The organism is Pseudomonas sp. B23(2017) (genome assembly GCF_002113725.1).
Taxonomy (GTDB): domain Bacteria; phylum Pseudomonadota; class Gammaproteobacteria; order Pseudomonadales; family Pseudomonadaceae; genus Aquipseudomonas; species Aquipseudomonas putida_Z.
In genome coordinates, this window is sequence record NZ_NEJM01000015.1 from 57672 (window position 1) to 173014 (window position 115343).

Genomic DNA, 115343 nt, shown 5'->3' on the forward strand with positions numbered 1-115343 from the left:
ACGACCCGCTGGCGGCGCTGGTGTTCTGCACCCCGACCCAGGTGCACACCAGTGTCATCAATGGCCGTGTGGTGGTGAAGGATGGCCAGCTGGCCACGGTCGACCTGCCACGGGTGCTGGAGCGCCACAACCAGTTGGCACGCCAGCTGGTCAGCGGCGAATAAGCAACCATTCGGGGCCGCCTTGGCGGCCCATCGCCGGCAACGCTGCCGTGTCTTGCGAAATCAGAGGACCATGAGCATCTCATGCCAGGCCATGCCGCCGTGGTCCGACGGTGACGGTTTCACGTACTGATACCCCAGCTTCTGGTACAACGCCACATGCTGTTCCTTGCACATCAGGTGAATGGTCAGCTTGCCCGCCGCCTTCATGCGTGCGATGAATTCATCCATCAACTGCTTGGCGTAGCCTTTGCCCTGGTGTGCCGGGTCCACTACCACCGACATGATCACCACGTTTGGCGCCGCCGGGTCATGCCCGACCAGCTCCTTGAATGCCTCGTCGGACATCACCACTTCGTGGGCACAGCCACTGTTGATGAAACCAACGATCTCGCCCGCGTTTTCCAGCACCAGGAAGCCCTGCGGATACTGCGCGATGCGGGTGCGGATCTTCTCCAGCGTGGCCGCCTCATCGCCTTCATAGGCACCGATTTCGATGGCGTAGCAGCGTTCGGCGTCGGCGGCTGTGGGGGTGCGGAACTGAGGGGCGCTCATGGAGGGATTCCTTGGTAATGGCTAAAAACAGCCGCCATGGTAAATGAGCGCCGCAGCCACAGGTACAGCTTGTACCCGAAACCTGCGCAGTAACCGAACACATCCACCGCGTCGCCTGCTTCGCGGGTGAACCCGCTCCCACAGGTACGGCGCAGGCTTCGGGCTCGCGCTGTACCTGTAGGAGCGGCTTTAGCCGCGAACACCGGCAAAGCCGGTGCCATCAACCGCGCCGCTTGCTTCGCGAGCATGCCCGCTCCCACAGGGACGGCGCAGGCTTCGGGAGCACGCTGTACCTGTGGGAGCGGCTTCAGCCGCGAACACCGGCAAAGCCGCTGCCATCCACCGCGTCGCCTGCTTCGCGGGCATGCCCGCTCCCACAGGGTCGGCGCAGGCTTCGGGATCACGCTGTACCTGTGGGAGCGGCCGTGGCCGCGAACACCGGCGCAGCCGGTGCCATCCACCGCGCCGCTTGCTTCGCGGGCATGCCCGCTCCCACAGGTACGGCGCAGGCTTCGGGATCACGCTGTATCTGTGGGAGCGGCTTTAGCCGCGAACACCGGCGAAGCCGGTGCCATCCACCGCGCAGTCTGCTTCACGGGTGAACCCGCTCCCACAGGTACGGCGCAGGCTTCGGGATCACGCTGTACCTGTGGGAGCGGCTTTAGCCGCGAACACCGGCGAAGCCGGTGCCATCCACCGCGCAGTCTGCTTCGCGGGTGAACCCGCTCCCACAGGTACGGCGCAGGCTTCGGGATCACGCTGTACCTGTGGGAGCGGCTTTAGCCGCGAACACCGGCGAAGCCGGTGCCATCCACCGCGCAGTCTGCTTCGCGGGTGAACCCGCTCCCACAGGTACGGCGCAGGCTTCGGGATCACGCTGTACCTGTGGGAGCGGCTTTAGCCGCGAACACCGGCGAAGCCGGTGCCATCCACCGCGCAGTCTGCTTCGCGGGTAAACCCGCTCCCACAGGTACAGCGCAGGCTTCGGGATCACGCTGTACCTGTGGGAGCGGCTTTAGCCGCGAACACCGGCGAAGCCGGTGCCATCCACCGCGTCGCCTGCTTCGCGAGCATGCCCGGATGTTCAGCCCACCGATTTCAACGGCACACGCCCACTCAGCCGCTCGAGCATGGTCGCGCAGTACCAGTCATCGAACTGGCACACCCCGTTCTCGGCATTCTCCGAGAACGGCCCGGGTTCATAGCTGGGCGAAGAAACGCCCGCATGGGTCCCTTCCACCAAGCGGCGGTCCTGGTCGTTGGTCGCCAGCCATACCTTGGTCAACCGGTCGAGGTCATAGTCGACCCCTTCCACCGCCAACTCCGGCACCAGCCACTTGGTGGTCACCAAGGTTTCCCCCGGGCCAATCGGCAGCACGCGGAAACTCAGTGCGTGGTCGCCAAGGAAATGGTTCCAGGTAGAGGGATAGTTGAAGTACAGCAAGGCACCGATATCCGCCTCGCCACTGCTGTCCAACCGCCCGTTGACGGCGGGCTTGCCGTCCATGGTGTAGCTGACGGCGCCGGCCGAGAGCGGGATGCGGGTCATGCGGAAGCGCCCCAGTGGGTCCATGACCAGGCGGCTGGGCATGCCGGCCGTTTCACAGCGGGTCCAGTGGGCCACCAGCTCCGGATCATCGTCACCGCCCACACCGGCCACCGACAGGTTCTCGACGAACGAGTTGAGCAACTCGGGGTGGGTGCCGTCGCAGTGGTAGCACTCGCGGTTGTTTTCGAACACCAGCTTCCAGTTGCCCTTCTCGATCAGGTTGGACTCGAAGGCGACCTTGCAGTTTTCCAGGGCGTGCGGGGCGATGAAGGGGCTGACCGCCGCGCGGAAGCTGCTGAAGTCCGGCGCCTGTTGCGCCACGCACACGTAGATGTAGGTGTGGACGACCTCCACATGCACCGGCTTGAGGTTGTATTGCGACTTGTCGAAATCCGCGCCCATGTTGCCGGCATAGATCAGGTTGCCATCCAGCTCGAATGTCCACTTGTGGTAAGGGCACACCAGCTTGGCGACTTTACCCGCAGCGTGTTCGCACACCTTGGCACCGCGGTGGCGGCAGGCATTGTGGAACGCGCGCACTTCGCCATCCTTGCCACGCACGACAGCCACCGGGTAGTCGCCGATCTGCAGGGTGAAATACTGGCCTGCCTTGGGAATCTCGAATGTGTGGCCGGCGAAGACCCAGTCCTTGTGCCAGATTTGCTCAAGGTCCTGACGATACACTTCCGGGTCCAGATACAGTTCCCGGGGCAATACATGCCGCGGTTTGCGCTGTTTGATCAGGCCAATGACGGATTCATTGCTATTCATTATTATCTTCCAGCCACACGGTATTCACGACAACCGCTGACAATTACCGAACCATTGTAACCAGCCAACTGAAACTTTCTCGCAAGTTAAACTTCAGCCCTGACCGCTTCAAACGACATTTTCTAAGCACAATTCATGATGCGTTGTTAAGTTTCCAACTCACGAATCTGCCGGCTGATCGCCGCCTACGACACACAGCGCCTCTGCGGCCCGGGTGAAACTCTGGTACTTGGCTGCCGCGACAAACGCTTTGACAGCACGTAACGAAGACATGCGAAGTAACAGGGTATCGGGATCAACTTGCCGCTGTGACGTCCTGGTGTGTTCTCCTCATTCCGCGTACAGGACACTTGAATCGTACACAGCAGTTAAAAAACCACATCGGCACTTAAATTACTTTACACATAACCTTGGGTTATGCGAAGAATCGCCGAACTCACCAATAACACTGGGTTATCAAAGAAACCGCACAAAATGTCGTTGGACTTCATCCTTGCTGCACCCATACATTAGTCGCCGACCTGTATGCCAGATCCACCCGCCTGGAATGGCTTTCACTCTATTAGTCAGCCGAACCTCGGGCCTCGGCATCTGGGTGACACATGACAATAACTACAAGAACATTCAGCCACACCTTCAAAGAGCGCAACCTGGGGTTCATGGCACAACCCAACACGCGCCCCAAGCCGTCGCGGGTCGGTTTTCTGCTGCTGGAGAACTTTTCCCTGCCCAGTTTCACCCAGGCGCTGGATGTACTGGTCACCGCCAACCTGATCGCCCCAGGCTCGATCAGGGTGCATACCTTCAGCCACAACCACAACGAAGTGATGAGCGACCTGGCCATCCCCATTCGCCCAGACACGCCGCTGACCGATGTGCGCCTGTGCGACCTGGACATCATGGTTATCTGCGGTGGCTTGCGGGCCGCGCGCACGGTACCCGGCTGGCTGACCGCCCTGCTGAAGCGGCTGGCCAGGTTCCCGGTGGTGCTGGGCGGCTTGTGGAACGGCGCCTGGTACCTGGGCAGCGCCGGCCTGCTCGACGGCTACCGCTGCGCCATTCACCCGGAACAGCGCATTGCCCTGGCCGAGCGGGTGCCACACGCCATGGTCACCCACGATGCCCTGGTGCTCGACCGCGACCGGCTGACTGCCGCCTCGCCGGCGGGCGCCTTCGAAATGATGCTGCAGTGGCTGAACATTGGCTGCAGCCGCGCGCTGGCCGATGCGGTGCTCGACACGCTGGACCACGATCAAAGCAAGTTCGGCCACCCACCTTCAAAAGAAGTGCGCTATGAAATTTGAAATACAAGGAGCGCGCAAGGAAGGTTTCTGAGTATGTGGCCGCTGCCATCACTTTCTTCGGGCTGCTGCTGTCCTGGGCCCTGGCCCCGGAAACCCGTTCGCTGAACCTGCAGCAGGCGGCCGCCCTGGGCTAACGGTGCATGGCACCGGCTGCGCCGGTGTTCACGATTGAAGCCGCGCCCACAGGAGGGCGCGCCAACCGACTATCTGTTTTGAAGCGCAGAAGTTCTACAAGTTGTTGCCGCTGCGAACTTTTTCCCGTTTACCGGTCTATGTGGGAGGCACAGAAAGGTAGCGGAACGCGAGACAAGCTTCGCCGACCACCTGCTGGCCAGATGGCTCAATTGTTATCAGAGGTTGGCTTCGCTCATGAAAATACATGTCGCAAGGTTGATGCTGCTCGGCCTGTTCTCGTTCGCGGCGATGGGCACGGCATCGGCAACACAAATGAAGGCGCCCGTAGTGGCAGCCCCGGTGGTTCAATCACCGTTGCAGCCTGCCGGCAACCCCTGGTCCAGGGTGGCCAGTGTGGCCGATGAACAGCCAGCCACACTGCTGGCCCACGATGACGACCGCTGGCATGACCACCGCAGCGACTGGCGCCGCGAACAATGGCGCCGCGAGCAGGCCCGCCGTGATTGGGAGCGCCGGCGAGACTGGGAACGCCGACGCGACTGGGAACGGCGCCGCGACTGGGAGCACCGCCATGAGCGGGCCATGCACCACCGCTACAATGATGACCACCGCTACTATCGCCGTTGATCGTTGATCCGCAATTGGCGCGTTCGATGTGGGAGCGGCCTTGTGTCGCGAAAGGGCTGCGCAGCAGCCCCAGCATTGGTAGCCGTAATGCTGGAACCTGGGGCCGCTCTGCGGCCCTATCGCGACACAAGGCCGCTCCCACAGGGGCGCGTGACAGGCATCAGTTCTCCGTAACGCCTGGGGTATCCGCTGCAGCCTCGGCCTCCATCTTCAAACGGTCGGCCTTGCAAATGTACTTGGGCTTGCGCGGCGCCAGCTTGGCGCTGGCCTTCTTGGCATGCGCCTGCAGTAGCTGCTTGATCTTCTTGCGACGGTTCATTCTCACTCGACCTGTCAGTCCGGTTTGGCTGAACACATCATACCTTGCCTGGGCCAGCGTCTCGTTGACGTTATTTTCACGCTCGGCAGATTAGCGTCACGCCCTTTCCGGCCACGGGCACATCCGCTGGCCGCCAAGTACGACGAGGCATACGTGTCACACACTCCATCCCCCTCCTCGCCCAAACGCGTGGACTGGGCCGGCCTGGGCTGGCTTTTGCTGTTCTTCTGGTACTTCTCGGGCGTGACTCAGGCGTTGCTGCTGTTCAGTGGTACCACCGGGTTCGCCGGTTTTCGCGATGCATTCTTCCTCAGCAGCCTGTGGCTGGCTCCGGTACTGCTGCTGCCGCGCTTCACTCGCCCCACGGCAGCGGTCATCGGCCTGGTGTTGTGGGCTGCTTCGCTGGTGGGCCTGAGCTACTTCGGCATCTATCGCCAGGAGTTCTCGCAAAGCGTCATCTTCGTGATGTTCGAGTCCAACACCGCCGAGGCCGGTGAGTACTTCAGCCAGTACTTCAGCGCCTGGCTGGGCCTGGCACTGCTGCTGTACACGCTGGTGGCGGTGCTGCTGTGGAAGCGCGTACGCCCCGTCAGCCTGCCGCTGCGCAGCCGCCTGCCGGTGGTCGCCCTGTTGCTGCTGGCCAACCTGGTGTACCCGTTCTACAAGCAGATGGTCACCCAGGAACGCAGCTTCGCCGACGCGGCGGAAAAGGTGCAGCAGCGCATGGAACCCGCCGTGCCCTGGCAACTGCTGGTCGGCTACCGCCAGTACCGCCAGCAGCTGGACAACATGCAGGAGCTGCTGGCCAAGAACGCCGCGCTGCCGCCCCTGCAAAACCTGCGTGACAGCAGCGGTGCAGCGCCGCGCACGCTGGTGCTGGTGCTGGGCGAATCCACCACCCGCGAGCACATGCACCTGTACGGCTACAACCGCGACACCACGCCCAACCTCGACGCGCTGGCCGCCAGCGACAAGAGCCTGACGGTGTTCCGCAACGTGGTGTCGCCACGCCCGTACACCATCGAAGTGATGCAGCAGATCCTCACCTTCGGCAACGAGCAGAACCCGGACCGCTTCCTCACCGACCCGTCGCTGATCAACCTGATGAAGCAGGCCGGCTACAAGACCTTCTGGATCACCAACCAGCAGACCATGACCAAGCGCAACACCATGCTGACCACCTTCTCGCAGCAGACGGACGCGCCGGTGTACCTGAACAACCAGCGCAACCAGAATGCCAGCCAGTACGACGACGTGGTGCTGACGCCGTTCGAGAAGGCCCTGCAGGACCCGGCGCCGAACAAGTTCATCATCGTGCACCTGCTGGGTACGCACATGGACTATCGCTACCGCTACCCGAACGACTACGCGCACTTCAACGACCGCCAGGGGGTGCCCGGCAAGCTGACCGATGACCAGGTGGAAACCTACAACTTCTACGACAACGCGGTGCGCTACAACGACTACGTGGTGTCGAGCCTGATCAAGCGTTACTCGGCCAGTACCTCCAATGGTTTCCTGCTGTACCTGTCCGACCATGGCGAAGATGTGTACAGCTCTGGCAACCACGACCGCCTGGGGCGCAACGAAGGCGCGCCGACCCGGCCGATGTACACCATCCCGTTCTTGCTGTGGACTTCGCCCAGCTGGCAGGCCGAGCACCCGCGCGACCTGCAGGCGATGGCCGACCGCCCCTACAGCAGCTCGCACCTGATCCATACCCTGTCCGACCTGGCCGGGCTGAGCTATGACCGTTACGAACCGGCCAAGAGCCTGGTGAGCCCACAGTTCGTGGTGGCACCACGCTGGATTGGCGACCCGTACCGCAAGGATGGGCTGCGCGAGTTCGACCACCTGCCACTGGACAAGGCCGAGCGGGGGCAGGAGACGGTCAGTAGTGGCAAGACACAGAACGCTGGACGCCTGAACTGATTGCCTTGTAGGAGCGGCCTTGTGTCGCGATGGGCTGCAAAGCAGCCCCACTGGCCCTGCACCGCGAACAAAGGTTTACCGCCCCAGCGTAAAACGCCATGCTTGGCGCATCTTTGGAATGAGAGATGCCCATGCTCACGGTGCAGGACCTGATCGATATCGAACTGCTCAAGTTGCAGGCCGTGGCTGGTGCGGCCGGCACCGGCAGGCTGATCACCTGGGCCCACACCGTCGACTTGCCAGACCCCTGGCGCTGGGTATCGCCAGGCGACCTGGTGATGACCACCGGCGTCGGCCTGCCCAGCGCCCCGGCAGACCAGGTGAGCTGGCTGGAGCAACTGGTGCAGAGCAACCCCAGTGCCCTTGTGGTGGCGCCGCGGGCCGATGCGCCGGCGCTGTCCGGCGAACTGCTGGCCGCCGCCGACCGCCTGTTGTTCCCGGTGCTGCATGGCAGCTTCGAACTGGAGTTCGTCAAGCTGTCGCACTACGTGATCGAGAGCGTGCTGCAGGCCCAGCGCGAGCGTTTCAACGCCAGCGAGCGGCTGTTCCAGACCTACGCCGATGCCTTGCGCAAAGCCCCCGACATGGCTGGGCGCCTGGCGATCCTGGCCGACACCCTCGGCCTCGACCTGGCCATCGAGGATGCCCCCAGCGGCACCACCGTGGTCGAAACCCGCCGGGCCGCGCAGGCTGCCGAGCGGGTGGAACGCATCCCGATCGGCGGCCGCGCCCGCGCCAACCTGCTGATGGCGCGCAAAGGCACACGCACGCAGGATGACGCCATCCTGGTGCGCTCGCTGGTCGGCTTGCTGGGGGTGGAACTGGAACGCCTGATGATCCACCGCGACCAGCAGCGCGATGAAGGCGCAGCACTGCTGCGCAGCCTGCTCGACAGCGAGACGGAGTTCAGCCTGGCGCGGCCGATGCTGGAGCGCCGTGGCCTGGTCGGCACCCTGGTGAGCCTGGCGATCAGGCCGGGTAGCCGTGGCCCATGGAGCAGCGCCGACATCCACCAGGCCCCTGCCCTGCATTACTCCACGCCGCTACTGCTCGACGACAAAGGCCTGCTGCTGGCGATCAGCCGTGACGACGCGCCAAGCCTGACGGCGCTGTGCCACAACCTCGGCGAGGGTACGGTGATTGGTATCAGCGGGCCGATCGCGGCGGCCACCGGCTTTCGCGAGAGCGTGCGCCAAGCCCGCCTGGCGCTGACCCAGGCCGAGGAAAGTGGCGCGCAGCAACTGCGCTATGGCGAGGCGGAAACCGGCCTGATCATGGCGCCCAAGTCGCTGGCCGAGGCGCGGGCGCTGGTGGGGCGTTACCTGGGGCCGCTGATCGAGCATGACCGCACCCAAGGTGCGGCGCTGCTGCAGACGTTGGTCACCTTCCTGCACAACGACGGCAACTGGAAGGCCACTGCGTATGATTTGGGGATTCACCGGCAGACGCTGGTGTACCGGCTGAAGCTGGTGGAGCAGCTTACCGGGATCAAGCCGACCACTACCGGCGGGATTGCGCGGTTCTGGATTGCGATTCAGGCGGGGAAGAATACCGACCTGTTCGAGCATCTGGTCTAGGCCCTTGGGGGCGCTTTGCGCCCCTGTCGCGACACAAGGCCGCTCCTACAAGGAGATCGCATACAGGTCCGACCTGGTGCGATCCCTTGTAGGAGCGGCCTTGCGTCGCGATGGGCCGCAAAGCGGCCCCAAATACACCTCAGTTCAACCCAACCTCTGCACCAGGCTGCTGCCCCCGCGGCCCCCGCACCATCGCATACGAAACCGCAATCACCACAATCGCAACCACGCATTGCCCCAGGCTCACCCGCATGCTCGGGTCGAAGGCCATGCTCACCAGCACCGCCACGATCGACCCGGTCACCAGCAACGGCAACCACGGATGCCCCCACATGGCGAACTTCAGCGTACCTTCCGCCACCCATTTGCGCCGCAGCCTGAGCTGCGACAGGCAGATCACCAGGTAGACGAACAGGAACACCGTGCCGGACGAGTTGATCAGGAACTGGAACACGGTATCCGGCCACAGCGCCGCAATCACCACGCAGCCATAGCCCACCAGGGTCGAGGCAATCACCCCGCGTACGGGTACGCCATTGCCGCTGACCTTGGCCACCCAGCGTGGCGCCTCACCGTTGGAGGCCAGCACATAGAGCAACCGCGACGAGGTATACAGCCCGGCATTGAGTACCGACAGCACCGCCACCAAAATGACCACGGTGAGCATGTCGCCTGCGCCGGGAATGCCGATATGCTCCAGGGTGGTCACGAACGGCGACTTGCCGGGGGTGATCGAGGTCCATGGCTGTGCCACCACGATGAAGAACGTCGCCAGCACGAAGAACACCAGGATGCGCAGCATCACCGTGTTCACCGCCTTGCGGATGTTGCGCGACGGATCTTCCGATTCGGCCGCCGCCAGGGTGGCGACTTCCACACCGGTCATGGAGAAGATCACCACCACCACCCCGGTGAACAACGCACCCACCCCGTGGGGCAGGAAGCCGCCATGCTGGGTGAGGTTGGCAAAACTGGCGCTGGAGCCAGGCCACAGGTTGAACACGTACAACCCGGCCACGACCAGAAACACCACGATGGCCGCGACCTTGATGCCGGCGAACCAGTATTCGGCCTCGCCAAACGAGTGCACCGACATCAGGTTGAGCAAGGTCATGCCGACCATCAGGCCAAGGGCAATGGCCCACACCGGGATATCGGGCAGCCAGGCATTGATGATCTGCCCGCCGACCACGGCCTCGAAGCCGACCACGATCACCCAGAAGTACCAGTACAGCCAACCGGTCATGTACCCGGCCGGGCGCCCGAAGGCCAACCGGGCGTAGTCGACGAACGAACCTTTGGCCGGGTGCGCGGCGGCCATTTCGCCGAGCATGCGCATCACCAGCGCGACGATCAGGCCGGTGATGGCATAGGTGATGAAGGCACCCGGGCCGGTTGATGCGATAACCGCGCTGGACCCTACGAACAGACCGGCCCCGATCACACCGCCCAGGGCCAGCATGCTGATGTGCCGGGTCTTGAGGGCACGCTTGAGACGCGGGTCATGCTCCGACTGAATCGGCATTGGTTGTCTCCTTTTATTATTAGTAATCAACATTGCCGCTTCGCAAGGGTATGCAGGGGCCAGAGCATGGCCTATCGCAAAAAAACAGGTGCGCAGGCGCTGGCCTGTACAAATGTATGAATGGCGGAAAGGACAGGAAGTGTCAGGCGACCGCAGCCGCGGGCTCTGTGGGAACGGCCTTGTGTCGCGAAAGGGCCGCAAAGCGGCCCCGGCAATTGCTGCCGTGACGCTGAAATCCGGGGGCCGCTACGCGGCCCTTTCGCGACACAAGGCCGCTCCCACAAGTACCGTGCATCAATCAGCCATCAGGCAGGTTGGGCACAGCTGCCCTGCCGGGCACTCCCCCGCACCGCCTCGGCCAGTTTGCGCAGGTTGGCCTGGTGGGCATTGACCAGGCTGGCGATGCTGTTGTCCGCGGGCGTCTGCAGCGAGGTACGGCAGGTCAGTTCGGCCGCACCCGGGCGCGTCAGGCGCCACACCGCCTCCAACGATGCATAGCGCCCCGGCACGCTATCGAAGCGCTGCACGTCCACCCGCAGCAACACCTTGCCGCCACCCACCGGCCCGCCCAACTGGTCCTGCAAGGCGCTGCGGAACTCATCCACCAGGTTGGCCCCCCACCACTCCGTCTCGAGGATGGCCAGGCCGCTCTGCCCTTGCCGCACCACCAACTGCGGGCGGTCCACCTGCGGCGGCACGGCCACCCTCGCCACCTGGATGCGCTGGCCACCGTCGCGCACCGGCTCGCTCGGTACCAGCGTGTGATAGTTGTTCGGGGTACTGCTGCAGCCCCACAGCACGGCCAGCAGGCCGGCGCCACACACATTGCGCAGTCGATGCATCGGCTGTCTCCTCAGGGTTCAAGGTCGGCGGCAGCGGCCGCTTTCGGCCGGCCGCGTATCAGCGACTCGGGGTGCCGGCCCAGGTAATCGGCAAGGTCACGCAGCGAACGCGACATGCGCTCCAGTTCGTCCAGGGTTTCGCCCATCCGCTCGCGCTGCGGCGAGTCCTCGGAAATGGCCGAATTGGCGGTGCGCAGGGTCTTGTGCACTTCGTCCAGCGCCACCTTCACGTCCGGCAGCGTCTGGCCGTTGAACTGCTTGAGGCTGGCGCGCAACTCTCGCAGGCTGCCGTCCAGGTTGTTGGCGATGCTCTCCAGCGGCAGTTTGCTGATGCGCTCCACCACCCGCTGCAGCTGTTCCTGCAACTGCTCCAGGCTGCCGGGCAAGGTGGGGATGGTGATAGGGTCTGCGGTCTTGTCGAAGGCCACCTTGGGGGCATCGGGGTAGAAGTCCAGGGAAATGAACATCTGCCCGGTGATCAGGTTGCCGCTGCGCGCCTGGGCCCGCAGCCCGTGCTCGACGAAGGTGCCGATCAGCCGGCGCGCACCGTCCATGTCGCCTTCGGCGTGCTTGAACACGGCCAGCATCTTGCGGTGCACCGGCCCCAGCCGCTGCGGGTAGATCACCGCATCGACCACCACCGGGAAGGTCTGCCGGGTGGCATCGTAGTCGAGCTTGACCGAAGTGACCCGGCCAAACTCCACACCCTTGAACTCCACCGGGGCTCCCACCGACAGGCCGCGCATGGCCTGGTCGAAGCGCAATTGCAGGTACTGCGCCTGGCCACTGGGCGGTGCCAGAGCGGCGTCGCGGTCGGCAAACAGCTGGAAGCGCGCCTGGTCGGCAGCGGGCTCGGCTTGCGGGGCGAAGTCGGGCGAGCCAAAGGCCAGCCCGCCCACCAGGATCGACGACAGTGATTCGGTATCGATCTTCAGGCCGTTGGCACCGATCTGCATGTCCACGCCACTGGCGTTCCAGAAGCGGGTATCGGCGGTGACGAAGCTGTCGTAGGGGGCCTGCACGAACACGCCGATCTCCACGCCCTTGCCATCGCCCTGCAGGGCAAAGGACACCACCTCGCCCACCGGGATCTTGCGGTAGTAGATCGACGAGCCAATATCCAGCGACCCCAGGTCGCTGGCGGTGAGCACAAAGCGCTTGCCCTTTTCGTCGTAGGTGATCGGCGGTGGCAGCTCCAGGCCGACAAAGGTCTTCTCCGGCACTTTCGATTCGCCGGCATCCGCCCCGATGAAACTGCCCGACAGCAGCGTGTCCACACCGGACACGCCGCCCACGCCAATGCGTGGCCGCACCACCCAGAAGCGCGCCCCCTGGGTGGCGAACGCGCGGGCGTCGTTGGACAGCTGGACCTTGGCAACCACGCTCTTCTTGTCGTCGGCCAGGTCCACCGTGGTGACTTCGCCGATCACCACGCTGCGGTACTTGACCTGGGTCTTGTGCGCTACCAGCCCTTCCCCGGTGTGGAAGGAAATGGCGATGACCGGGCCCTGCTGCATCCAGTTGCGCACCACCAGCGAAGCGCCGATCAGGATCGCCAGTATCGGCACGATCCATACCAGCGACACACTCCAGCGCCGGGTGTGCACTTCAACCTGCCCCGCGCCCTCGCGCTTGTCAGTCTGTTGCACCATCAATGCGGCCTCCCTCGTTGGCACGGCTATCCCAGATCAGGCGTGGATCGAAGCTCATCGCAGAAAACATGGTCAGCACCACCACCATGCCGAAAAACAGGATGCCCACCCGCGGCTCGATGGTGCCCAGCCCGCGCAGTTGCACCAGCGCCGCCACCAGCGCCACCACCATCACATCGAGCATCGACCAGTAGCCGATCAGCTCGACGAAACGGTACAGCTGCGAGCGCTGTCGGCAGGCCCAGGTAGAGCCGCGCTGGGCGGTGAACAGCAACAGGCCGAGCGAAAAGAACTTGATGGCCGGCACGCCCACGCTGGCAATGAAGATGATCAGTGCGATGTCCCAGGCCCCTGCCTCCCAGAACTCCAGCACACCACCGCCAATGGTGCTTGCGCTGCCACTGCCGAGCATTTCGGTGTGCATCACCGGCAGCAGGTTGGCGGGGATGTAGAAAACCAGCGCCGCCAGCAGAAACGCCCAGCCGCGGCTGATGGCATTGGCCTTGCGCCGATGGATGGCGGCACCACAGCGCTCGCAGGTGTGCTTGCCGCTGCCCAGTTCGCAGGCCTGGCCGCAGCCATGGCACAGGCACAGGCCCAGGTCGTCGGCGTTGGCCGGGGTATTCATACCTGCTCCCAAAGGTCGCGGATGTTTTTGCCGGCGATATGGATGATCAGCATGCTCAGTGCGGCCAGGGCCAGCAGGCCGATGCCGGGTATCACATCGAGCAACCCCGCCAGCTTGATCACCGCCACCATCGCCCCCAGCAGGCACACCTCCAGCATGCTCCACGGCCGCAGGCTCTCCAGGCTGCGCATGCACAGGGCAAAGCCGGGGGCGCGCTGGCCGGCCAGGGCGAAACTCAATAGCCAGCACAACAGGGTAATCTGCAGCACCGGCGCAAAGATGATCGACAAGGCCATGACCAGGGCGATGAAGGTGATACTGCCGTGGCTGAGGATCTGCACCGAGTCCCATAATGTCGCGGAATGGGTGAGCCCCTGCATGCCGATGGTCATCACCGGGTAGAAATTGGCGAACACCAGCAGGATGCCACCCGTCACGCTCAGGGCAAGCCGCTGCTGCACGGTCAGCGAGGTGTGCCGGTACAGCACGCCGCCACAGCGCTGGCAAACGGCCCGCTGGTGCTTGAGCAGCGGCGCACGGTGGTACACCGTGTCACAGTACTCACAGATGATCAGGTGCTGGGTCTGGCTCATGGGGTTTCCACAGGTAGCCCGGGCTCACGCCGTCATACGCAGGCGAACCACGTTTGATATCCGGTTTAGACCATCCCGGCAAAACTGCCATCATCGGCAGCAAAGGCGAACTATTCTGTGAAACGGGATCCCCACCCGCTGGAGGTTTGCCATGCGTACGATGACGTGGAGTTGCCTGCTGGTGCTGCTGTGCGCGGCATCGGCAACCCAGGCGCAGTCGGTGGTGCCACTCAAGGGCCAGAGCAGCCAGCAGATGCAACTGGATATCAATGATTGCAATACCGTCGCGACCAATGCCGCGAACAGTGCCGCGACCTCCAGCGACCCCCATGTCGGTGGCCGGGTACGCGGTGCCGCTGCCGGCGCGGTTGCCGGTGCGGCAGGCGCGCAGGTGCGCGGCAACCAGCACGACGAGCTGTATGACCGGGTCGGTGACGATGCCAAGGAGCAATACCGGCAGAACCGCGCCGGCGAAGTGGCCGCCGCCGGTGCTGCGGTCGGTGGCATGCGCCAGCGTCAGGACCGCCGTCAGGACCGGCGCGGCCAGGACGAAGCGAAAGCCCAGGCTCATGCCAGTGCCTATGCCGGGTGCCTGCAAGGGCGCGGCTATCAGGTCAACCCCTGACCAACGGGCACGCCATGCTCCTGCACGGCGTGCCCGATTCAGAACTTCGCCAACTGCTCCCGGCAGAACTCCACGAACAACTGCGCCGGCTTGGTCAGTTGCACCCGCTTCAACCAGGCCGCAGCCAGCCCTGACAGCGCCACTGGCTCGGCGATATCCAGCATGGCCAGACGTTGCCCGTCGTAGGTGTACTCCGAATGCGGCCGCGTCACCAGCAGCGAAAAACCGAAGCCCTGCCCGACCATGCCGCGCACCATCTCGATCGACGGCGAGCTGAAGACGATGTTGGGCGTGAGGCCCATTTCGTTGAACAGGCTGACGAAGTAGGTGCGGCTGGGGGCCACATCCAGCAGGATCATCGGCTCCGGGCACAGGTCACGCAGCGACACCTGGGCCTGGCCGGCGAAGCGGTGGTTCTCGGGCAGCAGCACATAGGGTTTCTGCGGCGGCATCAGCGGCTCGGCCTCGATGGTGCCGTCCAGGTCATGGTCGTAGAGGAACGCCAGGTCGAAGGTACCCGCGGTCAGGCCCTGGATCAGGTCCTGCTGCTCGCCGTCGCGCAGGCGGATATCCACCCCCGGGTAACGCTGGCGAAAGCCGGCGATCAGCCGCGGCAGATACAGCGGTGCCACGGTTTCGAAGCAGCCGATATCGATTTGCCCGGCCACGGTGTCGTTGTCGGCCAGGGCGTTCTGTTCGAATTCGTGGGCCATCTGCAGCAGCGACTTGGTCTTGGCATAGAAGCGCTTGCCGCTGGGCGTCAGTGACACACCCTGGGCGTGGTGACGGATGAACAGCTGCACGCCGAAGCTTTCCTCCAGGCTCTTGATGGCCGTGGAGATGGAAGGCTGGGCGATGTACAGCTGGCGTGAAGCCTCGGCCACGCTGCCGGCCTCGACGGTAGTGACGAAGTACTTGAGTTGTCGCAATGTGTAGGCCGCCACGGGCACCTCTCTGACGCCGGTCTGGGCGCGCTGGGATCATGCCTGTCACTTTACCCTTGGCAGCGGCTGGGTGGGGGCCGGGTGATGAAGGATTTACCTATGGCTTGAGCAGGTTTTTTGTAGGGGGACTTTAGCCGCGAAGAATCCGACGCGGCGCATGCCACGGGCTTCGCCGGTGTTCGCGGCTAAAGCCCACAGGAGCCTGGCAGCCCGCTGGTCAAATACCCCTGATTGTCTTTACTAGTACTCATCGGCTCCAGACATAGGGCGTGCGCTTATGAAGATCGTGGTCACCAGCATCCTCGTCGACGACCAGGCCAAAGCCCTGGCTTTCTACCACTACGTACTCGGTTTCGAGCCCAAGCACGATATCCCCATGGGCCGACACCGCTGGCTGACGCTCACCTCCCCCAACGACCCCAACGGCGTCGAGCTGCTGCTCGAACCCGACGCGCACCCGGCCGCCAGGGAATACAAGGCCGCGCTCAAGCAGGACGGCATCCCCGCCACCTCGTTCGGCGTGCGTGACATCCAGGCCGAATATACCCGGCTGTGCGCGGCAGGCGTGCAGTTCACCCAGACGCCCACCGACATGGGGCCCGTCACCGTAGCGGTGTTCGATGACACCTGCGGCAACCTGATCCAGATCGCCCAGAAACACTAGCAATGTTCAGGGCCCCACGGGCAGGCGCAAGGTCGCGCGCAACCCGTGTGGCGCCTGGTTGCGCAACTGCACGCTGCCACCCAGGCGGGTCATGATGGTGCTGACGATCGACAACCCCAGCCCGGCGCCATTGGTCGAGCCCTTGCTGTAGAAGCGCTCGAACACCCGCTGCTGGTCGACTTCGGCGATGCCCGGCCCTTCGTCATCGACACTGACCAGCAAGGCCTGGCCTTCGCGCTGCAGTGCCACGGTGACCCGACCGCCTGCCGGCGAATGGTCCACGGCATTGGCCACCAGGTTCTGCAAGGCGATACCCAACGCGCCAGCGTCGGTGTGCAAATGGTAGTCGCCGGCAGCGATGTCCAGCGAAGGCTCCAGCCCACGCTCCAGTATCCAGGGCGTCAGCTCGGCCAGGGTCTCGGCCACCACGCCTTGCAGGTCCACCCGCGGCCAGTCGCGCCGGCCTGGCCGCGGCTCCAGGCGGGCTAGGGTCAACAGCTGGTTGACCACCCGGGCAAGGCGGTCGACACCGCCCATCAGGAACTGCAGGGCCTTGTCACGCTCGGCAGCGCTGTCTGCATTGAGGGCGTTCTGCGCATGCAGGCGCAGGATGGCCAAGGGCGTGCGCATCTCGTGGGCAGCGTCGGCGATGAAACGGTGCTCGCGGCGCAGCAGGTCATCGATCTGCCCGAGCAGGCGGTTGATCGCCGCCTGCATCGGTTCCAGCTCCTTCGGCAACGGCACCAGCTGCAACGGCTCGAGCGACTCGGCGTGGCGGGCGCGGATCACCCTGGCCATGTTCTGCAGCGGCCGCAGCCCCCAGCCAATGGCCGCCCACACCAGCAAGGCCAGGGCCAGGCTGCCGAACAGGAATGGCAGCAGCGTGTGCCGCACGATGCGTTCGATCAGGTCGTCGCGCACGTCGTTGCGCTCGCCCACCCAGATCACCCAGTGTTTTTCCGGCACCGGCAAGACGAAACTGCGCCAACGGCGCCCGTCCACCACCACGTCGGCAAACCCTGGCACCCGCGGCGCCTGCCCCAGCTGCGGGGCGCTGGGCGTGTGCACCAGCAGCCCGTTGTCGTCGGCCCACACCTGGAAGGCCAGCTTGCTCTCGTAGCGGTGCCCCACCTTGTGGTGCCCGGCCTTGCTCAAGGCCTCGTCGAAGGCACGGTACAACTCGTCACGGCTCTGCTCCTGCACCGGCAGGCTCATGATGCCCTGCAGCAGCCGGGCGTTCTGCGCCAGGTGGGCGTCGTACACCTCGTTAATTTCGTGGCGGCTGTCGTGGTAGTTGTACAGCGCCAGCAACCCGCTGCCGACCAGCAACAGCAGCATCACCCGCCACAGGGTGCGTTGGCGCAGCGAGCTCATGCCTTGCGTTCCACCAGGTAGCCGATTCCGCGCACGGTGCGGATCAGGCCGTTGAACAGCTTCTTGCGCAGGTGGTAGATGTTCACTTCCAGGGTATTGCTCTCCGGCTCTTCATCCCAGCCATACAGCAACTGGGTCAAGCGTTCGCGGGTGAACACCTTGCCCGGCTGGGCCAGCAATTCGTGCAGCAGCAGGTATTCCTTGGGCGTGAGCACCACCGGCTGGCCCTGGTAGTGCACCTGTTGGCTGACCGGGTCCAGGCACACCCCGGCGTGTTCGATCAACACCCGCGCACGGCCACTGCTGCGCCGCAGCAAGGCCCGCAAGCGGGCCTTGAGTTCGTTGAGGTCGAAGGGTTTGACCAGGTAGTCGTCGGCGCCGGCGTCCAGCCCGGCGATGCGGTCCTCGGTGGCGTCGCGGGCGGTCAGCACCAGCACCGGCAGGCTCTTCCCGGCCGCACGCAGGCGCCGCAACAACTCGATGCCATCCAGGCGCGGCAAGCCCAGGTCGAGAATGGCCAGGTCGAACTCCTCGTGGCACAGGGCATGCAACGCGCTGGCGCCATCCTGCAACCAGTCGAGGGTATAGCCCTCGCGGCGCAGGCCGTCACAGATCCCCTCCCCCAACGCGGCGTCGTCTTCTACCAGCAGCAGGCGCATGCTTAATCCTGTTTGTCCTTGATCGCTTTGAGTAAAGCATCGATTTCACCGCGCCGGCCCTGGTCGGCCAGCTCCCGCCCGGGCCGGGGCGGTGCCTGCAACGCCTTTTGCAGGGCGGCGCGGGCTTCGTCGTAGCGGTTCTGCCGGTACAGGTGGTCAGCCCAGAAGTAGTTGCTGTCGATACCGTCGGGGTTGATCGCCAGCGCCTGGCGCAGCATGGCCTCGGCCTTGGCTTGGTCGCCGAAGCTCAGCGGCCAGCCGGGCACCTGGTCGTACAGCGCGCCCAGGCTGGTGTAGGCCGAGCCCTGCAGGGCCTTGGGGTCCATGGCCAGGGCCTTTTCCAGGCTGGCGCGGGCGGCCTTGACCTTGCCCAGCGCGCCCAACCCGCCGGTGGCGCCGGCCCAGCTGCTGTTGACGATGCCGTCCCAGATCAGCGGCTCGGCCGAGCCCGGGTGCTGGCGCACCAACGCCGCCGACTGTACCGCCAGGGCCTCGAACGCCCCGGCACGCTGGGCTTCGGGCAGGTTGTAGCGAATCACCGCCCAGCGCTGCTGGATGGCATTGAGTTGCTGGGTACCGTTCTGGTCGAGGGCCCAGGTGAACGGGGCGATGGCCAGCAGGCCGGCCAGTATCAGTCGTTTCATTTGCTCGACTCCTTGCTGTGCCAGGTGCTGTAGCGGCGGATCAGCGGCAGTTGCTTGCGCAGGGCGCGGTCGACCACGCCCGGCAGCATGCCGTTAAGGCGCACGAAGAGTTTTTCCGGCCAGCCCAGGTACAGTTCGCTGCGCTCGGCCTGCACCGCGTCGAGCACTGCCCGGGCGACATCCTGCGGGTCATCGACGCCTACCTTCAACGCCTGGTTCAGGGCCTGCGCGGCGCTGCTGTTCATCGTCGTGCGGGTGGTGCGCGGTGCGGCATACAGCACGTTCACCGAGGTGTCGGCAAGCTCGCGGCGCAATGCCTCGGAGAACCCGCGCAAGGCAAACTTGCTGGCGCAGTAGGTGGCATAGCCGGGGTAGCCGATCGAGCCGTAGATCGACCCCACGTTCACCACCAGCGCACTGGGCTGCGCGCGCAGCAGCGGCAGGCACAGGCGGGTGAGCTGCACGGCGGCCTTGATGTTGAGGTCGAACAACTCGTCCAGGGCGGCCTCGTCCATCTGTTCGAGCAAGGCGAAGCGGTTGACCCCGGCGGCGTTGATCAACAGGTTGCAACTGCCCATCGCCCGCGCCGCCTCCAGCACGTCACGGCGGCCTTCGGCGCAGCGCAGGTCGGCCTGCTGCCAACGCAGTTGGCCGGGGTAGCGCGCCATCAGTTCGGCCAGCTTGCCCTGCTGCCGGCTGACCGCCAGTACGTGGCCCCCGGCGCTGCAAAGCTGGTCCGCCAGCTCCAGGCCGATACCACCGCTGGCGCCGGTGAGCACCGCCACGCAATCAGGCAAGCGCATGCTGTACCTCCTGCTGCGCGGCACGCGGCAGCCCTTCGAACATGGCGGTGTACAGGCGGTACACCACTTTGGCAGCGTGAATTACCGCCTGCTGGTCCTCGGCTTGGTCCAGGCGGTTCATCAGGCCACGGTAGGTGGCCATGTGGTCCTGGTCCAGGGCGCCATGGGAACTCAGGTAGCTGAACGCCTGGTCCGGCAAGCCGAGGCTGCTCTGCAGGGTACCGGCAGCCTGGGTGGCCAGGGCAATGCTGGTGCCTTCGAGCACGTTGACCATGCCGAACAGCCCGACCGGGTTGCCACGGGCAATCTGGTCGTAGAGAAAGGCCACCATCAGCTCGACAGGCAATGCCGGGCGGCCGCCCGCCACCTGGTGGGGGTCGCCACCGCAGGCGGCGATGTCATCGAGAATCCAGCGCTCATGGCCGTATTCTTCCTCGATGTACTCGCACACTGCGCCGCGCAGCCACTCCAGCCGCGCCGGCAAACGGGCCCCGCAGGCCATCATCAAGGGTACGGTGTGCCGCACGTGGTGGTAGGCCTGGGTCAGAAAGGCCACGTAGGCCTCGAGGCTGGCCTTGCCGGCCAGCGCGTCGCGGATGACCGGGACGCTGAACAATGCCGTACGCTCGTCGGCGGTTTCCTGCTGCAGCGTATCGAAGAAAAACATGGCAAACCTCGTGGGTCATTGAAGGTCGGATAACAGGGACTGGTAACACCGCAGGATCTGTTCGCGGCGTGGCCGGCCGTTGGCGGTAAGGGTTTGCCCGGCGGCACTCAAGGGTTCGGGCAGGCGCCGCCAGGCATGCACCCGGGCATAGTCCGGCAGGCCGGCATTGGCCTGACGGATGGCCTGTTCGAGGGTGTGGTCGTCAGCCTGCGGGTCCAGCGGCCAGATCAGCGCCAGGTTGTGCGCCAGGCCTTCGCCGTGGACGAACGCCTGGGCGATCACCCCGCCCTGGGTCAGTTCGGCCTCGACCCACTCGGGGTTGACGTTGCGCCCGAAGCTGGTGCTGTACTGGTGCTTCTTGCGCCCGGCCAGGTACAGGAAACCGTCGCTGTCGAAGTGGCCCAGGTCACCGGTCGGCAACCACGGCTCGCTGAAGGGCGGCTCGCCCAGGTAGCCGAGCAACGCCGAACCGGCCACCTGCACTTCGCCGTCTTCGGCAATGCGCACCTGCACATGCGGCAGCGGCCGCCCGACACTGCCCGGGCGGTGCGCCCCGGGGCGATTGAGGCATACCACCGAGGCGCATTCGGACAAGCCATAGCCCTCGAACACCGGCAGCCCGACGGCCTCGGCCCGGGCCAGCAGGCTCGGTGCCACCCGCGCGCCGCCCACCGCCACGAAGCGCAACGGGCCGACCCGCATCAGGCCGCGCTCGATGGCAGTGACCAGCCCAAGCAGCAGTTGCGGCACCAGGATCAGGCTTTCGGCACCACTCAAGGCGATGGCGCCCAGCAATTGCTTGAAGTCGACCTGGCTGGCACCGCGAAAGCCCAGTTGCGTCTGCGGGTACAGGGCAATGCTCGCCCCGGCCAGCAGGGCCGCGTACAGGCCCAGGTTCTCCAGCAGCACCGCCAGGGGCAATACCGCCAGGTACTTGCCTGGCGCCGTGGGCCGGCTGGCGGCCTCCAGTTCACGCGCTACCCGCAGCATGGCATCGGCGCTCAGGCATACGCCCTTGGGTGCACCGGTGCTACCGGAGGTGTAGGTGACTTTCGCGGTACCCGGTTGCAAGGGTGCGGCCGCTGGCGGCTGCCGGCTCCAGAAGCGCTCACTGGCAGTGAAGCCGCTGGCGTGCAAGTCGTCAGCGAAGGCCTGGTCGGCCAGCGCCAGCACCGCCCCGCTCTGTGCCAGGCAGTGGCGGCGCTGGGCACTGCTGAAGAACGCCGGCAGGATGACGATGGGGCGCGCCGCGAACAGCGCTGCCAGGTCCCAGAACAGCGCCTCGGGGCCGTTTTCCAGGGCCAGGGCGAAGGTGCCCGATTGCTGCGCGCTCAACCAGGCCTGGCGTTGCTCGACCTCGTCCAGCAATTGTTGATAGGTGAATGGCCCGCCAAGGCCCAGCAACGCCGGTTGCGCCCCTCGGTGGCGGGCATGCAGTTGCAACACTTCCCTGAACAGCTGGCATTCACGCGGCATGGCCGGCCTCCTGCACGCTCGCGGGCAGGCCCAGCCGCTCGAAAACGCCGCCGCGGGCCAGGGCTGCATGGCCGTAGTCGATGTTGCCGATGAACACTTGCGGGTGCTGCGCGTAGTAACTGCCCCAACTGTCGGCATCGCCGTTCAACCGGCCAGGGTCGGCCACGGCCAGCGCCGTGGGCACCAGGCCCAGGCGATGAAAGCTGTTGACCAGGGTCGCAGCACCGGTGAAGGCCACCCACTGCAAGCCGCGGGCGGCCAGCAACCAGGTCACGGCAATGATCATGATCCGCGCGCTGCCGGCGCTGAGCGCGGCCAGGTTGCCCACTTCGACCAACTGCGTACGGCTGACCGGGCTGGCCGACAGCCGGGTCACGGCCACTTCCAGCGGTTCATCCAGGTAACGCTCGATGAAGGTCGGGCCACTGCTGGCCAGGCGTATGCCGGCAGCGGCCATCAGGCGCCCGTGGCTGTCATGCAGGCCGAGCAGTTCAGGCAGGTAGTGCTGCACGTCGGCATGGTGCGCGCAGGCAAAGCGGGCGTGAATGAACTGCTCCAGCTCGTCGCGCCCCGGCTCCCCCGGGTGTTTAAGTGTCATGTGGGCAAGGCGATCGCCGTGGCTGCCGATAGCCAATGGAAACAGGCTGGCGCTGTCTGCCTGGGTCATGGCTGTCCCCCTTTCAAGTCAGGTCTCGGGGGCAGTATCAGGGGGCAATCTGAAGCCAATCTGAAGTGCTACATTTGCCATTGCCCCCATGCGCACCAACAAGGAAAACAGATGCGCCACGAATTCAGCGAAGTGCTCAACGACCTGGTCGACTACTTTCTGCTCGGCGATATCCAACTGCTCGATCGCTTCAAGCAACAGCATGAATTGCCCGACGACCTGGCCCATGCGTTCACCCACGGCGACAGCGGCGACCAGGCCGTGCGCGAAGGGATCGTGCTGCCATTGGCCGGGGTCGATAACCTGCCCTATCGCATCCTGTTCACCCTGGACAACCACACCCCTGCCCTGCGCGAACCCGGCAGCCGCCTCAAGCACCGCCGCAATGGCTATGTGCTGCAGGTCGAGCACGGTGCGCTGATGCTGTACACCTGGCGCATCCTGCAGCACTTCACGCCCAAGACACTGGGTGACCTGATGGCGCGCTACCAGGTGCCGGGGCGGCCGATCATCGAGCTGGACAATGGCTGGTATGACGTGGAGGTGCTGGCGGGTGCGCTGGTGCGGGACGGGCTGTACGAGCCGGCGTTCGAGTTCGTGTTGAAGAAGCGCTGGAGCCGGGGCGAGGCTGCCGGGGTGGATACCGGGTATGCCTTTGGGTTGCGTGGCTATTTCGACTGATGGGTTGACTGTACCGGCCTCTTCGCGGGTGAACCCGCTCCCACAGGGCACAGTGGTATCCCTGTGGGAGCGGGCAAGCCCGCGAAGAAGCCGGTACTGGCAGCCTAAACCTTCATGTGTGGTTGATATCGCGATCCTTGGTCTCCGGCAGGAAGAAGATCCCCAGCACCGCCGTCATCACCGCAATCACGATCGGGTACCACAAGCCGTAATAGATATCTCCGGTCGCCGCCACCATGGCAAACGCCACGGTCGGCAGGAAGCCGCCGAACCAGCCGTTGCCGATGTGGTAAGGCAGCGACATCGAGGTGTAGCGGATACGCGCCGGGAACAGCTCCACCAGCCAGGCCGCGATCGGGCCGTAGACCATGGTTACGTAGATCACCAGAATGGTCAGCAGCAACAGCACCATCGGGTAGTGGATCTTCGCCGGGTCGGCCTTTTCCGGGTAGCCGGCTTCCTTCAACGCTCCGCTCAAGGTCGCGGTAAAGGCGTCGCTCTGTGCCTTGAAGTCCGCTGCCGCCAGGCCACTGCCATCAAAGCTTGGCAGCACCCGTTCACCAATGCGGATCTGCGCCACGCCGCCAGGCTCGGCCGCTTCGTTGGTATAGGGGATGGCCCGCTTGGCCAGCAGGCTCTTGGCGATATCGCACGAGCTGGTGAATTTGGCCTTGCCCACCGGGTCGAACTGGAACGCGCACTGGGCAGGGTCTGCCATCACCACCACCGGGTTCTGCTCCTGGGCGACGAACACGTCCGGGTTGCCGTACTGGGTCAGTGCCTTGAAGATCGGGAAGTAGGTCAGCGCGGCGATGATGCAACCGGCCATGATGATTTTCTTGCGGCCGATGCGGTCGGACAGGCTGCCGAAGAAGATGAAGAACGGTGTGCCGATCAGCAGCGAACCGGCAATCAGCAGGTTGGCGGTCTGCGGCTCGATCTTGAGCATCTGCAACAGGAAGAACAGCGCATAGAACTGCCCGGTGTACCACACCACGGCCTGGCCGGCGGTGCCGCCGAGCAGCGACATGATCACCACCTTTAGGTTGTCCCAGCGGGCGAACGATTCGGTCAGTGGCGCCTTGGACGCCTTGCCCTCGGCCTTCATCTTCATGAACACCGGCGACTCGTTGAGCTGCATGCGGATGTACACCGAAATCGCCAGCAGCAATATCGACAGCAGGAACGGCACCCGCCAGCCCCAGGCCTCGAACACCTCGTTTCCCATGGCCGTGCGGCAGGCCATGATCACCAGCAGCGAGAGGAACAGCCCCAGGGTGGCCGTGGTCTGGATCCAGGCGGTGAAGAAGCCGCGCCGGCCCTTGGGTGCATGTTCGGCCACGTAGGTGGCCGCGCCGCCGTACTCGCCACCCAATGCCAGGCCCTGCAGCAGGCGCAGGCTGATGAGGATGATCGGCGCGGCCACGCCGATCGTGGCATAGCTGGGTAGCAGGCCCACCACAGCGGTGGACAGGCCCATGATGACGATGGTGATGAGGAAGGTGTACTTGCGCCCGATCATGTCGCCCAGGCGGCCGAACACGATGGCGCCGAATGGCCGCACGGCAAAGCCGGCGGCAAAGGCCAGCAAGGCGAAGATGAACGAGGTGGTTTCATTGACCCCGGCAAAGAAATGCTTGGCGATGATCGCCGCCAGGGAACCGTACAGGTAGAAGTCGTACCATTCGAATACCGTGCCCAGGGATGAGGCGAAGATGACCTTGCGCTCCTCCCGGGTGATACCGCGTTGGGGCGCGCTGCCCGTGGATGTGCTGTCGAGAACCGCCATGGGGTGCCTCCGTCTTGTCGTCATGCAGGCCGGGAGCACCTCAAATCTTTTTCACCATCGCACCCAGGCCCTGGGGGGCTTGCTTTGGATATGCGAAGCACGACGAGGCAGGCCGCCTCGGATCGCAGCAAGGTAACTGAAGCATAATAGGCTTTGCCGGGATATCCACTTGAGCCTTGCGCAATCCGTGTAGGACCGCGTCAGCCTGGGGAGAAAGGTCAGCGCAAGAACTGCAGGACTTCCGTCAGTACCCGTTCGGCCTGCTCCCGATGCGGCACATGGCCACAACCTTGCAGCAGGCGCATCAACCCCGGGCCGCCAGCCAGCGCCACCAGCCGCTCGGGGTGTGCCGGCGAGCCGAACTCGTCGTTGTCGCCATGCAGGCTCAACAGCGGGCAGCGTACCTGCGGCAGCAGCGCATCCAGGCTCCAATCGGCAAAGTGCTCGGACAACCAGTTGTCCACCCAGGCACGCAATACCCACTCGGCCTTGCCGCCGTGGTAGCGCTCCAGCCGATGCAACTGCCCGGGTTCGGCAAACTGCTGGTCGGCCACGCGAATGCCCTCAAGGGTACGGGCCTCGACAAACGCCTGCGCCGATTCGGTAATCAACCCCACACACTGGCTGGCGAAGGCCGCCGCACAGGCCACGGCCATGCCGCCGCCAACGCTGTGGCCGAAGACAATGAAATCGCCAATGCCAAAATGCTCGCGCAGCGCCGTAAACCCCTGCTGCGCCTCGTCCTCGACAAAGCCCAGGCGCAAGCTGCCGGGGTGGGCGTCGGAGCGGCCAAAGCCCAGGCGATCGTAGGCGATTACCCGGTGCCCGGTGGTTTGCGCAAGCTGCGCCGGGAACTCGCGCCACAGGGCAACGCAACCCAGCGAATCGTGCAGCAGGACGATAGGCGCGCCCTGCGCCTGCAGCGGCGCCCACTCCTGGGCGAACAGCTTGCCTTGTGCGGTGTCGATCCAGTGCTCGCGGGTGTGCAGGTTGCTCATGGAGCCTCCGTTGCCGGTACCGGCCCTTTCAGCTCGACCTGGTTGCCATCAGGGTCGTAGCAGTACAGCGACAGCCCCTCGCCTTCGGCGCCATAGCGTTTTTCGGCAGGTTCGACTTCAACCCCCGCAGCTTGCAGGTAGGCCGTAAGTGCAGCCTCGTCGAACGGCTCGATGCGCAGGCAGAAATGGTGCAGGTTGCGCCCCTCGATCCCCGGCGCCGCCCCACCAGGCTTACCCAGAGGACCGTCCAGGGTCACCAGGTCGATCATCGCCGTGCCTGTGGCCAGGTGGACCATTCCCAGGTCTTCGCGCACGCGGCTGACCGTGCAGCCGAGCAGTTGGGTGTAGAAAGCGACACTGCGCTCCAGGTCGCTGACCCGCAGGACGAGGTGGTCGATGTGCTTGATGACGAATGGTCGCATGCCAAGGCTCCTTGTGGCCGCTGGATTCCTGTGGGAGCGGGCGTGCCCGCGAATCAGGCGCTGCGGTGAATGGCACGGGCTTCGCCCGCTCTCATGGAACTGCACATAACGCATTGAATTAGCAGGGACCCTGTGGGAGCGGCTTTAGCCGCGAACACCGGCGCAGCCGGTGCCATGCACCGCGTTGGATTCTTCGCGGCTAAAGCCGCTCCCACAGGGTACGAGGATCGCTTGCGAATTCAGTTATCTGCGCGACAGCGCAGCCCAAAGAGCTGGACAACTTCCCACAAGGGATCACGCAAGCCCGATGAGATTCACCACCATAGCCCACGTGCGCATGGCATGACCATATCCAGTTACTCGTTTACCAACCGTTGCAGCACGCCCCCTTCATGGCGGGCCAGTATACGCAGCAGTTGATCGACCAGCGCCCGGTCCGGCGCATCCAGGTGGAAGTGGTGCCCGCCCGGATGCCAGGAGATCTTCGCCTGGCTGGGCAAGGCCGCCTGGCGCCGGGTAAAGGCCTCACCGGTGAATGCCCCCTGGCGGCCGAACAGCAGGTACAACGGGCAACGGATCTGGCTGAGCAGGTCGCAGGCTTCGCGCTCGGTCAGCGGCATGGGTTCGGGCAGTACCAGGCGTGGGTCGTGGCGCCAGCAATAGCCCTCGCCCAGTTGCAGCAGGTCACGCAGCGCCAGCAGCCGTGCCGCCTCTTCCGACAGCCCGGTATCCAGGCGCTCGCGGCGTTGTTCCAAGGCTGTGTCCAGGTCCTCGAAACGGCCGACGTCCGGCTCGGCAAAACCCTGCAACTGGCTGCGCTGCACCATGCGCTTGAGCCGGTAGGCCCTGGCCAGGTGCTGCACGCGGTCGTCCTCGGCCACCGTGAACGGTGCGCCCATGCCGTCGAGGAAGGTCATGCTGGCAATACCGCTGGTCATGGCCGCCAGCAGCGACGCCACCCCGGTGCCCATGCCATGGGCCAGCACATGGAATTGCGCCAGGCCCAGGCTGTCGGCCACCGCCAGCATGTCCTCGGCATGTTCCCACAGGTAGTAGCCACTGTCGTGGCGGCGATGGTCCGAGCGGCCGTGGCCGACCAGGTCGGGAGCGACCACGAAGCAGCCGTCGAGCATCGGTGCCAGGCGCTCGAACGAGGCGGCGTTGTCCAGCCAGCCATGCAGGGCCAGCACCGGGATGCCGTCCTCCGCGCCCCAGGTCCGTACCGCAATTTCAATACCGTCGAGGTCCAGCAGGTGATCCTTGGGACTGCACAGCGAATGCATCGTAGTTCTCCCTGATAGAGCGCCGGCCCATGGCCAGGCATCACATGACACCGACCCATACCCCACACGCCGGCGTCATCCACACGACATGCCTACCCCATGCCTTGCGCCACCATCTCCCAACAGCCCTGCCCGCGCTGCTCCCCTACCGACGCTCTCGTGCACAGGACCGACCTGTGGATTCAACTAAATACCACCGCATGCCGAGGCGAAACCTGTCGACTGGCGCCTCCATTGACCACGGAGACTTCAGCATGACCAGCACACCCGTGCCTTTCCATCAGGCCCAGATTGTCCGTAACCTGCCTACCTGGTGCCGAACGATGCACCCCGACCATACCCGCCGCGTCGTGCAGAGCGTGCGCAAGGACTACCTCGACGAAAACGGCTCGCCTTACGCCTGGTACGCTGCAGCCAGCGATGAAGACAAGGCGCGTTTACGACAGCTGATCAGCGCCCGCAATGCCGGGTTCAAAGCGCTGCAAGCCTTGCTCGATGACTTCAGGCAGATCAGCGAATTCTGCAAGCCTTTGCTGGAGGGCCGGTTGGGCCCGGATGTCGAAGTGGACAAAGCCCAGTACCTGCACCAGCCGTTCAAGGTGTACACCACGCTGGAAAATGCCCCAGGCCTCGATTTTTCACTCGGCGGTGACGATACGTACATCAAGCGCCCCGAAGGGCCGCCACAGAAGCGCTCGCTGCTGGAGGCCGCACTGCACAATTTCGAAGGCCCCGACGAAGTGGGCCCGTTCGACACCCTTACCCTTGGCCCGGACAACGTCGCTTCACTTCCAGGGCTCGAGCCCGAAGCGTTCGTGAACCTTTGCCGAAGCCTGGACCTCGGCCAGCAGTATCAAGACCACCTGCAGGGCATTTATGAAGGCTCCAGAAAGGCCGCGATCGAACAGCAGTGGATCGATGCAAGCCAGCAGGCACTGAAAACCGAGGCAATGATCGCCTACCTCAAGGGCCTGCTGACGCCCAAAGGCCACGAAGCTCTGGTACAGCTATGCGACAACGAAAGCACGCCGCGTTACGGCGACTACAAAATCCGCTGCTGGCGCTTCAGCCTGTTCGGCATCCCGCTACATGGCGTACTGCTGATAGGCCCCGATGAAGCCGACCAGACCAACCCCTGCATGCTCTACATTCCCCACGATTCCGAACACTCGGTGAGGGAGTTTGCTTCTTTGCAAAAGGCCGGCTCACTCATGCGTCAACGCCTGCTGCAGACCACGTTTCGCCAGCACTTGATCAGCTTCGCTGACCAGGACAACCAGGTCGAACTCAGCCGCAAGCTCGAAAATGCCCTGTTCGAGCATGGCACCTCCACGCGCAAACCCAAGGACAAGCCTGAGCTGCACTTCAAGCGAACCCGCCTGGCCTTTCCCATCTGGCAAGTGCTTTACAGGGACCACAAGCGCCGCATCAAGGCGAACGCCAGAACGATCGCGGTACCGACCGCAGATGCCGACGCCAAGGCACGCAAGGAGCGGCTGCAGCACTGGCTGGACGCAGGCATGAACGTACTGAACGTGGCCGCCTTCTTCGTGCCTGGGCTGGATGCCGCGATGCTTGGGGTATTTGCCTACGACCTCATGGATTCAGTGTTCACCGGGTTCGAAGCCTGGGAAGAAGGCGATACCCAGGAAGCGCTGCAGCAGCTCGAGTCACTGGCCATCAATGCCGCCGTGATCGCCGGTTTTGCCGTCGGCAGCAGCGCGGTCAAGGCATCAGGGTTCGTCGATGCGCTGGAAAGCGTCTGGAAAAGTGGCCGCGAACGGCTTTGGCACCCCGACATGGGCCCTTACAGCACTTCGAGCTCGTTGCCGGTGGGTGTGCAGAAAAATGCCCAAGGGCTCTACATCATCGATGGCAAAACCCACGTTTGGCTTCAAGGCAAACTGTATGAGGTATTCGAAACCGACGGACAGTGGCATGTGCGCCACCCGGACGCCCCCGATGCCTACACTCCGGCCTTGCGCTACCTCGGCGACCAGCGCTGGCAGTTGGCCCACGACAACCCGCTCGAATGGGATGATGCGCAGCTGCTCGAGGGGCTGGGCCGGTTCGGCCAGGGGCTGGATGCATCGGAGAAACTTGCCGCCTTGCGCATTACCGAAGTTGACGCAGACACCTTGCGTCGCAGCCAGGTCACCGGCTCGCGGCCGCCGGCTCTGCTGGCCGATACCTTGCTGCGCCTGCGACTGGCTGACGATGTGGAGGGCATCATCACCCGGGTACGTCATGGCCAGCCTTTGGCTGCACATATGAACTTCGCGCTGCCGGAACTGGTGCAGATGCCTGGCTGGCCCGCGCAATACAGGCTGAAGGTCTTCACCGGTGCCGAAAAATGGGGGGAGGCAGCCTATTTCGGTGCGGAGCCAAAAGCAGACACAGTACAGATCGAGATCGGCCGCGAAGAGCTTGACGATGGCGAACTGAGCAAGATTGTCCTGGCGGGGATGGATGAAGATGTCCTAGAGCAGCTACTACCCGATACGCCAGTCGAGCAGCGCCCGGGCGCCCTTGACGAGCTATTGGCCAACCGCCTGACAGCACGTCGTCGCGAAGTCTTCGCGAGCATGCTGAAAAGCCATCGCGCAGCGCTTGGCGACGAAGCGCAGACCTTGGGCCGCCAATTCCCCGGTTTGCCTGACAATGCCCTGGAAGAACTCGTCGCGCATGCCGACAGCACCGAACGCGAACGCCTGAAGAGCGGGCGCGTGCCCTTGCGTGTGGCTGAAGAAGCCCGTTACCTGCAGGCCCGCGCCCGCCTCGATCGTGCCTTGACCGGCCTGTACCGACCAAACCTGGCCAATGCCGACAGCCAAGTGCTGCGTGATGCATTGGTAGCCGAACAGCCGCAGGCGAGTGAAGCCGAGCTGTTCGCCAGCGCCCTCGGCGACCGCTCGGGTTGCGCCGTGCTGCTTGGCCAGCAGCCTATCAGGCCTGGCTTTCGCTCGCCCATGCGCCTGGCACATGGGCGAATCGGTTACCCACTCAGTGGCCGAGGAGCAGGCCCTCTCGGCGAAAGCGCCGCGACACGCCGGCTCAAGTCACTTTTCCCCTCACTGAACAGCAACGAGATCAGCGCCCTGAGGGCCGAACTGAGCCAGACCGGTGACCTGGGCACGGCAGTGCGGCAACTGCAGGCAGAGTGGCAAGATCTGAAACGCTATCTGGAAACGTGGTACCTGACCCCACGCGACATCAGCCAGCGCTTCGAGCGACAACAATGCGCCGACCGCCTCAAGGCTGCCTGGCGGCGGGAGGGTCCCGGCAACCTGGACACGCTCGTGCTGGAGCGAATGCAGTTACCCGAGTTGCCAGCGATCACAGCCAGCCTGCCCCACATCCGTGAACTCAAGCTGAACGAGCTGCAACTGCAACGACTGGACAGGGCGTTCCTGTCACGCTTCCCCAACCTGCAAGTGCTGGAAGTGACCAACAACCGGGAAATCGACGGGGAGGCGCTGTTCCAGGCACTTGAATCGGTGCCCAGGCTGCGCACGCTGGACCTGACCAACAACACCCTTGCTACGCTCTCTCCCACCGCACAGCGAGTGCTGGCAGCGATGCCAGACCTGCGCCAACTGAATTTGCGCCGCAACCAGCTGACACTGGATGACGCGACACTGACTTTCCTCTGCGGCCGGCCATTGGATGTCCTGAAGCTGGGGCACAATCGCATCACGCTCGATGAAAACCTCGCCATGCGCTTTCAGGACATGATCCATCCGCAGCAACTGGACCTGGACTTCAACCCGCTGCAGCACGCACCTGATGTGCGCTACATGGCGCGGCTGCAGCGCCTGAACCTGTCCAATGCTGAGTTGCAGGCATTTCCCACGGGCTTGACCACCCTGATGAGCCAGACACAGTACCAGTTGCGCTACCTGGACCTCTCATCCAACCGCATCCACCATGTTCCGGACCTGGCAAACATCCTGCGCAGTCCGTATGTGCGGGACGTCGCCGCCCGATTGCCCGAGCGCCGCTGGTTCTTCAACTACAACAATCTGGAGGCCGAAGCGACGAGGCGCCTGCGAGCCAACGGCGTCAATGTCTTCGAGCACGCACCCGAAAGGCCGGAGTGGCAAGGGCTCTGGCGCGACTCCGCGACCGACCATCAGCAGCAGTTGTGGTCCGATCTGTTCGACCAGAACGACAATGGCGACCTGCAAGCGGTGTTGGAGCGCCTGACCAACTCAGTGGAAGCACGAAGGGATGCGGAAGGCCTGCGTGCGCGAGTGTGGGAACTGTTGGAGTACGCCCATGAGGACACGGCACTGCGCGAGCGTTTGAACGAGGTGGCGCAATCCTTCCCGCCAACTTGCGGTGATGCCGGCGCCGAAGCATTCAGCGCCCTGGAAGTGGAGTTGCTGGCCAACCAGGCGTCTGGGTGGGCCCACGACACGGCCAAGCCGCTGCTCGACCTTTACCGTATGCTGTACCGTCGCGAGAAAGTCAACGAACTGGCCGATCGCATCAGCCTGCAACGCAGCTTGCGCAAGCGGGCGCTGCAGGACCATGCAGGTCAGTTACCGGACCGTGACGTGCTGGATGTCACGGCGGCGTTTCCCGATACGGACCTGGCCACAGGCCTGGTCGACGATATCGAAGTACGCCTTGCGTTGCGCCAGTCCTTGAGCGAGGTCCTCGATTTCCCCGAACCCAGCAGCGGCATGCTCTATCGCGATGCCGCAAGGATCAACCAGCAAATCATCGACAACGTTCGCGCTGCCGTGCTGGAACTCGATGCTGACACCAGTGCCAGGCAGCAGTGGATGAGCGAACAGCCGGTCTGGGTTGACTACCTCAAGCGCCAATATGCCAGTCAGTTCGAAGCCATTACCGACTTCTGGCGCCCAGGCCTCGATTACCTCTTTTATTGCCTGGACGAAAGCCAGGAGCCGATCACTTACCTGGACAAGGCGATAATACGTGCATTGGCCCCGGAAATGCCTACCCTTGCGCTGGACGAAAACGGCACGCTAAGTCGGGTTCCTCTAAAAGAGGAAGCGTATGTGAAGGCTACGAACGCCTTGACCCAGGCACAGCAGGAGGTGGAAGCCGGGCTACTGCTGAGCCTTACCCGGCAAGCGGACGTCCTCGATGCCTGAAGGCTGATCAATGACCACGCAGGTCTTCGAAGAAGACCTGCCGCCCATCCACCTGGCTCGACGCACGCGGCGCTGCCGCCGCCTCTGCGTTGGCCGCCTCCACATGCCAATAGCAGTGCCTGACCGCGCGGGTTACCGCCACATAGGCCAGGCGCTGCACCTCTTCCTTCTGCGCGGTATCGAACGGTTGGGCATCACCGGCCTTGCCCAACCCGGCCTGGCGATACACCTGGTTCTTGTAGGGTGAACTGGTCAGGTACTGGCAGTCGCCCAGCATGAACACTGCATCGGCCTGCAAACCCTTGGCACTGTGGTAGGTCAACTGGCGCAGCCGGCGCTGCTCGGCCGGCAACGCCGCCTCGGCGTGCAGCACGCCTTGCAGGTGCTCGTTCATCAGCGCCCTGTCGCTGCCCTTGCGGTACAGCATCATTACCGTCTCGCCACGCTGGTAGTGCTCGATCAGCGTTTCACCCAGGGCTGCCTCGTCACGGTCGAACACCTTGACCGGCGAGCCTGGCAACTCGGCCGCCGGGCCACTGGCCCTGGCTTTCTTGCCGGCAATCGCCGGGGTGCCCTTGACCAAGTGTTCGGCCGCGTCGATCACCTGCTGCTGGCAACGGTAGTTGTCGACCAGCATCACCCGGGTGTTGGCCGGCGACGGGAAGGCCTTGGTGAATTCCATGAAGTACTTGGGCGAACTGCCACGCCAGCCGTAGATCGACTGCCAGTCGTCGCCCACGCACAGCAGCGACGAATGCTGGGCATGGCGCCCGGTGTGCAGCGCCGGGCCGCGACGACGGATCTCGGCGAGGCTGGCGCGAAGCCAGCTGACGATCTGCGGTGACACGTCCTGGAACTCGTCGATCATCAGGTGCGCCAGCGGCCGCAGCAACGGGTCGGGCAGCAGTTGCAGGTTTTCCGGGTTGTTCTCGCCGAACAAGGCGAACATGCGGTTGTAGCTCATCACCGGCGGCGACTGGTCCAGCAGGTGCGCCTCCAGGGCCTTCCAGTACAGGGCCAGGGCCTCGAAGAACAGCGCATCGCTGTCGCCGGACGGGAAGCTCATCGCCGCCACGGCCGTGTTCACCTCCAGGCCGAGGTTCTCGATGAAGTTCGCCGCACCGACAAAGGCATCGAGCAGCGGCGCCGGGGCCAGTTCGCCCTTGACCTTGTATTCGAAGCCGGGGCCGGCCACGGCATCACCGGCCAGCGAGGCTGCCAGGCGCCGGGCCATGGCGTAGTTGTCGAGCCAGATCAGCGGCTGGTCGCAGAAGGCCTGCAACAGGGTGCGCTTGACCGCCCACTCGGCACGCACTGCCAGCTTGGCGCCGGGGCGCTGGTACTGCGCGCTTTCCGCCGGGTCGAAGCCCAGCACGAGCAAAGGCCCCTGGCCGGCCAGACGGCCATGCACATGGAAGCGGCTGCCACGGATCTGGATGGTTTCGCGGCAGGGTTCGATGCCCTTGATCGGCCAGGCGCCGGCGGCGAACCACAGGTCTTCGATCACGTCGCACAGCTCTTCGTCGCGCTGGGCAGCCAGCTGGGTTACCTGGGCGCGCTTCTGCACATCGGGGTTGTTCGGGTCCAGCGGCTTCAGCTGAAGGGCTTCGCTGCGCAACAGGCCGACCAGCTCGGCAAAACGCGGGCTCTCGCCCAGCAGCGTGCTGTAGCACTGGTTCAATTGCTGGCGCTGGGCATCGTTCAGGCGCAGGTCGAACGGGTTGCTCTCGGCCTCGGCCTCACGCCCGGCCGGCATCTCGTTGCCCAGCGTTTCGAACGCGCGCACCTGGCCAAAACCCGGCAGGCTGCGCACCAGCGGCAGGATGCGCGAATGGAACGTGCGCACCAGCTCGCGGGCCTGCAGCGGTTGCAGGTTGATCTGCCACAGGGCGAACACCTGCAACAGGCGTTTGATGAAGTCCTTGCGCGACTCGCGGGTGAAGGTGACCACGGTCATCGCATCCAGCTCGTAGCCCAGGTAGTGGCGCAACAGCAGGATGCGCAGCACCAGCGAGGTGGACTTGCCCGCCCCGGCCCCTGCCACCACGCAGGTGGACGGTGTGTCGCTGAATATCAGCTTCCATTGCGCGGCACTGGGTTGCGCCTCGGCGGGCAGGCGCTGGGCGACATCGGCCTTGAAGCGCTTTTTCAGCTCGGCAGTCAGGGGCAGGCGCCAGTCATCGAACAGGTTGTCATCCCGGCCCGGCACTGCGGCGGTGTCGGGCCGGGTATCGCGGATCACCAGCACCTGGCGCCCGGCCTCATAACCTTCCACCCGCCCGCGTTCGAACCCTTCACGCACGCCATCGGCATGGCCACTGCGCTGGCCGCAGACGTGGCCGAGGAACCAGGAGTCGCGGTGCTGGGCCTGCAGGCGGGTCAGGCCGCGCCCCAGCAGGCGGGCCGCCAGGCGGCGAAACCAGGGCAGTTGGGCAGGAGGGGTAAGGTCGGCGGGGGCCTGGGGTTGCTCGTGGGCCACGGTCACTCCGTTGAAAAACAAAATCAGCGGGCATGTTCGCCGCATCGACAAAAAATCGCCAGCGAATGCTTGCAGATCAGTGGATTAGGCGATGAAGCGGATAAAACACTCCATCGCTATCAATCTGTTTTACTGATTATTTTAAGCCGATATTTACGCTTATTTTCGATGCTTCTTTGACGCATCATGGCCTCATTCCACTGATTCAAGGAGCACGACCATGCTGCAACTGCGACCGTTCGAAAGCCTCGGCCACGCCAACCACGGCTGGCTCGACGCCCACCATCATTTCTCGTTTGCCGAGTACTACGACCCGGCGCGCATGCACTGGGGCAACCTGCGGGTGTGGAACGACGACCTGATCGCTGCCGGCAGCGGCTTCCCGCCGCACCCGCACCGCGACATGGAAATCATCACCTATGTGCGTGAAGGCGCGATCAGCCACCAGGACAGCCTGGGTAACAAAGGCCGTACCGAAGCCGGTGACGTGCAGGTGATGAGCGCCGGTACCGGCATCGTGCACAGCGAGTACAACCTGGAAGACGTCGACACGCGTATTTTCCAGATCTGGATCGTGCCGGAGCGCACTGGCGAAGCACCGCAGTGGGGTAGCCGGCCGTTCCCCAAAGGTGAGCGTGGCGAAGGCTTCGTGACCCTGGCCAGCGGCCGTGCGGGCGATGAGGACAGCCTGCAGATCCGCACCGATGCGCGGTTGGTGGCTGCCACCCTGCGTGCCGGCGAAACTGCCGAGTACCGCTTCGATGCCGCACGCCGGGGCTACCTGGTGCCGGCCAAGGGGCTGGTGGAGGTCAACGGGCTGCGTGCCAAGGCGCGCGATGGCGTGGCGATCGAGCAGGAGGAGGTGCTGCGGGTGACCGCCATCGAGGATAGCGAGATCGTGCTGGTGGATGTGGCCTGAGGCCTGTCCTTGCAAGTTCGCATTTAGGTGTTCCCCTGTGGGAGCGGCCTTGCGTCGCGAAAGGGCCGCAAGGCGGCCCCGGCAATTTCGGCTGTGATGCCGAGATCCTGGGGCCGCTACGCAGCCCTTTCGCGACGCAAGGCCGCTCCCACACGATCACCACGGCCCGATAAGACCATGCTTTAACCTGTGGGAGATTACCCAGCCCTTTGGGCTGCGCTGTCGCACAGATAACTGAATTCGCAAGCGATCCTCGTACCCTGTGGGAGCGGGCGTGCCCGCGAAGAATCCAACGCGGTGCCTGGCACCGGCTCCGCCGGTGTTCGCGGCGGTTCGACGCCTCGACACGCCCGCTCCCACAAGGTCACTGCCAACTAAATGAGTTATGTGTTGTTCTATGAGAGGCGGCTCCGGCAATTTCGGCTGTGATGCCGAGATCCTGGGGCCGCTACGCAGCCCTTTCGCGACGCAAGGCCGCTCCCACAGAACTGTACATGACTCATTGAATTAGCAGGGACTCTGTGGGAGCGGCTTTAGCCGCGAACACCGGCGCAGCCGGTGCCATGCACCGCGTTGGATTCTTCGCGGCTAAAGCCGCTCCCACAGGGTACGCGGACCGCTTGCGAATTCAGTTCTCTACGTGACAGCGCAGCGCAAATGCATGCCCGCATGATGACTGCATGCACTAGCCTCGTGAGGCCACTTCGGCGAGCACCTCGGCCGAGGTGGTGACCTGGCGGAAGTGATGCTTCCACAGGTCGATGCCCAGCTTGCCCGACCTGTCGAGCGAAGAGCCTACCGTCATGTCGGTGACCAGGGTGGGCATCAGCCCCGCATCGAACAGGGCGAAACCGGCGGCCAGCACACAGGTTTCGGTCTGCAGCCCACATACCAGCACGCGCTCCACACCCAATTTCTTGATGTATTCGATGGCCTCGGCGCTCTGCCCGTAGCCATGCTTGACGAACACCTGGTCGGCCTCGACCAGGCTGTCGTCCTCGGCCGCCGGGTGCCAGCCAAGCTGGCGCTCGAACGGCGTGACCTGTTCGTCGTGCAACTCGACCGAGGCGATGGTGGGGATGTTCGCCGACAACCGGCGCAGGCCATCGACCAGCCACTCGGGCGGGCTGAAGGTGGACTGGACATCGACAATGAGCAAAACCTGGCGCATGGGCGGATTCCGGGCATGGGCAAAGGCGCGGAGTATAACGCGATCGCCTGTGGCAAAGGCCTCAATGCCACGCTGCCAGGCTGTCCCCCTGGCGGAAGAATGCCCTCAGGTGCTCGACGAAGCACGACACCTTGGCCGACAGGTTCAGGCGTTCCAGGTACACCGCATAGATATCCGCAGGCGGCGTGTGGTAATCGCCCAGCACCTCCACCAGGCGCCCGCTGCGCAGGTGGTCGGCCAGGTTCCACTCGGCCCGCAGCAGGATGCCCTGCCCGTCCAGCGCCCAGTTCAGGGCGACCTCGCCATCGTTGGTGCTGAGGCTGCCACGCACCTTCACCGACTCGCTCTGCTTGCCGCGGCTGAGCCGCCAGATACCGAACGCGGCGTCGTTCTGGCGCAACACGATGCAGTTGTGGCTGGCCAGGTCCTTTGGCGATTCGGGGGTACCGTGGGCTTCCAGGTAACCGGGCGACGCGCACAATCGGCGGCGGTTGGCCGCGATCTTGCGGGCGATCAGCCGCGAGTCGGGCAGATCGCCAAAGCGGATGGCCACGTCGATGGCGTCGTTCGGCAGGGCAATGGGGCGGTCGGTCAGGTGCAGCTGCACCTCCACCTCGGGGTAGCGCTTGGCAAACGACGACACCGCCGGCCCCACGTGGGTACGGCCAAAGCCCAGCGGCGCATTGACCCGCAGCAAGCCCTTGGGCTCGGCGCGGCTGCTGGACACCTGCCGCTCCATTTCCTCGATCTCGCCCAGTATGCGCTTGGCATTCACCAGGTAAGTCTCGCCCTCGGCGGTAAGGCTGATGCTGCGTGTGGTGCGGTTGAGCAGGCGCACGCCCAGGCGCTGTTCCAGCTGGGCCAGGCGCTTGGAGACCGCAGGCGGGGTCAGGTTCAGTTCGCGAGCAGTGCCCGCCAGGCTACCCACCCTGATCAGCTGGGTGAAGAACGCCAGCTCCGATACCGGATTCATAATTAACCTGAGGGAAACAATGAGTTGAATTTCATTGTATTACAGCGTTTTTGAAAAACCATTACCTTTTGCCCTGCGTGATTAACCACAAGAAAGCTGGGCTCTTCGGCCGCCAAGGCCAGGTGTGACCTGCACCCCTCACGAGCAGCCCGGCCGCCAGATAAATCCGACTCACAACAATAATTCGGAGACGGCAATGGCCAAGCGATTGTTCGGCAAGTTGTTCGGCAAGCTCTACGTACAGGTATTGATCGGCGTAACCCTCGGGGTGCTGATCGGAGTGTTCTGGCCACAGGTTGGCGCTGACCTGAAGCCCATTGGTGATGCCTTCATCAAACTGATCAAGATGGTCTTCGCCCCGATCATCTTCGCCACGGTGGTGCTGGGCATCGCCAAGATGGAAAACATGAAGGAACTCGGCCGCGTCGGCGTGCGTGCGCTGATCTACTTCGAAGTGCTGTCCACCTTTGCCCTGGTACTGGGGCTGGTGGTGGTCAACATCGTGCAGCCCGGCCAGGGCATGAACGTCGACCCTGCCACCCTGGATGCCAAGAGCATCTCCACCTACACCGCCGCGGCAGCCGGCAACAGCGGCGGGTTCATCGATTTCCTGCTGCATGTGATACCCGGCAGCGTGACCGATGCCTTCGCCAAGAACGAGATCCTGCCGATTCTGCTGTTCAGCACCCTGTTCGGCATCGCCCTCTCCCACCTGGGCCCGCGCGGCAAGCCGATGGTGGATGTGCTCGAAGCGTTCTCCCACGGCATGTTCTTCATCGTCGGCATGATCATGCGCGTGGCACCGCTGGCCGCCTGCGGGGCCATGGCCTTCACCGTAGGCAAGTACGGGCTGGGCTCGATCGTTTCGCTGGGCAAGCTGATGGCGACCATGTACCTGACCTGCTTCCTGTTCGTGGTGGTGGTGCTGGGCGCCATTGCCCGGCTGTGCGGCTTCAACCTGTGGAAGTTCCTCAAGTACCTCAAGGAAGAACTGTTCACGGTACTGGGTACCAGCTCATCCGAGTCGGTGGTGCCGCAACTGATGAACAAGCTGGAAAAGGTTGGCGTGTCCAAGCCTGTGGTCGGCCTGGTGATCCCCTCGGGCCTTACCTTCAACCCGGACGGCCAGTGCATCTACTACACCATGGCCGCCATCTTCATCGCCCAGGCCACCAACACACCGTTGACCCTGATGGACCAACTGATCGTGCTGGGTGTGCTGCTGCTCACCTCCAAAGGCTCTGCAGGCGTAACCGGCTCGGGCTTCATCACCCTGGCCGCGACCCTGGCGACCATGGACAACATCCCGGTGGCCGGCATGGTCCTGCTGCTGGGCGTGGACCGCTTCATGTCCGAAGCCCGGGCCATCACCAACACCATCGGCAACGCGGTCGGCACCGTGGCCATCGCCAACTGGGTGGGTGCGCTGGACAAGCAGCGCATGGCCCAGGCCCTGGACGGCCAGCTGCCGGCCGACCCCGAACCCGAGGCCGCTGTGCCGCACCCTGCCCTTGCACGCATGGAGGTCGGCACACCCGCACCCTGACCTTTCGAAAAACAGCAAAAAGAACCCGCCTTGTGATGCAGTGAGGAAATAATCATGGACAAAGAACAGCCGTGTCATCGCTTACCGACGTGATGGCCAAGTTCACCGCCTATATCGGCAAGCGCCTGCCCCGCGACGTCAAGGAAAAGACCGCCAAGTTGCGCGCCGCCGAAACCAACCCGCTGGCCATCGCCGTGTACGACTCGATGGCCGACAACCAGGAATACGCCGACAAGCTCAACCGGCCCAGCTGCCAGGACACCGGCGTCATCCAGTACTTCGTCTCGGCGGGCGCGCGCTTTCCGCTGCTGGGCGAGATGGAAGGCATCCTCGAGAACGCCACCAGGGAAGCCACCATCCAGGGGCCGCTGCGCCACAATGCGGTGGAAACCTTCATCGAGAAGAACACCGGCACCAACACCGGCTCGAAGATCCCGTGGCTGGACTGGGAAATCATTCCCGATGCCGACTACGCCATCGTCGACGTGTACATGGCCGGCGGCGGCTGCACCCTGCCTGGCTCGGCCAAGGTACTGATGCCGGGGCAAGGCTATGAAGGGGTGACCGAGTTCGTCTTCGATGTCATTACCTCGCGCGGTGTCAACGCCTGCCCGCCACTGCTGGTGGGTGTAGGGGTATCGACCTCGGTGGAGACGGCGGCACGCCTGTCGAAGAAGGCCATCCTGCGCGAAGTGGACTCAAGCCACCCCAACGAAAGCGCGGCGATGATGGAAAAGCTGCTGGAGGATGGCCTCAACGAAATCGGCATCGGCCCGCAGGGCCTGACCGGCAACAGCAGCGTGATGGGCGTGAACATCGAGTCTTCGGCCCGCCACCCGTCCACCATCGGTGTGGCGGTGTCCACCGGCTGCTGGGCGCACCGCCGCGGCAAGATCCGCATCAACGCCGACCTCTCCTACGACATCCTCTCGCACGAAGGGGTAGTACTGTGAAAAAGATCCTGAGCACACCTATCAGCGACGAAGACCTGGCCAACCTCAACGTGGGCGATGTGGTCTACCTCACCGGCCAACTGGTGACCTGCCGTGACGTTGCCCACCGCCGGCTCATCGAACTGGGCCGCGAGCTGCCGGTCGACTTGCGTGGCGGCGCGATTTTCCACGCAGGCCCCATCGTCAGGAAGAAGGACGATGGCAGCTTCGAGATGGTCTCCATCGGCCCGACCACCAGCATGCGCATGGAAAAGTTCGAGAAGCAGTTCATCGAGCAGACCGGCGTAAAGCTGATCGTCGGCAAGGGTGGCATGGGCCCGGAGACTACGACCGGTTGCCTGGAAAACAAGGCAGTGCATGCAGTGTTCCCGGGCGGTTGCGCGGTGCTGGCGGCGACCCAGGTGGAAGAGATCGAGCGTGCGGAATGGCAGGACCTGGGCATGCCGGAGACGCTATGGGTGAACCGCGTGCGCGAGTTCGGCCCGTTGATCATCTCCATCGACACCAAGGGCAACAACCTGTTCGAGCAGAACAAGGCCCGGTTCAACGAACGCAAGGGGGCGGTGATCGAGAAGATCAACAGCCAGGTGCGGTTCATCAAGTAACTGCGTGCGACATGGGGCCGCTTTGCGGCCCATCGCGACACAAGGCCGCTCCTACAGGGGATCTCCTGTAGGAGCGGCCTTGTGTCGCGACGGGCTGCGCAGCAGCCCGTGCATTTCAAGCCAACAGCTTTTCCTGCGGTTCCTCAAACCGACAGGTTGAAGTCCGCTGCGGTCACCGTGGTTGCATCCGCCACTCCCACCAGGCGGATGGAGTCGGTAGCACCGATGCTGACCAGCGTGTCCGCGCCGTCATCGGCGATGGTAACGTTGGCGGCAAAGGTGGCCGCGGTGATGTTGAAGGCGGTGATATCCAGCAGGTCCTGCCCACCCGTCGCATCGCTGTCGAAGTTGATGATCAGGTCATTGCCGAAGCCTGCGGCGAACTGGAAGACATCATTGCCATCAGTGGCCATCATCGTGTCATCGCCCGCGCCGCCGTTGACCGTGTCGTTGCCAGCCGCACCGTTGATGAAGTCACTGCCGTTACCACCCGACAGGATGTCGTTGCCATCATCGCCGAACAGCGTGTCGTTGCCTGCCCCACCGTTCAGGATGTCGACACCGAGACCACCATCCAGGCTGTCGTTGCCGTCGCCACCGTTGAGGGTGTCATTACCTGAGCCACCAGTGATGACGTTATCCAGGGCGTTACCGGTACCGGTGAAGTTGGCGGCGCCGAAGTACCTCAGATTCTCCAGGTTGTTGCCCAGCGTCCAGCTGGTCAGCGTCGTGCGCACCAGGTCGGTACCACCGCCGGCCTGTTCAACGAGCACGTCGCCGGCATTGTCGACTACATAGCTGTCATTGCCGGCACCACCCACCAGTTGGTCGATACCCGCACCACCATTGAGGAAGTCGTTACCGGCTCCGCCGACGATGGTATTGGCCAAGGCATTACCCACGCCGACGAAGTTGCCGGTGCCGGTAAAGGTCAGGTTCTCGAGGGTCGCGGCCAAGGTGTAGGTTGCCAGGCTGGTCTGCACCTGGTCCGTGCCGCCGCCAGCAGCCTCGGTGACAGTGTCACCCAGGTTATCGACAACATAGGTGTCGTTGCCGGCACCACCTGTCATGGTATCTGCGCCTGCCCCACCGTTCAGGACATCATTGCCCGAGCCGCTGGTAATGACGTTGTTCAGGGCGTTACCGGTACCGACGAAGTTGCCGGCGCCGAAGTAGGTGAGGTTCTCCAGGTTGTTGCCCAGCGTCCAGCTGGTCAGCGTCGTCCGCACCAGATCGGTACCAGCCCCTGCCTGTTCCACCAGCACGTCCCCGGCATTATCGACCACATAGCTGTCGTTGCCGGTACCGCCTACCAACAGGTCGATCCCCGCACCGCCGTTAAGGAAGTCGTTTCCGGCTCCGCCGACGATGTTGTTGGCCAGGCCATTACCTACACCTGCAAAGTTGCCGGTGCCGGTAAAGTTCAGGTTTTCCAGGGTTGCCGCCAGGGTGTAGCTCGCCAGGCTAGTGCGCACCAAATCGGAGCCACCGCCCAACACCTCGACGACGATGTCTGCGGCGTTGTCGACGACAAAGGTGTCGTCACCAGCTCCGCCGATCATTGTGTCCGTACCGAGCCCGCCGTTGAGTGTATCGTTGCCAGCGTTGCCAGTGAGGATGTCATTACCTGAACCGCCAGTAATGACGTTGTCCAGGCCGTTACCAGTACCAACGAAGTTGGCGGCTCCGAAGTAGGTCAGGTTCTCCAGGTTGTTGCCCAGCGTCCAGCTGGTCAACGTCGTGCGCACCAGGTCAGTACCACCGCCTGCCTGCTCCACGAGCACATCGGCAGCATTGTCGACCACATAGCTGTCGTTACCGGCACCACCCACCAGCTGGTCGATACCCGCACCACCGTTGAGGAAGTCGTTGCCGGCACCACCGACGATGGTATTGGCCAAGGCATTACCCACACCCGTGAAGTTGCCGGTGCCGGTGAAGCTCAAGTTCTCCAGGTTAGCGCCCAAGGTGAAGCTTGCCAGGCTGGTCTGCACTAGGTCCGAGCCCCCGCCAGCCGCCTCGCTGATGGTGTCACCAGCGTTGTCGACGACGAAGGTGTCGTTGCCAGCGCCGCCCGTCATCGCATCTGCACCGAGCCCACCATTGAGCACGTCATTGCCGGCACCGCCGTCGAGGATATCGTTGCCCTCACCGCCATCGAGCGTGTCGTTGCCATCACCACCGAACAACTGATCAAACCCGGTCAGGCCGATGAGCGTATCGTTACCAGCCAGACCAAGCAGGACGTCGTCACCCACTGTGCCGGTCAGGGTATCTGCGGCGGTTGTACCAACCAGCGTCACGCCTGGCACCCCCGGCACTTCCGCCGTCGCTGCAGAAGTCACAGTTTCCTGGGCGCCGAAACCGTCGGTGTAGCGCACCAGCACGCGCAGTTGGAAGTGGGCCTGCGACGGACCTGGGGTGAAGGTAGCGGCAGTCGCACCAACAATGTTACTGAACGACGTACCAGTTCCTTGCTGCCACTGGAAGCTGAACGCCCCCAGCCCGTCCAGGTCGGCAATACTGCCGGTAAGCGCCGTCAACGTCTGCCCCAGGGCTGGCGTGGTGTCGCTGATCAGCACGGCACCGGTAGGCGCATCGTTGACGTTGGCCACCGGGTCGAGGATGTCGGAGGCGATGCTTTCCTGCACCCCGACGTCATCCACATAGCTGACCACCACCCGCATGTTCTGCCCCACCTGTTCCTGGGTAAGGACAAAGGTGCTGCTGATGGCGCCGGCAATATTGACCCAACCGAGCCCGCGGTTGGACTGCCACTGGAAGGTGAACTGCGGGTTGCTCAGGCCGTCGGCATCGACGATGGTCGCGGTGTTGGCGGTGAGGGTCTGGTTCTGCACCAGCAGCCCGGTCACGGTCGGCCCGGCGGTCGGCGCGCTGTTCGCCGACGAATCGACGATTTCCAGCGTGCCCTTGGCGTCCTGGTACACCGCCCGTACGCGGATGTTCAGCCCCGCCACATCGTCCGTGACCCGGTAGGTGGCGCCGGTGGCCCGGGAAACTTCGCCGGCAGCGACGAAGGTGATGTCTTCATAGACACCCGAACCTGGCAGGGTCTCGACTTGCCAGTAGTACGCCACAGGGCCGTTGATGGCGCCGCTCGCATTGGTGGCGCTGACATTGTCGGCATCGTGCACCGCCACGTTGCTCACCCGCAGCAACTGGCCGCTGACCGATGTGTCGTTACGCAGGCCGGTGACAGCGTCGAGGATCGCCAGGTGGCCCGTTGGGCCGGCGTTGACCGCAGTGCCCACACCGGAGGCCTGGGCGCTGTCGGAGAACTGCAGGCGCTCGATACCGGTCAGGCGGTCGACACCATCACGCCCGTCCACCAGGTCAGTGACGATCACCGAGTTGCCATCGACCACCACGCTATAGTCGGTGGCTACCCCCGAGAACACCGCCGTGTCGTAGCTGTCGGTGCCGCTCAGGATTTCACGGACGATCACCAGCTGGCCCGGGTTGTAGGTGCCATTGAGCATCAGCGGCACCATCGGCTCCATGCTGTCGAAGCTGGCGATTTCCGGGCCGGTGCCGTCGCTGTTGGCGCGCACGCTGATGCGCACGTTCAGCCACTTGTCACCGTCGAGGATGTCGTCGCCGCCACGGCCTTCGATCAGGTCGCTGCCGCTGCCGCCGAGGATGATGTTGCCACCGTCGTAGAACGTTGCCCCGGCAGCCAGCAGGCCGGACAGGCCGTCGATCAGGCTGATGTTGGTCAGCACGCTGCCGTTGGCGCCGTTGGTAGGCAAGGTGGCAGAAGTTTCGCTGTCACCGCGCAGGAAGTCGCCATGGGCCGAACCCGACAGGCCTTCCATGATGTCGAAGCGCACCAGCGCAGACGCGCCCGAGCCCGGTACCGGCGGCACATCGAAGAAGCGATCGCTGAAGTCAGCAGTCACGCCTTGGGCCAGGCCCTTGAAGGTCGCCCAGTCGTAGCCGGAACCACCGATGTAGCGGTCACCGAAGCCCAGGCTGCCGACCATGATGTCGTCGCCGCCTTCACCGTTGAACTTGTCGTTCTCGTTGCCACCGATGAACACGTCGTTGCCGATGATCGGGTCGTTGCCGAGCGGGTCGAAGTTGTCACCAGGCGCACCGTCCGAGGTGCCCTTCTCGATCCAGTCGTCACCTTCGTTGCCCATGTCCTGCTCGTTGGCCTTGCTGCCGAGGATAAAGTCGTTGCCCTGGCCGCCAATGGCTTCGGAGGCGTCCTCACCGGTGACGATGAAGTCGTTGCCGAAACCGCCGATGATCAGGTTGACGCCATTACCGCCGTGCAACACATCGTTGCCGTCGCCGCCCTGGATGTTGTCGTCACCACCCATGTCGCTGATGATGTCGTCGCCGGCACCACCACGCAGCTGGTCGTTGCCGTCGCCACCCTCGATGCGGTCGTTGCCGCCATCGCCCCAGACCGTATCGTCACCCTCGCTGGACACCAGGATGTCGTCACCCTCGGTGCCGCCCAGCACGATGTGCTCGGCACCGGCATAGCGGATGTAGTTGGTGTCCGGGCCTGCCGTCAGCGGGCTGTCGCGGAACACCACCTGCTCGCCGTTTTCGCCCAGTGGGTCGAGGTTGCCCAGGCCTTCGTTGAACTGCTTGCTCTGGTCCACTTCCAGGTAGAAGCCCGGGTCGGAGAACACCAGGCCCGGCAGGTGGGTGGCCGAGGTGTTGGCCATGATCAGCTTGGCGAACGAGTTGCTTTCCAGCTCGGCGTTCATCGACAGGCCGGCGGTGCGCTCCAGGTAGTAGAAGCGGTCGCCATCCTGCAGTTTCTCCATCTGGTTCTCGAACACGAAGTTGAAGGTGCTGCCGAGCATGCCGCCGAACGGTGTTTTCGCTTCGGCCAGGCCGCCAATCCACAGGTCGATGGCATCGACCCCGGTCACGGTCACTGCCCTCAGGTCATCGGCGGTACCCAGCACGCCATCCCTGCCAGGCAGCGTGACGTTGGCGTAGGCTCCGGTGCTGTTGAGGAAGTCCAGGCGATCGGTCGGCGCGCCGTCGCCGCCGAACACCAGGGCCATGGCCGCCGCGCGTTTCTCCAGCAACGTGGTGGCCCCGGTGATGGTGCTATGGGTGCCGTAGGCGGCGATGAAGTTGATCAGCGACTCCGGATGCTTCAGGTGCTGCACCAGGTCGACCCAGCTGGTGTAAGGCTTGAGCTGGGTATCGCCGGTTTGCGCGTAGATGTCGCGGCGCACAGCGTTCAACGAAGGAATACCGACGTCGCGGCCACGGGCGATGTTGATCGCCGGCAGGTCCAGCGGCAGACCGAGCAGGTTGTTGCGCAGCGCCTCGGTGACGAACTCGTCGATCTCGTTACCGGCCTGGCGGGTGACCCCGCGCACGATGGCACTGGTGGCATCCTCGGGGGTGACGCCACTGGCGGCATACGCCAGCGGGTTGAGGAACGCCGCGATCAGGCCCAATTGCTGGTCGGGGTTGGCGCTGGCCGGGTCGCTGATGACGGTGAAGTCGACGTCGAAGCGGTCGACGGTCTCGGTCAGCATCGAGTGGCCGAAGCGGTACACGGTGTGGGCGAATTCGGCCACGATCGACGCATCGAGGTCGACGTCATACACCTGGGTCGGGGCGAAGAACAGGTCGACCCGCGGTTGTACGGTGCGGGCGAACTCCTCGAACACCAGGTGCTGGTACTGCATCTCGGTACCGAACTTGGCGGCCTGGAACAGCCGCTCGCCATTCCACACCAGCGCGTCGATTGCGGCCTGGTCGGCCGGCAGCACGGTTATCGGGTTGAGCAGCCACTCGTTGATGAAGGCCAGGTCACCCGAATCGAGCACGGTGTCCATGGTCTGCGCCACCAGCCGGTTGTGCTCGGAGTGGAAGATCGCATGCACGGCAGTCAGGCCGATGTTCTCGTTGACCCGGCCGTCGCCGGCGATGTAGTGCGCATCGAGCAGTTCGTTGTCGTAGGCCAGGTTGGCGCCAGTCTGCGGGTTCACCGGCACGGCATTGCCCACATCGGTATCGGCATCAGGCACCAGTACGCCGTTGCTGAACACCGGCACGGCATTGTGGGCGATGTCGGCAAGGAACTGGTGACCGGTGCGCACGGCATTGGTCAGGTCGATCGGCGCCAGCGGGTTGCCTTCGACCTGCTGGTCGTCGGCCGTGCCGGCAATGCCGTCTGCCCCTTTCATGATCACCATCGGGAAACCGTTGGGCCCCTTGATGAAGTTGCCGTAGGCATCGGTCGCCAGTAGCGGCACGTTGTCGACGTCTGCGTCGGTCAGGTTGATGCCCAGCACGTCACGGGCTTGGGCCTTGACCACCTTCCAGGTCGCCATGCCACCAATTTCGGTGTCGTCGGCGGTACCGTAGCGGCCGTCGGCGCCCAGGTCCCGGTTGGTGATCAATCGGCCGGTGGCGATAGGCCCGTCGTCGGTCAGCAGATAGCCGCGCAGGAACACCTGGTGGGAAGGATGCGAGCTGTAGGTCTGGTTCTGATCCACGAACGGGGTGGTGGTATTGGTGTGCTCGTGGATGTCATCGGCGTTGCCGAGGATGCCATCCGGCCCAGGCAGGTTGGTGGCACGGGTCACCACCATGAAGTTGGCGGAGCCACCTTCCACGAACAGCGGATCATCCGGCTGCAGCGGGATGAAGATGGTGCCCGAGCCCCCCTTGGTGACCAGGTCCAGGCCATGGTCGAAGAACTGCCCGAAGAAGGTCATCCAGGCGTTGAACGGCGCAGACAGGCCAGCATCGGCGGCGGTGTTCTCGAACAGGTACACGTCGTGGTCGTCGGCGGTGCCGAACTGGCCGTCCAGGCCCGGGCTGGCGACGATGCGCACGCCGTCCTTGAGCACGTCGTCGTTGCCCACGGCACCGAAGTTGAGCACGCCGTCCGCACCCGGGTCATACGCGGTGGCATAGGCCGCCGGGTTGTTGGAAGTCTGGTCGACGACCAGGTTGCTGATGGTGCGCGGCTGCGAGTCGAACACCGGGCCGCTGGTCTGCTCGTAAGACGAGCCCGGAATGGCCGGCGAGCCAGGGCCGAAGAAGCCGGCCGGTGCACCTTCGGCCGGGTTGAACACCGGGTCGGTCAAGCGCGGGAAGACGTTGTCGGCGGCACCGAACTGGGTGTTGTTGATGCCGTTGAGGTTCATCAGGTTGTTGTTCGAGCCATCCACCGCACGCAAGCCCAGCGGCGCACGGATGTTGGGCAGCAGCGAGAGGATGTCTGCCCCGTTGGCATCTGCCTCGGCGATCTTGATCTGGTCGAGGATGAAGTTGAGGTCGGAACGCACCATGTGCAGCCCGGCACCGCCAGCAGTGGCATCCGCCACCGGCGTGGCTGGCGTCGGTACCACAGGCGCGCCCGGTTGCACCACGGTAGTGGGCTGGGAGAACAGCACTTCGGTGGTGCCATGGGCGTCCTGGTAGATCGCCTTGACCCGCAGCGACAACCCGGCCAGGTCCGGCGACACCTTGAACGTGGTGCCGTCGGCACTCTGGAACGCCAGGTCGCCGGCCGGCAGCAGGATGATGTCTTCGAACACGCCACTGCCCGGGGTGGCCTCGAACTGCCAGTAGTACGACACCGAACGGTCGGCGAGCGTGCCCAGCGGGTTGCCGGCACTGATGTTGTCAGCATCCAGCACGCCGGCCACGTTTACGGTAAGGACATCGCCCACGGTGATCGCACCGCCGTTGCCATCAGTAATGGCCGGGCTGCCGGTAGGCTGCGCATTCAGCCCCTCCACCAGCACCCGCTGGCTGTCGGCGAACTGCAGGCGCTCGATGTGCAGCAGGGTATCGACGCCATCGCGGCCATCGACGTTGTCGGTCACTGTCCAGACATCATCGGAAGTGTCGAGCGTACCTTTGGTGTTCTGCGTCACCGTGTACTCGCTCTGCACCCCCGAGAACACTGCCGTGTCGAACGCCGCGCCTCCCGTCGAGGTGCCGGGCAGGATTTCCCGCACGGCCTTGAGCTGGCCTGGGTTGTAGGTGCGGTCGAGCATGAACGGAATCATGTCGACCATGCTGTCGAAGCTGGCGATCTCAGGGCCGGTGTGGTTGACGTCTCCTGGGGCATACACGGCGATGCGCACGTTGAGCCACTTGTCACCGTCGATCAGGTCATCGCCCCCACGGCCTTCGATCAGGTCGCTGCCGTTGCCGCCGAGCATGATGTTGCCGGTGGCAAAGCCGGTGGTTGGCAACCCGGCATCGGCCAGGAACTGCTGCAGGCCACGGATCAGTGCCACGTTGGTCAGCGCACTGCCGGTGGCACCGCCGTGGTTGAGGATGGTCACGGCATCGACATTATCGCCCTTGAGCACATCGGCGAAGTTCGAGCCGGACACGCCCTCGACCTCGGCAAAGCGGTCGAGGATGGAAGCCGGCGAGGCGCCGACCGGGTTGAAAATACCGGTGTTCTGGTTCGGTGCGTTGCCATGGGGTTGAGCCAGGGCGGCCAGGGTCAGGTCGACGGTGACGCCAACCTGGTCATTCTTGTTGGTAATCCAGTCGAAGCCGGACATGCCGTCCATCTTGTCCTGGGCGTCGCTGCCGACAAAGATGTCGTCACCGCCCTCGCCGATCATCTCGTCAAAGCCACCGCCACCGACGAAGATGTCGTTGCCGACCACTTCGTCACCCAGCAGCGGCGCAAAGTTGTCGCCGGGCGCACCGTCCTGGGTGCCCTTCTCGATCCAGTCGTCACCCTCGTTGCCGGTCGGTGGCAGGTTGGTCTTGGCGCCGAGGATGAAGTCGTCGCCCTGGCCGCCGAAGGTGGTGCTGATGTCCTCGGTGGTGATGATGAAGTCCTGGCCGTTGCCGCCCAGGATCAGGTTACCGCCCACCAGCATGCTGCCGGCGACGATCACGTCGTTGCCGTCGTTGCCTTCCAGGCGGTTGTCGCCAAAGGAGTCGGTGATGATGTCATCACCGGCACCGCCCAGCACCGCATCATTGCCCGCACCGCCTTCCAGGGTGTCGTTGCCGGCGTCGCCGTAGACAGTATCGTCGCCCTCACCGGAGATGATGATGTCGTTGCCGGAAGTGCCGCCCAGCACCACGTGGTCTTCGCCGGTGTAATGCAGGAAGTTGGTGTCGGTGCCCACCGTATCGGGGTTGTCGCGAATCACCAGCGGCACCACTTCGACGCCGTTGATCATGATGCCGCCCGTCGGGTCGGCCCGGCCATCGGCCCCCAGCCCGGTGAACTGGTTGGCCTGGTTCACCTCGAGGGTGAAGGTCGGCGTGAGGAACACGGTGTTGGACAGGTGGGTGACATCGGAGTTGAGCATGATCAGCTTGGCGAAGGAGTTGTTCTCCAGCTCGGTGCCAAAGTTCATGCCCGCGGTGCGCGACAGGTAGTAGAACCGGTCGCCGTTCTGCAGGGCTTCCAGCTGGGTCTCGAAGACGAAGTTGAAACTGGAGCCGAGCATGCCGCCGAATGGCATTTTCTGCTCGGCCAGGCCGCCGACCCAGAAGTCGATGTCATCGACGCCGGTCACGGTCACTCCGGTGATGTCATCGGCGGTGCCGGGGATGCCGTCCGCGCCGACCAGTGTCACGTTGGCGTAGGCGCCGGTGCCGTTGAGGAAGTCCAGGCGGTCCGCTGGCGCGCCGTCACCGCCAAGCACCAGCGCCACGGCGGCGGCGCGCTTGGCCGCTTCGGTGTCCGCCCCGGTGATGGTGGCGTGGGTACCGTAGGCGGCGATGAAGTTGATCAGCGACGCCGGGTGCTTGAGATGGTCGGCAAAGTCGGCCCAGCTGATGTAAGGCTTGAGCTGGCTGTCGCCGGTCATGGCATAGAAATCGCGCCGCGCCTCGTTGAGGGTGGGGATGCCGGTGTCACGGCCACGGGCAATGTTCAGCGCGGGCAGGTCCAGCGGCAGGCCAAGCAGGTTGTTGCGCAGCGCCTCTGTGACGAACTCGTCGATTTCGTTGCCCAGCTGACGGGTGACGCCACGGATGATCGCGCCGGCCGCTTCGTCGGCGGTAGCGCCACTGCCGGCGAAGGCCAGCGGGTTGAGGAAGGCAGCGATCAGGCCGAGCTGCGGGTCGCCGTTCACCGGGGAGAACGCCGGATCGAAGCGGTCGACGGTCTCTGTCAGCATCGAGTGACCGAAGCGGTACACCACATGGGCGAACTCGGCGAGGATGGCCGGGTCGATCGAGGTGTCGTAGCCGTTGGGGGCCAGGAACTCGTCGATCTGCGGCTGGATGGTACGGGCGAACTCTTCGAACACCAGGTGCTGGTACTGCATCTCGGTGCCGAACTTGGCCGCCTGGAACAGCCGCTCGCCGTCCCATACCAGCGCAGCGATTTCGGCGGGCGTGGTGGGGATGGCAGCGACATCATCGATCAGCCACTGGTTGAGGAACGCCACGTCGCCGGAAGCCAGCAGGGTGTCCTTGGTCTGCTGCACCAGGCGGTTGTGCTCGGAGTGGAACACATGGTGCACGGCAGTCAGGCCGATGTTCTCGTTCACCCGGCCGTCGCCGGCGATGTAGTGGGCGTCGAGCAGTTCGTTGTCGTAGGTCAGGTTGTTGCCACCCGGCCCCACCGGCTGTGCGTTGCCGACGGCAGTATCGGCGTCGGCCTGCAGCACACCGTTCACGATCACCGGCGCGGCGTTGTGGGCGATGTCGTCGAGGAAGCCATGCCCGGTGCTCACGGCATTGGCCAGGCTGATCGGCGCGTCGCGGTTGCCTTCGACCAGCGTGGTGACGTCGTCGGCGGTGCCGGCGATGTTGTCGGCGCCATTGCTAACGCGCATCACCACCTGCGGCATGCCGTTGGGCCCGCGCACGAAGTTGCCGTAGGGGTCGGTGGCCAGCAGTGGCACGCTGTGCACGTCGGCGTCGGTCAGATTGATGCCGAGTAGGTCGCGGGCCTGGGCCTTGACCACCGCCCAGGTGGCCATGCCACCGCTTTCGCCGTTGCCATCGTCGGCGGTGCCGAAGCGGCCATCGGCACCCAGGTCACGGTTGGTGATGAGCCGCCCGGTGGCTACCGGGTCGCCTGCGGCATTGAGCGTGTATTCACGCAGGAACACCTGGTGCGAGGGGTGCGAGCTGTAGGTCTGGCTCTGGTCGACGAACGGCGAAGTGGTGTTGGTCTGGCCATCGTCGGCGGTACCCACAACACCATCGGCGCCTGCGGTACGCACAGCCCGTGGCAGCACCATGAAGTTGGTCGGGCTGCCTTCGACGAACAGCGGGTCGTCCGGCTGCAGCGGGATGAACACGAAGTCGGTGCTGCTCTTGGTGACCAGGTCCAGACCGTGGTCGAAGAATTGGCCGAAGAAGGTCATCCAGGCGTTGAAGCCGGCGGTCAGGCCGACGTCGGGCGACACGTTGGGGATGAAGAACACTTCGGTGTCGTCAGCGGTGCCGAACACCCCGTCGATGCCGGGGCTGATCACCGGAGCGGCACCACCATTGGCCTCGACCGCGGCCGGGTTGTTCGCCGTCTGGTCGACGATCAGGTTGCTGATGGTGCGTGGTTGCGAATCGGTGACCGTGCCGGTGCCGGCATAGTCGCCGCTGAAGGAGGGGCTGAGCAGGCGCAGGAACGAGTTGTCGGCGGCACCGAACTCGCTCTGCCCGGTTACCAGGTTGTTGTAGCTGCCGTCCACGGTGCGCAGGCCGAACGGTACCTGGCTGTTGGGCAGCAGGTCGGTCAGGCTCGCGCCATCGGCGTGGGCTTCGGCGATGAAAATCTGTTGAAGGATGAACTCCAGGTCCGACTTGCTGAAATCTGCCATTTCAATTGCCCTCGATCTGTCCGGAGATGACACAGGGCAACAGGGTCCTTCCCGCGCCCAGTCAGTGTTGACGTGCGCAGATACTGGTTCGGTGGTCCAGGTTCAGTGGGCACAACACTCTTGTGCTGGCCCCCACTGGCCTCATCATTCGCAAGCCGGCACCCACCATCCGGGGAGCCTTGTTAAGCATGCGATACAGCTGTAACGCACATGCATCGACCCCAGCTCGCACAGGGCCCGAATACATCAGACTAAAGTCGCAGGCGAAAAGGTTGTCAATATCCCGTCGAAAAAATCATCGGCCGATGATAATGCGATGCAAATAGCTGTTTTTTTGGCACTTATGAAAAGTTCAAAGACTTCATAGAGCGAAACGATATTACCGGCTATGTCGCTGCAACCTACGCTCCAGCATGTGGGAGCAGCGCAGCGTTTTGGAGCATCCGCCATTAGAGCGATCCGCCTGCGAGCCAACCAGAAGCCACGATTACCGCTGCACGGGGCGCCGCAAGGGCTTCCCGATTTGTGATAAAGGGAGGCCCCGATGCACAAGCCACCACGCACTCGTTCCGAGCTGGCCGACGTGCTGTTCCGCCTGCGCCGCAGCTTTTTTGCCCTGGCCGCCTTCAGCGGCGTCATAAACGTCATGATGTTGACGCCAGCAATTTATATGTTGCAGGTGTACGACCGCGCCCTGGTCAGCCGCAACGTCACCACCCTGACCATGCTCACCCTGCTGGTGATCGGCTTGTTCATGCTCATGTCGGCCCTGGAGATGGTCCGTACCCGCGTACTGATCCGGGTCGGCAACTTCCTCGACATGGACCTCAACCGACGCATCTTCAGCGCTGCCTTCGAACGCAACCTGAGCCGCGCCGGCGGCAACCCGGCCCAGGCCCTGCAGGACCTTGCGCAGGTGCGCCAGTTTCTGACCGGCAACGGCCTGTTCGCCTTCTTCGATGCCCCCTGGACGCCGATCTACCTGCTGGTCTGCTACCTGATCCACCCACTGCTGGGGCTGGTGACGCTGATCGGCTCGCTGATCCTGGTGGGCCTGGCCTACCTCACCGAGAAGGCCACGCAAAAACCCTTGGCCGAGGCCAACCAGGCGGCCATGTCGTCGGCCAGCTATGCCAACAACAACCTGCGCAACGCCGAAGTGATCGAAGCCATGGGCATGCTGCCGGCGATAGGCAAGCGCTGGTACCAGGGGCACTTGCGCATCCTGCAGATGCAGACCCTGGCCTCCGACCGCGCCGCAATGATCAGCAGCACCGGGCGCTTCGTGCGCATCACCTTGCAGTCAGTGATCCTCGGTGCCGGCGCACTGCTGGCGATCGAGGGCAAGATCACCCCCGGCATGATGATCGCCTGCTCGATCCTTACCGGCCGCGCCCTGGCCCCGGTTGAACAGGCGATCGCCGCGTGGAAGCAACTGCTGGGCTGCCGTTCCGCCTGGGGCCGGCTCAACGACCTGCTGCACGACTACCCGCAGCGGCCACCGAGCATGTCGCTGCAGCGGCCAATGGGCATGCTGGCCGTGGAAAACGTGATCGCCGGCGCCCCCGGCACCAACAACAACATCGTGCGCGGGGTCAGCTTCAGCCTGGTCCCGGGTGAAAGCCTGGGCATCATCGGCCCTTCGGCCTCGGGCAAATCCACCCTCGCCCGCCTGCTGGTAGGCGTGTGGCCGACCCAGGCCGGCAAGGTGCGCCTGGACGGCGCCGACATCTTCACCTGGAACAAGGCCGAACTTGGCCCGTGGCTCGGCTATCTGCCGCAGGATGTGGAGTTGTTCGAGGGCACCATCGCCGAGAACATCGCACGCTTCACCGAAGTGGACAGCGAAGCGGTGATCCGCGCTGCCCGCAGCAGTGGCGTGCACGACATGATCCTGCGCTTCCCGCAGGGCTACGACACCCGCCTGGCAGCCGACGGCAGCCCGCTGTCCGGTGGCCAGAAGCAACGCATCGCCCTGGCCCGTGCGCTGTATGGCGAGCCGAACCTGGTGGTGCTGGACGAGCCCAACGCCAACCTCGATGACGTTGGCGAAAAGGCCCTGGTCGATGCGCTGGCCGAACTCAAGGCGCGCGGGGCCACGGTAATCCTGATTTCCCACCGGCCTAATGTGCTGTGCGCGGTCGACAAGGTGCTGATGCTGCGTGACGGTGCCGTGCACATGCTCGGCAGCCGCGACGAAGTGTTCGCGGCGCTGCGCAAGGCCAGCGTGATCCCGGCGGCGACCGCAGCGCCGCTGGCCTCGGTAAAAGCACGGGAGTGATCGATCATGCAGATGACCCAACACACCGAATTGATTCCCGCCGAGGCCCGCAACGGTATCGACCTGGACATGGGCCGGCCGGCACGCTGGGGCGTATGGATGGTCATCGCCGGCTTTGGCGGCTTCCTGCTGTGGTCGTGCCTGGCGCCACTGGATGCCGGGGTGGTCGCCACCGGCACGGTCAAGGTCACCAGCAACCGCAAGGCGGTGCAGCACCTGACCGGCGGCACGGTCGAGGCGATCCTGGTGCGTGAAGGCGACATGGTGAAGAAAGGCCAGGAGGTGGTACGCCTGGACGCCCTGCGCGCGGTAGCCGAACAGGGCGCGGTCAGTGCCCAGTACATCGTCAGCAAGACCGTGGAAAACCGCCTGGAAGCCGAACGCGATGGCCGCGACAAGGTCACCTTCGACCCTGCCCTGCTCAAGCACTACGGCAACGACCCGCGCCTGCTGGCAGCCATGGACCTGCAACAGCGCCTGCTGGACACCCGCCGCGCCGGCCTTGCTGGTGAACTGAGCATCCTCGAGGAAAACCTGGCCGCCACGGCGGTGCAGCTCAAGGGCCTGCAGCAGGTGTACGGCGCCCGCGCCTCGCAGATCGGCTTCCTCAACCAGGAACTGCAAGGCACACGCGTGCTGGCCGCCGAAGGCTATGTGCCACGCAACCGCCTGCTGGAGCTGGAGCGCAACAATGCCGACCTGTCCGCCGGCCAGGCCGAAAACCTCAACAACATTGCCCGGGCGCGCAGCCAGGCCACCGAGATCAAGCTGCGCATCCTGCAACGCCAGCACGACTACCTCAAGGAAGTGGAATCGCAACTGACCGATACCGCCAAGGAGAACACCACCCTGGCCGATCGCCTGCGCGCGCTGGACTACGAAGTGACCCACACGGTGATCCGCTCGCCGATCGACGGCATGGTCCAGGCACTGAGCATCGCCACGGTCGGCGGCATCATCCAGCCTGGAGCCAAGATCATGGAGGTGGTGCCGCTCGACCAGCCGTTGCAGGTCGACGCGATGATCCCGGTGCAGGCCATCGACAAGATGGTGCCGGGCCTGGACGTGGACCTCGCCTTCCCGGCCTTCAACCATGCGAAGACACCGAACATCCCCGGGCGGGTCATGACCATTTCCGCCGACCGCCTGATGGACGAAGAAAGCAAGCAGCCGTACTACCTGGCCCAAGTGGAAGTGACGCAAGGCGGCATGGGCCTGCTGGGCAGCAACCACATCCGCCCCGGCATGCCGGCCACCGTCACCATCAAGACCGGCGAGCGCAACCTGCTCAGCTACCTGCTCAAGCCGATGCTCGAACGCGTGGACGCCTCGTTCAAGGAGCAATGACATGAATCGCCCGTGCCTGATGTTGTGCCTGTTGGGGTTGTCCGTACAGGCCAGTGCCATGGACCTGAAGCAAGCCTGGGACCTGCTGCAGTACCAGGGCCCGATCTACCGCGCCGCGGTGCACGAGAAAGAAGCCGGCAGTGAGAACCGCGCCATCGGCGAGGCCGGCCTGCTGCCGCAGATCAACGCTGCGGGCTACTTCAACAAGGTCAATGGCAGCCAGCGGCAGAATGGCCGGGACAGCGACCTGGACTATGACTCCAAGGGCGCCAACGTGCGGTTGCGCCAACCGCTGTTCAACAAGCAGAAGATGGCCGAGTACCGCCAGGGCCAGCAACGTGCCGACTACAGCGTGGCGGTGTTCGATGCCAAGACCCAGGACGCTGCGGTGCGCCTGGCCGACGCCTACTTCGACGTGCTGCTGGCCAGCGAAACCATCACCCTGGCCAAAGCCAAGCTGAATGCCTTCGAAGAGCAGCTGGCGTCGGCGAAGCGGCGCATGGAGCTGGGTGCCGGCACCATCACCGACATCGACGAGTCAGTAGCCCGTCGCGACCTGGCCGAGGCCGACCTGATCGAGGCCCAGGACAACCTGGTCAACGCCCGCCGCAAGCTGGAGGAATACATCGGTGAAACGCCGGAGTCGCTGACCACCTTGCAGCCGGGCTTCAGCACCCCGCCGCTGATGCCGGGCAACCTGCAGGACTGGCTGGTCAAGGCCCAGGCCGACAGCCCATTGATTCATGCGCGCCGGCACAACTACGAGCTGGCCGAAGAAGAAGTGAAACGCGCCCGCGCCGGGCACTGGCCGACCCTGGATTTCGTGGCGGGCTATACCGCCGGCAGCAGCCAGTCGATTTCCGAACTGAACCAGCGCAACCACTACAGCTCGATCGGGCTGGAGCTGAACATTCCGTTGTACAGCGGCGGCAGCACCAGCGCCCTCACCCGCCAGGCCAGCGCCAACAGTTCCAAGGCCCTGGATGAACTGGACGCCACGCGCGAGGAAGTGATTTCCGGCACCACCCGCGAGTACCGCGGCGTGCAGAGTGGCGCCTTGCGCATTCAGGCGCTGGAAAAGGCCGTGGCGTCGAACGAACGCTCGCTGCTTTCGGCCCGCAAGGGTTTCCGGGAAGGCGGCACCAGCACCAACTCGGATGTGCTCAATGCCGAGGAGTTGCTGTTTGACGCCCGGCATGACCTGTTCGAGGCGAAGCTGAACTACCTGATGTCGCGGCTGCGCCTGGCATCGTCGGTGGGCAGCCTGGGGGATGACGATATCCAGCAGATCAACGATTACCTCGGGCCGGAACTATTGGTTACCAATTGATGCTGCCTTTGTGGGAGCGGCCTTGTGTCGCGAAAGGGCCGCAAAGCGGCCCCGGCAATTTCTGCATTGGTGCTGAAACCCTGGGGCTGCTGCGCAGCCCATCGCGACGCAAGGCCGCTCCCACAGGGTATGCGGCGCCTACCGCTTTTTGCTCCATTTCAGGCTATGATCGGTCACCCCGCCGCGGACACCCTGCCCCATGCCCGTAGACCTGCAAGCGTTATACCCCAGGCTGATCCACCTGATGCTGGACACGGTGTTCGTGGTCGACCGGGACAACCAGATCGTTTTCGTCAGCGATGCCTGCGAGGCGCTGCTGGGCTACCGGGCCTGCGAACTGATCGGCACCCCGATCACCGACTACATGCACCCTGACGACCTGGCGATCACCCGCGCATCGATCGTTCGGGTGATGAACGGCCAATCCCACTACGACTTCCGCAACCGCTACATCCGCAAGGATGGCGGTATCGTGCATATCCTGTGGGCCGCCTGCTGGTCCGATGAGGCCGATGCCCGCATCGGTGTGGCGCGGGATGTCACCGCCCAACGCCAGGCCGAGGAGGAACTGCGCTTCCTGGCCCACCATGACCCACTCACCCGCCTGGCCAACCGGGCCATGTTCAATGAGCGGCTGGACACCGCCCTTGCCGCGGCCCGTCACCACAACCACCCGCTGGCGTTGCTGTTCATCGATATCAATGACTTCAAGGACATCAACGACAACCACGGCCACAGCGTGGGTGACCGGGTGCTGTGCACCCTGGCGCGGCGCCTGGAAGGCTGCGTAGGTGCGACCGATACAGTGGCGCGGATGGGAGGTGACGAGTTCACCGTGCTGCTGACCGACTACGTGTCGCCAGAGGCCATCGCCGAACAGGTGGCACGCATCCTGGCCGCCATGGCCGAGCCACTCGGCGCCGAGTTTGCCGGCATCGACGCGCCATCCTGCAGCATTGGCGTGGCCCGTTTCCCCGAGGACGGCAACGATGCCGACATGCTGCTGCGCCATGCTGATGGCGATATGTACCGGATCAAGCGACAGCGCGCTGCGGCAGGCTGAGCGCTCTGGCGGCCGCCAGCGGAAACGAGCACGACGGAGATGACCATGCGCAACCCTGAAGACGCCTTGCTCGACAGCTGGCAGCACAACGCCCAGGCCTGGATCGATGCGGTACGCAGCGGCAGTATCGAGAGCCGTCGCAAGGTCACCGACCAGGCCATCCTGCTGGCCATTCTTGGCCGCCAGCCCGAACGGGTGCTCGACCTGGGCTGTGGTGAAGGCTGGCTGCTGCGCGCGCTGGCCGACCGGGGTGTCGAGGCGGTAGGTGTGGATGGAGACCGGGCGCTGGTGGATGCCGCGCGTGCTGCAGGCTCCGCCGAGGTGCACCTGGCCAGCTATGCACAGCTGGCCGCCGGGCAGGCCTATGTTGGCAAGGACTATGACCTGATCTGTGCCAACTTCGCCCTGTTGCAGCAGGACATTATTCCGTTGCTGGCGGCGATGAATGCGTTGCTGGCGCCCGGCGGTGCGCTGGTGATCCAGACCCTGCACCCGTGGAGCGTGGCGGATGGGGATTACCAGGATGGCTGGCGGGAGGAGGCGTTTGCCGGGTTCGCCGGGGATTGGCAGGTGATGCCGTGGTACTTCCGTACCCTGGCCAGCTGGTTGAACGCGCTGGACATGGCGGGGTTGCGGCTGGTCAGCCTGCAGGAGCCACAGCACCCGCAGAGTGCGCTGCCGCAGTCGCTGCTGTTGGTGGCCGAGGGGCGCTGAACCGCAGTGGCTTTACCGGCCTCATCGCCGGCAAGCCAGCTCCCACAGGTACTGCACTGGCCTATCGGGCCGTGGTGATCCTGTGGGAGCTGGCTTGCCGGCGATGAGGCCGGTACAGGCAGCAACTACAGGACCGGCTTGCGCGCCGCCCCGCTGCGGGCCTTGGCCATGGCTGCCAGGCGCACCGCAACGTTGGCTGCACCGTAACCGGCATAACCACCCTTGCGCTGGATGATCTCGAAGAAGAAACGCTCTTCGAACGGCTCGGTGTACACGTGGAACAGCTCGCCGCCCTGGGCATCGCGGTCGTACAGCACGTTGTAGTAGGCCAGTTCGCTGAGGAACTCGTCGTCGAAATCGAAACGCGCCGCCAGGTCGTCGTAGTAGTTCAGCGGGATCTCCAGCAACGGTACCCCAGCCAGTTTTGCCCGCGCCACCTCGCGGAAGATGTCGTCGCAATCGAAGGCGATGTGGTGCACGCCCGAACCGCGGTAGCTGGACAGCGCATGGGCGATGGCGGTGTTGCGGTTTTCCGAGATGTTCAGCGGCAGGCGCAGAGTGCCGCATTGGCTACGCAGGGCGCGGCTCTTGACCAGGCCATAAGGGTCCGGCAGCACCACTTCGTCGTCGGCAGCGAAATCGAACAGGCTCTTGTAGAACAGCACCCAGCTGTCCAGCGACTCGGCCGGCAGGGCCAGGGCCATGTGGTCGATACGGCGCAGGCCGCCGGTGGCCGTGGCATTCTTGTCCAGGCTGAAGTCGGTGTCATACAGGGTCTGGCCGGCAGTGCTCTGCTCCACCAGATACAGCAGGCTGCCATCTGGCGCACGTACCGCCGGCACTTCGCACTCGTTGGGCCCGACCAGGCCACGGAACGGCTGGCCACGGAAGGCGGTGGCACGCTTCAGGGCGGCCTGCTGGTCCTTGACCCGCAGCGCGGTGGCGCACAGCGACGGCCCGTGGGCCTCGAAGAAGTTGTGGCCGAAGGAATAGGGTTCGGCGTTCAGCACAATGTTGATATCGCCCTGGCGCAGCAGCTGCACCTCTTTGCTGCGGTGCTTGCCGGCATCGGCAAAGCCCAGGCGCTTCAGCCAGCTGCCCAGGCGCGCGCCAACGGCTTCGTCGACTGCGAATTCGAGGAACTCCACGCCGTCATAGGCACTGGCCGCCGGTGGGGTGAACAGCACACCGGGCTCGATCGAGGTACCTTCCTGCTCCAGGCGCAGGCGGGTGTGCTCTTCGAGGTACAGCAGCGAACGCAGGCCGTCGGCGGCGTTCTGCCGGGGCGGTGCGGCGCGGAAACCGTCGTTGAAGATTTCCAGCGACAGCGGCCCGCGGTAGCCAGTGGCAAGAATTGGCGCCAGGAAACCGGCCATGTCCATCTCGCCCTGCCCCGGGAAGCAGCGGAAGTGGCGGCTCCACTCCAGCACATCCATGGCCAGGATCGGCGCGTCGGCCATTTGCACGAAGAAGATCTTGTCGCCGGGGATGTCGCGGATCGCGCTCGGGTCGCCCTTGAGCGACAAGGTGTGGAAGCTGTCGAGGATCACCCCGAGGGCCGGGTGGTCAGCCTGGCGCACCAGGTTCCAGACTTGCTGGTAGGTGTTGACGTGGCGGCCCCAGGCCAGGGCTTCGTAGCCAATGCGCAGGCCGCGTTTGCCAGCGTGCTCGGCCAGCAGGCGCAGGTCGTCGACCAGCAATTGCTCTTCGCCCAGGGCATCGGCCTGGACGTTGCTGCATACCAGCACCAGGTCGGTGCCCAGTTCCTGCATCAGGTCGAACTTGCGCTCGGCGCGGTCGAGGTTTTTCTGCAGGCGGTCGCGGCGGCAGCCCTCGAAATCGCGGAACGGCTGGAACAGGGTGATGGCAATACCCAGGTCGGCGCACATCTGCCGAACCTGGCGCGGGCTGCCGGCGTAATAGAGCAGGTCGTTTTCGAAGATCTCGACGCCGTCAAAACCGGCGGCGGCGATGGCTTCGAGCTTTTCCGGCAGGGTGCCGCTCAAGGACACGGTAGCGATCGAACGCTGCATGGCGGGAGTTCCTTGTTGTTGGAGGGTTGAGGCCAGGGCTGCCTGTTCCGGCCCAATCGCCGGCAAGCCAGCTCCCACAGGATTGGCGCATGCCTTGTGGGAGCTGGCTTGCCGGCGATTGGGCCAGACCTGGAAAATCAGGACCACAGTTCCTGGCACGATCGATTATTCGCAGGTAAAGTCGTCGCTTCAATCTCTTTGTACGGAATGGTTAGTTTTGCGTTCGATTATCGCACAAAACCGGTTTTAGCGAATTGCCAGTCCACTGGCCCGTGGTCAACATGAACCACAGACGCAGGCACACCGACCCTCGCCTCCTGCCTTGGCGAATCTCCGGCGGAACCTGTGCAAACAACAATAACAACGGAGACAACGATGGCTCACTCCAGCTCTCAAGCCAAGAAAGCGACCGCCAGTGGATGGATAGGCTCGGCACTCGAGTACTACGACTTCTTCATCTACGCCCAGGCCGCTGCGCTGATTTTCCCGCAGATCTTCTTCCCCAACACCGACCCGAAAATGGCCATCATTGCCTCGCTGGCCACTTACGGCGTGGGTTACCTGGCGCGCCCGGTCGGCGCCTTCGTGCTGGGCCACTGGGGTGACACCCGCGGCCGCAAGAACGTACTGCTGCTGTGCATGTTCCTGATGGGCCTGTCGACCATGGCCGTTGGCCTGCTGCCCACCTACCACGACATCGGCCTGCTCGCCCCGGCCTTGCTGGTAGTGCTGCGCCTGATCCAGGGCTTTGCCGTGGCCGGGGAAATCTCCGGTGCCAGTTCGATGATCATGGAGCACGCACCGTTCGGTCGACGGGGCTACTACGCCAGCTTCACCCTGCAAGGCGTGCAGGCTGGCCAGGTGCTGGCGGCGGCAGTGTTCCTGCCACTGGCCTACTTCATGCCCAGCGAAGCCTTCAACGACTGGGGCTGGCGCATTCCATTCCTGATGAGCGCCATCGTGCTGATCGCCGGCTTCATCATTCGCAAGGAAGTGCACGAAACCCCGGCGTTCGTGAAGGAAGAGAAGCAGGACAAAGTCGCCAAGTCGCCGATCAGCGAGGCCTTCCGCCACAGCTGGAAGCACATGGTGCTGGTGATGTTCATGGCCTTGATGAACGTGATCCCGGTAGTCGCCACCATCTTCGGTGCGGCCTACGCGGTGCAGCCGGCCTATGGCATCGGCTTCGACAAGAGCGTGTACCTGTGGATTCCGGTAGTCGGCAACATCGTCGCGGTGCTGGTGATTCCATTTGTCGGCAACCTGTCCGACAAGATCGGCCGTCGCCCGACCATGATCGCCGGTTGCCTGGGCTCGGGCCTGCTGGCTTTCGTCTACCTGTATGCGATCAGCATTCAGAACGTACCGCTGGCGTTCGCCTCGTCGATCGTGATGTGGGGCATGGTGTACCAGGGTTACAACGCGGTGTTCCCAAGCTTCTACCCAGAGCTGTTCCACACCCGCTACCGCGTTTCGGCCATGGCCATCGCGCAGAACATCGGCACCATGCTGACCGCCATGCTGCCGGCGCTGTTCGCCCTGGTAGCCCCGCCTGGTTCGGACAACATCCCGCTGGTGGTCGGTGGCCTGGCGTTCTTCATCACCTGCGTGTGTGCCCTGGCAGCGTACATCGCCCCGGAAACCCATCGCCTGGCGATGGAAGACCTTGGCAACCCCGATGCCAAGCCGATGGACAAGACCGCGTATGAGGCTAGCCGTAAAGGGAGCTTTCAGGCGGTGAGCCACTGACAGATTGCAGGGGGCTGCTCTGCAGCCCATTCGCGGGCATGCCCGCTCCCACCTTGACCGCATAGGCTCCAGGTCTTGTGCGGTCCCTGTGGGAGCCCTTTCGCCGGCAAGCCAGCTCCTACCTTGACCGCACAGGCTTCAAGTCTTGTGCGGTCCCTGTGGGAGCTGGCTTGCCGGCGAAAGGGCCGCAACGCGGCCCCGGCAGTTTCAGCCCTTGACCACTTCCTGCAAGCGCGCCCAGAGCTGTTCGACATGCTCCCGCTCGGTCGGCAATGCGCCAATCGACACCCGCACCATCCACCGCCCATCCAGCGTCGCCGGCGTCACATAGGCATCCCCGGACGCGTTCAGCCGTTCGGCCCAGCCCTTGGTATGCGCATCCAGCGCCTCCCCTTCCAGCCCCGCCGGCCGATGGCGAATGCACAACGTCTGCAACTGCACCGGCGCCAGCACCTCCCACTCCGCCGCCGCGCCGATTTGCCCGGCCAGCCACTGGGCATTGTCCAGGTCACGCCGCAGCCGTGCCTGCAACGCCTCGACCCCCTCGCTGCGCAGCATGAACCATAGCTTCAACGCACGGAACCGGCGGCCCAGCGGGATACCCCAGTCACGCAGGTTCTTCACCTCGCCATCCACCGCCGACTGCAGGTAGCTGGGGTTGGTGCTCATCACCCGGATCAGGTGCTGCGGGTCGCGCACGTAGTAGATCGAGCAATCGAAGGCCACGCCCAGCCACTTGTGCGCGTTGACCACCAGCGAATCGGCCAGCTCGATGCCGTCCCACATCCAGCGGCATTCCGGCAGGATCATCGCCGAGCCGGCCATGGCCGAGTCCACGTGCAGCCACAAGCCATGGGCCTGGGCGATCTCGCCGATCGGCCGCAGCGGGTCGAGGGCCGTGGTGGCGGTGGTGCCGGTGGTCGCGACCACGGCGCAGGGCTGGTTGCCGGCGGCCAGGTCCTGCTCGATCGCCGCCTGCAGTGCTTCCGGGCGCAGGGCATGGCGTTCGTCGGTCGGGATCAGGCGGATGTTGTCGCGACCGAAACCGGCCAACAATGCGGCCTTGTCCACCGAGCTGTGGGCATGGGCGCTGACATAGACGATCAACGGCCTGGCCTGGGCTTGCAGGCCGCCGCGTACCAGTGCGTAGTCGCTGGCGCGTTCCCGCGCGCAGATCAGCGCCACCAGGGTACTGGTGGATGCGGTGTCCTGGATCACCCCGCTCCATTGGCCAGACAGGCCCAGCAACTGACGCAGCCAGTCGAGGGTGGTTTCCTCCAGCTCGCTCAGGGCCGGGCTGGACTGCCACGACAGGCCCAGCACGCCCAGGCCAGTGCTGAGGAAGTCACCGAGGACCGACGACAGGGTGCCGTTGGAGGGGAAGTAGCCGTAGAAGTCCGGGTGCTGCCAATGGGACAGGCCGGGCATGACCAACTGGTTGACGTCGTCGAGGATCGCAGCGAAAGGTTCGCCTTGCAGGGGGGCCTGAGCGGGCAAGGCGGCCTTGAGATAGCCGGGCTCGACCTGGGCCATGACCGGGCGCTCGCCGACGGTCTGGCGGTAGTCGGCGATCAGGTCGATCAGTTGGTGGCCGTACTGGCGGAATTGTTCGGGGGTCACCTGGGGTCTCCTGTGGGTGGTTCGCTGCCTGTACTGGCCTCTTCGCGGGTAAACCCGCTCCCACAGGTACTGCATCGTTTGTAGGAGCGGGTTTACCCGCGAAGAGGCCGGTACAGGCAACACAATGCCCCAGTCTAGGCACCTATCCCGAAGTGAATAACCCCGCCTCACGCATACCTGCTATGGCAAACCCGCATGCCCGCCCTGCACGCCAAACTGCGACTGGCGCCACAACTCGAACACCCGGTTGCGCAACCAGCGGTGTTCGGCCGAGGCCTGCAGGCGCTGGTGCCACACCACCCAGTAGCGCTGGCTGTGGTCGATGAAGCCCAACGGCCGCCAGGCCAGATCATGCAGGCGGCACAGCTGCCGGGCGATGTGCTCGGGCACGGTGGCCAGCGCCTGGCTGTTGGCGATCACTTGCACGGTGGCAGAGAAGAACGGCACTTCCAGGCTGACCCGCCGTTGCAGGCCCTGGGCGCGCAAGTGGCGGTCGATGAAGCTGTCCTTGTCGCCTCCACCGGAAATACGCACATGCTTGTGCGCCAGGTAGTCGGCCTGGCTGAGCGCGCCGTGGGCGGCCAGCGGGTGGTCGTGGCGCATCAGGCACACCGCGCGGTCCTCGCCCAACAGGCGCCCGTGCAGGTTGGGTGGCGACTCGTCGAACAAGGTGGTGGCCAGGTCGATCTCGCCGCTGGCCAGCAAGGCGTACTGGCCGGCCTGCCAGGTGCGGTACTCCAGCGATACACCCGGCGCTTCGCGCTCCAGCGCCGCCACCAGCAGCGGCAGCATGTGCTCGGCCACGTAGTCCGAAGCGGCCAGGCAGAAACGCCGCTCGCAGCGCGCCGGGTCGAACACCGCGGGCTGGCGCAGGGCGTGCAGCTCTTCGAGAACCTGGCGCAGGGGTTCGACCAGGGCTTCGGCGTGTTCGCTGAGCACGTAACCACGGCCCTGGCGCACCAGCAAGGGGTCGTCGAAGGCTTCGCGCAGGTGGGCCAATTGGCGGCTGAGGGCGGACTGGCTGACGCCCAGGCGCTCGGCGGCGTGGCTGAGGTTCTTCAGCTGCAGCAGGTGGTCGAGGGTGCGCAGGTGGGCGAGGCTGAGGGAGGCGAAAGCGGGGTTCATCGGGGTTCGGCTCCAGACCGCTGGCGAGGGCTTTGCCCTCGTTTCGCGACACAAGGCCGCTCCTACATGGGTCATGCGTTCCCCTGTAGGAGCGGCCTTGTGTCGCGATGGGCCGCAAAGCGGCCCCAGAGAAGCAGATCAGTCAGTCAGACCAACATAAACGTTCTGCACGTCATCGTTCTCGTCGATGGCTTCGAGGAACGCTTCCACCTCGGCCAGCGCTTCGGCACTCAGGGTTGCCGCGCTCACCGGGTTCTTCGGGGTGTAGCCGATCTTCGCCGAGGTCACGGTGAAGCCGTGCTCCGGCAGGGCCTTCTGCACGGCGTCGAGGTCGGTGGTGTCGGTGATGAACAGGGTCGAACCCTCTTCGTCGCCTTCCTCGAAGTCCTGGGCGCCGGCTTCGATGGCCGCCATTTCCGGGTCGGCGTCGCCGTTCGGAGTGGCTTCGATCAGGCCGACATGGTTGAAGTCCCAGGCCACCGAACCGCTGGCACCCAGCTGGCCCTTGCGGAACAGCACGCGGATTTGCGCGACGGTGCGGTTGACGTTGTCGGTCAGGCACTCGACGATCAGCGGTACCTGGTGCGGGGCGAAACCTTCGTAGCTTACCGCCGAGTACTGCACGGCATCGCCGTCCAGGCCCGCGCCCTTGCGGATTGCGCGTTCCAGGGTCTCGCGGGTCATCGAGGCCTTCTTGGCCTGCTCGATGGCCAGGCGCAGGCGTGGGTTCATGTCCGGGTCGGCGCCGGACTTGGCGGCGATCTGGATCTCTTTGGACAGCTTGCCCATGATCTTGCCTTTGGCGTTGGCCGCGGCTTCTTTATGTTTGGCTTTCCACTGTGCGCCCATGTCGACTCTCTTGTTTCAGCGGCCGGTTCAGGAAGCGACCGGCCAAAAGTGGGTGCAGTTTATACGCCCTCTGGCCTGTGTTCGACAAGAAATCTCATCAGCCTTTATCGGCCTTGCCCGCCGCCGCGGCAAACCGCGCCAGGCGCACATCCAGCCTGCGCGGCCGCAGCCCACGGTCCTCGGCCCGCTCCTTGCGGCGGATGGCATTGCGCACCATCAGCGAGCCCAGGTAGCGAATCGGCTCGGGCGGGAACAGCCCCAGCGGCCCCTTGACCAGCGGCGAACGGGTCCATGGGTTGTCCAGCCCCAGCGCCAGCGACGACAGAATCTGCCCGCCCATGTGGCACGGCCCGACGCCGCTGCCGGAGTAACCAAAGCCGTAGAACACGTTGCCCTGCCCGTCCAGCCGGCCAAAGAACGGCAAACCGGTCACCGAGCGGTCGGACGGCCCGTTCCAGCTGGCCGCCAGCGGCACCTCGGCCAGCGCCGGGAAAAACCCGCCCAGGCTTTCACGCAGCAGCGGCCGGTACGGCGACGGCTGGTCGAACACCGGCAGCATGCGCCCGCCATAGGCGAAGGTATTGCCGCCCTTGCCGAGCATCAGCCGACCATCGGAGGTGTTGTGGTAGTAATGCACGAATATCCGCGAATCGAGCACGCTGATGCCGCTGTCCAGGCCGACCTGGTGCAACAGCTCGGGGCAAGGTTCGGTGATCACCATGTCGCTGGAAACAATCGCCACGCTGCGCTCGAACTGTGGGAAAGCCCGCGCCATCCAGGCATTCAGGCCCAATACCACGCGGTCGGCGCGCACCGTGCCATGGGCCGTGCGCACCTGCACCGGGGCGCCGTGCTCCAGGCCGGTCATGGCGGTGCCCTCATGGATGCGCACGCCGCGCTGCAAGGCCACCCGGCGCAGGCCGCGCACCAGCTTGCCCGGCTGCACCGTGGCCGCGGCCGGCGAGAACCAGCCTTCCAGGTGCCGCGCCGAACCCGCCAGGCGCTGCACCTGCTGCAGCGGCAGGCGGCGAAACGAATTGATCCCCTTTTGCTCCAGCGCAGCGATCACCGAGTCGGTGGCGCCGACCTGCGCGGCGTTGGTGGCGGTGTACAGCGTGCCGTCCAGGCGGTAGTCGCAATCGATGCCATTGGCCGCGCAGAACGCGCCGATCTCACCGATGCTGCGCTCCGACTCACGCACCAGGCGCACCGCCTCGGCCACTCCGAACAGCCGCTCGAGGGTGAAGTACTTGGCCGACCAGGACAACGCACAGCCACCATTGCGGCCACTGGCACCGGCACCGCAGATATCGGCCTCGATCAGCACGATATCCAGGGCCGGCACCGCTTCCTTGAGCATCAGCGCGGTCCACAGGCCGGTATAGCCGCCGCCGACGATGCACACATCGCAACGGGCATCGCCTTGCAGCGGCGGGCACACCGCCTCTTGCGCCGAATCCAGGGCCTGTTGCAGCCAGAAGGGTCTCATTCGCTCGCTTTCCTTTCAGGTACGCAGTGGCTTGATTGCCATGCTGGTATTCGGTGCCACGTCGGCGCTTTGCGCAGCGCTGGCCGGGCGGCTGTTCCAGTGCGGCAGCAGCACCAGCGCCGAGAACAGCGCGCAGCCGGCGAACACGATGAACACCGTGACACCATCGAAGTACCCCGGCAGCAGCCCGCCCAGCACCGCCCCCACCGAGCCACAGCCGTTGACGAAACCTGCTGCGGTAGCGCCAGCCTTGGCGGTGCCGAAGTCGATGGCCGCAGCGCCGCTGATCATCGAGTCCGGCCCGTACAGGGTCAGGCCCATGACGAACAGCAGGGCCACCACCAGGATCACGCTGCCGGTGTGCATGGCCGCCATGAACGCCGCCAACGCCACGGTCAGCAACACCAGGCTGATGACACAGGCCGGCATGCGCCGGGCGCCGAACAGCTTGTCGGAGGCCAGGCCGATGATGATCGGGCCGAGCAGCCCGGCCAGTTCGAAGGCTGTCGGGATGATCGCTGCCCCTACCTTGCCCACCGAGGGCATCTGCTCGAAGACGATCACCGGGCCCCACAGCAGGATGGCGTAGCGCGCCGGCTTCAACAGGAAGTACGCCAACCCCAGGGTCAGCACCGTGCGGTTGCGCATGATCTCCTTCAGCGGCGCCCACACGCTGCACAGGTTGCCGGCCGGGGCCATGCTCTGCGGCTCGGGCTCCACCGCCGGCAGGCCGACGTCTTCAGGCTTGTTGCGCTGCAGGAAGAAGAACAGCACGGCCACCAGCGCCACCACCGCGGCACTGGAGAAGAACGCCGCGTGCCAGGTACCGACCAGGGTATAGGCCCACCAGCCGGCGAACGGCGAGGCCACCAGGCCGCCGAAGGCATAGCAGGAACTCCACAGGCCCAGCACCCGCCCACGCTGCGACGCCGGGAAGAAGCTACCGATGTTCTTGCACAACCCGGCCCAGCCGGTGGATTGCGCCAGGCCCTGCACCAGCATGCAGGTGGCGAAGATCGGGAAGGTGGCGTAACTGCCCATCACCACCGCCGCAACAGCAGAAATCAGCAGGCCGCCGAGCACCACCACGCGTGGGCCAAAGCGGTCGGCAAGCATGCCCCAGGTGAACTGGCCCACGGCGTAGGCGGCCAGGTAGATGGCGTCGAGGTTGGCCATGGCGGCCTTGTCGAGCATGAAGTTGGGGTCTTCACCGATGCCCAGCTTGGCCACCGAGAAGGCCTTGCGGGTGAAGTAGAAGGCGGCGTAGGCCAGCCAGGTAATGGCGAAAATCTGGATACGCCAGCGTTTGAACGCGGCTAGGGATTGGTTCATGTAAGTCTGACCTCTTGCTTGAGTGTGCCGGCAGAATGTGAAGAAACGCCTGTCTTGTTCTTGTGTTACGCACAGCGATGACGAGGCTGTCATCGCGTCAGATGGCGCCGTGTGGGTGCCATGGCCCTGGCGGCACTTGTGGTACCAGCGTCGGGCTGACATGCATGGAAACAGTTGCGCTAAGATAAATAAAATCGATTTATCGTATTTCACACATAAGTCCAGCTTGTTACTGAGGTCGTCATGTCGGTTTCCCACGCACAACTCAAGGCCTTCCATGCCGTGGCCGTTCACGGCAGCTTTACCCGCGCCGCCGAAAAGCTGTTTCTTACCCAGCCCGCGGTGTCGGACCAGGTGCGCAAACTGGAGGAGCGCTTCGGCGTCTTGCTGTTCCACCGCAACAAGCGTTCGGTGCAGCTCACCGACCTCGGCGAGCGCCTGCTGGGCATCAGCCAGCGCCTGTTCGCCTGCGAGGCCGAGGCCCATGAACTGCTGCAGGATTCGCGTGCGCTGCACACCGGCAGCCTGGTGCTGGCGGTGGATGCGCCGGTGCACGTGCTGCCGCAGATCGCCCGCTTCTGCCAGCGCTACCCGGGCATCCAGGTGAAGATCGAGACCGGCAACACCGACGAGTCGCTGGCCCGGCTGTTCAGCTACCAGGCCGACCTGGCCCTGCTGGGGCGGGACGTCGACGATGAGCGGCTGCACTGCCTGCCGCTGCGCCGCGACCCGATGGTGGCGTTTGTCTCGCACCAGCACCCATGGGCCAGCCGCGGTGCGATCAGCCTGGCGGATCTGGACGATACGCCACTGGTGCTGCGCGAGCCCGGGTCGGTGACGCGGCAGACACTGGAAGAAGAAATGCAACGGGCCGGGCTGCGGATTCGCCCGGCGATCCAGGTGGAAGGCCGGGAAGCGGCGCGGGAAGCGGTGGTGGTGGGGATTGGTGTGGGGGTGGTGTCGGCGGCGGAGTTTGGTGCGGATGCGCGGGTGTGCGCCTTGCCGATCGTCGATTGCCAGCGGCACCTGACCGAGACCCTGGTGTGCCTGAGCGAGCAGCGCACGCGGCGGGTGGTGGCGACCTTCCTGCAGATGGTGGAGGAAGGGTTGTAAGCCTGTGCCGGCCTCTTCGCGGGTAAACCCGCTCCCACAGGGGCCGCACTAACGCTCAGATTGGCACGGTACCAGGCAGCTCTCACAGGTATTCCACAGCTCTCGATCTCTGTAAAGTACCTGTGGGAGCGGGTTCACCCGCGAAGAGGCCGGTACAGGCAACCCAACTATGCTGGGATAACCTCAACCCTCGGCACACAAACCATGCTCTACCGCCTTGCCGCCGACAGCCTGGTCCTGCTGCACCTGCTCTTCATCCTGCTGGTGCTGTTCGGCGGCCTGCTGGTACTGCGCTGGCGCCCTGCCCTGCTGCTGCACCTGCCGGCGCTGGCCTGGGGCCTGGCGGTGGAATGCCTGCACCTGGGCTGCCCGCTGACCACCTGGGAAAACCGCATGCGCAGCGCGGCTGGTGACGCGGGCTATCAGGGCGGCTTCGTCGAGCACTACATCTGGCCGCTGATCTACCCCGCCGGGCTGACACCGCACATCCAGCTGCTGCTGGGCACTTTCGTGCTGCTGCTCAACCTCGGCATCTACAGCTACGTGGCCTGGCGCTGGCGCCGCCCTAGCGGGTAGCGATCACGAACAGCCGCGGGAACGGCAACAGCACCTTGCCATCGGTGGCGGGCGGGTAGTCGCGCTGCATCGCTTGCAGGTACATCTGCAGGAAATCCACCTGCTCCTGGGCATCCAACCGCCCCAGATAAGGACGCAAGGCCGAACCCTTGAACCATTCCACCACGGCTTCGGCGCCGCCGGCCAACGGGTGGTGGTAGGTGGTGCGCCACACATCCACCCGCGCACACAGCGGGCTGAGCAGGTCGTAGTAGAACGCCGCGCTGTGCCGTGGCGGCAGCTGGAAATCAGCGAACTTCGCCGCCCAGGGGCCCTGGCTGGCGATTTCGCGCAGCTGCCGGTGGGCCGGCTCGTCGAGGTTGTCCGGGGTCTGCACGGCCAGGCTGGCACCTTCGCTCAGCTGGCGCACCAGATGCGGGTACAGCGAGGCGTGGTCGGGTACCCATTGCAGTGAGGCATTGGCCAGGATCAGGTCCTGCGGCTCGGGGGCGGACCAGCCGGCAATGTCACCGACGACAGTGCGCACCCGGGGGATGCACAGCCGTTTACGCTCGCGGGCCTTTTCGATCATGTCCGGGTCACTGTCCAGGGCCGTCACCTGGGCATCCGGGTAACGTTGCAGCAGCACCTCGGTGGAATTGCCAGGGCCACAGCCCAGGTCGGTGGCGTGGCGTACCGGGCGTGGTGGCACAGCGGCGAGCAGATCGCGCACGGCGCGGGTACGCTCGTCTTCGAACAGCGAATACTGGGTGGCGGACCAGGCCATGTGAAGCTCCTCTGGGCGGGCAATGTGTTCAGCATATGCCATGTAACGGGCTGCGCGATCCCTGTAGGAGCGGCCTTGTGTCGCGATCGGGCCGCAAGGCGGCCCCAGCGATAGTCGCAGCAATCGAGAAATCTGGAGCCGCTTTGCGGCCCGATCGCGACACAAGGCCGCTCCTACAACGGTGCACAAGCCGGAACTGGCCCAACAACGCAAAACGGCCGGGTCCCCGAGGGAGCCGGCCGTTTCGAGAAGCGAGTGACGCTTAGTGCTGCTTGCCAGTGCGGATCTGGTGCACCACACCCATCGCCACCACGATTGCCGCGGCGATACCGGTGGAGATCACCAGGATCTGGTAGTCAGGCATGAAGGCCATGGTTACCAGGGCGGCCACGATGAACGCGATCACCAGGTAGGTCAGCCACGGGAACAGCCACATCTTCAGGCGTACTTCCTTGCCTTCGGCAATCAGCTTGCGGCGCATGCGCAGCTGCGAGAAGGCAATCACCAGGTACACCAGCAGGGCAATCATGCCGGTGGTGTTCATCAGGGTTTCCAGCACGTCTTTCGGGCGCAGGGTCTCGCTGAAGTTGATCAGCGCACACACCACGGCCACGGCGCACGAACCCATGATCGCGTACACCGGTACACCGGTGCCGGCGCGGGTGATCTTGAAGAACGACGGCGCGTCGCCACGCTGGGCCAGGGAGAACAGCATGCGCGAAGCGGTGTAGTGGCCGGAGATCAGGCAGCTGCTCACCGAGGTCAGCACCACGAAGTTCATCAGCAGCTCGGCATACGGCACGCCCAACAGCTCCAGGGTGCGGCGGTAGGCACCATAGCCGGAAACGCCCAGGTGCGGGTCGTTCCACGGTACCAGGCAGACGATCAGGAAGATCGAACCCACGTAGAACAGGCACACACGCCAGACCACCGAGTTGGTCGCCTTGACGATCTGCGCGGCCGGGTCCTTGGCTTCGGAAGCGGCGATGGTGACGATTTCCGCGCCGAGGAAGGCGAACATCACCCCGAGCAAGGCACCGATCACGGTGGTGATGCCATTGGGCATGAAGCCTTCGGCGGTGAGGTGGCTGATGCCACGCACTTCACCGAACTGCCAGATGTTCAGCACGGCAGCGGTACACACGATCAGGAAGCAGACGATCGCGATCACCTTGATCAAGGCGAACCAGAACTCGAACTCACCGTAGTGCTTGACGTTGAAGAAGTTGACGGTGATCAGCAACAGGGTCGTGGCCAGCACGAACACGTTGACGCTGACGTCGGGGAAGAAACCATGCAGGATCTTGCCCGCCACATAAGCTTCCCAGGCCATGAGGATGACCCAGTACCACCAGTACAGCCAGCCGATGGTGAAACCGGCCCAACGGCCGATGGCGCGATCGGCGTAGGTGGAGAACGAACCGGTGTCTGGCGAGGAAGTCGCCATTTCACCCAGCATGCGCATGATCAGTACCACCAGGATGCCGCCTGCCAGGTAGGCCAGCACAGCGGCTGGGCCGGCGCTGTGAATCACGCTGCCGGAACCGACGAACAAGGCGCCGCCGATAACCCCGGCGATCGACATCATCGTCAGGTGGCGCGACTTGAGCGAGGCACTGAGCTTGCTCTCGTGCCCGCTTTTCGCGGTGGTGGTTGTGGATGTTGCGTCCATCAGTTGTGTACCCCGTGCTTCTTTTTATCCAAGGAAAACTGTGAAACCCCGATGGCTGGCGGTTTCACGTACATCAGTGCTAATGCGCGCAGGATGGTGTGAGCGAACACACGCAGGCCCTCCATGGCGGCCTGCTGACGCGCCCCAGGGCAGGCGCCTGGGGCGAACTGAACATGCTTTAGGTGGCGATATCTGACACCTAATGTAAAAATGTCCGACGCAGAGAGCCATGCACAGTGGCATGAAACTCGCACTGCACTGTACAGGTCGCCCATGCAATACACCTTGCAAACGCCGGGCGATACGCACCCTGAAGGCCCCGAATGTTCGAATTACATCCAGACTCCTCGACCCCACTGGTGAACCAGATCATCGACGGGCTGCGCGAGTTGATCGACAACCAGACCCTCAAGCCAGGCGCCAAGGTCCCCTCGATCCGCGCCTTTGCCGCGAGCTATTCGGTGAGCACCTTCACCGTGGTCGAGGCCTACGACCGTCTGGTCGCCCAGGGCCTGCTGGTGAGCCGGGGCAATGCGGGGTTCTTCGTCAACCGCGCGGCGGGCGAATTGCTCGACCCGCACAACGCCGAGGCCGACACCAGTCGACCAACGTTCAACTCCGAGTGGTACCTGCAGCAGATCTTCGAAATCCGCCAGCTGCCGTTCAAGCCTGGCTGCGGCTGGCTGCCCAACGACTGGATGTACGAAGACGGCCTGCGCCGCGGCCTGCGCCAGGTGGCCGGCAGCCCGCTGGAGCTGTCGGGCTACGGCGACCCCATGGGCCTGATGGAACTGCGAGCACTGACCGCACAGAACCTGCAGCAGGAACTGTCTATCGTCGCCAACCCGGCGCAGCTGATGCTTACCCACGGCGCCAGCCAGGCCCTGGACCTGGCCGCGCGCACCCTGGTGCGCCCGGGCGACGTGGTGCTGGTGGACGACCCCGGCTACCCCAACCTGATGAGCATCCTGCGCACCCAGGGCGCGACCCTGGTCGGCGTGCCGCGCACACCGGCCGGCTACGACCTGAACCAGCTGGAGCAGTTGCTCACCCATCACCGCCCCACTGCGTTCTTCACCCAGCCGCACCTGCACAGCCCGACCTGCTCGCGCACGCCGCTACCGCAGCTGCACCGCCTGCTGCAACTGGCCAGCCAGCACGGCTTCCGCCTGGTGGAAAACAACCTGTACGCCGACATGGTCGCCGAACCGCAGCCGTGCCTGGCCAGCCTCGACCACCTGCAGCAGGTGGTGTACGTGGGCAGCTACTCCAAGAGCATTTCGCCCAATGTGCGGGTCGGCTACATGCTGGCCAACCCCGAGCTGATGCAGAAGCTGCTGCACCTGAAGATGCGCTCGGGCCTGACCACTTCGCAGGTGATGGAGCGCGTGGTGTATGCCGCGATCATCGACGGGCGCTGGCGCAAGCACCTCAAGCGCCTGCGCCAGCGGCTGGCCGAGGCGCACCAGGAAGTTGGCCGGCATCTGCATCGGTTGGGCTTCGAGCTGTTCATCGAGTCGGATGAAGGGATGTATATCTGGACCCGCCACCCGGCGATTCCGGACAGCGCGGCGCTGCTGGATGATGCGCTGGAGAAAGGCATCATGCTCGGGCCCGGGCAGTTGTTCATGGTCGATGCCAAGGCGACCGGGTGGATGCGGTTCAACGTGGCGTTCAGTACCGAGCCGGCGATGTGGGAGCTGCTGGAGAAGGTGTTGGTGAAGCATGTGCGGCGGGGTGGGGTGTAGTTCGCCGCAACCTTTTCAGCATCTGTGAGATCGAGCGCCGCTCTGCACATCAACTAGGCCTAGGCGTGCAGTGGGGGGAACAGGGGAACAGGGGGATTCTCTGGTGCTTGCAGTCTGTGCAGGGATTGCCCAAGGGATGGCGCCTGATGCGAAGATTCTGGTTCCCCCAGCCTACGCCTGCCACCGATAGCTGCACACTCCACGCTTTAGCCACGCTGGCTTCTTCACGGACATGCCCGCTGCCACAGGTGCAGGCCAACTCCCTCCGCAGTCTGCGTCACCTATTCCAGAAACCTCAGGGATACTTCAGCCAACGAGTGCCTATAACAAAAACTAGATGTCTAACTCCCTTGATCCAACAGCTTAACCCATCTTCTTACACCCACCAGCCATCGGCATCTACGATTTCTGTTGGTGTCGCGCTCGCTACTCAATAGCAGTGCATCTATTCCACCTGCCGCCCTTCTTGCGAAAGCCTCAAGGTTTAGTACCTCAAGGCTTCTTCAAGGGAAATAGACGTGACCTCACGCAGAACACTAACAAGCCAGGAACTGCAAGAAATATACTCAGCCGCGCCTTTTACATATGACTTTGAGGACATCCTTTCTTGGGACAGCCCGTTCACACTACCTATAACACCGCCGAACATAGCATCGCTTTCATATGATGCGCTCAGCGTCAACGCAACGACCATTGCGAAAAATGTGATACAGGAAATCGAGGCTACCTGCCCAGTGAGCACTCCTGGATTTGAGAACTATTTGAATAAACATTATTCAGACATAAGACAATCCTACCCAGACCAGGCAAGCCATCTTTACGCCCAAAAGAAATTCCTCCTGCTCCTTTATAACAAAACCCACAAACAAGCCATCCGCAATATCAACCTATACTTAGCAGAACACATATATACAATAGGCATTGACGAAGCAGCACTGCATTTCGAAAACGTCGTTCACTTTAACCGCTGGCACGACCAAGATTTCTATATGATCGAGGAAGATTTGTACTTTTTAATGAGCAGCATTACTGCCGCGCAAATTGAAATAGTACTAAATCGCTGCCTTGAAAAAATAAAAAAGGAATACGAAAACCTCCAGCAGAAAACCATTTTTTTATTCATCAGAATTAGGAAACGCTGATTTGCACCATGACTCAACCCTGAGCATGCCTGCTGAACTACTCATTCCTGATTTGTCTACGAATATTCATGACATTGCGCTTAAGCACGGGACAATTGAATCACCGCTACGAATAAATGCCAATCTGGACACGTATACACTTACGAACCGTGCAAACTCCACAAGTGCTGAAAAAAAGGTGCCTGTACGCCCCTTAGTAATGGATAAAGAAGGCAATAGCTACACATCGATTCCATCGAGTGATTTTCCAATCAGGCTCAGCTTCCCCATTCATACCGAGAACGGGTCGTCAACTACAACCCCCAGTGACCCGATACTGTCGGCCCCCTATGAGGGGGTCAATCTCAGACCCGCATGGATAGAAGCGACACCGCTCCCTGCCTATGAACCACCGAATCATAAAGACTGTATTTACTGCTTCCCGCCAGAATCTGGTCTGCCACCACTGTACGTAGTTTTCAATTCTCCCTATCCCGACGCAACAACCATAGGCACTTATAGCGGGCGAGCTTATAATCCAGACAAAGCAGGTGGACCTATCGAGCGACTGGATTGGCGCGAGGTCAAAATCACAGCGACAGGCATCGGATTAGTCAAATTACACACAAGCCGCTTCGGCCCGTCCGATGCAAATGACATCATGATCAACAGGCTGGAAAAAATCCTACAGGGCAAGTTGCAAGAAACGGACACCGACAAGCGCTTTTACACACATGAGATAAGGGAGCTGGAGCGCTTTCGCACCCTTGAAATACCAGATAAAATCAGGCCGAACGATGATGGTGAAGCATGGAACAATACACACGCTGCAACACTGGAAGACTACCAACTCACCTCGGAGCCCGAACTGCTTTACACACCAGAAGCAATTGAAGCAGATGACCAGCAGATCGCACGAGAGAACAAATGAACACTATTAGCGAAATAATCACCAACGAAAGCCCCACCGATATAATTCTGTGGCTTGTCAGGCAAAATGGCATTTCTCATCCACGACTCGACAATCTATACAATCGAAATGGATGGGTGAACATTGGCGACTGCCTACAACTCATTAACCTGATTAAGAAAATGAGTGACGAAGGTTTGATACAGCGTGGTGGAAATGGCTATATCAAAGGTCCAAACTGGCGAGAGCCTGAATTCTTGACCCAAAAAAGATATGAGCTATAAGCAGAACTGATTCCACAGCCCAGCACGTACATCCTCGTTCACCGAGACCGAGTATCATCACAGACGCCGGCAGCGACAACACAGCTGCCGGCATATAGCACTTATCACCAATCTGCTTTATCAGCAAAGAACGCCTGCGCATTCGCCTCCAGGCTCTCCAGGTGATACCCCCCTTCCTGCACGATCAGGCACGGCAAGCGCATCGCCCGAATCCGCTCGCCCAATACCGCAAACCCTTCAGTCGTCACCGCCACCTTGCTCTGCGGGTCGCGTTCGTAGATATCGAACCCCAGCGACAACACCAGCACCTCGGCGCCAAAGTCCTTCACCGCTGCCAGCGCGATCTCCAGCTGGCCCATGAAGTCCGCTTCGCTGGCACCATGCGCCATCGGCAAGTTGAGGTTGTACCCCTCCCCCGCACCGCTGCCACGCTCGTCCGCGAACCCGGCCACACCCGGGTAGAAGTTGGTGGGGTCGCCATGCACCGACACATACAGCACATCCCGGCGGTCGTAGAAGATTTCCTGAATCCCCTGCCCGTGGTGCATGTCGGTATCGAGGATGGCCACGCGGCTGTAGCGGCTGCGCAAGGCCTGGGCAGCGACAGCGGCGTTGTTGATGTAGCAGAAACCACCGGCCGCATCGAAGCGCGCATGGTGGCCTGGCGGCCGGCACAGGGCATAGGCCGCCGGCTCGCCGTCGAGAATGGCCTTGGCACCGGCCACTGCGCTTTGCGCAGACCAATAGGCCGAGCGCCAGGTGTGTTCGCCTACCGGGCAGCTGCCGTCAGCCAGGTAGCGCCCGGCCTGGGCGAGGATGCCGCGCAGGGCGTTGGGTTCACGCACGAAGATGTTGGACATGACCTCGTCGCCCCAGTCCTCGGGCACTTCCTTCCAGCGCGCATGGGCCTCTTCGAGGAAGGCCAGGTAGGCCTGGCCATGCACTGCCTTGAGCGGTTCGAGGCCGGCGTCCTCAGGCTGACGGATGTCGAAGCCCAGATCCTTGGCCGCCTGCAGCAGGCGCTGGGCGCGTTCGGGGACTTCCTGCGGGGTGCGCATGGCGCCGCGCGAGTAGTAGCTGCGTGGGTGGTGCAGCAGTTGTTCGGGGTGGAAGTAACAACGCATCAGGCGTCTCCTTGTTCGATACGGCCCGCGCGGGCCAGCACGGCATTGAGCAGTACATCGGCGCCCTGGCGGGCGTCGTCGGGCAGTACGTCTTCGGCCTCGTTGTGGCTCAGGCCACCGACACAGGGGATGAACACCATGGCGGTCGGGCAGTAGCGGGCCAGCAGGATGGCGTCGTGGCCGGCGCCGCTGACGATCGACTGCTGGGCATAGCCCAGGCCATCCACCGCCTGCTGCACGGCGGCTACGCAATCGGCATCGAATGGTGTGGCCGGGCTGACCCAATGGCGCTCGATACGCACCTGCAACCCGCGCTGATTGGCGATGGCTTGCAGCTTCAACGTCAGGTCGCGCTCCATCGCCTCGATGGCTTCATCCCGGTGATGACGCAAGTCGACGGTGAACTGCAGCAGCCCCGGAATGGTGTTGCGCGAGGACTTGGCGATGGACAGTTCACCCACCGTGGTCAGGCCTTCGGGGGCAAAATCGGCAGCCAGTTGCTCGACCGCCTGGATCATCCGTGCGGTGCCGTACAGGGCATCCTTGCGCAGCGGCATCGGCGTGGTGCCGGCGTGTGCGGCCATGCCTTCGACCGTGACGTCGAGCCATCGGATGGCCTGCCCGCCGCTGACCACGCCAATGGCCTTGGCGTTGTCTTCAAGGATCGGGCCTTGCTCGATATGCGCCTCGAAATAGGCATCGACCTGGCCGCCCAGCGGGCGCCGGCCGGCGTAACCGGTACGTTGCAGTTCGTCGGCGACACTGATGCCATCGGCATCGCGAATGGCCAGCGCTTCGTCCAGTGCCAGGGTGCCGGTGAACACCGCCGAGCCGAACATGGCCGGGGTGAAGCGAGCGCCCTCCTCGTTGGTCCATACGGCGATTTCCAGCGGTTTGCGCGTCTGGATGTTCAGGTCATTGAGCCGGCGCACCACTTCAAGGCCCGCCAGCACACCGTAGACGCCATCGAAACGGCCGCCCTCAGGTTGGGTGTCGAGGTGGCTGCCCATCATCACCGGCGCTGCATCCGGGTCGCTGCCAGCGCGGCGAGCGAACAGGTTGCCGATGGCATCCACAGTCAGCGTCAGGCCGGCTTCGCGGCACCAGTGGCTGAACAGTTCACGGCCAGCCTTGTCCTCGTCGCTCAGGGCCAGGCGGCAGCTGCCGCCACGGGCGGTAGCGCCGATTTCGGCCATGGCCATCAGGCTCGCCCACAGGCGTTCGCCATTGCTTTTCAACATGTGCGGGTACTCCAGAAAAAAGCGGTTCGATCAGGCCAGTTCCAGGTGCTGGCTGCGGGCGTACTGGCGCGCCAGGGCGAGCACGCAGACCAGCGAGATGGTGGCGATCAGGGTGTAGAACACCGCCATCGGCCACCATTGGCCGGTGAAGGTGTGGGCCAGCCAGGTACCGATCAGCGGGGTCAGGCCGCCCGCGATGGCACCGCAGATCTGGTAGGCCAGGGAAATGGCGGTGTAGCGCACGCGGGTGTCGAACATGCCGCTGACGTAGCCGGCGATCACCGCGTAGAACGACGCCATGCACGCGGCGGCCAGGGCGATGCCGAGTACGATCAACGGGCCCTGGCCCGAGCTGACCAGCACGAACATCGGGTAAGGCGAGGCCATCGCCAGCAGCGCGACCAGGGCCAGGAAGCGGGTGGCGCCGATCTTTTCCGATAGCCAGGCGGCCAACGGCTGCACGCAGAACTGGATGATCGCCACGAAGAACAGGCACTCCAGGATCAACGAACGCTCCAGGTGCAACTGCTGGGTGGTGTAGCTGATCATGAAGGTGTTGGTGAAGTAGACACCGGCAATACCCAGGGTATTGGCACCGATGCACAGCAACAGCGGGCGCCAGGCCGTGCGCAGCACTTCGAATACCGGGGCCTGCTCCTTGCGCCGGGCCTTTTCCGCCTGCTCGCGGCTGGCGATGAACTCGGGCGACTCATTCACCCCCAGGCGAATCGCCAGGCCCACCAGCAGCAACAGCGCGCTGGCCAGGAACGGCACGCGCCAGCCCCAGTTCATCAGGTCTTCTTCCGGCAGGCGGGTGACCGCGCCGAAGGCCAGCAGCGACAGGATCAGGCCCGCCGGGCTGCCCAGCTGGGCGAACGAAGCGAAGAAGTTGCGCCGGCCCTTGGGTGCATGCTCACCGGCCATCAGCACCGCCCCGCCCCACTCGCCGCCCACGGCAATGCCCTGGACGATGCGCAGCAGGATCAGCAGTACCGGCGCGCTGGCGCCGATTTGTGCGTAGGTCGGCAGCAGGCCGATGCCCACGGTGACGATGCCCATCATCAGCAAGGTGATGACCAGCGACTTCTTGCGGCCGATACGGTCGCCCACGTGGCCGAAGACGATGCCACCCAGCGGCCGGGCGAAAAAGCCGACGGCGAAGGTGCCGAACGCGGCCATGGTGCTGAACAGGCTGTTGTCGGAGGGGAAGAACAGCGCGCCGAACACCAGGGCGGCGGCGGTGGCGTAGATGTAGAAGTCGTACCACTCGATCATGGTACCGATGAACGCGGCGGCGGCGGCACGGCGTGGCTGGGGGGAAGCGGTGGGCTTCATGGGGGCTCCTTTGCTTGTTGTTCTGGCAGGAGTTGTCAGGGGCACGGGGGGCGCTCTTGTGGCGCTTGGCCTGTTGGTCTGGTGTCAGCTTCTTCGCGGGTAAACCCGCTCCCACAGGGCTTGCACAAGGTCTGCAAGCGCTGCAGTACCTGTGGGAGCGGGTTTACCCGCGAAGAAGCCAACACCGATTCGACAGGCCTCGATACCTGCGATTTATCGGCTCGGGGCTATGATTAGTCAATTTTCTATTTATTATTCGAAATATTAGCCTTGCTTATTATCGAGCCTGCCATGCCCGACCGTCTGCTCAACGACCGCCTCGACTGGAACCTGCTGCGCACCTTCCGAGTCATCGGCCAGGAGCTGTCCATCAGCCGCGCGGCCGCCCGCCTGCACCTCACCCAGCCGGCAGTGAGCCAGGCGCTCAAGCGCCTTGAAGAACAGCTTGGCCGCCAGCTCATCGCCCGCCGCGGGCCGCGCTTCGTGCTGACGGAAATGGGCGAGCAGCTGTTCCAGCTGGCCGGCGAGGTCTATGGGCAGATGTCGCAGATCGGCGGCTTGCTGGAGCAGCCGGCGGACGAACTGGTGGGCAAGGTACGCCTGCTGATGATCAGTCGTATCGTCAACGAACGCTTCGACGATTTCCTCGCCGACTTCCACCGCCAGCACCCGCGGGTGGAGCTGGAGATCGACGTGATGCGCAGCTCCGACATCGTCGCCGCCCTGCAGGAAAAAACCGCAACGGCGGGCCTCAGCCTGAACCGGCGTGCGCAGCCACGGCTGGAGCAACGGTTGTTCCTGCGCCAGCGCTATGCGTTCTTCTGTGGCAAGCACCATGCCCTGTTTGGCCAGGACGAAGGCGACCTGCAGCGGGAGAACTTCGTCAGTTTCACCAGTGACCAGATTGGCGGCATGCTGTCGCCACTGACCATTTTCCGCGACCAGCAAGGGTTTGCCGGGCGGATCGTGGCATCGTCACCAAGCCTTGAAGAAGTACGCCGGCTGGTGATTGCCGGGTTTGGCATAGGTTGCCTGCCCGAGCATGTGGTGGCGCCGGATGTAGACGCCGGGTTGCTGTGGAAGCTGCCGCCGCAGGAAGGGATTGCCGATGTGGATATCCACCTGTTGTGGAACAGGGAGCAACGCTTCAGCCGGGCAGAAGAGGTGTTTATCGAGGCGTTGCAGCAGAGCCTTGACTGAACGCATAGCTGGGGTCGGCGAGCACTGGACACGATAGTGGCCAATTAGTAGCATCCAGGCCAACTGAACATTACGGACAATCTCAGTCATGGATCGAGCTACCGGGGTCATTCGACGCCCCATTCATCACCCCATCCGCCCCTTGATCACCTGGGAAGAAGCATGGAAGGGGCCCGACGAGGGCTTGATCCGCTGCTGGGAGATTGGCCGTGAGCGGGCTCTGGCCCAGCCAGAACTTGCCCGGCACTGCGCCGATGGCGCACTCCCGGTGCTAGGTTGGAAAGGTGGCCATGATCGCGCATTGAAGAAACCGATGAAGTACGGTTCGTTCAAGTACCTGGCGCAATGGCAGGGCCTTCGCGGCGAGGATCTGTTCATCGATACGCGAACAGAGCTCACCCTGACCTGTAATCACACCGGCATGCTGACAACGTTCACACCGGACCAGGAAAAATACGCCAATGCTGTGATGCTGACGGAATAGAAACGAGGAACAGGGAATGGTCGATCTTCACCAGGAATTTCAGAACAGCCGCTTTTTTCACGAAGCGCGGATCGCGCAGCGCCCGGTTGATGGGTTGATTGGAATCGCTGCGGGCCTGACTGCTGACAACCAGGTCAATCAACAAGAAGCCGAGTTCCTCAAAGGATGGATGGAGCAGCAACTCGTTCATCTTGAGGATCCGGTCATCAATTTGTTGTACCGGCGCCTGAGCGACATGCTCAAGGACAATATGCTGGATGCTGCCGAGTCGGCTGAACTGCTTGAGCTATTGCAGCAGTTCACCGGCAAGCCGCGCTGCAGCGACAACCCATTCTCTTCACCCACCTCACTGCCACTCGATAACCCCGAACCCACACTGGAGTGGACAGGCCGCATGTTCCTGTTTACCGGCACAATGGCTTACGGGCCTCGCAAAGCATGCGAAGCGCTGGTAGTCGAACGTGGGGGTTCAATCGCTGCGGGGGTGAGCAAGAAGATCCACTACCTGGTCATTGGCAGTATTGGCAACGAGCAGTGGCTGCACAGCAGTTATGGCACGAAGATCAAGAAAGCAGTGGAAATCAGGGAAGCGGGTGCGAACATTGCGATCGTAAGCGAGGCGCATTGGCAGCGTGCGGCGTTTGGTTGATGACCATGATGGCGTTTACCGCTTCTGAGCGGATCGATACACCTCGCTACGCTCGCGCTTGCCAACCGATACCACCACTACAACGATACGCTCGTCCTCGACTCGATAGACGAGGCGATATCCAGAGGCCTTGAGCTTGATTTTGTAGTGGTTCGGCAGGTCACGCAGCGCGTCGGCCTGTACCTTGGGTGACTGCAGGCGCTCGGCGAGTTTTTTCTTGATCTGTTCGCGCACGGTGTGGCCTAGCTTTCCCCACTCTTTCAGTGCCGAAGGCAGGAATTCGAGTTTATAGGTCATCCAGGGATACCGGTACGCCTTTTTCACCCAACCTCGACTTGGCCAGTTCGCTCAATTCGAGATCTTCCAAGCGTTCCATCATGGCCTCGTACAGTTCGGCCGGCACCATGTAACCCATCACGCGGTTGTGATTGAGCACGGCGACGGGCATACCCGCAGCGCCGGTCATCACCGCGGATGGGTTCTTTTTCAGTTCCGACACGCTTACGGCCACGTCAGCGAATATGTTTTGCATATTTACACCCTCAATAGAGAGCCATATTTTGGTCCATATATAGGACACAAACAAGTCGTCACTGCTCAAGCACAGAGGTAAGACACGACAGGTGAAATGCCGTGTTTGGGGGAGATCGCCCAGCCCTTTGAATCCAACGCGGTGCATGGCACCGGCTGCGCCGGTGTTCGCGGCTAAAGCCGCTCCCACAGGGTCCCTGCTAACTCAATGAGTCATTTGCAGTTCCATGAGGAGCGGTCGGGGTCAGGCTGTTGCCAGTGCCGGGTAGTCGGTCAGGCCATGGGCATCACCGCCAAACAGCGTGGCCCGTTCGTGCTCGGCCAAGGGCGCATTCAGCTTCAGCCGCGCCGGCAGGTCCGGGTTGGCCACGAATGGCCGGCCGAAGCCGATCAGGTCAGCCCAGCCCTCCTCCAGCGCGCGCCGTGCACGTTCGCCGGTGTATTTGCCGGCATACACCATCACCCCGGGGAACACCGACCGCAGCTGTTGCTTGAAGTCCACCGGCATGTCCGGCGCGTCATCCCAGTCGGCTTCGGCAATGTGCAGGTAGCCGATGCCGATTTCGCCCAGGCGTTTGGCCGCTGCGGTATAGGTGGTGACCGGGTCGGCATCGACACAGCCATTGAGCGTGGTCAGCGGCGCCAGGCGTACACCTACGCGCTGGGCGTCGCCGGTGCCTTCGACCAGCGCACGGGTGACCTGGTCGAGGAAACGCAGGCGGTTTTCCAACGAGCCGCCGTAGCGGTCGGTGCGGTCGTTGGCGCCGGAATCGAGGAACTGGTTGACCAGGTAACCGTTGGCCGCGTGCAACTCGACACCGTCAAAACCGGCTGCCATGGCGTTGCGCGCAGCCTGGCGGTACTGCTCGATGATCTCGGCAATTTCCGCTTCGCTCAACGCGCGTGGTTTGGAGGCCTGGACAAAGCCTGGCGTGCCGTCGGCATTGTCGATGAACACGTTCACGCCTTCGGCCTGCATCGCCGAGGACGACACCGGTGCCTGGCCGCCAAGCAGGCTGCTGTGGCTGAGGCGGCCGACGTGCCAGAGCTGGGCGAAGATGCGCCCGCCTGCGGCATGTACCGCCTCGGTGACCTGGCGCCAGCCGTCGATCTGCGCCTGGGTATGGATACCCGGGGTGCGGGCGTAACCCTTGCCCAGTGGCGAGATCCAGGTGCCTTCACTGACGATCAGCCCGGCACTGGCGCGTTGTGCGTAGTACTCGGCCATCAGCGCGGTCGGTACATCGCCAGGCTGGGCGGCACGGGAGCGGGTCATCGGCGGCATCAGCACGCGGTTGGGCAGGTTGAGGGCGCCGAATTGCAGGGGTTGGAACAGCGGATCTTGAGTCATCATGAGCATCTCCGTAAGGCGAATCAGGGGTCAGGCGCGGCTGACGACAGGTTGTGGCTGGGCAGGTACGCGGCGGTCGAGGCGGCCGCTGTACAGGGTCAGGGCCAAGGCACCGAGGGTGACCAGCGCGGCAATCCATGGGGTGTGGCCGAGGCCGAGCTGTTGCACCACCTGGGCACCGCCCCAGGAGCCACCGGCCACACCCAGGTTGAAGGCGGCGATGTTGAAACCGGCAGCCACGTCGACTGCGTCGGGGGCGACCTTTTCCGCCTGCTGCACCACGTACACCTGCAGGCCCGGCACATTGCCGAAGGCCACCGCGCCCCAGGCCAGTACGGTGATTACCACCAGCACCGGATGCGGCGCGGTGAAGGTCAGCGCCAGCAGCACCACGGCCAGCAGCAGGAAGATGATCGACAGTGCCTTGACCGGGCCTTTGCGGTCGGCCAGGCGGCCGCCCCAGATGTTGCCCAGGGCAACCGAAACGCCGTAGGCGAGCAGCACCAGGGCGACGCTGTTGGCGCCGAAGCCGGCGATGTCCTGCAGGATCGGGGCAAGGAAGGTGAAGGCGATCAGCGAGCCGCCGTAACCCACGGCAGTCATGGCATACACCAGCAGCAGGCGCGGTTGCAGCATCACCCGCAGTTGGCGCAGCAGCGGTGCCGGCTGGCTGTGCTGGATGCGCTTGGGCACGAACAGCAGTGCGCCGAGCAGCGCCACCAGGCCGAAGGCAGCCACCACCAGGAAGGTCACGTGCCAGCCGAAGTGCTGGCCGATGAAGGTACCCAGCGGGATACCGGTGACGAAGGCCACGGTCATGCCACTGAACATGGTGGCGATGGCGCTGGCGGCTTTTTCTTTCGGCACCAGGCTGGTGGCGATGATCGAGCCGACCGAGAAGAACACCCCGTGGGCCAGGCCGGTGAGGATGCGCGCCATGATCAGCGATTCGTAGCTGGGCGCCTGCCAGGCCACCAGGTTACCGGCGGTGAACAGCGCCATCAGGCCGACCAGCAACAGCTTGCGCGGGACGCGGCCGGTCATGGCGGTGAGCAGGGGCGCGCCGATGGCGACGCTGAGGGCGTAAAGGCTGACCAGCAGGCCGGCCGAAGGCAGGGTGACCGCCAGGTCATTGGCGATAGTCGGGATGAGGCCGACGATCACGAACTCCGTGGTGCCGATGGCGAAGGCTGCCAGGGTCAGGGCTAACAAGGCGAGAGGCATTTGAGAATCACCTGTGGAAGGTTGGGATGGGTGAATTCTCGAGGGACGTGGGGATGGGAAAAAGGTGGGGACGGGACAATGAGTTTTGATTTGAAGGCAAAGGTCATCCTGAAGATATTGCGAGCGGGTCAACTTTAATGTTCCAGCCTGCGCGGTCAGTTGTGGGAGCGGCCTTGTGTCGCGAAAGGGCTGCAAGGCAGCCCCAGGGGTTCAGCGCAAAGACATATATTGCTGGGGCTGCTTTGCAGCCCTTTCGCGACACAAGGCCGCTCCCACAATTGACCGCGTTCATCAACCCGACGAAGTGAACGCATCCCAGGCTGGCAAGATCGAGACCGCCCAAGTCATAATTGTTAATAGTTAAGTCCCAGGAGGTCTCATGCAAGATCTACGTCAGTTGCGCTACTTCGTCGCCGTCGCCGAATGCGAGAACGTCGGCCGGGCCGCCGAGCAGCTGCATATTTCCCAATCCCCCCTCAGCCGGCAGATCGCCCAGCTGGAGGACAACCTTGGCCTGGCGCTGTTCGAACGGCGCAACCAGCGCCTGTACCTGACCAGGGACGGGCGCACCTTCCTGGCCGAAGCGCGCGGCCTGCTCAAGCATGCCGAGCGCCTGGAATCGCTGGGCAAGCGCTTGGGCCGTGGCGAGGAAGGCGGGCTGTGCATCGGTTACGTCAACCACGCCATCCACGCCGGCGTACTGCCTGGCGCGGTGCGGGCCATTCGTGGCGAGCGCCCGAACATTCATATTGCGCTGTACAACATGACCCCCAACGAACAGTTCGAAGGCCTGCGTCAGCGCAGCCTGGACATTGCCCTGGTTTGCGAGCCGCCGCCAAAGAACGACCCCGACCTGCGCGGCCAGCCGGTGCTGGACGACCCATTGCTGCTGGCCATCCCGGCCGCGCACCCGCTGGCCAGCAAGGCCGAACTGACCCCCGCCGACCTGCACGAACAGGACTGGATCATCACCGGTGGGCAGCCCGACCAGGGCCACAAGCGTGACGATTTCATCGCCCGCTGTGGCGATGCCGGCTTCACCCCGCGCCTGTCGCTGGAGGCCAACGACCCGCTGAGCGTGCTCGGCCTGGTGTCCGCCGGCCTGGGCCTGGCCATGGTGCAAAGCAGCCTGTCGGCCAGCGCCGGGCCTACCGTGGTGCTGCGCCAGCTGGACTGGTTCCAGCCCAGCGAGCAGTTGTGGGCGGTCTGGCACCAGGTCGACTTGCGGCCGATCGTGGGCATTTTCCGCGAGCGGGTGCTGGCATTGGCCGAGCAAGGGCTTGATAAGTCAAACCAGGTCTGAACTCAGTCGAATTACGTCTTTTACAGTCTGACCGCGCTTCACTAGGATGGCTCCTATCGATGCAACTCACCCACAGGAGCCATTCCATGAACATCGACCTCGGCGGACGCACCGCCATCATCAGCGGCTCGACCGGCGGTATTGGTCTGGCTATCGCCCGCGGCCTGGCCCGCGCCAACGCTGACGTAGTCATTGCCGGCCGCAGCCAGAAGTCGCTGGATGCCGCCCTGGCCGAACTGCGCGAGCAAGGTGGCCGTGGGCAGATCCACGGCGTGGTCGCCGACCTGGGCACCGCCGCCGGTGCCGAAACCCTGTTCGCCGCCCACCCACGGGCCGACATCCTGGTCAACAACCTGGGCATCTACGACGACGTCGACTTCTTCGACGTGGCCGACAGCGAGTGGACGCGCTTCTACGACACCAACGTGCTGAGCGGCGTGCGCCTGGCCCGCCACTATGCCCCGGGCATGGTCGAGAAAGGTTGGGGGCGAATCCTGTTCATCTCATCGGAATCGGGCATCGCCATCCCTGCCGACATGATCAACTACGGCGTCACCAAGGCTGCCAACCTGGCGGTATCGCATGGCCTGGCCAAGCGCCTGGCCGGCACCGGGGTCACCGTGAACGCAGTGCTGCCCGGCCCGACCCTGACCGACGGCGTGGCCGCGCTGGTGGCTGATGCAGCCCAGGCGTCCGGGCGCAGCATTCGTGAAGAAGCCGACAACTTCGTGCGTACCGCACGGCCGAGCTCGATCATCCAGCGTGCCGCCGATGTCGACGAAGTCGCCCACCTGGCGGTGTACCTCGCCTCCCCTTACTCGTCCGCCACCACCGGTGCAGCGCTGCGGGTCGACGGCGGTGTAGTCGACAGCCTGGCTATCTGAGTTCAGCCTGGGGGCTGCTCTGCAGCCCATCGCGACACAAGGCCGCTCCTACAAGGAAACGCGTTCTCCTGTAGGAGCGGCCTTGTGTCGCGATGGGCCGCAAAGCGGCCCCAGACTTTTGCCCTGAAATCAAAACACCTTGCCGTCACCGCAGCTGTTTCCCCCGCCCGATCCCCGCTAGCCTGCCGCCCACACCCGTCTCGAAAGGACCCGCACCATGCCAACCGATCATCAAGCCTGGGCCTGGACCCCGAACGCCGGCCTAGACGGCCTGCAACTGCTGCGTAAACCCCTGCCACAACCCGGCCCCGGTGAGGTGCTGGTGGCCAACCGCGCCATTGCCCTCAACCCGGTGGACTGGAAAATCTGCGAGTGGGGCCACCCTGCCTGGCAGCAAGGCACGGTCCCGGGCGTGGATGGCGCCGGTGTGGTAGTCGCCGTTGGCGCAGGCGTCGACATGCCGTTGGGCAGCCGCGTTGCCTACCACCAATCGCTGGCGCGTGACGGCAGCTTTGCCGAGCACTGCCTGCTGGATGCCAGCCTGGTGATGCATATCCCCAGTGCGCTCGGCGACACCGCCGCGGCCGCCGTGCCCTGCCCCGCCCTGACCGCCTGGCAGGCCCTGGCCAAGGTGCCCGAAGGTGCCAGCCGCGACGTGCTGGTGATCGGCGCCGGTGGCGCGGTGGGCTTCTACCTCGCGCAACTGGCCGCGCAACGAGGCCTGCGCGTGTGGGCCAGTGCCGGCCAACGCCACCACGCCACGCTCAAGGCCCTTGGTGTAAGTGGGGTGTTCGACTACCACGACGCCGACTGGCAGGACCAACTGCAGGCCGCCCTGGGCGAGCGCCCGCTGCATGCCCTGTTCGACACCGTCAGCGGCGCCCATGCCGGCAGCCTTGCCCACCTGCTCGGCTACAACGGCCACCTGGTGTGCATCCAGGACCGCCAGGAAACCGCACCAACGCCCGCCTTCGGCACGGCGATCTCGCTGCATGAAGTGGCGCTCAACAGCATTCATGCCCATGGCCGGTTGGCAGATCGCCAAGCCCTGCGCGTGGCCGGTGAACGCCTGCTGCAGGCCGTCGCCGAAGGCAGCCTTATCGCGCCACAACGGCGCGAGTTCGCCTTCTCGGCACTGCCACAGGCTCTGCGGCAGCTGAAAGAGGGCCAAGGCGCAGGCAAATGGGTGACGCGCCTCGACTGAACGCCGTACGCGAGAACTTGGATCCCATTCTGCGACAAGGTATGCTGGGCAATAGCTAAACGCCACTACTCAGGCAGGCCTCGTGCCTGCCTTCAAGGACGAGCCCTTTGCCCAGCCACCCTACCCGTCACACCATCGCCCGCCAGTGGCAGCTGCTCAAGCTGCTGCCCGGCCGCCACCCGGGGATGAGTTCCACCCAGTTGCAGGCCGCCCTGACAACCGTGGGCCATATCACCAGCAAACGCACCGTCGAACGCGACCTGGTCGAACTCGCGGCGCTGTTCCCGCTGCAGTGCAACAGCAAAGGCATGCCCTACGGCTGGTACTGGCAACCGGGCCTGAACCTGGGTGAGGCGCAGCAGCTGCAGCCCGATGCGCTCATACCCCCGGACCAGGTTGAATTGCACGCCTGGGTCGATGATGCGCTGGCCCGGCGCCTGGAAGCGGCGCCCCTGTCGGCAGATATGCAACTGACGCTGCAAGCGGACGGTGGGGCCACCCTGGTAGCCACCGTCGACGACAACCGTGCGCTGATGGGCTGGCTGCTGTCCCAGGCCGGCTCGATCCGCGTGCAGGCGCCGCAGGCACTGCGCCAGGCCATGCTCGAGCAGTTGCGCCAGAGCCTGGCGCTGCACGAGGGTGGTTGTTGACCGGCAAGCAAAAGTCATTGTCCCCCGGGCCGCTTTTTCCCATAGCTGGCCCTGCGCAGAATCTGCTCCTGACAACGCCTCACTATCAGGAGTACCCGATGAAACGCTTCAAGCCCCTGCTGCTCGCCGTCGCACTGGCGACCACTGCCCAGGCCACCCTGGCCGCCGACTGGCAGACCTCGCCCTACGGCAAACAGGATGAAATCGGCGCCGCCAACCTGCTCACCCCTGAAGTGGTCAAGCAGGCGGTCGGCCTGGTCAAGACCGGCAAGACCTACCCGCTGGCCGTACCGGTGAGCAAAGACCTGCCGGCCTTCCGCCACCGCAGCTTCCACCTGTACAACATCCAGCCTGGCGAACAGGCCGGCCAGACCCTGGGCCGCAACAAGTTCAGCTTCAACGATGAACTGGTCAACGGCTGGACCGGCGTCGGCACCCAGCTCAACGGCATCGGCCACATCGGTATCGACAACGTCTACTACAACGGCAACAAGGCCGCCGACTTCGTCACTGTCGAAGGCGTGACCAAGCTGGGCGTGGAAAAAGTACCGCCCATGGTCACCCGCGGCGTGGTGCTGGACATGACCGCTCACTACGGCAAGGCCATCGTGCCGGGCGGCACCTCGTTCACCGTCGACGACATCAAGGCCGTGCTCAAGAAAGAAGGCATTAACCTGCGCAAGGGTGACGTGGTGCTGTTCAACACCGGCTGGCTGGAACTGATCGGCAAGGACAACCAGCAGTTCCTCGCCACCGAACCGGGCATCGACCTGCCGGCGGCCGAGTGGCTGGCTGACCAGGGGATTGTCGCCTTTGGTGGCGATACCTGGGCTTCGGAGGTGTACCCGAACCCGACCGGTGAAGAATTCCCGGTCAACCAGTTCATGCTCGCCAAGCGCGGCATCTACAACCTGGAGCTGATCGACACCCGCGCGCTGGTGAAGGACAAGGCGTTCGAGTTCCTGTTCGTGCTGGGCCAGCCGCTGTACAAGGGCTCGACCCAGGTGAACATCAACCCCGTGGCGATTCACTGATCGCCGCGACTGAGGGCTGACACGGTACCTGTGGGAGCGGGTTCACCCGCGAAGAAAGCGACACGGTGCATGGCACCGGCTTCGCCGGTGTTCGCGGGCTTGCCCGCTCCCACAGGAACTGCGCATTTTCTGAGCCCCGCGCCAAACCTGTGGGAGCGGGCAAGCCCGCGAAGGGCCGCAAAGCGGCCCCAATTTGCCTAACTGACCGGGATTAGGGTTCACCCGCTCCCACAGGGGCACGTTCAGTCAGGCGACTCAGAAGGTACCGGGGAACGCCCCACCATCGATCAACAGGTTCTGCCCGGTGATGTACCCGGCATGCGCACTGCACAGGAACGCGCAGTAAGCGCCGAACTCGCCGGCACTGCCAAAGCGCGCCGCCGGGATGGCCTTGCGTCGCGACTGGGCGGTGGCTTCCACATCGCCACCTGCCGCCTTCAAGGTCTTCTGCAGGCGCGCCGTGTCGAACGCCCCAGGCAGCAGGTTATTCAGCGTCACGTTGCTGCCCGCCAGGCGCTGCTGACGGGCCAGGCCGGCGATGAAGCCGGTCAGGCCACTGCGCGCACCATTGGACAAGCCAAGAATATCGATCGGCGCCTTCACCGCACCGGAGGTGATGTTCACCACCCGGCCGAACCCGCGCTCGGCCATGCCATCGACCACCGCCTTGATCAGCTCGATGGGGGTAAGCATGTTGGCGTCCAGTGCCTTCAGCCAGTCCTCGCGGCCCCAGTCGCGGAAGTCGCCCGGGGGCGGGCCACCGGCATTGTTGACCAGGATATCCACCTGCGGGCAGGCTGCCAGCAGCGCCTGGCGCACCTCGGCGTCGGCGACATCACCGGCCACGGTGCGCACCTCGATGCCCGGGCAAGCCGCGCGCAACTCGGCGGCGGTCTGCTCCAGGGTGGCCTGGGTACGGGCATTGATGACCAGGTTGACGCCTTCTTTGCCCAGCGCCTCGGCGCAGCCTTTGCCCAGGCCCTGGCTGGCCGCGCAGACGATGGCCCAGCGGCCGGTAATGCCTAGATCCATTGGGTTGCTCCTTGATGCAATGCAGTTACAGGGTCACTGGATCGGCGAAAACGCGGCAGGCATCAACAGCTTCGATTCCATCCGCACCAGCATCGGGAAGGCCACGGGGATGAAGCGCTCCAGCCAGTCCGCATCGCGGTACAGGGCGGCGCGGCGCTCGATGCGGTCGTCAAGGCTCTCGTAGGCCCAGATGTGCACCACCTGGTTCAGTTCGCCAATCTCGGTGTACCACCAGCCCACCAGCTTGGCGTAGCGCGAGATCACCGGCAAGCCTTCCTTTTCGAAGTGCTCCAGGTATTGCTTCATCTTGCCGATGTGCAGGGTGTAGGTACGCATTTCATAGAACATGGTCGTGGTTCCGTAAAAGGTTCAGAGGTTGCCGTGGTAGGCGTCGGTGATCAGGCGCTCGACATCGCGCGCGGTGGTCAGGCGTGGGTTGACCAGCACGTTGCCGCTGCGCATCGAGTCGCTGACCATCTGCGGCAGGAACTCCAGGTCCACGCCCAGTTCACGGATGGTCGCGGGAATGCCGATGGCCTGGTTCAGGGCCACCACCGCATCCACCGTGCGTGCCGCGGCCTGCTCCACGCTGAGCCCGATCACATCGGCGCCCAGGGCAATGGCGATGTCACGGAAGCGCTCCGGGCAGGCCGGCAGGTTGAACTTGATCACGTAAGGCAGCAGAGCGGCATTGGCGATGCCATGGGGGATGTTGAACACCCCGCCGAAGGTGTGGGAAATGGCATGCACGTTGCCCAGCTTGGATTGCGAGAACGCCACCCCGGCCAGGAACGAGCCCAGCAGCATCTGCTCGCGGGCCGCCATGTCGGTGCCGACGAAGTAGGTTTTTTCCAGGCTGCCGGCAATCATGCGAATGGCCTGCAGGGCCATGGCCTGGCTGATCGGGTTGGCCTGGCGCGACACATACGACTCGATGGCATGGGTCAGGGCATCCATGCCGGTGGCGGCGGTGATGGCCGCAGGCAGCTTCAGGGTCAGTGCCGGGTCGAGGATGGCCAGGCGCGGGAACAGCCGCGGGCTGACGATCACCGTCTTGAACAGCGTGCGCTTGTTGGTGAACACGGTCGACGCCGTGCATTCGCTGCCGGTACCGGAGGTGGTCGGGATGGCGAAGATCGGCAGCGGCGGCTGGGTCAGTTTGTCGTAGCCCTCGTAGTCGAGGATGTTGCCAGGGTTGGTGGCCATCGCCGCCACACCCTTGGCGGTGTCGATGCTGCTGCCGCCACCCACGCCGATCACAGCGGTGCAGTTGCGCTCTTTCAGCAGCGCCACGGCAGCGTCGAGCACATCGGTGCTGGGGTTGGCTTCAACGGCGCAGAACAGCTGGTAGTCGATGCCCGCCTGCTCCAGCGAGGCGAAGAAGCCGGCCAGGATGCCTGCATCGATCAGGCCCTGGTCGGTGACCACCAGCAGGGTGCCGTCCACGTACGGCTTGAGCAGCGCACCGGCCTGGTCGGCCAGGCCCGCGCCACATTTGGCAATGGTGGGGAAATGGAACTGGAATTGGCTCATGAGGGGTCCTCAGGCAACTGCGTTGTTCTTGTTGTGCCCGCCGTGACGCTGGCGGGCCGTGCCGGGGCAATCTAGAGCGCGGGCCAGGGCCGCCGATAATGAAAAGAGCTGATCCGCCAATAACCACTGCTTATCCCCTGCCTGGGTAATAAGCAGGCGTTATTGGCGGATCAGCTCTTTTCATTACCTGCACTGCCGGCAGCGCTCCAACAATCGGCCTGCGTAGTTGCTACGCCTCCCGATAATCACAACAACGAGCTCCTGCGATGAAGACCATCCCCTCCCCGGCCGACCTGGCGCTGCCCGCTGCGGCCCCGATGACCACGGTGCGCTGGCGCATCTTCCTGATCCTGTTGCTGCTGACCGCAATCAACTACATCGACCGCGCCTCGCTGTCGGTGGCGCTGCCGCTGATCGCCCCCGAATTCAACCTGACGCCGGCCATGGAAGGGCTGATGCTCAGTGCGTTCTTCTGGTCCTATGCCTTGATGCAGATCCCTGGTGGCATGCTGCTGGACCGCTTCCAAACCCGCGGCATCATTGGCGCGGCAACTGTGGCCTGGGGCCTGTTCCAGGCAATGGGCGCGGCCTCGCACAACTGGCTGGTACTGCTGCTGACGCGTATCGGCCTGGGCGTGGCCGAGTCGCCGATCATGCCCGCCGGGGCCAAGCTCAATGGCGCCTGGCTGACGCCTAACGAACGTGGCCGTGGCGCGGTGCTGGTGGATGGCGGCGCGCCGCTGGGCAGCGCCCTGGGGGCGATCCTGATTTCCGGGCTGATTGCCTGGCTGGGTTCGTGGCGGTTGGCCTTCGTGGTGGCCGGGGTCGGCACCGTATTGGCCGGCATCCTGGCGTGGAAGTACATCCGCAACCACCCCAGCGAGCACCCGGGGGTGAACGAGGCCGAGCTGCGCCACATCACCGAAGGCAACGCCAGCGCCCATGCCGCGGCAGCCAAGGCCAGGCTGCCGCTGCGCGAGCTGCTCAAGGACCGTTCGATCTTTGCCATGTTCGCCGGCTACAGCTGCATCCTGGCAGTGTTCTACGGCCTGCTGACCTGGATGCCGAGCTACCTGCACAAGGCCCATGGCCTGAACATTTCGGCCATGGGCGGGGCGACCTTCCTGATCTTCATGTGCGGGTTTGTCGGCGAACTGATCGGCGGCTGGATCGGTGACCGCTGGCGGGCCAGCGGTGCCTCGCCGAACCTGGTGATGCGCACCATGTTCAGCGGTTCGGCGCTGGTGGCGGCGCTGTGCATCCTGGCGGCAGCCTATGTGGGCGAGACCGTCGCGGTGATCAGCCTGCTGTGCGTGGCGATGTTCTTCATCCGTTGGTGCGGGATGTACTGGTGCCTGCCGGCGATCATCGGCGGGCCGTCGCGCACCGGCGTGCTGGGTGGCACCATGAACTTCTGCGGCAACATGGCCGGGGTGCTGGTGCCGATCGTGATCGGGCTGATCGTGCAGTTCACCGGGGATTACTTCTTTGCGCTGATCTTCTTTGTGGTGGCTGCGGTGTTGATTGCGGTGTTTTCCAGCTTGATCGATTACCGCGAGCGGCAGTTCTGAGACCTAGATTGCGAGATCCCTGCATGGCTTCAGCCGCGAACACCGGCAGAGCCGGTGCCATCCACCGCGTCGCCTGCTTCGCGGGTGAACCCGCTCCCACAGGGACGGCGCAGGCTTCGGGCTCACGCTGTACCTGTGGGAGCGGCCGTGGCCGCGAACACCGGCGCAGCCGGTGCCATCCACCGCGTCGCCTGCTTCGCGGGTGAACCCGCTCCCACAGGGACGACGCAGGCTTTCGGGCTCACGCTGTACCTGTGGGAGCGGCTTCAGCCGCGAACACCGGCGCAGCCGGTTCCATCCAACGCGTCGCCTGCTTCGCGGGTGAACCCGCTCCCACAGGGACGGCGCAGGCTTCGGGCTCACGCTGTACCTGTGGGAGCGGCCGTGGCCGCGAACACCGGCGCAGCCGGTGCCATCCACCACGTCGTATTCTTCGCGGGTGAACCCATTCCCACAGGGGGCCGCAACAGGGCTCAACCGGCCGTAAGCTCCTCCACCAGCAACCGCGCCGCCGGCGACAGCGGCGCTGCTACCCGGTGCACGATCCCGAACGGCTCGCTCAGTGCCCGCAGCTGCACTGCCAGCGACACCAGCAACCCGCGCTGCTCGGCAAAGGCCGCCACGGCGCTGGGGATCACCGCCACCAGCGTCGGGTCGTCTTCCAGCAGCATGAAGGTGGCGAAGGTGGAGAAGGTTTCCAGCGGGTAGCGTGGCACCTCCACCCCCGCCTCGCTCAACTCACGCTCCAGCGCCTGGCGCATGGGCATGTTGGCCGGGTAGACGATCCAGCGATACTGGCTCAGGTCGCCAACTTCCAGCGCCGCCGCACCGGCCAGCGGGTGCTGCGGGTGCGCGACCACCGCCAGCGGCTCCTGGGCCAGTTCGACAAAGGCGTAGTCCGCCGCATTGCGGCCCAGCCCTGGCCGGCAGATGGCCAGGTCCAGGCGCCCTTCATCAAGCTGGGCCAGCAGGTTGGCACTGGTGTTCTCGGCGATCTCCACCGCCAGTTGCGGCTGCTTGCGGCGCAACCGCCCGAGGGCGCCGATCAGGGTCGGCATGGCCCCCATGATGCTACCCACCGCCAGCCGCCCACCCTGGCCCTGGACGATGCCAAGCACCTCTTCGCGCAAATGCCCCAGGTCACTGTGAATCAACCGCGCATATCGCACCACGCAACGGCCTACGTCATTGGCCACCAGGCCGCTGGGCAGGCGCTGGAACAACGGCACACCCAGCACCTCCTCCACCTCGCGCAAGGCCTTGGTGGCACCGGGCTGGGAAATCGCCATGGCCTCCGCCGCCTTGTGCAGGGAGCCGCAACGGTCCAGTTCGATGAGCAGGCGTAACTGACGCAGGCGCAGGCGGGAAAAAATGGAGTCCAGGGAGGGGATCATCGGGCAGGCTCGGCATGGGTCTTGTAATGCCGAGCACTATAGAGGGTTGTCAACGGGCGATTGTTGAGTTTGCGGCAAATGTCCTTTGCCCTGAAGACACGCCCGGCAAGCTCACGCCACGCGGCGACGCGACAGGCAGGCATACCCCAGGCCCAGCACGCTGGCCGCCAATACGCCCAGCAGCACCATCAGCTCGCGGCTGTAACGGGCCACCCAGGCCGGGAAACCGATGACCTCGCGGTAAACCTGTATGTCAGCCTTGCCATCGGCGTGACTGATGCTGACCCCGCCCTGGCGGATCTGTGAGTAGTCCGCATCGAAATACACCCATACCTTGCACGCGCCACCCGGCTCGATGACGGGGATGTCCGCTTGCATGGTGGAGGTTTCCAGGATGGTGTCATTGCCAGCTGCATCGCGCACCTGCACAAGGCCTTTCGCCGGCAGGCGGATTTTCACCTGGCGCACCTGCGCATCACCGCTGTTGCGCAGCTCGATGAGCAGACCGGTACGGTGGTCGACCAGCCCGGCCTCGAAGGGCTTGGCGAACAGCTGGGCATACGGCGCCTGGGCCATTTCGATCAGCCGCTCGACCTGATCGTGGCTCAGCCTGCCCTCGCTGATGGAATTGATACGCCCCTGCAACTGCTCGTACTTGAGCTGCTCGCTGGCTTTGGTGATGCGTTCGCTGAACTGGCTGGGATAGGTGAGGTAGGCATAGGTCAGCGATGCCTCCAGGCGCGGGTTGCCCCTGAGCAACCCATAGGCGGTCAGCAGGACCATCAGGCCAAGCAGCACGGCTACGAGGAGTTTCCCCACCTTGTCCCAGCTCAATGCGAACTTCCTTCTGTCGTGTTACAGAGATTCAAACTGGCCAAGGGTGCCAAGTTCATGGTCCCCAGGCAAGCCTGACTAAGGCTCCTGCTCGCCTCCCCGAGCCTGGCGCAACTGCTGCAACTGGCCGTCGATCAGCGCCTTGGCCATGCCTGCCAGGTAATACGTGGCTTGCATCATCGCCTTGCGGTCACCGGGCCGGTCGATGGCCTTGCGGGTGAGTTCGGTAATGCAGCCCATGATGCTCGAGGCCTCCATCAGCGCCGTACGCATTGGCAGCTGCGCGTTCATCTGCACCAGTTCGGCGCCGCCGTTGCCAAAACGGCCCGCTGCACGCACGACATTGAGGTTGCTGCTTTCTTTCGGAGTGTCTTTGTCCATGTCCATTCCTCGGGGTTACGAGCGTGCCGAGACTAGGGCGCTGCCTGCCCCGCCACAATAACCTTGAGGGTGGAAAGGCTTACTTTCGGAAATGGACTACAAGGAACCTACAAAGGGGATGCTCCACCACCACTCAGGCTCTTGACCGGCAACCGGCAGTGACGGACGATCAATCTCCCCCCACAAGGATGAACACCATGCTACGGATACTGGGCAGAGCCTCCTCCATCAATGTACGAAAAGTCCTGTGGGCGTGCGCCGAGTTCGAGGTCGCGTTCGAGCGCGAAGACTGGGGGGCGGGCTTCAAGCCCACGGACAGCGCCGAGTTCCTTGCGTTGAACCCCAACGCCATGATCCCGGTGATCCAGGATGGCGACTTCACCCTGTGGGAATCCAACAGCATCATCCGCTACCTGGCCACGCGCTATGGCGCCACCGCGTTCTACCCGGGCGAGGCGCAGGCGCGGGCCAGGATCGACCAGTGGATCGACTGGCAGGCCTCGGACCTCAACCGTTCCTGGAGCTACGCGTTCATGTCGCTGGTCAGGCACTCGCCCGCCCACCAGGACCCACAGGCCCTGGCCGCCGGCTGCGCGGACTGGGCGCGCTACATGCGCATTCTCGACCGCCAGCTGACAAACACCGGTGCCTACGTGGCCGGCAGCCAGTTCACCTTGGCCGACATCCCCATTGGCCTGTCGGTCAACCGCTGGTTCGAAACGCCGTTCGAGCACCCGCACCTGCCGGCCGTGCGCGATTATTACGAGCGGCTGAGCGAGCGCCCGGCCTATCACCTGCATGGCCGTAACGGTACGCCGTGATGGGCCAAACTGTGGGGCTGCTTTGCAGCCCATCGCGACACAAGGCCGCTCCTACAAGGAATCGCGACTTCCTGTAGGAGCGGCCTTGTGTCGCGATGGGGCGCAAAGCGCCCCCCGAAGATCTCCACCTGTTACACAGCAACCTGACTCGCCGCAGCCCCCGCCCGCCCCCGCCAAGCGAACAGCAGCACCATCACCAGGCCCAAAGCCGCCATCGCCGCCCCCGCCAGGGAAACCGCCGAATACCCCAGCCCGGCATTGATCACCGCCCCACCCAGCGCCGCACCAATCGCGTTACCCAGGTTGAACGCCCCGATGTTCACCGCCGACGCCAGGTTGGGCGCATCCTTGGCCGCCTCCATCACCCGCATCTGCAGCGGCGGCACCAGGGCAAAGCTGGCAGCGCCCCAAACCAGGATCGCCAGCGCAGTCGGCAGCGGCCAGTCTATCACCAGCGGGAACACCAGCAACACCGCAATCAGCACGGCCAGCGACAACATCAGGGTACGGTCGATCGAGCGGTCCGCCGCCTTGCCACCCCACACGTTGCCCAAGGTCAGGCCGACACCGAACAACACCAGCATGGCCGTGACGAAGGTGGTGGACGCTGCCGCCTCGCTCTGCAGGATCGGCGCGATGTAGGTGAATACCGTGAACATCGCACTGGAGCCCACCACGGTCAGCAGCAATGCCGCCAGCACCGGCCCGCGGCCGAGCACGCGGATTTCGGCCATGGCCCCGCCACCCTTGGGCGACGGCACATTGGGCAGTGCGTACCAGAGGGTCGTCATTGCCACCAGGCCGAGCCCGGCGATGCCCCAGAATGCCGTGCGCCAGCCCAGCATTTCACCGAACCAGGTCGCCAGCGGCACTCCGCCGATGGTGGCCAGGGTCAACCCCGTGAACATGGCGGCCACGGCCCCGGCGCGCTTCTCGGGCGGCACCACGCTGGCCGCGACGATCGAGCCGATGCCGAAGAACGCACCGTGGTTCAGCGAGGTGACCACGCGGGCGACCAGCAGGCTGGCGTAGTCGCTGGCCAGGGCCGACATCAGGTTGCCGAGGGTGAAGATGGCCATCAGCCCGATCAGCAGGTAACGCCGCGGGATCTTCACCGTGGCCAGGGTCATCAGCGGTGCACCGATCAGCACACCGATCGCATAAGCACTGACCAACAGCCCGGCAGCGGGGATGGAGACGCCAAGGTCGGTGGCGATGCTGGGCAACATGCCCATGGGGGCGAACTCGGTGACCCCGATGCCGAAGGCACCGATGGCGAGTGCGACAAGAGGTGGATTGATACGCATGGCAAGCTCCTTATCTGTGCTGCAAATGCTACGATCCGAAGCCGAGCCGCACTAGACTGCATTTTTGCGAACCACCTTTGCTGAAGAGGCACAAATGGACTTCAGTGGAAGATCCGGAGAGATGGAAATATTTGCCAAGGTGGCCCAGGAGGGCAGCCTGTCCGCAGCCGCCCGGGCGCTGGGCCTGACGCCTTCGGCGGTGAGCCGCATCCTCGCGCGCACCGAACAGCGCCTGGGCACCCGCCTGCTGCTGCGCACCACCCGGGCGATCACCCTCACGCCCGAGGGCGAAGCGTACCTGCGTGGTGCACGGCGGGTGCTGGCCGACATGCTCGAAGTGGAGGAGGCCATCACCGACCAGGGCGTGCCACGCGGGCGCTTGCGAGTCAGCGCAGCGCTAGGCCATGGCCGCTTGACCGTGGTGCCGTTGCTGGCAGCGTTCAGCGCGCGCTACCCGCAGGTGCTGGTCGACCTTACCCTCAGCGACGAAGTGGCCGACATTCTCGGCGGCCAGGCCGACGTGGCGCTGCGCTTCGGCCACCTGCCGGACAGTTCGTTGAGCGCCCGCGCCATTGGCGAAACCGGCCAGGTGATCGTCGCCTCGCCCGAGTACCTGGCGCGCTGCGGTACGCCGCTTGTGCCGGAGGACCTGGCCCGGCACAACTGCCTGCGCTTCAACTTCCGCCGCGCCGCACCCGACTGGCCGTTCCGCCGCGACGGGCAGGTTTTTTCATTGAAGGTGACGGGCAATATCGAATGCAGCAGCGGCGAGGCCTTGGCGCAGTTGGCCAGGCTCGGCGCCGGCGTGGCGCGCATCGGTACCTTTACCGTGGCCGATGACCTGGCCAAAGGGCAGCTGGTGCCGTTGCTGGAGGCGTACAACCCCGGTGATCGCGAGCCGATCCATGCGGTGTTCGTCGGCGGCCCGGCGATGCCGGCGCGGGTGCGGGTGTTCGTGGATTTTCTGGTGGAACAACTGTCAGGCATGCCCAGCGCCTTGTAGGAGCGGCCTTGTGTCGCGAAAGGGCTGCAGAGCAGCCCCAACAGATTATGCACAGTTGCTGAAATCCAGGGGCCGCTTTGCGGCCCTTTCGCGACACAAGGCCGCTCCTACAGAATCGCACTGTACAGGATCCCTTGCCCTCGGCTCACGCTCAGGAGTTGCTTCATGCCCTACCCCATCGAACAGAAACTGGTCATCGGCGTTGCTTCGAGTGCGCTGTTCGACCTCACCGTCTCGGACGACATCTACCAGACCCAGGGCGTCGAGGCTTACCGCCAGCACCAGCAGCAGAACCTGGACGAACCCTTCCCCAAGGGCGTGGCGTTCCCGTTCATTCGCCGCTTCCTGAGCATCAACCAGGCCTTCCCCGAGCAGTTGCCGGTGGAGGTGGTGCTGCTGTCGCGCAACTCGCCGGAAACCGGCCTGCGGGTGTTTCGCTCGATCAGCCACTACCAGCTGGACATCACCCGCGCGGCGTTCATGTCGGGCCGCTCGCCCTACGAGTACATCCCGGCGTTCAATGCCTCGCTGTTTCTCAGCGCCAACGAGGAAGATGTGCAGAAAGCCATCGACGCCAACTACCCGGCCGGGCGGGTGCTGCCGACACGCATCTACGATGACGAGATCGACACCGAACTGCGGGTAGCCTTCGACTTTGACGGGGTGATTGCCGATGACGAGGCCGAGCGCGTGTACAAGCGCGACGACAACCTGGACGAGTTTCAGGAGCATGAACGCGTGCGCAAGGGCATCCCGCATTCGCCGGGGCCGCTGGCGGACCTGTACCGCAAGCTTTCGCTGATTCGCATGCTCGAAGACCGCAAGTTGGCCGAGGACCCGGCGTACAAGCGCATCTTGCGGATTGCCATCGTGACGGCGCGCAATGCCCCTTCGCACGAGCGGGTGGTGACGACGTTGAAGGATTGGGGCGTATCGCCGGACGAGTGCTTCTTTCTGGGCGGGATGGAAAAACCCAGGGTGCTGTCGATACTGAAGCCGCATGTGTTCTTTGATGACCAGCGCAGCCATTTGCAATCGCCGGCGGGGGATTTGCCGATGGTGCATGTGCCGTTCGGGGTGGCGAATCGCGAGCGCTCGGTGGCGGACTCTGCGCTCGACGTGCCCCACAGGTACAGCGTTGCTCCCGAGGTTGTCGGTGAACCTGTGGGAGCGGCCTTGTGTCGCGAAAGGGCCGCAAAGCGGCCCCAGGATTGATGCGCAACAGTTGAAATTGCTGGGGCTGCTCTGCAGCCCTTTCGCGACACAAGGCCGCTCCCACAGGGGTTCGCGCCAACTTTTAGAATGTGAGCAAGACAGCTGCTCCCACTTCGATCGCACCGGTTTGATGTAATGCGCAATACCTGCGCAACGCCAGTGCCATCCTCCGCCCGCTTTACTCAGCTCGCCCAGCAGGACTGCCGAATGACGCTGCAGAAATTCCCAGGCCGGAATGCAGGCTCCTTGTCCGCGATCACATCCGCCTTCACGTTGCCAAACGTGGTCTGCGGCTTGTGCCGGATCCCGTCGTAAAACGCCTGGATGATCGCCTCCTTGAACCGCTCCCCACGCGGGTGCGCCTGGACCACGGCGTCCCGTGCTGCAATCCCCAGCCCTTCGTGGTGCAGCCCCAGCACATCAGTCTCTACCCCCGCCGTGACCAGGGCGATCAGCGGGTGCATGTGCTCTGGAATGCCTGGCGTGGTATGCAGCGCGATCGCCGTCCACACACGCTCGACATCGCGCTCGTCCACACCGTGGCGCTGGAGGAAATCGCGCGCCGCATTGGCACCGTCCACCTCGAAACGGCAACAATCGCTGCTGTGCTGATAGGTAAGGCCCATGTCATGGAACATGCAGCCTGCGTACAACAGTTCACTGTCGTAGCGCAGCCCCAGCCGCTGCCCGGCAAGGGCCGCGAAGTAGAACACCCGGCTGGAGTGGTGGAACAGCAAAGGGGAAGCCGTGTCACGGACGAGCTCGGTGATTTCCCGAGCCATGGCGCTGTCGGGCACCTGGATACCGGCGATGGATGAGGACATGGTCGCTCCTGGGTGGGTTGATGACGAGCCCAGTCTGCGGTCGTGAGCCAATGTCCTCAATTGACTTGTAACGCCAGATACTGCCATTGTCGGCGGATTACGGACTTGCGGCGCAACGCCCGGAGCCACCATGCCCTCTGCCCCCATCACGGTCGCCATCCTGGCCATGCCCGGCGTACAACTGCTGGATGCCTGCGGCCCGCTCGATGTGTTCGCCGAAGCCAACCGCCAGGCCGGCCGTGACGCCTATCGCCTGCTGTTGCTGGCTTGCGAACCGGGGCCGCTGGTGAGCTCATCCGGTACGCGCCTGGTCGCCGATGGCTGGATCGGCGAAGACCTGGAAGCCATCGACACCTTGCTGGTCGCCGGCACGCCGCAGGCTGCCGAACAATACCTGCGCCCCGGCATTCTCGACTGGCTGCGACAACGCGCGGGCGCTTGCCGGCGTTACGGCTCGGTATGCACGGGGGCGTTTGCCCTGGCGGCTGCCGGGTTGCTGGATGACCGGCGTGTGACCACCCATTGGGCCGTGGCGCAGCCGCTGGCCGAGCGTTATCCGCGGGTGCAGGTGGATGCCGACGCCATTCAGGTGCATGACGGCAACCTGCGTACCGCTGCGGGGGTAACGGCCGGGCTGGACCTGGCACTGGCCCTGGTGGAAGAAGACCTGGGGCGGGATATTGCCAAGCAGGTTGCCGGGCACCTGGTGATGTACTTCAAGCGGCCTGGCGGGCAGCTGCAGTTCAGCCGGCAGGGCGGGACGTCGCCGGTCGGACGTTCGGCATTGCAGGGGTTGCAGCGTTACGTGGCCGCCAACCCTGCACTGGACCACGGGGTTGCCAGCCTGGCTGCGCGGGTTGGGCTGAGCCCGAGGCATTTTGCACGGGTGTTTCAGGGTGATGTGGGCATGACCCCGGCCGCGTGGGTGGAGCTGGCGCGGGTGAATGATGCGCGGGCGCGGCTGGAGGCTGGGCGAGAGGCACCGAAGCAGGTGGCGGCGCTTTGTGGGTTTGCCAATGCGGATACGTTGCGGCGGGCGTTCGTGAAGCATGTGGGGGTGACGCCGGCGGAGTATCGCAAGCGGTTTGGGCGGTCGGGGTGAAGAAACCTTGATAAGGGTGGCGTTCACGCAATGTGCAACGCCAATCAGCCCCCCAGCGACACAGGTTGTCGCCCTCCTGGCAAAAGCTACTCACACCAAGCCAGGAAGAAAACGAGATGAGAGACCTGTTTGCAGTCATCGGCTTTGCCGTGGTGGTGAAGAAGGGATACGAGTGGTATCGCGAGTACTGCGAGCTCAAACGCGAAAAAGCGCAACGGCAGTGAGCCCGCAAAGCCCGCGTAATACCAAAGGCGATAAAAATTGACGCGCAAATGCGCCATTAAACCGCCATCACCACTAGCATATGGCCACCATTCACCGGTACGATCCGCACAGCTAGAAGTCGTGCCGGGCAGCCGGTGATCCAGAACAAGGTCGTTTTCATGTCACAAGCGAAGGACACGCTGCTCAGACTGTTTGCCTTGCTCCGTCTTATCCCGACAGAGCCACAGCGCATTGCCACCCCCACGTTGCTGGAGAAGCTTCGCGATAGCGGGTTTTCGGTCACGCTGCGTTCCATTCAACGCGACCTGAATCGGTTGTCCATCCCCTTCTCCCTCGTGTGCGACGACAGCGAGATGCCTTTTCGCTGGAGCTTCACTCGTAACGCGCCCTTGCAGCTGCAAGACATGGATGCGCCTACGGCATTGGCGCTTTACCTGTCCGAAAACCATCTGCACGCCTTATTGCCGCAAACAGTCCTGGACCAACTGGGCCCGCAGTTCCGCCGCGCCCGCAACTACCTGCATGGCGTAGGGGCCAATGGCCTGGCCGACTGGGCCCGGCGCGTTCGTGCACTGCCCAACGGTAAAACCTTGATCCCGGCTACGGTGTTGCCAGAGGTATGGGCACAGGTATCCAGCGCGTTGCTGGAGCGTCGGCAACTGCAGGTGAGCTATCGAAGCCGCAGCAAAGATGCCATCAAGCAATTTCGCCTGCATCCGGCCGGGCTGGTATCGCGTCATGCCATCAGCTACTTGATTGCGACGGTTGATGACTACAGTGACCTGCGCCAGTTTGCATTGCATCGCATCCAGCAAATCGAAGTGCTGGGCGAAGCTGCCGAGTTGCACAGCAGCTTCGATGTCAACGACTACATCGCCAGCGGCGTATTCAACCTGCGCCAGTCCGACGCCCATGTAGAACTGATCGCCGATGTTCATCCACAGATCGCCACCTTGTTGCACGAGACGCCCCTCAGCCAGCAACAGGAATTGACTGACCTGCCTTCAGAGGACTGGAAGCGATTACGCGCCAGGGTGCCCCTGGACCGGGAAACGCTGTGGTGGATATTCGCGCTCAACGACAACATCCGCCTACATGCCCCACAGGTCTGGGTCGACGAGATCCGCCAGCGTTTGCGCTCGATGCAAGCGTTCTACCTGGAGGCTTGCCCCGCCTGACCTCAACCCTGCAGTACGTTGTGCCGATTTTCCGCTACCGCTGCTCAATGTGAGCGCGAAAGCAAACCTAGACAGATATCGATATCCACCAAAAGGACATTGCCATGCCGCTTCCTCTAATCCTCGGTGCCGCCGCCTTGGTTACAGCTGCTTACGGAGCCAAGAAAGGCTACGACGGATACCAACGTCATTCGGAAGCCGACGAAATTGTCAAAGGCGCCCAGGAACGCTATGAGGCGAAGAAGGAAATCTTTGACGAGCAGGAAACCAAAACCACTTCCGCTCTCGAAGCCTTGGGGAAAAAGGAACTGGAGATCGGCCAGAGTTTTGCTGAATTCAAGGTACTGGCCGACAAACTGCTGGACCAGATGAACGCCGGCCGCCAGCACAAACTGGAAGTCAACATTCCCAAGCACAACCTGCAAAAGGTCGACAGCTACAGCTTCACTGCTGTTGGTGTGCTGGGTACCGTAGCGGGCGCAGGTACTGCGGGCGCTGCGGCGGGCTTCGCCGTCTATGGCGGTGTAATGGCCCTGGGTGCGGCTTCGACCGGCACCGCCATTTCGTCGCTGGCTGGTGTTGCCGCTACCAACGCGACCCTGGCGGCAATCGGTGGCGGCTCTTTGGCTACCGGTGGCCTGGGCATGGCAGGCGGTACCGCAATTCTGGGCGCAGCAGTGGCCGCCCCGGTATTGGCGATTGCTGGCTGGGCTTACAACAGCCACGGCGAGGAGGCGCTGAAAAACGCCCGCAAAGCCGACCAGGAAGTTACAGCGGCAGTCGGCAAGCTTGCCCGCGCCACCGAAATGCTCGGTGAAACAGAACACTACACCCGCAAGATCCGTCGTTCGCTGATGTCCATCTACGCCCAGTTCAATCAGTATTTCGACAGCCTGAAGGACATCGACAGCTTCCTGCAGGACCTCAAAGGCCGCAACGTCGATGCCAAGGCGGAACTGGCCAAGCACAACGAGTCGATCGTGCGCACCATCGAAAACGGCTACGCCCTGGCGGCCATTCTGGTGAACGTCATCACCACCCCGATCTTCAAGCTCAAGAAGGTCAACGGTCAGGTCGCCAAGGACAAAGATGGTGTTCCGACCATGGAGCTGGACAACGACGGTTCGATGGTCCTGAACGAGAGCGAACTCGACAAAGTGATGGTCAGCGCCAGCGCTGAAGCAGAAAAGGTCGAAGCAGCCTGATGCCCTCCCGGGGAAGGCTCGCCTTCCCCACCTCCCCCTTTTCGATTTTCATGGACCCGAACATGCACGCCGCAGCGCGAGACTATCCCTGGGCTGAAGAGCTCGAGAAAACCGTAGTCACCAGCCTGGCCACCAGTTTTGGCCTGGACTTTCTTTTGTTCCAGGACAAACACGGCGGCGAGGTGGACACCATCCACAATGCACGCAATGGCGTTTGGGCAACGGAGCAGGAGAAGCAACGCTTTGAAAAGCGCGGCGACTACAATCCGGATCCGTACCATCAGCACGAAAACTACATCGAGACAGGGCGCAGGGACAAAGCCACTCACCTGGCTGGCGAACTTCACGACCCTTACCGCAACACCACGTTGAGTGCAGCCCAGAAACGCAACCTTGATCACGTTATCAGTGCCAAGGAAATTCATGACGATGCCGGCCGCGTGCTGGCCGGGCTGGACGGTGTCGAGCTGGCGAACCAGAGCAGCAACCTGCAAACGACCCACGAAAGCATCAACAAGTCGAAAGGCCAGACGCCTATCAACGACTACCTCCGCGATTTGCCCGAGCTGATCGGCAGAAGCGAAACCAAACTGGCAAAGGACCGTGCACGCCTGGCTACCTTGCCGCGTGACACCCCCGAGCAACAGCACAATGCACGCGTGCTGGAAGATCAGATTCGCAAAGACGAAAACAAGATCGAAACGTTGAAGGCCATCGACCCCGATGAGATGCGCAAACGGGACGAGGCTGCCCGGGCGCCCTACAACGAACAGATCAACCGCGCCTACTACACCAGCAGCAAGTTCTGGAAGCAGAGCGCTTCCGCGTCGCTGGATGCCGGCCTGAAAATGGGTGCCCGCCAGATGCTTGGCCTGGTGCTGGCCGAAGTCTGGTTCGAATTGCGCGGGCAGGTGCCGGCGCTGCTTGAAAAACTCAAGCACAAGTTCGACTTCGAAACCTTCATCGACAGCGTCAACAGCACCTTGAAAGGCATCTGGACGCGTGTGCAAAAACGCTTCACGGACTTTCTCATCGGCTTCAAGGACGGCGTTTTCGCGGGTGTCATGGCCAGCGCGACCACCACGCTATTCAATGTGTTCGCCACGACCAAGGTCATGGCGGTCAAGATCATCCGCGAGGTCTGGGGCCAGTTGGTCAAGGCCATCAAACTGATGATCTTCAACCCCGAACAACTGGGCTTCGTCGACCTCTGCAAGGCCGTTACCAGCTTGATGTCCCTCGGTGCCGCCACTGTCGTGGGCACCATGGTGCATGCCCAACTGCTGCCACTGTGCAGCTTCCCGTTCGGCGGTGAACTGGTGGCGTTTGCCAGCGCACTGGTCACCGGCGTGGTCACCCTGGGCCTGAACTACTTCCTGCTGCACAGCCCAGTGGCCCACAAGCTTTGGGCCTTCATCGAGTCGATCATGCCCCACGCCGGTGTGGTCAAGCACTTCGAGTCGGTAAACGCAGAGCTGGACCGTTACCTGACCGAGCTGAGCAAGCTTGAGTTCAACCTGGATGCTTATGAACTTGAAGCGTTCTCGCTGACACTGATGGCGTGCAACGATGAACTGCAGCGCGGCATGGTGCTGAAAGCAGAGGTAGCCAAGCGCAACATCGAGCTGCCGTTTGAAATGGGCAACAGTGCGAGCACTCGCGACTGGCTGGCCTCGCTGGTGTAAGGATGCAGCCGTTTCCGTGCAACCAGTGCGGCCTGTGCTGCCGGAACGTTCACCTGGCCGAGGAAACGCGCTTCCTCGACCGGGGGGACGGCACCTGTCGACATCATGACGTGCCCAGCAAACGCTGCACGATCTACAACGACAGGCCCGATATATGCCGGGTGGATCGGCAATATGAGCTGCACTACGCCAGCCGGTATGGTTGGGACGAGTTTGTGAAGCTTAATGTTCAGGTATGTGAGGTGCTGGAAGCGCAGTCAAGCAGGTAGCCAGGAAATAGCGGCGGCTGTCAGATTGGACGGGCGCTCTCGCACCGGGTGCGATTACGCATCCCGGCCGAGGCAGTGCGCTCCCTCGCGAGATCGGCTCAGCGAGGGCCGCCCCCCTGATGGCCGCCAAAGCCACCGCCACCGCCGTGGCCACCACCGTGACCACCGCCACCTCCCGGCGGCATGAACATCCAGCAACCCGACAAGACGGATACCAGCGCCGCAACCAAGGCTGCGCGGAAAAGGTGTTTCGACTTCATTGCAACGCTCCACAAGGCTAGATCTTCTGCCGACCGTTGGCCGGTTCGGCAGCGCGCGGATTCTAGAGTGGCAGCGTGATGGCCCGGGGAAACTTTGCATATCTTTACAGTCGTACTGGCAATCAGGGAGGACCGTTGCCTGTGATTGCGGCTTGCATGCCTGTAGAGCAGGCTAGCCCATCCGCCAATCATCGCCCGGCTAGCACTTCCGGGCTGTTGCTGGGCACCTTTCACAACCAGAAGCAACAGTGAACCTTTGTGGCGGCAGTGGCTCAGTTGTGCAAAGCGCGCTTACCACTCCGACAAGGGATTGCCATGAGAGATGCCCCGTCCACCGCCCTTCCCCAGGCTCGCATCGAACGTGAACTGAGCCTGCGGGCGGTGCTCACCGGGGTAGTGCTGGGCATTCTGCTGACACCCTCGAATGTGTACGCGGGCCTTCGGATCGGCTGGTCATTCAACATGTCGATCATCGCCTTGCTGGTCGGCTTCGCCCTGTGGCAGGGCCTGGCGGGGCGCAGGAAGGGACGGCCCGCATGGACGCTGCACGAAAGCAACATCAACCAGACCGTGGCCTCGGCCGCCGCGTCCATCGTTTCTGGCGGGCTGGTCGCGCCGATCCCCGCCTATACCCTGCTTACCGGTCACCAGCTGGACCCGCTGCCGATGATGGCCTGGGTGTTCTCCGTGAGCTTCCTGGGCATCTGGATCGCCTGGTATCTGCGCCCCGCCCTGCTAGATGACCATGGCCTGAAGTTCCCTGAGGGCATGGCGACCCTGGAGACATTGCAGCAGATCTACCGCCACGGCCACGAAGCCATGATGCGGATAAAGGTGTTGTGCAGCGCCGCGTTGCTGTCGGGGCTGGTGAAGTGGATTGACGGGTTCGTCTGGGCGATTCCGCGCTGGGCACCCTCGCCTGTGCTCGAGCGCCTGACCTTCACGCTCGATCCTTCGCTGATGCTGGTCGGCTTCGGCGGCATCATCGGTATCCGCGTGGGCCTGACGCTGCTGTTCGGCGCCGCGCTGGCCTGGGGCGGGCTGGCACCGTTGCTGATCGACCATGCCCTGGTGGTGCTGGCCCCGAACGCCAGCGGCCCACAGTTCGCTGCCCTGGTGGAATGGCTGTTGTGGCCGGGCGTCAGCCTGATGGTATGCGCGACCCTGACTTCATTGTCGGTCCGCCTGTTGCAAATGCCCCGGCAAAGGCCCACCGCCCCGCTGGCAAGTCGGGCAGCGCACGCCCTTGGGCGATTTTACCTGGCGCCTGCGTGCGGGCTGTTATTGTCCATTGCGCTGGTGGTGGCGCTACAGGCGTTGCTGTTCGGCATCGACTGGTGGATGGCGCTGCTGAGCATTCCCTTGGCGATATGCCTTGCGGTGGTCGCCGCGCGCGTGGTCGGCGCCACCGGTATTGCGCCAATCGGCGCCATCGGCAAGCTGTCGCAGCTCAGCTTTGGCCTGGTCGCCCCGGGCCAGGTGGCCATCAACCTGATGAGCGCCAACACTGCCGGCGGCGCGGCCGGGCAAGCCACCGACCTGATGAACGACTTCAAGGTAGGCCAGGCGATCGGCGCGACGCCATACAAGCAACTGATTGCACAGTGCCTGGGCATTCTCATCGGCAGCGTGGCGGGCGTGCTGGTGTACCTGGTGCTGATTCCCGATCCGCAGACCCTGCTGCTTACCGAGCAATGGCCCGCACCGGCCGTGGCGACCTGGAAGGCCGTGGCCCAGACCCTGATGCAGGGGCTGGGGGCGCTGTCGCCGGAGCTGCGCTGGGCGATCGTGGCCGGCAGCGCGGCAGGCGTACTGCTGGGCGCGCTGGACAGCCTGCTGCCGCAATGGGTGGCGCGCTGGCTGCCGAGTACCGGCGCGCTGGGGCTGGCGTTCATACTGCCGGCATCGATCAGCATGATGATGGGACTCGGCGCGGTGGTTACCTGGCTGGTCGGTTGCCGTTGGCCGAGCGTTACAGAGCGGTTTGCGATCACGGCCGCAGCGGGGCTGATTGCCGGGGAAAGCATTACCGGGGTGGCGGCATCGTTCTGGGAGATGGTGCGGATGCTGTAAGTGGTTGGCATGGCGCAGCCATGCCGCAGCCTGGAAAAATTGATCTTGCTGCCGCATTGATTACTGATTGGGCGAAACAACCAGCCTAACCGGCAACTCGCCTGCAACTTCCGATAGTTCCGTCTGGAGTGCTACTGGATTCTTAAGCAAGCCGCGAGGATCATAGACGAAGAAAGTAATGGCATGGCACTTGGGATGAGCACGATACCGCGCGATATCCAGGATCAGTTCATCGGCCAGCGATCTCGCTGTCATGCTATCGCGCGTCATTTTCAGTTCAACAACCAGTCCATGCTCAGGCAGTAGAAAGTCCAGACGAGTACCACCCGCCGCCATGCTGGGAGCCGATTCCTCGGTCTTCACATTGTCGAATTCCATCCTCAACAGTGCGTTGACCAGAAACTGCACATCGTATTCATCCTCCACCTGGATGCCGTCGCGACCGCGCGAGCGGTTCTCCAGATCTTTGGCGAAACGATGAAAGCGGACCAAGACGCGCTCGACAATTTGACCGGCAGGCATGGACGGCGCGGGCTGATCAAAGGAGAAATGCGTCTGCAGAATCTGTTCTTCAAACAGGCGAAGTGCTTTAGGTGACCTTACGAAAACGTATACGGTTAGCGCAATCAACACCAACTCGCAGCATAGAAAAAGGACCAGGTATCTTACCGAGAGCGAGACCTTATATTGACCATCAAGCTTGTATTTCTTGCCGCCGCCGTCCCTCGACTCGTCCCGCGGAACCAGTTTCAAATTGAATGCGACCCTTACGCCACCTATCGGGTGGACGCCCTGCAATCCATGCAGCGCATCCAGATCGATCAGCCCTTCATTGTAGCGGGCAAGCAGCCCAAATACTTCATTGGAAGCTTGCTGATAAGACTCACTGTTGATCACCTCAAGCACCGCAGAGTTCGTGATTTCTGAATCCTCGAAAACTGGCGCCACCCACAACAGATACAGGAGCACTGGCATCAAGGGCACAATCGTGGCCAAGATCTTGGCCAGCATGCGCCAGCGACGAATTGCCATTACCCAGTCACCCGGCGTTTCGTACTCTTCACTTCCCGCAAATAATCCAGAGATCCACTTAAGCAATGTGCGCTTCTCCAACTTTCGATATCGAACGACGTGCATCATACATTCGCTATCAACCCAAGGCAGGCATTCGAAGCAATACGATAAACACGCCATTTACGACGTTCTGACCGGTGGCCACCCGGACACACAGCAGCGGCCGCGTCGCTCTGCTATACCTCATTGCCTGGCTCACCCCAACGAGGATGGATTCTCATGGAGCCACTGTGCACCACGCACCCGGGCGACGAGGACGGCGTGCCTGGCCGTTCGCCTGCCATGCAGGCGCTGCAAGCCCTGCTGCGGCGGGTGGCGCAGAGCGACCGGCCGGTGCTGATCTTCGGCCCGACGGGAGCCGGCAAGGAAGTCATCGCTCAGCAACTGCACCGTCTGAGCGCGCCGGGCAAACCGTTCATCGACCTCAACTGCGGGGCGATCCCCGAGCAATTGCTCGAGTCCGAGCTGTTTGGCCATGCCCGCGGCGCGTTCACAGGCGCGGTTGGCGACCGCATGGGCCATCTGCAGATGGCTGGGGCGGGGACTCTGTTCCTCGACGAGATCGGCGAACTGCCCCTGGCCCTGCAGCCGAAGCTGCTGCGGGTGCTGGAAACCGGGCAGTACCGGCCGCTCGGTAGCAGCGAGAGCCGGCACTTCCGCGGCAGGGTGGTGGCGGCCACCCACCGTGACCTCAAGCGCCTGGTGGCCGAGGAGCGCTTTCGCGAAGACCTGTACTACCGCTTGTCGGTGTTCGAGCTCGAACTGCCGGGGCTGAACGAGCGGCGGGAGGACATCCCGGACCTGATCGAGCACTTCTGCCGTCAGCAACGGCGACCGCTGCACTTCGATGCCGCAGCGCTGGAGCTGCTGTGCCAGCGAGATTGGCCCGGCAATGTGCGCGAACTGCGCAATTCGATCGATCGCATCGGCACCCTGGCCCCTTCACCACTGGTCGACCGGGAAACCCTCGAGCAGTTGCTGGCACCGCCCTCGCCCGCCTCTGCGCTTGCCGTAGAGCTGGCCGAAGCGCTGCTCGGGCTTGAGGGGCCGGACAAACTGGCGGCGGTGGAAACACTGCTGATCGAGCATGCGCTGAACCGCTGCAACGGCAACAAGAGTGCTGCGGCGCAGCTGTTGGGGGTCAATCGCAAGGTGATCGAGCGGCGGGTCCGGTTGCGCCAGGACTTGCGCCTGACCGTGGAGCGCTACTTGGCCGAAGGCCGCAAGCTGATCGACGGGGCGGACTTCCGCGGCGCCCTGGGCCCTTTGCAGAAAGGCCTGGAAGTAGCCGAGCGGGTCTACGAGGGCAAAGACCTGTGGCGTTTGCAATTTGAGTTGCACCGGTTACTGGGAGTCAGCTTTCGCAGTATTGAGGGCTGGTTGAGCATCACCAGCCTGGCCAGCTACCGGGACGCCCAGGCCTTGGCCGCGCGCCAAGGCCAGGCGCAAGAGATGGCGTCGGTGTCGTTCGGGCTGTGGACCACCCTGTTGATGGGCCTGGAACTGGCAGAGGCCCGCGCTACGGCACAACAGATGCTGCAGCAGGCGCAGATAGCCGGTGGCGAAGCACTGCGCATCGAGGCCCACCTGGCCATGGCCAACACCC

General features: G+C 63.8%; 92 protein-coding genes and 2 pseudogenes (2 of these 94 cut by a window edge). 45 read left to right on the forward strand and 49 right to left on the reverse strand.

The window, feature by feature from the left end; all coding sequences use genetic code 11:
• Window positions 1–164 carry the end of an 8-oxoguanine deaminase gene (locus tag CAG46_RS21565; RefSeq protein WP_085618516.1) on the forward strand. Its footprint begins 1210 nt before the window's first position, so the window shows 164 of its 1374 coding nt (coding positions 1211–1374); the start codon falls outside the window, past its left edge; its stop codon occupies window positions 162–164.
• A gap of 60 nt (window positions 165–224) precedes the next feature.
• Here CAG46_RS21565 and CAG46_RS21570 read toward each other — a convergent pair whose 3' ends face one another.
• The 3 genes and pseudogenes from CAG46_RS21570 to CAG46_RS29160 all read right to left on the reverse strand — a co-directional run.
• Entirely contained in the window at window positions 225–716 is a 492-nt protein-coding gene (locus CAG46_RS21570; protein WP_013972094.1) for a GNAT family N-acetyltransferase, read from the reverse strand.
• A 1084-nt stretch (window positions 717–1800) separates the two neighbouring features.
• Window positions 1801–3036 carry an SRPBCC family protein gene (locus tag CAG46_RS21580; protein WP_085618512.1) on the reverse strand — a complete coding sequence of 412 codons (1236 nt, stop codon included), beginning with the start codon at window positions 3034–3036 and terminating at the stop codon, window positions 1801–1803.
• A 149-nt stretch (window positions 3037–3185) separates the two neighbouring features.
• Window positions 3186–3309: pseudogene (locus CAG46_RS29160) on the reverse strand (LysR family transcriptional regulator); the annotation flags it as partial.
• 386 nt (window positions 3310–3695) lie between these two features.
• Here CAG46_RS29160 and CAG46_RS21585 point away from each other — a divergent pair.
• From CAG46_RS21585 to CAG46_RS21590, 3 genes and pseudogenes are all read left to right on the forward strand, one after another.
• A complete protein-coding gene (locus CAG46_RS21585) occupies window positions 3696–4340 on the forward strand; it encodes an AraC family transcriptional regulator (protein WP_143493501.1) in 645 nt (214 codons plus the stop codon).
• 32 nt (window positions 4341–4372) lie between these two features.
• Window positions 4373–4474, forward strand: a pseudogene (locus CAG46_RS29165) (hypothetical protein); the annotation flags it as partial.
• 259 nt (window positions 4475–4733) lie between these two features.
• The gene (locus tag CAG46_RS21590) at window positions 4734–5102 is read left to right on the forward strand and encodes a hypothetical protein (protein ID WP_075044839.1); all 369 of its coding nucleotides are present in this window, start codon (window positions 4734–4736) and stop codon (window positions 5100–5102) included.
• 160 nt (window positions 5103–5262) lie between these two features.
• On the opposite strand, the gene CAG46_RS21595 is transcribed toward CAG46_RS21590, so the two are convergent.
• A complete protein-coding gene (locus CAG46_RS21595; RefSeq protein ID WP_064506462.1) occupies window positions 5263–5421 on the reverse strand; it encodes a DUF2986 domain-containing protein in 159 nt (52 codons plus the stop codon).
• Between the two features lie 153 nt (window positions 5422–5574).
• Between CAG46_RS21595 and CAG46_RS21600 the strand changes: the two genes are divergently transcribed.
• Both CAG46_RS21600 and CAG46_RS21605 read left to right on the forward strand, forming a co-directional pair.
• Window positions 5575–7353 (forward strand): phosphoethanolamine transferase CptA, encoded by a 1779-nt coding sequence (locus CAG46_RS21600; protein ID WP_085618508.1) that lies wholly within the window; start codon window positions 5575–5577, stop codon window positions 7351–7353.
• 131 nt (window positions 7354–7484) lie between these two features.
• On the forward strand, window positions 7485–8930 hold the full coding sequence (locus CAG46_RS21605) for a PucR family transcriptional regulator (RefSeq protein WP_085618506.1): 1446 nt from the start codon (window positions 7485–7487) through the stop codon (window positions 8928–8930).
• A gap of 139 nt (window positions 8931–9069) precedes the next feature.
• On the opposite strand, the gene CAG46_RS21610 is transcribed toward CAG46_RS21605, so the two are convergent.
• From CAG46_RS21610 to CAG46_RS21630, 5 genes are all read right to left on the reverse strand, one after another.
• Window positions 9070–10455, reverse strand: coding sequence for an amino acid permease (locus CAG46_RS21610; RefSeq protein WP_085618504.1), 1386 nt, complete (start codon window positions 10453–10455; stop codon window positions 9070–9072).
• A gap of 305 nt (window positions 10456–10760) precedes the next feature.
• Window positions 10761–11297, reverse strand: a complete 537-nt coding sequence (locus tag CAG46_RS21615) for a membrane integrity-associated transporter subunit PqiC (RefSeq protein WP_085618503.1) — start codon at window positions 11295–11297, stop codon at window positions 10761–10763.
• A gap of 11 nt (window positions 11298–11308) precedes the next feature.
• Entirely contained in the window at window positions 11309–12949 is a 1641-nt protein-coding gene (locus CAG46_RS21620) for an intermembrane transport protein PqiB (RefSeq protein ID WP_085618501.1), read from the reverse strand.
• Entirely contained in the window at window positions 12933–13577 is a 645-nt protein-coding gene (locus tag CAG46_RS21625) for a paraquat-inducible protein A (RefSeq protein WP_085592668.1), read from the reverse strand. The genes CAG46_RS21620 and CAG46_RS21625 overlap by 17 nt, the downstream gene beginning before the upstream one ends.
• A complete protein-coding gene (locus tag CAG46_RS21630) occupies window positions 13574–14170 on the reverse strand; it encodes a paraquat-inducible protein A (RefSeq protein WP_085618499.1) in 597 nt (198 codons plus the stop codon). Before CAG46_RS21630 ends, CAG46_RS21625 begins: the two co-directional genes overlap by 4 nt.
• A gap of 151 nt (window positions 14171–14321) precedes the next feature.
• Here CAG46_RS21630 and CAG46_RS21635 point away from each other — a divergent pair, with 151 nt between their 5' ends.
• Window positions 14322–14795, forward strand: a complete 474-nt coding sequence (locus CAG46_RS21635; protein ID WP_025338638.1) for a YMGG-like glycine zipper-containing protein — start codon at window positions 14322–14324, stop codon at window positions 14793–14795.
• Between the two features lie 38 nt (window positions 14796–14833).
• Here the strand turns inward: CAG46_RS21635 and CAG46_RS21640 are convergent, their stop codons facing one another.
• Window positions 14834–15739 carry a LysR family transcriptional regulator gene (locus CAG46_RS21640; protein WP_025338637.1) on the reverse strand — a complete coding sequence of 302 codons (906 nt, stop codon included), beginning with the start codon at window positions 15737–15739 and terminating at the stop codon, window positions 14834–14836.
• 277 nt (window positions 15740–16016) lie between these two features.
• Here CAG46_RS21640 and CAG46_RS21645 point away from each other — a divergent pair, with 277 nt between their 5' ends.
• Window positions 16017–16403, forward strand: a complete 387-nt coding sequence (locus CAG46_RS21645; RefSeq protein ID WP_085592672.1) for a VOC family protein — start codon at window positions 16017–16019, stop codon at window positions 16401–16403.
• A 6-nt stretch (window positions 16404–16409) separates the two neighbouring features.
• Here CAG46_RS21645 and CAG46_RS21650 read toward each other — a convergent pair whose 3' ends face one another.
• The 7 genes from CAG46_RS21650 to CAG46_RS21680 are packed head-to-tail and all read right to left on the reverse strand — an operon-like array spanning window position 16410 to window position 22693.
• Complete coding sequence (locus CAG46_RS21650) at window positions 16410–17777, reverse strand: sensor histidine kinase (RefSeq protein ID WP_085618497.1); 1368 nt, start codon at window positions 17775–17777, stop codon at window positions 16410–16412.
• Window positions 17774–18436 carry a response regulator gene (locus tag CAG46_RS21655; protein WP_075044829.1) on the reverse strand — a complete coding sequence of 221 codons (663 nt, stop codon included), beginning with the start codon at window positions 18434–18436 and terminating at the stop codon, window positions 17774–17776. Before CAG46_RS21655 ends, CAG46_RS21650 begins: the two co-directional genes overlap by 4 nt.
• A gap of 2 nt (window positions 18437–18438) precedes the next feature.
• On the reverse strand, window positions 18439–19080 hold the full coding sequence (locus CAG46_RS21660) for a tetratricopeptide repeat protein (protein ID WP_025338632.1): 642 nt from the start codon (window positions 19078–19080) through the stop codon (window positions 18439–18441).
• Window positions 19077–19883, reverse strand: a complete 807-nt coding sequence (locus tag CAG46_RS21665) for an SDR family oxidoreductase (RefSeq protein ID WP_085618495.1) — start codon at window positions 19881–19883, stop codon at window positions 19077–19079. Before CAG46_RS21665 ends, CAG46_RS21660 begins: the two co-directional genes overlap by 4 nt.
• Complete coding sequence (locus CAG46_RS21670; protein ID WP_085618493.1) at window positions 19870–20550, reverse strand: TenA family transcriptional regulator; 681 nt, start codon at window positions 20548–20550, stop codon at window positions 19870–19872. The genes CAG46_RS21665 and CAG46_RS21670 overlap by 14 nt, the downstream gene beginning before the upstream one ends.
• Window positions 20551–20565: 15 nt before the next feature.
• Complete coding sequence (locus CAG46_RS21675) at window positions 20566–22026, reverse strand: AMP-binding protein (protein ID WP_085618491.1); 1461 nt, start codon at window positions 22024–22026, stop codon at window positions 20566–20568.
• Entirely contained in the window at window positions 22016–22693 is a 678-nt protein-coding gene (locus CAG46_RS21680) for a thermostable hemolysin (protein ID WP_085618489.1), read from the reverse strand. The genes CAG46_RS21675 and CAG46_RS21680 overlap by 11 nt, the downstream gene beginning before the upstream one ends.
• Window positions 22694–22804: 111 nt before the next feature.
• Between CAG46_RS21680 and CAG46_RS21685 the strand changes: the two genes are divergently transcribed.
• The gene (locus CAG46_RS21685; RefSeq protein WP_085618487.1) at window positions 22805–23374 is read left to right on the forward strand and encodes a hypothetical protein; all 570 of its coding nucleotides are present in this window, start codon (window positions 22805–22807) and stop codon (window positions 23372–23374) included.
• Between the two features lie 112 nt (window positions 23375–23486).
• On the opposite strand, the gene CAG46_RS21690 is transcribed toward CAG46_RS21685, so the two are convergent.
• From CAG46_RS21690 to CAG46_RS21705, 4 genes are all read right to left on the reverse strand, one after another.
• A complete protein-coding gene (locus CAG46_RS21690) occupies window positions 23487–25163 on the reverse strand; it encodes an MFS transporter (RefSeq protein WP_085618485.1) in 1677 nt (558 codons plus the stop codon).
• Between the two features lie 218 nt (window positions 25164–25381).
• Window positions 25382–26161 carry an alpha/beta fold hydrolase gene (locus CAG46_RS21695; protein ID WP_085618483.1) on the reverse strand — a complete coding sequence of 260 codons (780 nt, stop codon included), beginning with the start codon at window positions 26159–26161 and terminating at the stop codon, window positions 25382–25384.
• Window positions 26158–26583 carry a VOC family protein gene (locus CAG46_RS21700; protein WP_085618481.1) on the reverse strand — a complete coding sequence of 142 codons (426 nt, stop codon included), beginning with the start codon at window positions 26581–26583 and terminating at the stop codon, window positions 26158–26160. The genes CAG46_RS21695 and CAG46_RS21700 overlap by 4 nt, the downstream gene beginning before the upstream one ends.
• 356 nt (window positions 26584–26939) lie before the next feature.
• A complete protein-coding gene (locus CAG46_RS21705; protein WP_085618479.1) occupies window positions 26940–27866 on the reverse strand; it encodes an alpha/beta fold hydrolase in 927 nt (308 codons plus the stop codon).
• A gap of 254 nt (window positions 27867–28120) precedes the next feature.
• On the opposite strand from CAG46_RS21705, the gene CAG46_RS21710 reads away from it, so the two are divergent.
• A complete protein-coding gene (locus CAG46_RS21710; RefSeq protein ID WP_371917560.1) occupies window positions 28121–32992 on the forward strand; it encodes an NEL-type E3 ubiquitin ligase domain-containing protein in 4872 nt (1623 codons plus the stop codon).
• 7 nt (window positions 32993–32999) lie between these two features.
• Here CAG46_RS21710 and CAG46_RS21715 read toward each other — a convergent pair whose 3' ends face one another.
• The gene (locus tag CAG46_RS21715) at window positions 33000–35516 is read right to left on the reverse strand and encodes a UvrD-helicase domain-containing protein (RefSeq protein WP_085618475.1); all 2517 of its coding nucleotides are present in this window, start codon (window positions 35514–35516) and stop codon (window positions 33000–33002) included.
• Window positions 35517–35691: 175 nt separating this feature from the next.
• Between CAG46_RS21715 and CAG46_RS21720 the strand changes: the two genes are divergently transcribed.
• Entirely contained in the window at window positions 35692–36390 is a 699-nt protein-coding gene (locus CAG46_RS21720) for a pirin family protein (protein WP_047934682.1), read from the forward strand.
• A 685-nt stretch (window positions 36391–37075) separates the two neighbouring features.
• Here CAG46_RS21720 and CAG46_RS21730 read toward each other — a convergent pair.
• The gene (locus tag CAG46_RS21730; RefSeq protein ID WP_085619174.1) at window positions 37076–37561 is read right to left on the reverse strand and encodes an isochorismatase family protein; all 486 of its coding nucleotides are present in this window, start codon (window positions 37559–37561) and stop codon (window positions 37076–37078) included.
• A 61-nt stretch (window positions 37562–37622) separates the two neighbouring features.
• Window positions 37623–38534 (reverse strand): LysR substrate-binding domain-containing protein, encoded by a 912-nt coding sequence (locus CAG46_RS21735; RefSeq protein ID WP_085619176.1) that lies wholly within the window; start codon window positions 38532–38534, stop codon window positions 37623–37625.
• A 196-nt stretch (window positions 38535–38730) separates the two neighbouring features.
• Here CAG46_RS21735 and CAG46_RS21740 point away from each other — a divergent pair, with 196 nt between their 5' ends.
• The 3 genes from CAG46_RS21740 (at window position 38731) to ttdB (ending at window position 41638) form a co-directional block, all read left to right on the forward strand.
• The gene (locus CAG46_RS21740; protein ID WP_085619178.1) at window positions 38731–40080 is read left to right on the forward strand and encodes a dicarboxylate/amino acid:cation symporter; all 1350 of its coding nucleotides are present in this window, start codon (window positions 38731–38733) and stop codon (window positions 40078–40080) included.
• A gap of 92 nt (window positions 40081–40172) precedes the next feature.
• Window positions 40173–41033, forward strand: a complete 861-nt coding sequence (ttdA, locus tag CAG46_RS21745) for a L(+)-tartrate dehydratase subunit alpha (RefSeq protein ID WP_085619180.1) — start codon at window positions 40173–40175, stop codon at window positions 41031–41033.
• The gene (gene ttdB / locus CAG46_RS21750) at window positions 41030–41638 is read left to right on the forward strand and encodes a L(+)-tartrate dehydratase subunit beta (RefSeq protein WP_003259286.1); all 609 of its coding nucleotides are present in this window, start codon (window positions 41030–41032) and stop codon (window positions 41636–41638) included. The genes ttdA and ttdB overlap by 4 nt, the downstream gene beginning before the upstream one ends.
• Window positions 41639–41781: 143 nt before the next feature.
• Here ttdB and CAG46_RS21755 read toward each other — a convergent pair whose 3' ends face one another.
• Window positions 41782–53415: a peroxidase family protein gene (locus tag CAG46_RS21755; RefSeq protein WP_085619182.1), complete on the reverse strand. Its 11634-nt coding sequence runs from the start codon at window positions 53413–53415 to the stop codon at window positions 41782–41784.
• Between the two features lie 544 nt (window positions 53416–53959).
• Here CAG46_RS21755 and CAG46_RS21760 point away from each other — a divergent pair.
• The 5 genes from CAG46_RS21760 (at window position 53960) to CAG46_RS21780 (ending at window position 60150) form a co-directional block, all read left to right on the forward strand.
• A complete protein-coding gene (locus tag CAG46_RS21760; RefSeq protein WP_085619184.1) occupies window positions 53960–55696 on the forward strand; it encodes a type I secretion system permease/ATPase in 1737 nt (578 codons plus the stop codon).
• Between the two features lie 6 nt (window positions 55697–55702).
• Entirely contained in the window at window positions 55703–57043 is a 1341-nt protein-coding gene (locus CAG46_RS21765) for an HlyD family type I secretion periplasmic adaptor subunit (protein ID WP_085592711.1), read from the forward strand.
• 1 nt (window position 57044) lies between these two features.
• On the forward strand, window positions 57045–58373 hold the full coding sequence (locus tag CAG46_RS21770) for a TolC family outer membrane protein (protein WP_085619186.1): 1329 nt from the start codon (window positions 57045–57047) through the stop codon (window positions 58371–58373).
• A gap of 199 nt (window positions 58374–58572) precedes the next feature.
• Complete coding sequence (locus CAG46_RS21775) at window positions 58573–59436, forward strand: sensor domain-containing diguanylate cyclase (protein WP_085619188.1); 864 nt, start codon at window positions 58573–58575, stop codon at window positions 59434–59436.
• Window positions 59437–59481: 45 nt separating this feature from the next.
• The gene (locus tag CAG46_RS21780) at window positions 59482–60150 is read left to right on the forward strand and encodes a bifunctional 2-polyprenyl-6-hydroxyphenol methylase/3-demethylubiquinol 3-O-methyltransferase UbiG (protein WP_085619252.1); all 669 of its coding nucleotides are present in this window, start codon (window positions 59482–59484) and stop codon (window positions 60148–60150) included.
• A 125-nt stretch (window positions 60151–60275) separates the two neighbouring features.
• Here CAG46_RS21780 and quiC read toward each other — a convergent pair whose 3' ends face one another.
• Entirely contained in the window at window positions 60276–62183 is a 1908-nt protein-coding gene (quiC, locus tag CAG46_RS21785) for a 3-dehydroshikimate dehydratase QuiC (RefSeq protein ID WP_085619190.1), read from the reverse strand.
• A gap of 375 nt (window positions 62184–62558) precedes the next feature.
• Here quiC and CAG46_RS21790 point away from each other — a divergent pair, with 375 nt between their 5' ends.
• A complete protein-coding gene (locus CAG46_RS21790; RefSeq protein WP_025338609.1) occupies window positions 62559–63932 on the forward strand; it encodes an MFS transporter in 1374 nt (457 codons plus the stop codon).
• A gap of 207 nt (window positions 63933–64139) precedes the next feature.
• Here the strand turns inward: CAG46_RS21790 and CAG46_RS21795 are convergent, their stop codons facing one another.
• The 5 genes from CAG46_RS21795 to CAG46_RS21815 all read right to left on the reverse strand — a co-directional run bounded on the left by CAG46_RS21795 (window position 64140) and on the right by CAG46_RS21815 (window position 70347).
• Window positions 64140–65552: a DOPA decarboxylase gene (locus tag CAG46_RS21795; protein ID WP_085619194.1), complete on the reverse strand. Its 1413-nt coding sequence runs from the start codon at window positions 65550–65552 to the stop codon at window positions 64140–64142.
• Window positions 65553–65732: 180 nt separating this feature from the next.
• A complete protein-coding gene (locus CAG46_RS21800) occupies window positions 65733–66677 on the reverse strand; it encodes a LysR family transcriptional regulator (protein ID WP_085619196.1) in 945 nt (314 codons plus the stop codon).
• 138 nt (window positions 66678–66815) lie between these two features.
• Complete coding sequence (locus CAG46_RS21805; RefSeq protein WP_024086772.1) at window positions 66816–67526, reverse strand: YebC/PmpR family DNA-binding transcriptional regulator; 711 nt, start codon at window positions 67524–67526, stop codon at window positions 66816–66818.
• Between the two features lie 97 nt (window positions 67527–67623).
• Entirely contained in the window at window positions 67624–69015 is a 1392-nt protein-coding gene (locus tag CAG46_RS21810) for an FAD-dependent oxidoreductase (protein ID WP_085619198.1), read from the reverse strand.
• 15 nt (window positions 69016–69030) lie between these two features.
• Entirely contained in the window at window positions 69031–70347 is a 1317-nt protein-coding gene (locus tag CAG46_RS21815) for an MFS transporter (RefSeq protein ID WP_085619200.1), read from the reverse strand.
• A gap of 243 nt (window positions 70348–70590) precedes the next feature.
• Between CAG46_RS21815 and CAG46_RS21820 the strand changes: the two genes are divergently transcribed.
• Window positions 70591–71460 (forward strand): LysR substrate-binding domain-containing protein, encoded by an 870-nt coding sequence (locus CAG46_RS21820; RefSeq protein WP_013972053.1) that lies wholly within the window; start codon window positions 70591–70593, stop codon window positions 71458–71460.
• Between the two features lie 204 nt (window positions 71461–71664).
• Window positions 71665–72036 (forward strand): DUF2784 domain-containing protein, encoded by a 372-nt coding sequence (locus CAG46_RS21825; RefSeq protein ID WP_085619203.1) that lies wholly within the window; start codon window positions 71665–71667, stop codon window positions 72034–72036.
• Here CAG46_RS21825 and tam read toward each other — a convergent pair.
• Together tam and CAG46_RS21840 are read right to left on the reverse strand one after the other, a co-directional pair.
• Window positions 72026–72802: a trans-aconitate 2-methyltransferase gene (gene tam, locus CAG46_RS21830; protein ID WP_085619205.1), complete on the reverse strand. Its 777-nt coding sequence runs from the start codon at window positions 72800–72802 to the stop codon at window positions 72026–72028. The two genes, CAG46_RS21825 and tam, sit on opposite strands and share 11 nt — an antisense overlap.
• A gap of 262 nt (window positions 72803–73064) precedes the next feature.
• The gene (locus CAG46_RS21840) at window positions 73065–74474 is read right to left on the reverse strand and encodes an amino acid permease (RefSeq protein WP_025338600.1); all 1410 of its coding nucleotides are present in this window, start codon (window positions 74472–74474) and stop codon (window positions 73065–73067) included.
• Between the two features lie 323 nt (window positions 74475–74797).
• Here CAG46_RS21840 and CAG46_RS21850 point away from each other — a divergent pair, with 323 nt between their 5' ends.
• The 4 genes from CAG46_RS21850 (at window position 74798) to CAG46_RS21865 (ending at window position 78537) form a co-directional block, all read left to right on the forward strand.
• Complete coding sequence (locus CAG46_RS21850) at window positions 74798–76222, forward strand: PLP-dependent aminotransferase family protein (RefSeq protein ID WP_015269943.1); 1425 nt, start codon at window positions 74798–74800, stop codon at window positions 76220–76222.
• Between the two features lie 518 nt (window positions 76223–76740).
• Complete coding sequence (locus CAG46_RS21855) at window positions 76741–77364, forward strand: hypothetical protein (protein WP_143493527.1); 624 nt, start codon at window positions 76741–76743, stop codon at window positions 77362–77364.
• A 25-nt stretch (window positions 77365–77389) separates the two neighbouring features.
• Complete coding sequence (locus tag CAG46_RS21860; RefSeq protein WP_143493528.1) at window positions 77390–78274, forward strand: S-type pyocin domain-containing protein; 885 nt, start codon at window positions 77390–77392, stop codon at window positions 78272–78274.
• Window positions 78271–78537 carry a hypothetical protein gene (locus CAG46_RS21865; protein ID WP_085619215.1) on the forward strand — a complete coding sequence of 89 codons (267 nt, stop codon included), beginning with the start codon at window positions 78271–78273 and terminating at the stop codon, window positions 78535–78537. Before CAG46_RS21860 ends, CAG46_RS21865 begins: the two co-directional genes overlap by 4 nt.
• A 104-nt stretch (window positions 78538–78641) precedes the next feature.
• Here the strand turns inward: CAG46_RS21865 and CAG46_RS21870 are convergent, their stop codons facing one another.
• Genes CAG46_RS21870 through CAG46_RS21880 form a run of 3 tightly spaced genes read right to left on the reverse strand, consistent with a single transcriptional unit; the run spans window position 78642 to window position 82237 of the window.
• Window positions 78642–79661, reverse strand: a complete 1020-nt coding sequence (locus tag CAG46_RS21870; protein WP_085619217.1) for a histone deacetylase family protein — start codon at window positions 79659–79661, stop codon at window positions 78642–78644.
• On the reverse strand, window positions 79661–80902 hold the full coding sequence (locus tag CAG46_RS21875) for a Zn-dependent hydrolase (protein ID WP_085619219.1): 1242 nt from the start codon (window positions 80900–80902) through the stop codon (window positions 79661–79663). Before CAG46_RS21875 ends, CAG46_RS21870 begins: the two co-directional genes overlap by 1 nt.
• Before the next feature lie 30 nt (window positions 80903–80932).
• A complete protein-coding gene (locus CAG46_RS21880) occupies window positions 80933–82237 on the reverse strand; it encodes an MFS transporter (protein ID WP_085619221.1) in 1305 nt (434 codons plus the stop codon).
• A 291-nt stretch (window positions 82238–82528) separates the two neighbouring features.
• On the opposite strand from CAG46_RS21880, the gene CAG46_RS21885 reads away from it, so the two are divergent.
• The 3 genes from CAG46_RS21885 to CAG46_RS21895 all read left to right on the forward strand — a co-directional run bounded on the left by CAG46_RS21885 (window position 82529) and on the right by CAG46_RS21895 (window position 84570).
• The gene (locus tag CAG46_RS21885; protein ID WP_063913754.1) at window positions 82529–83437 is read left to right on the forward strand and encodes a LysR family transcriptional regulator; all 909 of its coding nucleotides are present in this window, start codon (window positions 82529–82531) and stop codon (window positions 83435–83437) included.
• A gap of 88 nt (window positions 83438–83525) precedes the next feature.
• Window positions 83526–83921 (forward strand): hypothetical protein, encoded by a 396-nt coding sequence (locus CAG46_RS21890; RefSeq protein WP_085619223.1) that lies wholly within the window; start codon window positions 83526–83528, stop codon window positions 83919–83921.
• A gap of 16 nt (window positions 83922–83937) precedes the next feature.
• Window positions 83938–84570: a BRCT domain-containing protein gene (locus CAG46_RS21895; protein WP_085619226.1), complete on the forward strand. Its 633-nt coding sequence runs from the start codon at window positions 83938–83940 to the stop codon at window positions 84568–84570.
• Between the two features lie 15 nt (window positions 84571–84585).
• Here CAG46_RS21895 and CAG46_RS21900 read toward each other — a convergent pair whose 3' ends face one another.
• The 4 genes from CAG46_RS21900 to CAG46_RS21915 form a co-directional block, all read right to left on the reverse strand.
• Window positions 84586–84867 carry a type II toxin-antitoxin system RelE/ParE family toxin gene (locus tag CAG46_RS21900; RefSeq protein WP_003259987.1) on the reverse strand — a complete coding sequence of 94 codons (282 nt, stop codon included), beginning with the start codon at window positions 84865–84867 and terminating at the stop codon, window positions 84586–84588.
• Window positions 84857–85102, reverse strand: a complete 246-nt coding sequence (locus CAG46_RS21905) for a type II toxin-antitoxin system Phd/YefM family antitoxin (RefSeq protein ID WP_013972043.1) — start codon at window positions 85100–85102, stop codon at window positions 84857–84859. Before CAG46_RS21905 ends, CAG46_RS21900 begins: the two co-directional genes overlap by 11 nt.
• Before the next feature lie 243 nt (window positions 85103–85345).
• On the reverse strand, window positions 85346–86452 hold the full coding sequence (locus CAG46_RS21910) for an alkene reductase (protein WP_085619254.1): 1107 nt from the start codon (window positions 86450–86452) through the stop codon (window positions 85346–85348).
• A 30-nt stretch (window positions 86453–86482) separates the two neighbouring features.
• Window positions 86483–87676: an MFS transporter gene (locus CAG46_RS21915; protein ID WP_085619228.1), complete on the reverse strand. Its 1194-nt coding sequence runs from the start codon at window positions 87674–87676 to the stop codon at window positions 86483–86485.
• A 379-nt stretch (window positions 87677–88055) separates the two neighbouring features.
• Between CAG46_RS21915 and CAG46_RS21925 the strand changes: the two genes are divergently transcribed.
• The 5 genes from CAG46_RS21925 (at window position 88056) to CAG46_RS21945 (ending at window position 92751) form a co-directional block, all read left to right on the forward strand.
• Complete coding sequence (locus CAG46_RS21925) at window positions 88056–88979, forward strand: LysR family transcriptional regulator (RefSeq protein ID WP_085619232.1); 924 nt, start codon at window positions 88056–88058, stop codon at window positions 88977–88979.
• A gap of 86 nt (window positions 88980–89065) precedes the next feature.
• Window positions 89066–89863 (forward strand): SDR family NAD(P)-dependent oxidoreductase, encoded by a 798-nt coding sequence (locus CAG46_RS21930; RefSeq protein ID WP_025338593.1) that lies wholly within the window; start codon window positions 89066–89068, stop codon window positions 89861–89863.
• A 217-nt stretch (window positions 89864–90080) separates the two neighbouring features.
• On the forward strand, window positions 90081–91067 hold the full coding sequence (locus CAG46_RS21935) for a zinc-binding dehydrogenase (protein ID WP_085619234.1): 987 nt from the start codon (window positions 90081–90083) through the stop codon (window positions 91065–91067).
• 107 nt (window positions 91068–91174) lie between these two features.
• Complete coding sequence (locus CAG46_RS21940; RefSeq protein WP_085619236.1) at window positions 91175–91717, forward strand: WYL domain-containing protein; 543 nt, start codon at window positions 91175–91177, stop codon at window positions 91715–91717.
• Between the two features lie 98 nt (window positions 91718–91815).
• Window positions 91816–92751 (forward strand): cyclase family protein, encoded by a 936-nt coding sequence (locus CAG46_RS21945; RefSeq protein WP_085619238.1) that lies wholly within the window; start codon window positions 91816–91818, stop codon window positions 92749–92751.
• 255 nt (window positions 92752–93006) lie between these two features.
• Here the strand turns inward: CAG46_RS21945 and CAG46_RS21955 are convergent, their stop codons facing one another.
• From CAG46_RS21955 to CAG46_RS21965, 3 genes are read right to left on the reverse strand one after another with little or no spacing between them, the layout of a single operon-like run.
• Window positions 93007–93783 carry an SDR family oxidoreductase gene (locus CAG46_RS21955; protein ID WP_025338589.1) on the reverse strand — a complete coding sequence of 259 codons (777 nt, stop codon included), beginning with the start codon at window positions 93781–93783 and terminating at the stop codon, window positions 93007–93009.
• Window positions 93784–93816: 33 nt separating this feature from the next.
• Window positions 93817–94131: an NIPSNAP family protein gene (locus tag CAG46_RS21960; RefSeq protein WP_013972037.1), complete on the reverse strand. Its 315-nt coding sequence runs from the start codon at window positions 94129–94131 to the stop codon at window positions 93817–93819.
• Window positions 94132–94152: 21 nt separating this feature from the next.
• Entirely contained in the window at window positions 94153–95316 is a 1164-nt protein-coding gene (locus tag CAG46_RS21965) for an iron-containing alcohol dehydrogenase (RefSeq protein WP_085619242.1), read from the reverse strand.
• Window positions 95317–95582: 266 nt separating this feature from the next.
• Here CAG46_RS21965 and CAG46_RS21970 point away from each other — a divergent pair, with 266 nt between their 5' ends.
• Window positions 95583–96887, forward strand: coding sequence for an MFS transporter (locus tag CAG46_RS21970; RefSeq protein WP_085619244.1), 1305 nt, complete (start codon window positions 95583–95585; stop codon window positions 96885–96887).
• 473 nt (window positions 96888–97360) lie between these two features.
• Here CAG46_RS21970 and CAG46_RS21975 read toward each other — a convergent pair whose 3' ends face one another.
• From CAG46_RS21975 to CAG46_RS21985, 3 genes are all read right to left on the reverse strand, one after another.
• Window positions 97361–98281, reverse strand: coding sequence for a LysR family transcriptional regulator (locus CAG46_RS21975; protein ID WP_085619246.1), 921 nt, complete (start codon window positions 98279–98281; stop codon window positions 97361–97363).
• A gap of 111 nt (window positions 98282–98392) precedes the next feature.
• Window positions 98393–99115: a hypothetical protein gene (locus tag CAG46_RS21980; RefSeq protein WP_085619248.1), complete on the reverse strand. Its 723-nt coding sequence runs from the start codon at window positions 99113–99115 to the stop codon at window positions 98393–98395.
• A gap of 78 nt (window positions 99116–99193) precedes the next feature.
• Window positions 99194–99496 (reverse strand): DUF3077 domain-containing protein, encoded by a 303-nt coding sequence (locus CAG46_RS21985; RefSeq protein ID WP_025338583.1) that lies wholly within the window; start codon window positions 99494–99496, stop codon window positions 99194–99196.
• A gap of 197 nt (window positions 99497–99693) precedes the next feature.
• On the opposite strand from CAG46_RS21985, the gene CAG46_RS21990 reads away from it, so the two are divergent.
• Complete coding sequence (locus CAG46_RS21990) at window positions 99694–100317, forward strand: glutathione S-transferase family protein (protein ID WP_085619250.1); 624 nt, start codon at window positions 99694–99696, stop codon at window positions 100315–100317.
• Between the two features lie 131 nt (window positions 100318–100448).
• On the opposite strand, the gene CAG46_RS21995 is transcribed toward CAG46_RS21990, so the two are convergent.
• Entirely contained in the window at window positions 100449–101624 is a 1176-nt protein-coding gene (locus tag CAG46_RS21995) for an MFS transporter (RefSeq protein WP_085707980.1), read from the reverse strand.
• A 94-nt stretch (window positions 101625–101718) separates the two neighbouring features.
• On the opposite strand from CAG46_RS21995, the gene CAG46_RS22000 reads away from it, so the two are divergent.
• A complete protein-coding gene (locus CAG46_RS22000; RefSeq protein ID WP_085619463.1) occupies window positions 101719–102627 on the forward strand; it encodes a LysR substrate-binding domain-containing protein in 909 nt (302 codons plus the stop codon).
• Between the two features lie 165 nt (window positions 102628–102792).
• Window positions 102793–103842, forward strand: a complete 1050-nt coding sequence (locus CAG46_RS22005; RefSeq protein ID WP_256575118.1) for a 5'-nucleotidase — start codon at window positions 102793–102795, stop codon at window positions 103840–103842.
• A gap of 182 nt (window positions 103843–104024) precedes the next feature.
• On the opposite strand, the gene CAG46_RS22010 is transcribed toward CAG46_RS22005, so the two are convergent.
• Window positions 104025–104666, reverse strand: coding sequence for an HD domain-containing protein (locus CAG46_RS22010; RefSeq protein ID WP_085619461.1), 642 nt, complete (start codon window positions 104664–104666; stop codon window positions 104025–104027).
• Between the two features lie 130 nt (window positions 104667–104796).
• On the opposite strand from CAG46_RS22010, the gene CAG46_RS22015 reads away from it, so the two are divergent.
• The 6 genes from CAG46_RS22015 (at window position 104797) to CAG46_RS22040 (ending at window position 112663) form a co-directional block, all read left to right on the forward strand.
• Window positions 104797–105768 (forward strand): GlxA family transcriptional regulator, encoded by a 972-nt coding sequence (locus tag CAG46_RS22015; RefSeq protein WP_085619459.1) that lies wholly within the window; start codon window positions 104797–104799, stop codon window positions 105766–105768.
• Window positions 105769–106151: 383 nt separating this feature from the next.
• Entirely contained in the window at window positions 106152–107171 is a 1020-nt protein-coding gene (locus CAG46_RS22020) for a YafY family protein (RefSeq protein ID WP_085619467.1), read from the forward strand.
• A gap of 104 nt (window positions 107172–107275) precedes the next feature.
• Window positions 107276–108376, forward strand: coding sequence for a hypothetical protein (locus CAG46_RS22025; protein WP_025338575.1), 1101 nt, complete (start codon window positions 107276–107278; stop codon window positions 108374–108376).
• Between the two features lie 62 nt (window positions 108377–108438).
• Entirely contained in the window at window positions 108439–110061 is a 1623-nt protein-coding gene (locus CAG46_RS22030; protein ID WP_085619457.1) for a hypothetical protein, read from the forward strand.
• Between the two features lie 2 nt (window positions 110062–110063).
• A complete protein-coding gene (locus CAG46_RS29385; RefSeq protein ID WP_085619455.1) occupies window positions 110064–110330 on the forward strand; it encodes a YkgJ family cysteine cluster protein in 267 nt (88 codons plus the stop codon).
• Between the two features lie 575 nt (window positions 110331–110905).
• Entirely contained in the window at window positions 110906–112663 is a 1758-nt protein-coding gene (locus CAG46_RS22040) for an OPT family oligopeptide transporter (protein ID WP_085619453.1), read from the forward strand.
• 60 nt (window positions 112664–112723) lie between these two features.
• Here the strand turns inward: CAG46_RS22040 and CAG46_RS22045 are convergent, their stop codons facing one another.
• Window positions 112724–113803, reverse strand: coding sequence for a hypothetical protein (locus tag CAG46_RS22045; protein WP_085619451.1), 1080 nt, complete (start codon window positions 113801–113803; stop codon window positions 112724–112726).
• A gap of 153 nt (window positions 113804–113956) precedes the next feature.
• On the opposite strand from CAG46_RS22045, the gene CAG46_RS22050 reads away from it, so the two are divergent.
• Window positions 113957–115343, forward strand: the 5' portion of a protein-coding gene (locus CAG46_RS22050; protein ID WP_085619449.1) for a sigma-54 dependent transcriptional regulator. It continues 872 nt past the right edge of the window; only the first 1387 of its 2259 coding nucleotides appear in the window; its start codon is at window positions 113957–113959; its stop codon lies off the right edge, out of view.

Coding starts and splice junctions, on each gene's coding strand:
- CAG46_RS21625 (WP_085592668.1), bottom strand. CDS start 13,577: ATGAATACCCCGGCCAACGCCGACGACCTGGGCCTGTGCCTGTGCCAT.
- CAG46_RS22025 (WP_025338575.1), top strand. CDS start 107,276: ATGCCGCTTCCTCTAATCCTCGGTGCCGCCGCCTTGGTTACAGCTGCT.
- CAG46_RS21580 (WP_085618512.1), bottom strand. CDS start 3,036: ATGAATAGCAATGAATCCGTCATTGGCCTGATCAAACAGCGCAAACCG.
- CAG46_RS21990 (WP_085619250.1), top strand. CDS start 99,694: ATGCTACGGATACTGGGCAGAGCCTCCTCCATCAATGTACGAAAAGTC.
- CAG46_RS21925 (WP_085619232.1), top strand. CDS start 88,056: ATGCAAGATCTACGTCAGTTGCGCTACTTCGTCGCCGTCGCCGAATGC.
- CAG46_RS21935 (WP_085619234.1), top strand. CDS start 90,081: ATGCCAACCGATCATCAAGCCTGGGCCTGGACCCCGAACGCCGGCCTA.
- CAG46_RS21865 (WP_085619215.1), top strand. CDS start 78,271: ATGAACACTATTAGCGAAATAATCACCAACGAAAGCCCCACCGATATA.
- CAG46_RS21680 (WP_085618489.1), bottom strand. CDS start 22,693: ATGACCCAGGCAGACAGCGCCAGCCTGTTTCCATTGGCTATCGGCAGC.
- CAG46_RS21595 (WP_064506462.1), bottom strand. CDS start 5,421: ATGAACCGTCGCAAGAAGATCAAGCAGCTACTGCAGGCGCATGCCAAG.
- CAG46_RS21675 (WP_085618491.1), bottom strand. CDS start 22,026: ATGCCGCGTGAATGCCAGCTGTTCAGGGAAGTGTTGCAACTGCATGCC.
- CAG46_RS21805 (WP_024086772.1), bottom strand. CDS start 67,526: ATGGGCGCACAGTGGAAAGCCAAACATAAAGAAGCCGCGGCCAACGCC.
- CAG46_RS21945 (WP_085619238.1), top strand. CDS start 91,816: ATGAAACGCTTCAAGCCCCTGCTGCTCGCCGTCGCACTGGCGACCACT.
- CAG46_RS22000 (WP_085619463.1), top strand. CDS start 101,719: ATGGACTTCAGTGGAAGATCCGGAGAGATGGAAATATTTGCCAAGGTG.
- CAG46_RS21895 (WP_085619226.1), top strand. CDS start 83,938: ATGGTCGATCTTCACCAGGAATTTCAGAACAGCCGCTTTTTTCACGAA.
- CAG46_RS21585 (WP_143493501.1), top strand. CDS start 3,696: ATGGCACAACCCAACACGCGCCCCAAGCCGTCGCGGGTCGGTTTTCTG.
- CAG46_RS21755 (WP_085619182.1), bottom strand. CDS start 53,415: ATGGCAGATTTCAGCAAGTCGGACCTGGAGTTCATCCTTCAACAGATT.
- CAG46_RS21955 (WP_025338589.1), bottom strand. CDS start 93,783: ATGGATCTAGGCATTACCGGCCGCTGGGCCATCGTCTGCGCGGCCAGC.
- CAG46_RS21820 (WP_013972053.1), top strand. CDS start 70,591: ATGTCGGTTTCCCACGCACAACTCAAGGCCTTCCATGCCGTGGCCGTT.
- CAG46_RS21645 (WP_085592672.1), top strand. CDS start 16,017: ATGAAGATCGTGGTCACCAGCATCCTCGTCGACGACCAGGCCAAAGCC.
- CAG46_RS21910 (WP_085619254.1), bottom strand. CDS start 86,452: ATGACTCAAGATCCGCTGTTCCAACCCCTGCAATTCGGCGCCCTCAAC.
- CAG46_RS21605 (WP_085618506.1), top strand. CDS start 7,485: ATGCTCACGGTGCAGGACCTGATCGATATCGAACTGCTCAAGTTGCAG.
- CAG46_RS21860 (WP_143493528.1), top strand. CDS start 77,390: ATGCCTGCTGAACTACTCATTCCTGATTTGTCTACGAATATTCATGAC.
- CAG46_RS22015 (WP_085619459.1), top strand. CDS start 104,797: ATGCCCTCTGCCCCCATCACGGTCGCCATCCTGGCCATGCCCGGCGTA.
- CAG46_RS22030 (WP_085619457.1), top strand. CDS start 108,439: ATGCACGCCGCAGCGCGAGACTATCCCTGGGCTGAAGAGCTCGAGAAA.
- CAG46_RS21590 (WP_075044839.1), top strand. CDS start 4,734: ATGCTGCTCGGCCTGTTCTCGTTCGCGGCGATGGGCACGGCATCGGCA.
- CAG46_RS21670 (WP_085618493.1), bottom strand. CDS start 20,550: ATGTTTTTCTTCGATACGCTGCAGCAGGAAACCGCCGACGAGCGTACG.
- CAG46_RS21780 (WP_085619252.1), top strand. CDS start 59,482: ATGCGCAACCCTGAAGACGCCTTGCTCGACAGCTGGCAGCACAACGCC.
- CAG46_RS21700 (WP_085618481.1), bottom strand. CDS start 26,583: ATGCGACCATTCGTCATCAAGCACATCGACCACCTCGTCCTGCGGGTC.
- CAG46_RS21685 (WP_085618487.1), top strand. CDS start 22,805: ATGCGCCACGAATTCAGCGAAGTGCTCAACGACCTGGTCGACTACTTT.
- CAG46_RS21965 (WP_085619242.1), bottom strand. CDS start 95,316: ATGAGCCAATTCCAGTTCCATTTCCCCACCATTGCCAAATGTGGCGCG.
- CAG46_RS21875 (WP_085619219.1), bottom strand. CDS start 80,902: ATGTTGAAAAGCAATGGCGAACGCCTGTGGGCGAGCCTGATGGCCATG.
- CAG46_RS21660 (WP_025338632.1), bottom strand. CDS start 19,080: ATGAAACGACTGATACTGGCCGGCCTGCTGGCCATCGCCCCGTTCACC.
- CAG46_RS21705 (WP_085618479.1), bottom strand. CDS start 27,866: ATGCATTCGCTGTGCAGTCCCAAGGATCACCTGCTGGACCTCGACGGT.
- CAG46_RS21690 (WP_085618485.1), bottom strand. CDS start 25,163: ATGGCGGTTCTCGACAGCACATCCACGGGCAGCGCGCCCCAACGCGGT.
- CAG46_RS21850 (WP_015269943.1), top strand. CDS start 74,798: ATGTTCGAATTACATCCAGACTCCTCGACCCCACTGGTGAACCAGATC.
- CAG46_RS21840 (WP_025338600.1), bottom strand. CDS start 74,474: ATGGACGCAACATCCACAACCACCACCGCGAAAAGCGGGCACGAGAGC.
- CAG46_RS21900 (WP_003259987.1), bottom strand. CDS start 84,867: ATGACCTATAAACTCGAATTCCTGCCTTCGGCACTGAAAGAGTGGGGA.
- ttdA (WP_085619180.1), top strand. CDS start 40,173: ATGGCCAAGTTCACCGCCTATATCGGCAAGCGCCTGCCCCGCGACGTC.
- CAG46_RS21810 (WP_085619198.1), bottom strand. CDS start 69,015: ATGAGACCCTTCTGGCTGCAACAGGCCCTGGATTCGGCGCAAGAGGCG.
- CAG46_RS21710 (WP_371917560.1), top strand. CDS start 28,121: ATGACCAGCACACCCGTGCCTTTCCATCAGGCCCAGATTGTCCGTAAC.
- CAG46_RS21995 (WP_085707980.1), bottom strand. CDS start 101,624: ATGCGTATCAATCCACCTCTTGTCGCACTCGCCATCGGTGCCTTCGGC.
- CAG46_RS21880 (WP_085619221.1), bottom strand. CDS start 82,237: ATGAAGCCCACCGCTTCCCCCCAGCCACGCCGTGCCGCCGCCGCCGCG.
- CAG46_RS21765 (WP_085592711.1), top strand. CDS start 55,703: ATGCAGATGACCCAACACACCGAATTGATTCCCGCCGAGGCCCGCAAC.
- CAG46_RS21730 (WP_085619174.1), bottom strand. CDS start 37,561: ATGCGCCAGGTTTTGCTCATTGTCGATGTCCAGTCCACCTTCAGCCCG.
- CAG46_RS21760 (WP_085619184.1), top strand. CDS start 53,960: ATGCACAAGCCACCACGCACTCGTTCCGAGCTGGCCGACGTGCTGTTC.
- CAG46_RS21970 (WP_085619244.1), top strand. CDS start 95,583: ATGAAGACCATCCCCTCCCCGGCCGACCTGGCGCTGCCCGCTGCGGCC.
- CAG46_RS21695 (WP_085618483.1), bottom strand. CDS start 26,161: ATGAGCAACCTGCACACCCGCGAGCACTGGATCGACACCGCACAAGGC.
- CAG46_RS21915 (WP_085619228.1), bottom strand. CDS start 87,676: ATGCCTCTCGCCTTGTTAGCCCTGACCCTGGCAGCCTTCGCCATCGGC.
- CAG46_RS21975 (WP_085619246.1), bottom strand. CDS start 98,281: ATGATCCCCTCCCTGGACTCCATTTTTTCCCGCCTGCGCCTGCGTCAG.
- CAG46_RS21630 (WP_085618499.1), bottom strand. CDS start 14,170: ATGAGCCAGACCCAGCACCTGATCATCTGTGAGTACTGTGACACGGTG.
- CAG46_RS21885 (WP_063913754.1), top strand. CDS start 82,529: ATGCCCGACCGTCTGCTCAACGACCGCCTCGACTGGAACCTGCTGCGC.
- CAG46_RS21985 (WP_025338583.1), bottom strand. CDS start 99,496: ATGGACAAAGACACTCCGAAAGAAAGCAGCAACCTCAATGTCGTGCGT.
- CAG46_RS22020 (WP_085619467.1), top strand. CDS start 106,152: ATGTCACAAGCGAAGGACACGCTGCTCAGACTGTTTGCCTTGCTCCGT.
- CAG46_RS21790 (WP_025338609.1), top strand. CDS start 62,559: ATGGCTCACTCCAGCTCTCAAGCCAAGAAAGCGACCGCCAGTGGATGG.
- quiC (WP_085619190.1), bottom strand. CDS start 62,183: ATGCAGCGTTCGATCGCTACCGTGTCCTTGAGCGGCACCCTGCCGGAA.
- CAG46_RS22045 (WP_085619451.1), bottom strand. CDS start 113,803: ATGATGCACGTCGTTCGATATCGAAAGTTGGAGAAGCGCACATTGCTT.
- CAG46_RS21825 (WP_085619203.1), top strand. CDS start 71,665: ATGCTCTACCGCCTTGCCGCCGACAGCCTGGTCCTGCTGCACCTGCTC.
- CAG46_RS21610 (WP_085618504.1), bottom strand. CDS start 10,455: ATGCCGATTCAGTCGGAGCATGACCCGCGTCTCAAGCGTGCCCTCAAG.
- CAG46_RS21715 (WP_085618475.1), bottom strand. CDS start 35,516: ATGCGGCGAACATGCCCGCTGATTTTGTTTTTCAACGGAGTGACCGTG.
- CAG46_RS21735 (WP_085619176.1), bottom strand. CDS start 38,534: ATGAATCCGGTATCGGAGCTGGCGTTCTTCACCCAGCTGATCAGGGTG.
- CAG46_RS21800 (WP_085619196.1), bottom strand. CDS start 66,677: ATGAACCCCGCTTTCGCCTCCCTCAGCCTCGCCCACCTGCGCACCCTC.
- CAG46_RS21650 (WP_085618497.1), bottom strand. CDS start 17,777: ATGAGCTCGCTGCGCCAACGCACCCTGTGGCGGGTGATGCTGCTGTTG.
- CAG46_RS29385 (WP_085619455.1), top strand. CDS start 110,064: ATGCAGCCGTTTCCGTGCAACCAGTGCGGCCTGTGCTGCCGGAACGTT.
- CAG46_RS21615 (WP_085618503.1), bottom strand. CDS start 11,297: ATGCATCGACTGCGCAATGTGTGTGGCGCCGGCCTGCTGGCCGTGCTG.
- tam (WP_085619205.1), bottom strand. CDS start 72,802: ATGGCCTGGTCCGCCACCCAGTATTCGCTGTTCGAAGACGAGCGTACC.
- CAG46_RS21570 (WP_013972094.1), bottom strand. CDS start 716: ATGAGCGCCCCTCAGTTCCGCACCCCCACAGCCGCCGACGCCGAACGC.
- CAG46_RS22040 (WP_085619453.1), top strand. CDS start 110,906: ATGAGAGATGCCCCGTCCACCGCCCTTCCCCAGGCTCGCATCGAACGT.
- CAG46_RS21620 (WP_085618501.1), bottom strand. CDS start 12,949: ATGGTGCAACAGACTGACAAGCGCGAGGGCGCGGGGCAGGTTGAAGTG.
- CAG46_RS21665 (WP_085618495.1), bottom strand. CDS start 19,883: ATGCGCTTGCCTGATTGCGTGGCGGTGCTCACCGGCGCCAGCGGTGGT.
- CAG46_RS21930 (WP_025338593.1), top strand. CDS start 89,066: ATGAACATCGACCTCGGCGGACGCACCGCCATCATCAGCGGCTCGACC.
- CAG46_RS21960 (WP_013972037.1), bottom strand. CDS start 94,131: ATGTTCTATGAAATGCGTACCTACACCCTGCACATCGGCAAGATGAAG.
- CAG46_RS21770 (WP_085619186.1), top strand. CDS start 57,045: ATGAATCGCCCGTGCCTGATGTTGTGCCTGTTGGGGTTGTCCGTACAG.
- CAG46_RS21890 (WP_085619223.1), top strand. CDS start 83,526: ATGGATCGAGCTACCGGGGTCATTCGACGCCCCATTCATCACCCCATC.
- CAG46_RS21815 (WP_085619200.1), bottom strand. CDS start 70,347: ATGAACCAATCCCTAGCCGCGTTCAAACGCTGGCGTATCCAGATTTTC.
- CAG46_RS21905 (WP_013972043.1), bottom strand. CDS start 85,102: ATGCAAAACATATTCGCTGACGTGGCCGTAAGCGTGTCGGAACTGAAA.
- CAG46_RS21655 (WP_075044829.1), bottom strand. CDS start 18,436: ATGCGCCTGCTGCTGGTAGAAGACGACGCCGCGTTGGGGGAGGGGATC.
- CAG46_RS21635 (WP_025338638.1), top strand. CDS start 14,322: ATGCGTACGATGACGTGGAGTTGCCTGCTGGTGCTGCTGTGCGCGGCA.
- CAG46_RS22005 (WP_256575118.1), top strand. CDS start 102,793: ATGCCCTACCCCATCGAACAGAAACTGGTCATCGGCGTTGCTTCGAGT.
- CAG46_RS21740 (WP_085619178.1), top strand. CDS start 38,731: ATGGCCAAGCGATTGTTCGGCAAGTTGTTCGGCAAGCTCTACGTACAG.
- CAG46_RS22010 (WP_085619461.1), bottom strand. CDS start 104,666: ATGTCCTCATCCATCGCCGGTATCCAGGTGCCCGACAGCGCCATGGCT.
- CAG46_RS21870 (WP_085619217.1), bottom strand. CDS start 79,661: ATGCGTTGTTACTTCCACCCCGAACAACTGCTGCACCACCCACGCAGC.
- CAG46_RS21720 (WP_047934682.1), top strand. CDS start 35,692: ATGCTGCAACTGCGACCGTTCGAAAGCCTCGGCCACGCCAACCACGGC.
- CAG46_RS21775 (WP_085619188.1), top strand. CDS start 58,573: ATGCCCGTAGACCTGCAAGCGTTATACCCCAGGCTGATCCACCTGATG.